The organism is Escherichia sp. E4385, from assembly GCF_963883145.1.
Lineage (GTDB): Bacteria > Pseudomonadota > Gammaproteobacteria > Enterobacterales > Enterobacteriaceae > Escherichia.
Genome location: NZ_CAWOOJ010000013.1, coordinates 230,685 through 346,027, shown reverse-complemented (window position 1 = coordinate 346,027; position 115,343 = coordinate 230,685). Strand labels below are relative to the sequence as shown.

Annotated in this window: 107 protein-coding genes, 1 riboswitch and 1 other annotated feature (2 of these 109 cut by a window edge); of the genes, 39 read left to right on the top strand and 68 right to left on the bottom strand. The window is 49.3% G+C overall.

Annotation, left to right across the window (positions count from 1 at the left end; translation table 11 throughout):
• The 9 genes in view from pduM to AACS80_RS13630 are tightly spaced (at most 11 nt apart) and all read left to right on the top strand, a layout consistent with a single transcriptional unit that may run on beyond the window.
• Positions 1-366, top strand: the 3' portion of a protein-coding gene (gene pduM / locus AACS80_RS13670) for a microcompartment protein PduM (RefSeq protein WP_135410121.1). It extends 126 nt beyond the left edge of the window; 366 of the gene's 492 nt are visible here — the last part of the coding sequence; its start codon lies off the left edge, out of view; the stop codon is at positions 364-366.
• Between the two features lie 3 nt (positions 367-369).
• Positions 370-645, top strand: a complete 276-nt coding sequence (locus AACS80_RS13665; protein WP_130208669.1) for a EutN/CcmL family microcompartment protein — start codon at positions 370-372, stop codon at positions 643-645.
• Positions 646-656: 11 nt separating this feature from the next.
• The gene (pduO, locus tag AACS80_RS13660; protein ID WP_135410122.1) at positions 657-1,664 is read left to right on the top strand and encodes a two-domain cob(I)yrinic acid a,c-diamide adenosyltransferase PduO; all 1,008 of its coding nucleotides are present in this window, start codon (positions 657-659) and stop codon (positions 1,662-1,664) included.
• Positions 1,661-3,046, top strand: coding sequence for a CoA-acylating propionaldehyde dehydrogenase PduP (gene pduP / locus AACS80_RS13655; RefSeq protein ID WP_135410123.1), 1,386 nt, complete (start codon positions 1,661-1,663; stop codon positions 3,044-3,046). Before pduO ends, pduP begins: the two co-directional genes overlap by 4 nt.
• A 10-nt stretch (positions 3,047-3,056) precedes the next feature.
• Entirely contained in the window at positions 3,057-4,169 is a 1,113-nt protein-coding gene (locus AACS80_RS13650) for a 1-propanol dehydrogenase PduQ (RefSeq protein WP_138183833.1), read from the top strand.
• Positions 4,166-5,509: a 4Fe-4S dicluster domain-containing protein gene (locus AACS80_RS13645; protein ID WP_138183832.1), complete on the top strand. Its 1,344-nt coding sequence runs from the start codon at positions 4,166-4,168 to the stop codon at positions 5,507-5,509. Before AACS80_RS13650 ends, AACS80_RS13645 begins: the two co-directional genes overlap by 4 nt.
• Before the next feature lie 2 nt (positions 5,510-5,511).
• Positions 5,512-6,066 (top strand): propanediol utilization microcompartment protein PduT, encoded by a 555-nt coding sequence (pduT, locus tag AACS80_RS13640; protein WP_135410124.1) that lies wholly within the window; start codon positions 5,512-5,514, stop codon positions 6,064-6,066.
• On the top strand, positions 6,066-6,416 hold the full coding sequence (gene pduU / locus AACS80_RS13635) for a propanediol utilization microcompartment protein PduU (protein WP_130259978.1): 351 nt from the start codon (positions 6,066-6,068) through the stop codon (positions 6,414-6,416). Before pduT ends, pduU begins: the two co-directional genes overlap by 1 nt.
• A gap of 4 nt (positions 6,417-6,420) precedes the next feature.
• Positions 6,421-6,864, top strand: a complete 444-nt coding sequence (locus tag AACS80_RS13630) for a EutP/PduV family microcompartment system protein (RefSeq protein WP_130259979.1) — start codon at positions 6,421-6,423, stop codon at positions 6,862-6,864.
• A 109-nt stretch (positions 6,865-6,973) separates the two neighbouring features.
• Here the strand turns inward: AACS80_RS13630 and AACS80_RS13625 are convergent, their stop codons facing one another.
• From AACS80_RS13625 to dacD, 4 genes are all read right to left on the bottom strand, one after another.
• Positions 6,974-7,303 carry a DUF496 family protein gene (locus tag AACS80_RS13625; protein WP_000450409.1) on the bottom strand — a complete coding sequence of 110 codons (330 nt, stop codon included), beginning with the start codon at positions 7,301-7,303 and terminating at the stop codon, positions 6,974-6,976.
• A gap of 171 nt (positions 7,304-7,474) precedes the next feature.
• Complete coding sequence (locus tag AACS80_RS13620) at positions 7,475-8,533, bottom strand: FUSC family protein (RefSeq protein WP_135410125.1); 1,059 nt, start codon at positions 8,531-8,533, stop codon at positions 7,475-7,477.
• Between the two features lie 181 nt (positions 8,534-8,714).
• Positions 8,715-9,188 (bottom strand): DNA gyrase inhibitor SbmC, encoded by a 474-nt coding sequence (sbmC, locus tag AACS80_RS13615; protein WP_130216383.1) that lies wholly within the window; start codon positions 9,186-9,188, stop codon positions 8,715-8,717.
• A gap of 118 nt (positions 9,189-9,306) precedes the next feature.
• A complete protein-coding gene (gene dacD, locus AACS80_RS13610; RefSeq protein ID WP_135410126.1) occupies positions 9,307-10,473 on the bottom strand; it encodes a serine-type D-Ala-D-Ala carboxypeptidase DacD in 1,167 nt (388 codons plus the stop codon).
• Positions 10,474-10,684: 211 nt separating this feature from the next.
• Here dacD and sbcB point away from each other — a divergent pair, with 211 nt between their 5' ends.
• Positions 10,685-12,109: an exodeoxyribonuclease I gene (gene sbcB, locus AACS80_RS13605; RefSeq protein WP_130208691.1), complete on the top strand. Its 1,425-nt coding sequence runs from the start codon at positions 10,685-10,687 to the stop codon at positions 12,107-12,109.
• A gap of 76 nt (positions 12,110-12,185) precedes the next feature.
• Here sbcB and plaP read toward each other — a convergent pair whose 3' ends face one another.
• From plaP to AACS80_RS13585, 4 genes are all read right to left on the bottom strand, one after another.
• Positions 12,186-13,544 (bottom strand): putrescine/proton symporter PlaP, encoded by a 1,359-nt coding sequence (gene plaP / locus AACS80_RS13600; RefSeq protein WP_000019197.1) that lies wholly within the window; start codon positions 13,542-13,544, stop codon positions 12,186-12,188.
• Positions 13,534-13,596 (bottom strand): membrane protein YoeI, encoded by a 63-nt coding sequence (yoeI, locus tag AACS80_RS13595; protein ID WP_010723108.1) that lies wholly within the window; start codon positions 13,594-13,596, stop codon positions 13,534-13,536. The genes plaP and yoeI overlap by 11 nt, the downstream gene beginning before the upstream one ends.
• A gap of 214 nt (positions 13,597-13,810) precedes the next feature.
• Positions 13,811-14,740 carry a LysR substrate-binding domain-containing protein gene (locus tag AACS80_RS13590; protein WP_130259983.1) on the bottom strand — a complete coding sequence of 310 codons (930 nt, stop codon included), beginning with the start codon at positions 14,738-14,740 and terminating at the stop codon, positions 13,811-13,813.
• A gap of 45 nt (positions 14,741-14,785) precedes the next feature.
• On the bottom strand, positions 14,786-15,610 hold the full coding sequence (locus AACS80_RS13585; protein ID WP_135410127.1) for an SDR family oxidoreductase: 825 nt from the start codon (positions 15,608-15,610) through the stop codon (positions 14,786-14,788).
• A gap of 426 nt (positions 15,611-16,036) precedes the next feature.
• On the opposite strand from AACS80_RS13585, the gene hisL reads away from it, so the two are divergent.
• From hisL to hisIE, 9 genes are all read left to right on the top strand, one after another.
• Positions 16,037-16,087 (top strand): his operon leader peptide, encoded by a 51-nt coding sequence (gene hisL, locus AACS80_RS13580; RefSeq protein ID WP_001364200.1) that lies wholly within the window; start codon positions 16,037-16,039, stop codon positions 16,085-16,087.
• Positions 16,063-16,186 (top strand) — a sequence feature (His leader region). It overlaps the preceding gene by 25 nt.
• Before the next feature lie 46 nt (positions 16,187-16,232).
• Entirely contained in the window at positions 16,233-17,132 is a 900-nt protein-coding gene (gene hisG / locus AACS80_RS13575) for an ATP phosphoribosyltransferase (protein ID WP_000131780.1), read from the top strand.
• Positions 17,133-17,137: 5 nt separating this feature from the next.
• Positions 17,138-18,442 carry a histidinol dehydrogenase gene (gene hisD, locus AACS80_RS13570; RefSeq protein ID WP_138183831.1) on the top strand — a complete coding sequence of 435 codons (1,305 nt, stop codon included), beginning with the start codon at positions 17,138-17,140 and terminating at the stop codon, positions 18,440-18,442.
• Positions 18,439-19,509: a histidinol-phosphate transaminase gene (hisC, locus tag AACS80_RS13565; protein WP_053292574.1), complete on the top strand. Its 1,071-nt coding sequence runs from the start codon at positions 18,439-18,441 to the stop codon at positions 19,507-19,509. The genes hisD and hisC overlap by 4 nt, the downstream gene beginning before the upstream one ends.
• Complete coding sequence (hisB, locus tag AACS80_RS13560) at positions 19,509-20,576, top strand: bifunctional histidinol-phosphatase/imidazoleglycerol-phosphate dehydratase HisB (RefSeq protein ID WP_001548749.1); 1,068 nt, start codon at positions 19,509-19,511, stop codon at positions 20,574-20,576. The genes hisC and hisB overlap by 1 nt, the downstream gene beginning before the upstream one ends.
• A complete protein-coding gene (gene hisH, locus AACS80_RS13555; protein WP_135410128.1) occupies positions 20,576-21,166 on the top strand; it encodes an imidazole glycerol phosphate synthase subunit HisH in 591 nt (196 codons plus the stop codon). The genes hisB and hisH overlap by 1 nt, the downstream gene beginning before the upstream one ends.
• On the top strand, positions 21,166-21,903 hold the full coding sequence (gene hisA, locus AACS80_RS13550; protein ID WP_135410129.1) for a 1-(5-phosphoribosyl)-5-[(5-phosphoribosylamino)methylideneamino]imidazole-4-carboxamide isomerase: 738 nt from the start codon (positions 21,166-21,168) through the stop codon (positions 21,901-21,903). Before hisH ends, hisA begins: the two co-directional genes overlap by 1 nt.
• On the top strand, positions 21,885-22,661 hold the full coding sequence (gene hisF / locus AACS80_RS13545; protein WP_000880156.1) for an imidazole glycerol phosphate synthase subunit HisF: 777 nt from the start codon (positions 21,885-21,887) through the stop codon (positions 22,659-22,661). Before hisA ends, hisF begins: the two co-directional genes overlap by 19 nt.
• Positions 22,655-23,266, top strand: a complete 612-nt coding sequence (hisIE, locus tag AACS80_RS13540; protein ID WP_135410130.1) for a bifunctional phosphoribosyl-AMP cyclohydrolase/phosphoribosyl-ATP diphosphatase HisIE — start codon at positions 22,655-22,657, stop codon at positions 23,264-23,266. Before hisF ends, hisIE begins: the two co-directional genes overlap by 7 nt.
• A gap of 181 nt (positions 23,267-23,447) precedes the next feature.
• Here hisIE and wzzB read toward each other — a convergent pair whose 3' ends face one another.
• The 39 genes from wzzB to wza all read right to left on the bottom strand — a co-directional run bounded on the left by wzzB (position 23,448) and on the right by wza (position 66,478).
• On the bottom strand, positions 23,448-24,428 hold the full coding sequence (gene wzzB, locus AACS80_RS13535) for an LPS O-antigen chain length determinant protein WzzB (protein WP_135410216.1): 981 nt from the start codon (positions 24,426-24,428) through the stop codon (positions 23,448-23,450).
• Between the two features lie 144 nt (positions 24,429-24,572).
• Positions 24,573-25,739 carry a UDP-glucose 6-dehydrogenase gene (gene ugd, locus AACS80_RS13530; protein WP_130208709.1) on the bottom strand — a complete coding sequence of 389 codons (1,167 nt, stop codon included), beginning with the start codon at positions 25,737-25,739 and terminating at the stop codon, positions 24,573-24,575.
• Between the two features lie 244 nt (positions 25,740-25,983).
• The gene (gene gndA / locus AACS80_RS13525) at positions 25,984-27,390 is read right to left on the bottom strand and encodes an NADP-dependent phosphogluconate dehydrogenase (RefSeq protein ID WP_135520476.1); all 1,407 of its coding nucleotides are present in this window, start codon (positions 27,388-27,390) and stop codon (positions 25,984-25,986) included.
• A gap of 193 nt (positions 27,391-27,583) precedes the next feature.
• On the bottom strand, positions 27,584-29,008 hold the full coding sequence (locus AACS80_RS13520; RefSeq protein WP_135410131.1) for a phosphomannomutase: 1,425 nt from the start codon (positions 29,006-29,008) through the stop codon (positions 27,584-27,586).
• 5 nt (positions 29,009-29,013) lie between these two features.
• Positions 29,014-29,760: a glycosyltransferase family 2 protein gene (locus AACS80_RS13515; protein ID WP_138183830.1), complete on the bottom strand. Its 747-nt coding sequence runs from the start codon at positions 29,758-29,760 to the stop codon at positions 29,014-29,016.
• Entirely contained in the window at positions 29,760-31,166 is a 1,407-nt protein-coding gene (locus AACS80_RS13510) for a mannose-1-phosphate guanylyltransferase/mannose-6-phosphate isomerase (protein WP_130257588.1), read from the bottom strand. Before AACS80_RS13510 ends, AACS80_RS13515 begins: the two co-directional genes overlap by 1 nt.
• A gap of 5 nt (positions 31,167-31,171) precedes the next feature.
• Positions 31,172-31,633: a GDP-mannose mannosyl hydrolase gene (locus AACS80_RS13505; protein WP_130257587.1), complete on the bottom strand. Its 462-nt coding sequence runs from the start codon at positions 31,631-31,633 to the stop codon at positions 31,172-31,174.
• A 2-nt stretch (positions 31,634-31,635) separates the two neighbouring features.
• Positions 31,636-32,601, bottom strand: coding sequence for a GDP-L-fucose synthase (fcl, locus tag AACS80_RS13500; RefSeq protein ID WP_138183829.1), 966 nt, complete (start codon positions 32,599-32,601; stop codon positions 31,636-31,638).
• Positions 32,602-32,604: 3 nt separating this feature from the next.
• On the bottom strand, positions 32,605-33,729 hold the full coding sequence (gene gmd, locus AACS80_RS13495; RefSeq protein ID WP_001610406.1) for a GDP-mannose 4,6-dehydratase: 1,125 nt from the start codon (positions 33,727-33,729) through the stop codon (positions 32,605-32,607).
• A gap of 18 nt (positions 33,730-33,747) precedes the next feature.
• On the bottom strand, positions 33,748-34,773 hold the full coding sequence (locus tag AACS80_RS13490) for a glycosyltransferase family 4 protein (RefSeq protein ID WP_138183828.1): 1,026 nt from the start codon (positions 34,771-34,773) through the stop codon (positions 33,748-33,750).
• A 2-nt stretch (positions 34,774-34,775) separates the two neighbouring features.
• Entirely contained in the window at positions 34,776-36,032 is a 1,257-nt protein-coding gene (locus AACS80_RS13485) for an O-antigen polymerase (RefSeq protein WP_171021444.1), read from the bottom strand.
• A 10-nt stretch (positions 36,033-36,042) separates the two neighbouring features.
• Positions 36,043-36,852 (bottom strand): glycosyltransferase family 2 protein, encoded by an 810-nt coding sequence (locus AACS80_RS13480; protein ID WP_130257584.1) that lies wholly within the window; start codon positions 36,850-36,852, stop codon positions 36,043-36,045.
• Positions 36,853-36,858: 6 nt separating this feature from the next.
• The gene (locus tag AACS80_RS13475; protein ID WP_138183827.1) at positions 36,859-37,569 is read right to left on the bottom strand and encodes a hypothetical protein; all 711 of its coding nucleotides are present in this window, start codon (positions 37,567-37,569) and stop codon (positions 36,859-36,861) included.
• Entirely contained in the window at positions 37,566-38,810 is a 1,245-nt protein-coding gene (locus tag AACS80_RS13470; protein WP_138183826.1) for a flippase, read from the bottom strand. Before AACS80_RS13470 ends, AACS80_RS13475 begins: the two co-directional genes overlap by 4 nt.
• 16 nt (positions 38,811-38,826) lie before the next feature.
• Positions 38,827-39,369, bottom strand: a complete 543-nt coding sequence (rfbC, locus tag AACS80_RS13465) for a dTDP-4-dehydrorhamnose 3,5-epimerase (RefSeq protein ID WP_138183825.1) — start codon at positions 39,367-39,369, stop codon at positions 38,827-38,829.
• A 4-nt stretch (positions 39,370-39,373) separates the two neighbouring features.
• Positions 39,374-40,252: a glucose-1-phosphate thymidylyltransferase RfbA gene (gene rfbA / locus AACS80_RS13460; RefSeq protein ID WP_135410133.1), complete on the bottom strand. Its 879-nt coding sequence runs from the start codon at positions 40,250-40,252 to the stop codon at positions 39,374-39,376.
• 58 nt (positions 40,253-40,310) lie between these two features.
• Positions 40,311-41,210: a dTDP-4-dehydrorhamnose reductase gene (gene rfbD / locus AACS80_RS13455; RefSeq protein ID WP_135410134.1), complete on the bottom strand. Its 900-nt coding sequence runs from the start codon at positions 41,208-41,210 to the stop codon at positions 40,311-40,313.
• Positions 41,210-42,295, bottom strand: coding sequence for a dTDP-glucose 4,6-dehydratase (rfbB, locus tag AACS80_RS13450; protein ID WP_138183824.1), 1,086 nt, complete (start codon positions 42,293-42,295; stop codon positions 41,210-41,212). The genes rfbD and rfbB overlap by 1 nt, the downstream gene beginning before the upstream one ends.
• 372 nt (positions 42,296-42,667) lie before the next feature.
• Positions 42,668-43,561, bottom strand: coding sequence for a UTP--glucose-1-phosphate uridylyltransferase GalF (gene galF, locus AACS80_RS13445; protein WP_000183029.1), 894 nt, complete (start codon positions 43,559-43,561; stop codon positions 42,668-42,670).
• A gap of 174 nt (positions 43,562-43,735) precedes the next feature.
• Positions 43,736-45,130 (bottom strand): colanic acid biosynthesis protein WcaM, encoded by a 1,395-nt coding sequence (gene wcaM, locus AACS80_RS13440; RefSeq protein WP_138183823.1) that lies wholly within the window; start codon positions 45,128-45,130, stop codon positions 43,736-43,738.
• A gap of 10 nt (positions 45,131-45,140) precedes the next feature.
• Entirely contained in the window at positions 45,141-46,361 is a 1,221-nt protein-coding gene (wcaL, locus tag AACS80_RS13435; protein ID WP_138183822.1) for a colanic acid biosynthesis glycosyltransferase WcaL, read from the bottom strand.
• The gene (gene wcaK / locus AACS80_RS13430; protein WP_138183821.1) at positions 46,358-47,638 is read right to left on the bottom strand and encodes a colanic acid biosynthesis pyruvyl transferase WcaK; all 1,281 of its coding nucleotides are present in this window, start codon (positions 47,636-47,638) and stop codon (positions 46,358-46,360) included. The genes wcaL and wcaK overlap by 4 nt, the downstream gene beginning before the upstream one ends.
• Before the next feature lie 160 nt (positions 47,639-47,798).
• A complete protein-coding gene (wzxC, locus tag AACS80_RS13425; RefSeq protein WP_135410137.1) occupies positions 47,799-49,277 on the bottom strand; it encodes a colanic acid undecaprenyl disphosphate flippase WzxC in 1,479 nt (492 codons plus the stop codon).
• Position 49,278: 1 nt separating this feature from the next.
• Positions 49,279-50,673 (bottom strand): undecaprenyl-phosphate glucose phosphotransferase, encoded by a 1,395-nt coding sequence (gene wcaJ / locus AACS80_RS13420; protein WP_000183120.1) that lies wholly within the window; start codon positions 50,671-50,673, stop codon positions 49,279-49,281.
• A gap of 54 nt (positions 50,674-50,727) precedes the next feature.
• Positions 50,728-52,098: a colanic acid biosynthesis phosphomannomutase CpsG gene (cpsG, locus tag AACS80_RS13415; protein WP_135410138.1), complete on the bottom strand. Its 1,371-nt coding sequence runs from the start codon at positions 52,096-52,098 to the stop codon at positions 50,728-50,730.
• A gap of 101 nt (positions 52,099-52,199) precedes the next feature.
• Positions 52,200-53,636 (bottom strand): mannose-1-phosphate guanyltransferase, encoded by a 1,437-nt coding sequence (cpsB, locus tag AACS80_RS13410; RefSeq protein WP_135410139.1) that lies wholly within the window; start codon positions 53,634-53,636, stop codon positions 52,200-52,202.
• 2 nt (positions 53,637-53,638) lie between these two features.
• Positions 53,639-54,862: a colanic acid biosynthesis fucosyltransferase WcaI gene (gene wcaI, locus AACS80_RS13405; protein WP_138183820.1), complete on the bottom strand. Its 1,224-nt coding sequence runs from the start codon at positions 54,860-54,862 to the stop codon at positions 53,639-53,641.
• Positions 54,859-55,338, bottom strand: coding sequence for a GDP-mannose mannosyl hydrolase (gmm, locus tag AACS80_RS13400; protein ID WP_000479838.1), 480 nt, complete (start codon positions 55,336-55,338; stop codon positions 54,859-54,861). The genes wcaI and gmm overlap by 4 nt, the downstream gene beginning before the upstream one ends.
• A 2-nt stretch (positions 55,339-55,340) precedes the next feature.
• Entirely contained in the window at positions 55,341-56,306 is a 966-nt protein-coding gene (gene fcl / locus AACS80_RS13395; protein WP_135410140.1) for a GDP-L-fucose synthase, read from the bottom strand.
• A gap of 2 nt (positions 56,307-56,308) precedes the next feature.
• The gene (gene gmd, locus AACS80_RS13390) at positions 56,309-57,430 is read right to left on the bottom strand and encodes a GDP-mannose 4,6-dehydratase (protein ID WP_000048190.1); all 1,122 of its coding nucleotides are present in this window, start codon (positions 57,428-57,430) and stop codon (positions 56,309-56,311) included.
• 26 nt (positions 57,431-57,456) lie between these two features.
• A complete protein-coding gene (gene wcaF / locus AACS80_RS13385) occupies positions 57,457-58,005 on the bottom strand; it encodes a colanic acid biosynthesis acetyltransferase WcaF (protein ID WP_130206930.1) in 549 nt (182 codons plus the stop codon).
• A 15-nt stretch (positions 58,006-58,020) separates the two neighbouring features.
• Positions 58,021-58,767, bottom strand: a complete 747-nt coding sequence (gene wcaE / locus AACS80_RS13380) for a colanic acid biosynthesis glycosyltransferase WcaE (RefSeq protein ID WP_135410141.1) — start codon at positions 58,765-58,767, stop codon at positions 58,021-58,023.
• Between the two features lie 125 nt (positions 58,768-58,892).
• The gene (gene wcaD, locus AACS80_RS13375; protein WP_000107815.1) at positions 58,893-60,113 is read right to left on the bottom strand and encodes a colanic acid polymerase WcaD; all 1,221 of its coding nucleotides are present in this window, start codon (positions 60,111-60,113) and stop codon (positions 58,893-58,895) included.
• The gene (gene wcaC / locus AACS80_RS13370) at positions 60,088-61,305 is read right to left on the bottom strand and encodes a colanic acid biosynthesis glycosyltransferase WcaC (RefSeq protein ID WP_135410142.1); all 1,218 of its coding nucleotides are present in this window, start codon (positions 61,303-61,305) and stop codon (positions 60,088-60,090) included. The genes wcaD and wcaC overlap by 26 nt, the downstream gene beginning before the upstream one ends.
• Entirely contained in the window at positions 61,302-61,790 is a 489-nt protein-coding gene (gene wcaB, locus AACS80_RS13365) for a colanic acid biosynthesis acetyltransferase WcaB (protein ID WP_000888745.1), read from the bottom strand. The genes wcaC and wcaB overlap by 4 nt, the downstream gene beginning before the upstream one ends.
• Positions 61,791-61,792: 2 nt before the next feature.
• The gene (wcaA, locus tag AACS80_RS13360) at positions 61,793-62,632 is read right to left on the bottom strand and encodes a colanic acid biosynthesis glycosyltransferase WcaA (RefSeq protein ID WP_000654487.1); all 840 of its coding nucleotides are present in this window, start codon (positions 62,630-62,632) and stop codon (positions 61,793-61,795) included.
• A gap of 92 nt (positions 62,633-62,724) precedes the next feature.
• Positions 62,725-64,887, bottom strand: a complete 2,163-nt coding sequence (gene wzc / locus AACS80_RS13355) for a tyrosine-protein kinase Wzc (RefSeq protein WP_135410143.1) — start codon at positions 64,885-64,887, stop codon at positions 62,725-62,727.
• Positions 64,888-64,889: 2 nt separating this feature from the next.
• The gene (wzb, locus tag AACS80_RS13350; protein WP_135410144.1) at positions 64,890-65,333 is read right to left on the bottom strand and encodes a low molecular weight protein-tyrosine-phosphatase Wzb; all 444 of its coding nucleotides are present in this window, start codon (positions 65,331-65,333) and stop codon (positions 64,890-64,892) included.
• 5 nt (positions 65,334-65,338) lie between these two features.
• On the bottom strand, positions 65,339-66,478 hold the full coding sequence (wza, locus tag AACS80_RS13345) for a polysaccharide export protein Wza (protein ID WP_000978094.1): 1,140 nt from the start codon (positions 66,476-66,478) through the stop codon (positions 65,339-65,341).
• Between the two features lie 658 nt (positions 66,479-67,136).
• Between wza and AACS80_RS13340 the strand changes: the two genes are divergently transcribed.
• From AACS80_RS13340 to AACS80_RS13330, 3 genes are all read left to right on the top strand, one after another.
• On the top strand, positions 67,137-68,720 hold the full coding sequence (locus tag AACS80_RS13340) for a TerC family protein (protein WP_130260014.1): 1,584 nt from the start codon (positions 67,137-67,139) through the stop codon (positions 68,718-68,720).
• A 74-nt stretch (positions 68,721-68,794) separates the two neighbouring features.
• Positions 68,795-69,133 carry a type II toxin-antitoxin system RelE/ParE family toxin gene (locus tag AACS80_RS13335; protein WP_135410145.1) on the top strand — a complete coding sequence of 113 codons (339 nt, stop codon included), beginning with the start codon at positions 68,795-68,797 and terminating at the stop codon, positions 69,131-69,133.
• Positions 69,123-69,413 carry a helix-turn-helix domain-containing protein gene (locus tag AACS80_RS13330; RefSeq protein ID WP_044805342.1) on the top strand — a complete coding sequence of 97 codons (291 nt, stop codon included), beginning with the start codon at positions 69,123-69,125 and terminating at the stop codon, positions 69,411-69,413. Before AACS80_RS13335 ends, AACS80_RS13330 begins: the two co-directional genes overlap by 11 nt.
• 52 nt (positions 69,414-69,465) lie before the next feature.
• Here AACS80_RS13330 and asmA read toward each other — a convergent pair whose 3' ends face one another.
• From asmA to udk, 3 genes are all read right to left on the bottom strand, one after another.
• Positions 69,466-71,319: an outer membrane assembly protein AsmA gene (gene asmA / locus AACS80_RS13325; protein WP_135410146.1), complete on the bottom strand. Its 1,854-nt coding sequence runs from the start codon at positions 71,317-71,319 to the stop codon at positions 69,466-69,468.
• Positions 71,320-71,340: 21 nt separating this feature from the next.
• On the bottom strand, positions 71,341-71,922 hold the full coding sequence (gene dcd / locus AACS80_RS13320) for a dCTP deaminase (protein WP_001234777.1): 582 nt from the start codon (positions 71,920-71,922) through the stop codon (positions 71,341-71,343).
• Positions 71,923-72,013: 91 nt separating this feature from the next.
• The gene (gene udk / locus AACS80_RS13315) at positions 72,014-72,655 is read right to left on the bottom strand and encodes a uridine kinase (RefSeq protein ID WP_064529458.1); all 642 of its coding nucleotides are present in this window, start codon (positions 72,653-72,655) and stop codon (positions 72,014-72,016) included.
• Positions 72,656-72,973: 318 nt separating this feature from the next.
• On the opposite strand from udk, the gene AACS80_RS13310 reads away from it, so the two are divergent.
• The gene (locus AACS80_RS13310) at positions 72,974-76,291 is read left to right on the top strand and encodes a diguanylate cyclase (protein WP_135410147.1); all 3,318 of its coding nucleotides are present in this window, start codon (positions 72,974-72,976) and stop codon (positions 76,289-76,291) included.
• Positions 76,292-76,387: 96 nt separating this feature from the next.
• On the opposite strand, the gene alkA is transcribed toward AACS80_RS13310, so the two are convergent.
• The gene (gene alkA / locus AACS80_RS13305) at positions 76,388-77,236 is read right to left on the bottom strand and encodes a DNA-3-methyladenine glycosylase 2 (RefSeq protein WP_135407207.1); all 849 of its coding nucleotides are present in this window, start codon (positions 77,234-77,236) and stop codon (positions 76,388-76,390) included.
• 133 nt (positions 77,237-77,369) lie between these two features.
• Here alkA and yegD point away from each other — a divergent pair, with 133 nt between their 5' ends.
• Positions 77,370-78,722, top strand: a complete 1,353-nt coding sequence (yegD, locus tag AACS80_RS13300; protein ID WP_130221833.1) for a molecular chaperone — start codon at positions 77,370-77,372, stop codon at positions 78,720-78,722.
• Between the two features lie 12 nt (positions 78,723-78,734).
• Here yegD and yegI read toward each other — a convergent pair whose 3' ends face one another.
• The 5 genes from yegI to AACS80_RS13275 all read right to left on the bottom strand — a co-directional run bounded on the left by yegI (position 78,735) and on the right by AACS80_RS13275 (position 82,689).
• The gene (yegI, locus tag AACS80_RS13295; protein WP_135410148.1) at positions 78,735-80,675 is read right to left on the bottom strand and encodes a protein kinase YegI; all 1,941 of its coding nucleotides are present in this window, start codon (positions 80,673-80,675) and stop codon (positions 78,735-78,737) included.
• Positions 80,672-81,433, bottom strand: coding sequence for a PP2C family serine/threonine-protein phosphatase (locus AACS80_RS13290; RefSeq protein ID WP_135410149.1), 762 nt, complete (start codon positions 81,431-81,433; stop codon positions 80,672-80,674). The genes yegI and AACS80_RS13290 overlap by 4 nt, the downstream gene beginning before the upstream one ends.
• A complete protein-coding gene (locus AACS80_RS13285; RefSeq protein ID WP_135410150.1) occupies positions 81,430-82,089 on the bottom strand; it encodes a vWA domain-containing protein in 660 nt (219 codons plus the stop codon). Before AACS80_RS13285 ends, AACS80_RS13290 begins: the two co-directional genes overlap by 4 nt.
• Before the next feature lie 215 nt (positions 82,090-82,304).
• Positions 82,305-82,361, bottom strand: coding sequence for a type I toxin-antitoxin system Ibs family toxin (locus tag AACS80_RS13280; protein ID WP_106907789.1), 57 nt, complete (start codon positions 82,359-82,361; stop codon positions 82,305-82,307).
• Between the two features lie 271 nt (positions 82,362-82,632).
• Positions 82,633-82,689, bottom strand: coding sequence for a type I toxin-antitoxin system Ibs family toxin (locus AACS80_RS13275; RefSeq protein ID WP_100249771.1), 57 nt, complete (start codon positions 82,687-82,689; stop codon positions 82,633-82,635).
• A gap of 279 nt (positions 82,690-82,968) precedes the next feature.
• On the opposite strand from AACS80_RS13275, the gene mdtA reads away from it, so the two are divergent.
• The 9 genes from mdtA to yegS all read left to right on the top strand — a co-directional run bounded on the left by mdtA (position 82,969) and on the right by yegS (position 97,389).
• The gene (gene mdtA / locus AACS80_RS13270) at positions 82,969-84,216 is read left to right on the top strand and encodes a multidrug efflux RND transporter subunit MdtA (protein ID WP_135410151.1); all 1,248 of its coding nucleotides are present in this window, start codon (positions 82,969-82,971) and stop codon (positions 84,214-84,216) included.
• Complete coding sequence (mdtB, locus tag AACS80_RS13265; protein WP_130260023.1) at positions 84,216-87,338, top strand: multidrug efflux RND transporter permease subunit MdtB; 3,123 nt, start codon at positions 84,216-84,218, stop codon at positions 87,336-87,338. Before mdtA ends, mdtB begins: the two co-directional genes overlap by 1 nt.
• Complete coding sequence (gene mdtC, locus AACS80_RS13260; protein WP_138183819.1) at positions 87,339-90,416, top strand: multidrug efflux RND transporter permease subunit MdtC; 3,078 nt, start codon at positions 87,339-87,341, stop codon at positions 90,414-90,416.
• Positions 90,417-91,832, top strand: a complete 1,416-nt coding sequence (locus AACS80_RS13255) for an MFS transporter (RefSeq protein ID WP_135407301.1) — start codon at positions 90,417-90,419, stop codon at positions 91,830-91,832.
• Entirely contained in the window at positions 91,829-93,232 is a 1,404-nt protein-coding gene (gene baeS / locus AACS80_RS13250; protein WP_135407303.1) for a two-component system sensor histidine kinase BaeS, read from the top strand. Before AACS80_RS13255 ends, baeS begins: the two co-directional genes overlap by 4 nt.
• Positions 93,229-93,951, top strand: a complete 723-nt coding sequence (gene baeR / locus AACS80_RS13245) for a two-component system response regulator BaeR (protein ID WP_130206968.1) — start codon at positions 93,229-93,231, stop codon at positions 93,949-93,951. Before baeS ends, baeR begins: the two co-directional genes overlap by 4 nt.
• 243 nt (positions 93,952-94,194) lie before the next feature.
• Entirely contained in the window at positions 94,195-94,527 is a 333-nt protein-coding gene (locus AACS80_RS13240) for a YegP family protein (protein WP_130206970.1), read from the top strand.
• A 343-nt stretch (positions 94,528-94,870) separates the two neighbouring features.
• Positions 94,871-96,232, top strand: coding sequence for a prephenate-dependent tRNA uridine(34) hydroxylase TrhP (trhP, locus tag AACS80_RS13235; RefSeq protein ID WP_000476028.1), 1,362 nt, complete (start codon positions 94,871-94,873; stop codon positions 96,230-96,232).
• Between the two features lie 257 nt (positions 96,233-96,489).
• Positions 96,490-97,389 (top strand): lipid kinase YegS, encoded by a 900-nt coding sequence (gene yegS / locus AACS80_RS13230; RefSeq protein ID WP_135410152.1) that lies wholly within the window; start codon positions 96,490-96,492, stop codon positions 97,387-97,389.
• Between the two features lie 191 nt (positions 97,390-97,580).
• On the opposite strand, the gene fbaB is transcribed toward yegS, so the two are convergent.
• A complete protein-coding gene (gene fbaB / locus AACS80_RS13225; protein WP_097489005.1) occupies positions 97,581-98,633 on the bottom strand; it encodes a class I fructose-bisphosphate aldolase in 1,053 nt (350 codons plus the stop codon).
• Positions 98,634-98,889: 256 nt separating this feature from the next.
• Between fbaB and AACS80_RS13220 the strand changes: the two genes are divergently transcribed.
• Genes AACS80_RS13220 through AACS80_RS13210 form a run of 3 tightly spaced genes read left to right on the top strand, consistent with a single transcriptional unit; the run spans position 98,890 to position 102,130 of the window.
• On the top strand, positions 98,890-100,167 hold the full coding sequence (locus AACS80_RS13220; RefSeq protein WP_130206976.1) for a nucleoside permease: 1,278 nt from the start codon (positions 98,890-98,892) through the stop codon (positions 100,165-100,167).
• Entirely contained in the window at positions 100,164-101,168 is a 1,005-nt protein-coding gene (locus tag AACS80_RS13215; RefSeq protein WP_131161427.1) for an ADP-ribosylglycohydrolase family protein, read from the top strand. The genes AACS80_RS13220 and AACS80_RS13215 overlap by 4 nt, the downstream gene beginning before the upstream one ends.
• Positions 101,165-102,130 (top strand): carbohydrate kinase family protein, encoded by a 966-nt coding sequence (locus AACS80_RS13210; RefSeq protein ID WP_135491616.1) that lies wholly within the window; start codon positions 101,165-101,167, stop codon positions 102,128-102,130. The genes AACS80_RS13215 and AACS80_RS13210 overlap by 4 nt, the downstream gene beginning before the upstream one ends.
• On the opposite strand, the gene AACS80_RS13205 is transcribed toward AACS80_RS13210, so the two are convergent.
• The 5 genes from AACS80_RS13205 to rcnR all read right to left on the bottom strand — a co-directional run bounded on the left by AACS80_RS13205 (position 102,104) and on the right by rcnR (position 105,866).
• Positions 102,104-102,850 carry a GntR family transcriptional regulator gene (locus AACS80_RS13205; protein WP_135410153.1) on the bottom strand — a complete coding sequence of 249 codons (747 nt, stop codon included), beginning with the start codon at positions 102,848-102,850 and terminating at the stop codon, positions 102,104-102,106. The two genes, AACS80_RS13210 and AACS80_RS13205, sit on opposite strands and share 27 nt — an antisense overlap.
• A 51-nt stretch (positions 102,851-102,901) precedes the next feature.
• The gene (locus tag AACS80_RS13200) at positions 102,902-103,720 is read right to left on the bottom strand and encodes a glycoside hydrolase family 25 protein (RefSeq protein WP_130206982.1); all 819 of its coding nucleotides are present in this window, start codon (positions 103,718-103,720) and stop codon (positions 102,902-102,904) included.
• Positions 103,721-103,785: 65 nt separating this feature from the next.
• Positions 103,786-104,586 carry a bifunctional hydroxymethylpyrimidine kinase/phosphomethylpyrimidine kinase gene (gene thiD / locus AACS80_RS13195; RefSeq protein ID WP_135410154.1) on the bottom strand — a complete coding sequence of 267 codons (801 nt, stop codon included), beginning with the start codon at positions 104,584-104,586 and terminating at the stop codon, positions 103,786-103,788.
• Entirely contained in the window at positions 104,583-105,371 is a 789-nt protein-coding gene (gene thiM, locus AACS80_RS13190) for a hydroxyethylthiazole kinase (RefSeq protein WP_135410155.1), read from the bottom strand. Before thiM ends, thiD begins: the two co-directional genes overlap by 4 nt.
• A gap of 34 nt (positions 105,372-105,405) precedes the next feature.
• Positions 105,406-105,502, bottom strand: a riboswitch (TPP riboswitch).
• Positions 105,503-105,593: 91 nt separating this feature from the next.
• Positions 105,594-105,866, bottom strand: a complete 273-nt coding sequence (gene rcnR, locus AACS80_RS13185) for a Ni(II)/Co(II)-binding transcriptional repressor RcnR (protein ID WP_000019944.1) — start codon at positions 105,864-105,866, stop codon at positions 105,594-105,596.
• A gap of 120 nt (positions 105,867-105,986) precedes the next feature.
• Between rcnR and rcnA the strand changes: the two genes are divergently transcribed.
• Together rcnA and rcnB are read left to right on the top strand one after the other, a co-directional pair.
• The gene (gene rcnA, locus AACS80_RS13180) at positions 105,987-106,808 is read left to right on the top strand and encodes a nickel/cobalt efflux protein RcnA (protein ID WP_135410156.1); all 822 of its coding nucleotides are present in this window, start codon (positions 105,987-105,989) and stop codon (positions 106,806-106,808) included.
• 217 nt (positions 106,809-107,025) lie between these two features.
• Positions 107,026-107,364: a Ni(II)/Co(II) efflux transporter accessory subunit RcnB gene (gene rcnB, locus AACS80_RS13175; protein ID WP_000153060.1), complete on the top strand. Its 339-nt coding sequence runs from the start codon at positions 107,026-107,028 to the stop codon at positions 107,362-107,364.
• Between the two features lie 81 nt (positions 107,365-107,445).
• On the opposite strand, the gene AACS80_RS13170 is transcribed toward rcnB, so the two are convergent.
• The 6 genes from AACS80_RS13170 to apbC form a co-directional block, all read right to left on the bottom strand.
• Positions 107,446-108,480, bottom strand: a complete 1,035-nt coding sequence (locus tag AACS80_RS13170) for a fimbrial protein (RefSeq protein ID WP_138183846.1) — start codon at positions 108,478-108,480, stop codon at positions 107,446-107,448.
• A 10-nt stretch (positions 108,481-108,490) separates the two neighbouring features.
• The gene (locus AACS80_RS13165) at positions 108,491-110,971 is read right to left on the bottom strand and encodes a fimbrial biogenesis outer membrane usher protein (RefSeq protein ID WP_138183818.1); all 2,481 of its coding nucleotides are present in this window, start codon (positions 110,969-110,971) and stop codon (positions 108,491-108,493) included.
• Between the two features lie 15 nt (positions 110,972-110,986).
• Positions 110,987-111,661, bottom strand: coding sequence for a fimbria/pilus periplasmic chaperone (locus AACS80_RS13160; RefSeq protein WP_138183817.1), 675 nt, complete (start codon positions 111,659-111,661; stop codon positions 110,987-110,989).
• An 87-nt stretch (positions 111,662-111,748) separates the two neighbouring features.
• The gene (locus tag AACS80_RS13155) at positions 111,749-112,291 is read right to left on the bottom strand and encodes a fimbrial protein (RefSeq protein WP_135410157.1); all 543 of its coding nucleotides are present in this window, start codon (positions 112,289-112,291) and stop codon (positions 111,749-111,751) included.
• Between the two features lie 281 nt (positions 112,292-112,572).
• Positions 112,573-112,854 carry a DUF2574 family protein gene (locus tag AACS80_RS13150; RefSeq protein WP_130207000.1) on the bottom strand — a complete coding sequence of 94 codons (282 nt, stop codon included), beginning with the start codon at positions 112,852-112,854 and terminating at the stop codon, positions 112,573-112,575.
• A 259-nt stretch (positions 112,855-113,113) separates the two neighbouring features.
• Positions 113,114-114,223 carry an iron-sulfur cluster carrier protein ApbC gene (apbC, locus tag AACS80_RS13145; RefSeq protein WP_130207002.1) on the bottom strand — a complete coding sequence of 370 codons (1,110 nt, stop codon included), beginning with the start codon at positions 114,221-114,223 and terminating at the stop codon, positions 113,114-113,116.
• Between the two features lie 167 nt (positions 114,224-114,390).
• Between apbC and metG the strand changes: the two genes are divergently transcribed.
• Positions 114,391-115,343 carry the 5' end (the start) of a methionine--tRNA ligase gene (gene metG, locus AACS80_RS13140; RefSeq protein WP_135410158.1) on the top strand. Its footprint extends 1,081 nt past the window's final position, so the window shows 953 of its 2,034 coding nt (coding positions 1-953); it begins with the start codon at positions 114,391-114,393; its stop codon lies beyond the right edge, outside the window.

The following is a 115,343-nucleotide window of genomic DNA, read 5'->3' as shown; positions in this document are numbered from 1 at the left end:
CAGTATGCTTCGTTACAAATTCGATTCGTCGATTTACCGTTGCTGCGACAACTTGCGGAGAACGAAACGTCAGATCGAGCGGTAATCCACATTCACGAGGCGTTAGCCTGGGGAATACACATTCAATTGTCGTTGCAGAGTCATTTCCTGAACGCCATCAAATTGAAGTCTCTCGCTCATCTACCGCTAACCTGGTGCGACGAACAAGGACAACCAATCTACCTTCATCGTGGTCAACTTTTAAGTTATGCCGACGTAGTGCAGTTATGCGCAGGGATAGTGGTGTTGCAACGGAAATGTTGTGTGACCGCACTTGCGCGTGAAGCGGCAATGACCCGAAACATTCAGTTAATCAGGCAGGAGTAACCCATGCATCTGGCTCGAGTCACAGGCGCGGTGGTATCCACGCAAAAATCACCATCCCTGGTCGGGAAAAAACTGCTGCTGGTTCGCCGGGTCAGTGCTGACGGCGAACTGCCTCTCACGCCATTAACCGGTGACGAAGTTGCCGTTGATTCAGTCGGTGCAGGCGTCGGTGAGTTGGTACTCCTCAGCAGCGGCTCCAGTGCCAGACATGTTTTTAGCGGCCCCAACGAAGCCATCGACCTGGCAGTGGTCGGCATTGTAGATACGATTTCTCGCTAAGGAGTTGAAAGATGGCGATTTATACCCGCACAGGTGATTCAGGAAGTACGTCTCTATTTACCGGACAACGCGTGAGTAAAACTCATCTACGCGTCGAAGCCTACGGCACACTGGATGAACTGAACGCGACACTCAGTCTGTGTTATTGCGCCACCGCCATCGAAAGCCATCGCATATTACTGGAAGCCATTCAGCAACAGATATTTTGGTTTAGCGCCGAACTCGCCAGTGAAAGCGAGCAGCCATCAGCGCAGCAGCGTTACATCAGTACGGAAGAAATTGCCGCACTTGAAAAAGCGATCGATAGCGCAATGAGCGCTGTTCCTCCAGTTCACTGTTTCATTCTGCCAGGACGTTGTGAAGCCGCGAGCCGCATGCATTTCGCCCGCACCGTGGCCCGGAGAGCTGAAAGGCGTCTGGTTGAACTGACAACGGAAGCCTCCGTCCGCCATGTTTTGCTGCACTATATTAACCGGCTTTCCGATTGCCTGTATGCCCTCGCCCGCGTGGAAGACAACGTTGCTCATCAGAACCTGATGATTCAGGAAATCACAAAACGTTATCACGCAGCCAACCACACTTCAGCATTGAAGGAACGCACGATGTCGCTCACTTTTCAGGATCTTCATCAGCTCATTCGTAGCGCGGCAATGCGCGCGGATGAACTGCATATTCCCGTTGTCATCAGCATTGTTGATGCCAACGGGACAGAAAGTGTTACCTGGCGGATGCCTGATGCACTTCTGGTCAGCAGTGAACTGGCACCGAAAAAAGCCTGGACCGCCGTGGCGATGAAAACGGCAACACACAAGCTTACGGATACCGTGCAACCGGGTGCGCCGCTTTACGGACTCGAAAGCCATATGCAAGGCAAAGTCGTCACTTTTGGTGGCGGCTTCCCCCTCTGGCGTGACGGAATATTGCTTGGAGGGCTTGGGATTAGTGGTGGTAGCGTTGAACAAGACATGGATATTGCCCAAAGCGCAATGACGGCAATTAACGTGGGAGAAAACCAATGAATAACTCTGAATTAGAAACACTGATCCGCAATATTCTGCGCGAGCAGCTAGCACCCACGACATCACAAACGCAAAGAAACGGTATTTTCCAGACTGTCGATGAAGCTATCAGCGCTGCACACCAGGCCTTTTTGCGTTTTCAACAGTGTCCGCTTAAAACCCGCAGCGCCATTATCAGCGCTATTCGCGAAGAATTAACGCCCCGTCTTACAGAACTGGCGGAAGAGAGCGCTAACGAAACGGGAATGGGAAATAAAGAAGATAAGTACTTAAAAAACAAAGCGGCACTCGATAACACACCTGGAATTGAAGATTTAACCACCACCGCACTGACCGGTGATGGTGGCATGGTTTTGTTTGAATACTCCCCGTTTGGAGTTATTGGCTCGGTCACGCCAAGTACCAATCCCACGGAAACCATCATTAACAACAGCATCAGCATGCTGGCAGCTGGTAATAGCGTCTACTTCAGTCCACACCCGGGAGCCCAAAACGTCTCGCTGAAATTGATCGCCATAATCGAAGACATCGCGTTTCGCTGTAGTGGCATTCATAACCTGATCGTTACTGTATCTGAACCGACCTTTGCCACAACCGAACAGATGATGGTGCACCCTAAAATCAGCGTTCTGGCGATTACCGGCGGTCCGGGCATCGTCGCTATGGGAATGAAAAGTGGCAAAAAAGTGATTGGTGCCGGTGCGGGTAATCCCCCCTGCATCGTCGATGAAACGGCAGATATTGTGAAAGCTGCCGAAGACATCATCAACGGAGCCTCGTTTGATTACAACCTGCCATGTATCGCTGAAAAAAGTCTGATTGTCGTGGCGTCAGTGGCTGATTATTTGATTCAACAGATGCAAAGTTTTGGCGCCCTTCTTCTTAGCCATGAACAAACTGAAAAATTGCGTGCTGTTTGCCTGCCAGACGGCGTCGCCAACAAAAAACTGGTCGGCAAAAGTTCATCAACCTTGCTGGAGGCCGCTGGCCTCCCTTTGCCAGTAAAAGCGCCGCGCTTACTGATTGCCGTTGTTGACGCCGATGATAGCTGGGTTACCAGCGAACAACTCATGCCAATGCTACCCATTGTGAAGGTCAACGATTTTGATAGCGCCCTCACACTGGCGCTGAATGTAGAAGACAGTTTGCATCACACCGCAATTATGCACTCGCAGAACATCTCACGGCTCAACCTTGCCGCGCGCGCTATGCAAACCTCTATCTTTGTCAAAAATGGCCCCTCCTGGGCTGGTATTGGCGTCGGTGGCGAAGGTTTTACGACCTTCACCATTGCTACACCGACCGGAGAAGGGACAACGTCAGCCCGGACTTTTGCCCGCTCACGACGCTGTGTGTTAACCAGCGGCTTTTCCATTCGCTAGAGAAACGGAAATGAATACTTTTTCACTACAAACGCGTTTATACAGCGGACCGGGGAGTCTCAAAGTGCTTAGCCGTTTCACGAATAAGCACATCTGGATTATTTGCGACGCCTTTCTGGCGCGATCGCCATTGATTGATACCTTGCGCCAGGCGCTGCCCGACAGCAATCGCCTCAGTATTTTTAGCGAAATAACGCCCGATCCATCTATCCAGACAGTGGTAAAAGGCATCTCTCAGATGCAAACTTTGCGCCCGGATGTGGTTATCGGTTTTGGTGGCGGCTCTGCACTGGACGCCGCAAAAGCAATTGTCTGGTTTAGTCGCCAGTGTGCTATCGAAATTGAAACCTGCGTAGCCATCCCCACCACCAGCGGCACTGGTTCAGAAGTGACCAGCGCCTGTGTCATCAGCGATCCTGAGAAAGGAATTAAATATCCCCTTTTCGATAACGCACTTTATCCGGATATCGCGATCCTTGATCCATCTCTGGTCGTGAGCGTGCCACCGGCGATAACAGCCAATACCGGAATGGATGTTTTAACCCATGCGCTTGAAGCCTATGTTTCTCCCCGCGCCAGCGACTTCACGGATGCACTGGTCGAAAAAACCGTGCAAATTGTTTTTCAATACCTGCCCACTGCAGTGAAGAAAGGCGATTGCCTTGCCACCCGCGGTAAAATGCATAATGCCTCGACGCTTGCAGGAATTGCCTTTAGTCAGGCGGGGCTTGGGTTAAATCATGCGATTGCCCATCAACTCGGTGGGCAGTTTCATTTGCCCCACGGTCTGGCGAATGCGCTCCTGCTGACGTCAGTTATTCGTTTTAATGCTGGCGATCCTCGCGCCGCCAAACGCTACGCCCGGCTGGCTAAAACGTGTCATTTATGCCCGGACAATGCCAATGACACCGCAAGCCTGAATGCACTCATTCAACATATTGAACAGCTCAAAAAAGCGTGTTCAATACCGACTCTCGCCAATGCGCTGAAAGAAAAAAAAGCAGAATGGTCATCACGTATTCCCGATATGGTTCAGGCGGCGCTGGCGGATGCTACATTGCGTACCAACCCACGTGTGGCTGATGCCAATGCTATTGCAGAATTGCTTGAGGAGTTGTTATGAACGTCGAGTTTACGTCCTGCGACGGTCAGACGATCCGCGAGCGAGTGCAAGCAGCAGGCGTCGTGGGTGCTGGTGGGGCTGGCTTTCCGACACATATCAAGCTACAAGCACGTGTTGATACGTTCCTGGTGAATGCGGCGGAATGCGAACCCATGTTGAAAGTGGACCAGCAGTTAATGGCACAGCAAGCCAGCCGCCTGCTTCGCGGTGTTCACTATGCAATGAAAGCCACCGGGGCCAGTAGCGGAATCATCGCGCTGAAAGAAAAGTATCAACTGGCAATAAACGCCCTCACACCATTACTACCGCCTGATATCCGCCTGCATATTTTGCCCGACGTTTACCCCGCAGGAGACGAAGTGCTGACCATCTGGATGGCAACAGGTCGCCGCGTTCCACCAGCCGCGTTGCCCGTTAGCGTCGGCGTAGTCGTCAATAACGTCCAGACTGTGCTGAATATTGCCAGAGCTGTTGAGCAGCAGTATCCGGTAACGCGCCGCACGCTAACCGTTAATGGTGCAGTTGCTAAACCCGTAACGGTGACAGTTCCCATCGGGATCTCTTTACGCGAGGTACTGGCGCTGGCGGGAGGCGCAACGGTAGATAATCCTGGTTTTATCAATGGCGGTCCGATGATGGGGAGTTTGATCACATCGCTCGATACGCCAGTCAGCAAAACCACTGGCGGCTTGCTGGTTTTACCCAACTCTCATTCACTGATCCAGCATCGAATGCAGGATGACCGCTGCGTACTTACCGTCGCAAAAACCGTTTGTGAGCAATGCCGCTTATGTACCGATCTCTGCCCACGCCATTTAATTGGTCACGAACTATCACCACATTTGTTAGTACGTGCAGTTAACTACCAACAGCTCGCTACGCCACAACTGTTACTGACAGCGCTCACCTGTTCGGAGTGCAACGTCTGCGCCAGCGTTGCCTGCCCGGTAGGTATTTCACCCATGCGCATAAACCGCCTGCTTAAGCAGGAATTACGCGCCAAAAATCTCCGCTACGAAGGTGCCTTAAATCCTGAGGATGCCATGGCAAATTATCGGCTGATTCCAGTAAAACGGCTGGTGGCAAGATTGGGATTAGCCACGTGGTATCAGGACGCGCCATTGTCTGAACACGTACCACAACCCGAAAAAGTGACGCTATTGTTACGCCAGCACATCGGTGCCAGCGCAATTCCGTGTGTACAAAACGGCGATCGCGTCGTTCGTGGGCAGTACGTAGGTCAAATTCCACACGGCACATTAGGCGCCCCTGTTCATGCCAGTATTGATGGCATGGTCAGTGATGTGACAGAAAACGCGATTACGATAGTGAGAGGTTAACCATGTCGAAAGCGGTAGGTATTTTAGAACTTAGTAGTATCGCGAAAGGGATGGAAACCGGCGATGCCATGCTGAAAAGCGCCAGCGTTGAATTACTGGTCAGCAAAACGCTTTGCCCCGGTAAATTTCTGCTGATGCTCGGAGGCGATGTCGGTGCAGTACAGCAGGCCATCAGCAGCGGCGCTTCCCTTGCAGGTGAAATGCTGGTCGACAGTCTGGTCCTTCCTAATATTCATCCCACTATCCTGCCCGCAATCAGCGGTCTGAACCATGTTAACCAGCGACGGGCTGTCGGTGTAGTCGAAACCTGGAGTGTAGCGGCCTGCATTGACGCTGCCGATTGTGCAGTGAAAGCGGCAAACGTCACGCTCGTACGGGTACATATGGCCTTTGGTATTGGCGGTAAATGCTACATGGTAGTGGCAGGCGATATTTCTGATGTTAATAACGCGGTATCTGTCGCCAGCGAGCGAGCGGGGGAAAAAGGTTTGTTGGTCTATCGCTCGGTAATTGCCCGTCCGCATGAAGCCATGTGGCGTCAGATGGTGGAGGGATAATGTCAACTCAGCACACGACTGAACGAATGATTCAGGAATATGTCCCCGGTAAACAGGTCACGTTGGCACATGTTATTGCCAATCCTGGAAAGGATCTGTTTAAAAAATTAGGCTTACCGGACACCGTTTCCGCTATTGGCATTCTGACGATTACCCCCAGCGAAGCATCTATCATCGCATGTGATATCGCTACAAAATCAGGCGCTGTAGAGATTGGTTTTCTTGATCGTTTTACCGGTGCCGTAGTGCTGACTGGCGATGTTTCTGCTATCGAATATGCACTTAGCCAGGTTACCCGCACACTGGGCGAAATGATGCACTTTACCGCCTGCCCCATTACGCGGACCTGACACTATGCGACGCATGATGCTCATTGGCCCCAGCCAGTGCGGAAAAACATCACTCACACAGTGTCTGCGCGGAGAGAATATTCAGTATCAGAAAACGCAGGCCATCGTCTGGTCCCCGGCAACTATTGACACGCCCGGAGAATACCTCGAAAACCGTAACCTTTACAGCGCACTGCTGGTCAGTGCCTGCGAAGCGGACATTATCGCGCTGGTGCTTAATGCAGACGCGCCGTGGTCCCCTTTTTCGCCAGGCTTTACCACGTCAATGAATCGCCCGGTCATTGGGGTAGTCACCAAAGTGGATTTAGCCAGTGAGGAACAGATATCTTTGGTGAAATGCTGGCTACGGGAAGCTGGAGCACGAAAGGTGTTAGTGACCAGTGCGGTAAATAACATCGGGATTGCAGAACTTCTTGCCTTATTGCATACAGAAGAAGGCTGTCGTTAAGCCAGAAATTTCAATATGTTATGAGATGGGTATGATGACTTACAACAGTGAGAAAAGAATCAATGAACAATGAGGATTGCCCGGCAATCCTCATTGAATAAAGCAGAAATTACTTCGCTTCGCCGTTTTTCATTTCGCCCATAGCTTTCAGCTTTTTGGAGATATCGCGGCGTTCTTTGGAGAGCTCAGCATTTTTGATGATGTAATCATCAACACGATCTTCATAGTCGCCTTTCATGCTGGCGATGATGCCCTGAATTGCTTCAACGCTCATACCAGGTTTGATGTAGTCGCTCAGGTTGTCGAGCAGCAGGACACGTTTCTGGTTGTCACGGATCTTTTTCTCAACGTCCTGGATTTCACGTTGCAGTTTGTTCTTACGACGGAACAGGCGAACAAATTCCAGTACGTCCTGGAATGAAGGCTTGGTAGTTTCCATTTTTATACCCCTGATAATGTGAGAGTCGGATTCGTTTAAGCAACCGCTATTCGTTAGGGCCAACATTACTCATAGCTGCCGCAGATGACAATGCTTTTATCCCTATTCACTATCATACCCTTTATCCTTGCTGAATCGAAGCAGCAGCAATTTGATTCTGAAGGTCGGAATTTATTTGCGCAAAGCCCGACAAATCAGATTTGACAGCAACTCCAGTTGATGCGCCGTTTCCATGTTTAGCCATACATAGCCATAAATCGGCGTCTCAACGACTTTCAGATCATGATGATTAGCGAGCAACTGGCGCAACTCTTCCACAGCATCGTTCAGTTTTTCTGTATTAGCAAAAACCGGCTGTGGATTACCTTCGTACAGGGCATGAACAAGAGTCAGCACTATTTGCTGCATCATTTGCTGTGTGTCGCGCAGTTTTTGCGCATTCAGTAGCACAAAATGACTGGGCCTCGTGGCCCAGTAAGCATTGATTTGCAGCTCCAGCATACAAACCAGATTACGGTTAATCGTCTGGATACCTTCATATATCGATTTTGGAATACGGGTTTCTTTGCTGGCGGGTGCAATCAGCCCACGCATTTTCACGGCATCGGTCAGGAGTTTTTGCAGATGGCTTTCCAGACGTGGGCGTTCGAGTAAGTTTGGTGAGAATGCTGATTGATAGACCCGATTATATTCGGTCAGACTTTTCGCCAGTTGAATGCGCCAGTGGATGAACGCCCGTTGTGGCCAGATACCGGTAAACAACATTGCCAGTAAAGAGCCGAGGATCACATCGCCGCTTCGCCATAATGCCGTATCAATTTCACCTGTCGGGGAACCAACAACAATCGCCAGCGTCACACCAATCAATAAGCCTTGATAAGGTTTCTTGCCCAGCGCCAACCAGCCGCAAAGGAACATGGCTGCTGCACACCAGATTAACATCAACGGTAAAGAGATTAACTCCAGTTGCAGAGCGATAAGACCTAAAATCGCCCCCAACACCGTACCGCCAATACGTTCAAAGGCGCGAGGGACGACGTTACCCCAAAACGAGATAGGCCCCATGATCACCACCATGGTGACCAGCGGCCAGGTGCTTTCCGGGATGGTAAACAGGCGAATGATGAGAAAAGTCAGCAGGAATGCCAGCGCGACGCGAGTACCATGCACGATTCGGTAATGACGGTACACACGAATTTCAAACGGACTAAGGCACTTATCAGCTCGCACGCTGCAACTCCGTAAAATAAGGATAAACGGCCAGACACTAAACCAGCTGTCCAGCCGACTTTCAACCAGTAATCAGGAACATTCCCGAAGGGATTATCAGAAGTCTGAAGGTCAATTTTACCCTTTTACATGACGAAAAACAGCGAAGCAATCAGGTTAACACCCTGTTGTTGCACCAGCATTAACCCATTTTCGGCTGCACTGCGACATACATTTCAATATCCCAATAGCCGTCTTCCGCTCCGTTATTAAGATAAACTTCGAAACAGGGCTTAGGTGACATCTGATAAGCACTGTCTTGCAAGAGAGTATTAAAAAACTGATACCATGGCGTAGAAAAATCATCGCCTTCTACGCGGGCAACGGCAACCGCATATTGCCCACCGGAGATTTCCGTCAGGATCACGCCTTCACTGTTTTCCGGTAGAGTGAAATTGTTCTCCAGGGAAACCACCGTGTCACAACGTAACTTTTCGGCAGGTGTTTCATCTGGGTTATCGTAATAGACGGCGATCCATTCCTTAGGCACAACTTTTTTGTTGTCTACCCACATCATCAACTGCTCAAAACCTTTCTTCACCGTTTGTTCCCACGGACCAACGAGATGGAAACCTGCAACGGTACGTTTATCTTCCTGCTTAATCTCGTAGTTCATGACGCCTCCACATGCACTGTTTTTTTGTACAGTGTATTTTGCAATGTAAATACCACAAGGAATGAGTGTTGATTATGCGAGCAGACTCGCACTCCTGCCAGTCGGCGCTAAATAAAGGTCAGAATTTATGGTGGAAATAATCGCTCAACCTGGAAAACATACCGCCTTCACCGACAGATTCCAGGGTAACCAATGGCCAGTGCGCAACCAATTTATCGCGGTCGTACAGCTCAATTTCCCCTACCCGCTTGTGAGCAGCAATTGGCGCAGTTAGTTCTTTACCATCAAGGGTATATTTTGCTTTGATATTAGGGATCTCCGCTTTCGGAAGCACCATCCAGAATTCTTGTTCCGTTCCCAGTGCGATGTTTTCTTTATCACCATACCAGATGCGTTCCGTACCGACCTTTTCCCCACGGTGCAAAATTTGCACCGTAGTAAAGTTTTGCTGCCCCCAACGCAGTAATTTTCTAGCCTCTTCTTCGCGAGCTTTTGCGCTGTCGGCCCCCATTACCACTGCAATGAGACGGCGTTGCCCATCCACCGCCGAAGCAATGAGATTAAACCCGGCCCCGGATGTATGCCCGGTTTTCAGGCCGTCAACGTTCATGGTTTTATCCCACAATAGCCCGTTTCGGTTTTGCTGGGTGATGCCGTTCCAGGTAAGGCTTTTTTCGCTGTACATATGGTAAAACTCAGGTTCGCCGTGGATGATGGCGCGCGAAAGCACGGCTAAATCATAGGCTGAGCTATGCTGGCCCGGCGCATCCAGACCGTGAACCGTTTCAAAATGGGTATCCTGTAAATGCAATTTTTCAGCGTAATTGTTCATCATTGTGACGAACTGCCGTTGCCCCCCGGCAATATAATCCGCAAGCGCCACACAGGCGTCATTGCCGGAATCCACAATTAATCCACGGCTTAAATCACGTACCGATACGCGATCGCCCTCTTTCAAAAACATCAGTGAAGAGCCGACAAAAACAGGATTATCTTTCGCCCACGCATCGCGTCCCACAGTGACAATATCGTCTGGTGTTATGCGATGGCTATCGATAGCGCGATCGACGACATAGCCCGTCATTAGCTTAGTCAGGCTGGCAGGGTTACGTTGTTGGTGCTCATTACCCGCCGTGAGGATCTGTCCGGTTGTGTAATCCATCAAAACCCATGATCCCGCATGAATCTCCGGAGGTTGGGGTGAAAAGGGAATATTTTCCGCCGCAAAACCAGACGATAAATTAAAAACGAACAAAGAAGCAGCAATAATAAGACGGCGTTTCAACAGCAAATCCTCCGGTGTTTCCAATAGCAGTTCTTTTTACGGAAATCCTGATGAACTGGCTGGAATAAAGTGCAAGAAAATGTGACATTTATCTCATTTTAATCTGACATTATCTGTTTTCACACGCAGCCAAAATATCGCTCTAAAGCTGATTAGCACGGTGATATTTGATACTCTGGCATACAACAGAAATAACGGATTTAACCTAACGATGAATGACGGTAAGCAACAATCTACCTTTTTGTTTCATGATTACGAAACCTTTGGCACGCACCCCGCGTTAGATCGCCCTGCGCAGTTTGCCGCCATTCGCACTGATAGCGAATTCAATATTATCGGCGAACCTGAAGTCTTTTACTGTAAGCCTGCGGACGATTATTTACCCCAGCCAGGGGCGGTGTTAATTACCGGTATCACTCCACAGGAAGCGCGTGCAAAAGGGGAAAACGAAGCTGCCTTTGCCGCCCGTATTCACTCGCTTTTTACCGTACCGAAGACCTGTATTCTTGGTTACAACAATGTGCGTTTTGACGACGAAGTGACGCGCAATATCTTTTATCGTAATTTTTACGATCCCTATGCCTGGAGTTGGCAGCATGATAACTCTCGCTGGGATCTGCTTGACGTGATGCGTGCCTGTTATGCCCTGCGCCCGGAGGGGATTAACTGGCCTGAAAATGAAGATGGTTTACCGAGCTTTCGACTTGAACATTTAACCAAAGCTAATGGTATTGAACATAGCAACGCCCACGATGCGATGGCCGATGTGTACGCCACTATTGCGATGGCGAAGTTGGTGAAAACACGTCAACCACGCCTGTTTGATTATCTCTTTACCCATCGTAATAAGCACAAACTGACGGCGTTGATTGATGTGCCGCAGATGAAACCGCTGGTACATGTTTCCGGTATGTTTGGCGCATGGCGCGGCAATACCAGCTGGGTGGCGCCACTGGCGTGGCATCCGGAAAATCGCAATGCCGTGATTATGGTGGATTTGGCGGGAGATATCTCGCCACTCCTGGAGCTGGACAGCGACACGCTGCGCGAGCGTCTGTACACAGCAAAGGCCGATCTGGGCGATAACGCCGCAGTCCCGGTTAAGCTGGTGCATATCAATAAATGCCCGGTGCTGGCGCAGGCGAATACGCTGCGCCCGGAAGATGCCGACAGGTTGGGAATTAATCGTCAGCATTGTCTCGATAACCTGAAAATTCTGCGTGAACACCCGCAAGTGCGTGAAAAAGTGGTTGCGATATTTGCTGAAGCCGAACCATTTACACCTTCAGATAACGTCGATGCACAGCTCTATAATGGCTTTTTCAGTGACGCCGATCGCGCCGCAATGAAAATTGTCCTGGAAACCGAGCCGCGTAATTTACCGGCACTGGATATCACCTTTGTCGATAAACGTATTGAGAAACTGTTGTTCAATTATCGGGCGCGTAACTTCCCGGGGACGCTGGATTACGCCGAGCAGCAACGCTGGCTGGAGCACCGCCGTCAGGTCTTCACAGCAGAATTTTTGCAAGGTTATGCTGATGAATTGCAGATGCTGGCACAACAATATGCCGATGACAAAGAGAAAGTAGCGCTGTTAAAAGCGCTTTGGCAGTACGCGGAAGAGATCGTCTGAAACAAAAAAGCCGGAGCGATATAAACTCCGGCTTTTTTTAGATTTACCGGATGATTATGTCATCCGGATTTAAAGATTATGCAACGTCTTCGTACTGCGGAACCGGGTTGCGGAAGCTCTTAGTCACGCAAGCCAGGTAAATCAGACCGATAGCCGCCCAGATCAGCCCCAGAACCATTGAGCTTTCTTCCAGGTTAACCCACAGCGCACCTACAGTCAGCGCACCACACATCGGCAGGAACAGATACTGGAAGTGATCTTTCAGCGTCTTGTTACGCTTCTCACGGATCCAGAACTGCGAGATAACCGACAGGTTAACGAAGGTGAACGCAACCAGCGCACCAAAGTTAATCAGCGCCGTTGCCATTACCAGGTCAAAGTTGATTGCCAGCAGAGCAATCGCGCCAACCAGGATGATGTTCATCGCCGGAGTACGCCATTTCGGGTGTACATAACCGAAGAAGCTTTTCGGGAACACGCCGTCACGACCCATTACGTACATCAGACGCGCTACGCCTGCGTGCGCCGCCATACCGGACGCCAGTACGGTAATGGTGGAGAAGATCAGCGCGCCAACCTGGAACGCTTTGCCCGCAACGTACAGCATGATTTCAGGCTGTGACGCATCCGGATCTTTAAAGCGAGAGATATCCGGGAAGTACAGTTGCAGGAAGTAAGTTGCAAAGATGAAGATCATGCCGCCGATAAGCGCGGTCAGGAAAATCGCACGCGGGATCACGCGCTCTGCATCTTTGGTTTCTTCCGACAAGTTGCTGATGCCGTCAAAGCCGGTAAAGGAGAAACACAGAATCGTCGCACCGGTAATCATCGGGATGACATGTGCATCACCGGACCAGAACGGACGCGTGCTCGCCAGCGTACCAGCGCCTTCACCTTCAAATACGCCATACACAACCATGCCCAGAATCACCGCGATCAGCACTACCTGCAACACCACGATTACAGTGTTGAAGTTCGCTACGGATTTCAGACTACGCAGGTTAAAGGCGGTCATAAAGGCCACCAGCGCCACCACAAACATCCACGATGGGATGGAAGGCACCAGAGCTTCAAAATAGATTTTCGCCAGCAGAATGTTGATCATCGGCGCGAACAGGTAGTCGAGCAGAGAAGACCAACCCACCATAAAGCCAACCGTTGGGCTAATGGATTTCTGGGCGTAAGTGTATGCAGAGCCAGCAGAAGGATAGCGGCGAACCAGCTTCCCATAGCTCAGAGCCGTAAACAGGATCGCAATCAATGCGAACGCATAGGCTGTCGGCACATGACCATCCGTGAGGCCTGAAACGATACCAAAAGTATCAAACAGCGTCATCGGCTGCATATAGGCAAGACCCATCATTACAACCGGAACTAACGTAAGCGTTTTACGCAATTCCACGCGAGAGGTGTTTGGAGTAACGTTATGCGACATGGTCATTCTCCTTTACGGTGATAACCGTCGCGTAAGCAAAAAATTGCCCCATTTTTTTGGATTCCTCAGCGACAACAACTGTCGATTTTTAGTAAATATCTATCCGGTACGAAGCCCGGCCTCTTGGTATGAATGATTGGTTTGAAGCAAAAAATAACCGACGCGGATGAAACGTCGGTTTTTAGTCATTTTTTGACAGCGGCGCATTGTGCCTAAATGGGGGGTAAATGACAAGAGAATGAGAGGCTTGTCATATAATTTTTTATTTAAATGGCTGATTTTCCGTCATCATATTTTGCATAAACACCAGCAATAGCACTATTTGCTAAAATCTCATCACGCCACCACGCACTGGCAAGCCCTGCGGTTTGTTCATTCCAGCCAATCCATACAGGTTCAAAGAGGGATTGCGCAACCACTTTCTTCTCAATTAACGCGCCACTATCGAGAAAGCGTTGCGCCAGATAGCGCGGTAAATAACCGCAACCAAGACCGCTGATTTGTAATTCCAGTTTGGTTTTAAAATCAAATACGGTAATGGCCTCTTGTTCGTCGAGAAGTTGTGATGCCGTAGATGCGCCAGCCTGCGCGGTATCACCCACGATAATCGCCCGATAGCGTTTAATGATACGGCGATTTAACGGTTCCTCTTCCAGAGCTAACGGATGATGAGGAGCAATCGCGAAAACTTGTTCCAGACAGCCCAACCGAGAGAAACCATATTCGCTGGAAGATGGCGGTTCATGCATCGCGCCAACAATAATATCTGCTCGCCCCTGAGTCAGGGCATCCCAGGAACCGCCCAGAACGCCATTGATAAACTTCAGACGCGTGACGTTGTGATGTTGATAAAAGGCTTCAATGAGTGGCGCAAGCAGTGAAAAGGGAAAGGTATCATCAACCCCGATTACCAGCTCGTTTTCCCAACCTTCATGGAGTTTGATCGCCTGCTTTTCCAGTTCATGCACAGCATGGAGAATTTCCCGCCCCTTCTCCAGCAACATTTTTCCGGTGCGGGTAAACTTAGCGCGGTGACCACTACGATCAAGCAATTGAATATTAAGGTCGCTTTCCAGCTTGTGAACAGTGTAACTGAGGGCAGATGGCGTCTTATACAGTTTGGCTGACGCCGCCGCAAAACTACCCTCTTTTTCTAAGGCATCAAGGATCATCAACACGTCCAGCAGTGGTTTCATACACGCCCCCTTGCGGTGTATGCGGCATTCTGCTGGCGTGATGCTTTACTCCAGCGGCATTACCAGTGGATCGGGATACTGGTATTCAAATCCCAATTCATTACAGATCCGGCTGCCATCAATAATTTTACCTTTGCCGCTGTCCAGGCTATTCCTGAACTGCGGAGGTTCCAGTCCCAGTAAACGGGCCATCTGTGGATAGAAAACATTACGCGCAGGGTGAGCTGGCGCACATATATTATAGATGTGCCCGCCTTTAGGTGCCTGTAACAACAGAGTGATAGCGCCAATAACATCTTCCAGGTGGACTAAATTGACGCCGTGTTCTCCATCCGGCGCAGTTTTTCCGGCAAAGAAACGGCCGGGATGACGCCCAGGCCCGACCAGACCAGCAAGACGCAAAATATCAACCGAAGTACCGGGTAAATTGTGCAGCCAGTCTTCCAGCTCTTTTAACACTCGTCCACTATGGGTCAGCGGATTACGCGGAGTGTTTTCTTTCACTGTGCCTTGCGCATCACCGTAAACAGATGTTGAGCTGGTAAAAATAATGCGGGGAATGTGATAAGCCAGCGCGCTATCCACCAGCTCCTGTACCGCTTGTAAATAGAACTCATCTCCGGGGCCGCTACGACGTACCGGAAGCGTAATGACCAGCGCGTCAGCATCCATCAGGGCATCCAGATCGTCAGAGTCGCAAACTAAATCGGGCTCCATGCGAAGCAGATAGCTATCAATGCCACTCATTTGGGCCGCTTCTACGCCATCTTGTGTAGTTTTACTCCCGGTGACTTGCCAGCCTCGTGCTGAAAGTGACATCGCCAGCGGCATGCCTAACCACCCTAACCCGACAATTGCGACCTTTTTCATCCGTTTTCTCCTGATACACCTTAGATCTATAAGGCTACGCCAGCGTATCAAAGCTGACAATTCATTCTATGAATGAAATCGAAACTGTTAGCAAATATACAATTGCCTGATGCGCTCCGCTTATCAGTCCTACAAAAACATCAATATATTGAATTTAGGCAACATTTGTAGACCTGATAAGGCATTCACGCCGCATCCGGCAGGAACAAAGCCCACTTTAGTTACAGAACACAATGTTCTTGAGGGTTTTAAAGACATATTTTCACGATTACTTTTCTAACGTAGTCACTCCTGGTCCCCTCCTTTCCCCGCGCATTCATTAAACAAATCCATCGCCACAAAATATATAAAAAAGCCCTTGCTTTCTAACGTGAAAGTGGTTTAGGTTAAAAGACATCAGTTGAATAAACATTCACAGAGACTTTTATGACACGCGTTCAATTTAAACACCACCATCATCACCATCATCCTGACTAGTCTTTCAGGCGATGTGTGCTGGAAGACATTCAGATCTTCCAGTGGTGCATGAACGCATGAGAAAGCCCCCGGAAGATCACCTTCCGGGGGCTTTTTTATTGCGCGGTTGATAACGGTTCAGACAGGTATAAAGAGGAAAAAGAAAATGACAGACAACACTCGTTTACGCATAGCTATGCAGAAATCAGGACGTTTAAGTGATGACTCACGCGAATTGCTGGCGCGCTGTGGCATTAAAATCAATCTTCACACCCAGCGCCTGATCGCAATGGCTGAAAACATGCCGATTGATATTCTGCGCGTGCGTGACGACGACATTCCCGGTCTGGTAATGGACGGCGTGGTAGACCTTGGGATTATCGGCGAAAACGTGCTGGAAGAAGAACTGCTTAACCGCCGCGCCCAGGGTGAAGATCCGCGTTATTTTACCCTGCGTCGTCTGGATTTCGGCGGCTGCCGCCTTTCGCTGGCAACGCCGGTTGATGAAGCCTGGGACGGCCCGCTCTCCTTAAACGGTAAACGTATCGCCACCTCTTATCCTCACCTGCTCAAGCGTTATCTCGACCAGAAAGGCATCTCTTTTAAATCCTGCTTACTGAACGGTTCTGTCGAAGTCGCCCCGCGCGCCGGCCTGGCGGATGCGATTTGCGATCTGGTTTCCACCGGTGCCACGCTGGAAGCCAACGGCCTGCGCGAAGTCGAAGTTATCTACCGCTCGAAAGCCTGCCTGATCCAGCGCGATGGCGAAATGGAAGAATCCAAACAGCAACTGATCGACAAACTGCTGACCCGTATTCAGGGTGTGATCCAGGCGCGCGAATCAAAATACATCATGATGCACGCACCGACCGAGCGTCTGGATGACGTCATCGCCCTGCTGCCAGGTGCCGAACGCCCAACTATTCTGCCGCTGGCGGGTGATCAACAGCGCGTCGCCATGCACATGGTCAGCAGCGAAACCCTGTTCTGGGAAACCATGGAAAAACTGAAAGCGCTGGGTGCCAGTTCGATTCTGGTCCTGCCCATTGAGAAGATGATGGAGTGATCGCCATGAGCTTTAACACAATCATTGACTGGAATAGCTGTACTGCGGAACAACAACGCCAGTTGTTAATGCGCCCGGCGATCACCGCTTCTGAAAGCATTACCCGCACTGTTAACGATATTCTCGATAACGTGAAAGCACGCGGCGATGACGCCCTTCGTGAATACAGCGCGAAGTTTGATAAAACCACGGTTACCGCGCTGAAGGTGTCTGCTGAGGAAATTACCGCCGCCAGCGAACGCCTGAGCGATGAGCTAAAACAGGCAATGGCGGTGGCAGTAAAGAATATTGAAACCTTCCACACTGCGCAAAAACTGCCGCCGGTAGATGTCGAAACTCAGCCAGGCGTACGTTGCCAGCAAGTCACGCGCCCGGTAGCTTCGGTTGGTTTATATATTCCTGGCGGTTCCGCCCCGCTCTTCTCAACGGTATTAATGCTGGCGACTCCGGCGCGTATTGCAGGCTGTAAAAAAGTGGTGCTGTGCTCACCGCCGCCGATTGCCGATGAGATCCTTTACGCGGCGCAGCTGTGCGGCGTGCAGGATGTGTTTAACGTCGGTGGCGCACAGGCCATTGCCGCACTGGCGTTTGGTACGGAATCTGTGCCAAAAGTGGACAAAATCTTCGGGCCAGGCAACGCCTTTGTCACCGAGGCAAAACGCCAGGTAAGCCAGCGTCTGGACGGTGCGGCGATCGATATGCCCGCAGGCCCGTCGGAAGTGCTGGTGATTGCCGACAGCGGTGCTACGCCGGATTTCGTGGCTTCTGATTTGCTTTCTCAGGCTGAACACGGCCCGGACTCACAGGTGATTTTACTGACGCCCGACGCCGATATGGCGCGTCGCGTTGCCGAGGCCGTCGAACGCCAGCTGGCGGAACTGCCGAGAGCTGAAACCGCCCGTCAAGCACTGAGCGCCAGCCGCCTGATTGTGACCAACGATTTAGCGCAGTGCGTAGAGATCTCCAACCTCTACGGCCCGGAGCACCTGATCATTCAGACCCGCAACGCCCGCGAACTGGTCGATGGCATCACCAGCGCCGGTTCGGTATTTCTTGGTGACTGGTCACCGGAATCGGCAGGTGATTACGCCTCCGGCACCAACCACGTTCTGCCGACTTACGGTTACACCGCCACCTGTTCCAGCCTCGGGCTGGCAGATTTCCAGAAGCGTATGACCGTGCAGGAACTGTCGAAAGAAGGTTTCTCCGCGCTGGCTTCGACCATTGAAACATTGGCCGCCGCCGAGCGCCTGACCGCCCATAAAAATGCCGTTACTTTGCGTGTTAACGCCCTTAAGGAGCAAGCATGAGCACCGTGACTATTACCGATTTAGCGCGTGAAAACGTCCGCAACCTGACGCCGTATCAGTCGGCGCGTCGTCTGGGCGGTAATGGCGACGTCTGGCTGAACGCCAACGAATACCCCACTGCCGTGGAGTTTCAGCTTACTCAGCAAACGCTCAACCGCTACCCGGAATGCCAGCCGAAAGCGGTGATTGAAAATTACGCGCAATATGCAGGCGTAAAACCGGAACAGGTGCTGGTCAGCCGTGGCGCGGACGAAGGCATTGAACTGCTGATTCGCGCTTTTTGCGAACCGGGTAAAGACGCCATCCTCTACTGCCCGCCAACGTACGGCATGTACAGCGTCAGCGCCGAAACCATTGGCGTCGAGTGCCGCACAGTGCCGACGCTGGACAACTGGCAACTGGACTTACAGGGCATTTCCGACAAGCTGGACGACGTAAAAGTGGTCTATGTTTGCAGCCCCAACAACCCCACCGGGCAACTGATCAATCCACAGGATTTTCGCACTCTGCTGGAGTTAACCCGCGGTAAAGCGATTGTGGTTGCCGATGAAGCCTATATCGAGTTTTGCCCGCAGGCATCGCTGGCTGGCTGGCTGGCGGAATATCCGCACCTGGCTATTTTGCGCACACTGTCGAAAGCTTTTGCTCTGGCGGGCCTTCGTTGCGGGTTTACGCTGGCAAACGAAGAAGTCATCAACCTGCTGATGAAAGTGATTGCCCCCTACCCGCTCTCGACGCCGGTTGCCGACATTGCGGCCCAGGCGTTAAGCCCGCAGGGAATCGTCGCCATGCGCGAACGAGTGGCGCAAATTATTGCTGAACGTGAATACCTGATTGCCGCACTGAAAGAGATCCCCTGCGTGGAGCAGGTTTTCGACTCTGAAACCAACTACATTCTGGCGCGCTTTAAAGCCTCCAGCGCAGTGTTTAAATCTTTGTGGGATCAGGGCATTATCTTACGTGATCAGAATAAACAACCCTCTTTAAGCGGCTGCCTGCGAATTACCGTCGGAACCCGTGAAGAAAGCCAGCGCGTCATTGACGCCTTACGTGCGGAGCAAGTTTGATGAGTCAGAAGTATCTTTTTATCGATCGCGATGGAACCCTGATTAGCGAACCGCCAAGTGATTTTCAGGTGGACCGTTTTGACAAACTCGCCTTTGAACCTGGCGTGATTCCGCAGCTGCTGAAGTTGCAAAAAGCGGGCTATAAGCTGGTGATGATCACCAATCAGGATGGTCTGGGAACACAAAGTTTCCCGCAGGCGGATTTCGATGGCCCGCACAACCTGATGATGCAGATCTTCACCTCGCAAGGCGTGCAGTTTGATGAAGTGCTGATTTGTCCGCACCTGCCCGCAGATGAGTGCGACTGCCGTAAACCGAAAGTAAAACTGGTGGAGCGTTATCTGGCTGAGCAAGCGATGGATCGTGCCAACAGTTATGTGATTGGCGATCGCGCGACCGATATTCAACTCGCGGAAAACATGGGAATTAATGGTTTACGCTACGACCGCGAAACCCTGAACTGGCCGATGATTGGCGAGCAACTCACTAAACGAGACCGTTACGCCCATGTAGTGCGCAACACCAAAGAGACGCAAATTGACGTCCAAGTGTGGCTGGATCGCGAAGGTGGCAGCAAGATTAACACCGGGGTTGGCTTCTTTGATCATATGCTGGATCAGATCGCCACCCACGGCGGTTTCCGGATGGAAATCAACGTCAAAGGCGATCTCTATATCGACGATCACCACACCGTCGAAGATACCGGCCTGGCGCTGGGGGAAGCGTTAAAAATAGCCCTCGGCGACAAACGCGGTATTTGCCGCTTTGGTTTTGTGCTGCCGATGGATGAATGCCTTGCCCGCTGCGCGCTGGATATCTCTGGTCGCCCGCACCTGGAATATAAAGCTGAATTTACCTACCAGCGCGTAGGCGATCTCAGCACCGAAATGATCGAGCACTTTTTCCGTTCGCTCTCTTACACCATGGGCGTGACCCTGCACCTGAAAACCAAAGGTAAAAACGATCACCACCGTGTAGAGAGCCTGTTCAAAGCCTTTGGTCGCACCCTGCGCCAGGCCATCCGCGTGGAAGGCGACACCCTGCCCTCGTCGAAAGGAGTGCTGTAATGAACGTGGTGATCCTTGATACCGGCTGCGCCAACCTGAACTCGGTGAAATCAGCCATTGCGCGCCACGGTTATGAGCCCAAAGTCAGCCGTGACCCGGACGTAGTGTTGCTGGCCGATAAACTGTTTTTACCCGGCGTTGGCACTGCGCAAGCGGCGATGGATCAGGTACGTGAGCGTGAACTGTTTGATCTCATCAAAGCCTGTACCCAACCGGTGCTGGGCATCTGCTTAGGGATGCAACTGCTGGGGCGGCGCAGCGAAGAGAGCAACGGCGTCGATTTGCTGGGCATCATCGACGAAGACGTGCCGAAAATGACCGACTTTGGTCTGCCACTGCCGCATATGGGCTGGAACCGCGTTTACCCGCGGGCAGGCAACCGCCTGTTTCAGGGGATTGAAGACGGAGCGTACTTTTACTTTGTTCACAGCTACGCAATGCCGATCAATCCGTGGACCATCGCGCAGTGTACTTATGGCGAACCGTTCACCGCGGCGGTACAAAAAGATAACTTCTACGGCGTTCAGTTCCACCCGGAGCGTTCTGGTGCCGCTGGCGCTAAGTTGCTGAAAAACTTCCTGGAGATGTGATGATTATTCCGGCATTAGATTTAATCGACGGCACCGTGGTGCGTCTCCATCAGGGCGATTACGGCAAACAGCGCGATTACGGTAACGACCCGCTGCCGCGTTTACAGGATTACGCCGCACAAGGTGCCGAAGTGTTGCACCTGGTGGATCTGACCGGGGCAAAAGATCCGGCTAAACGTCAAATCCCACTGATTAAAACCCTGGTCGCTGGCGTTAACGTTCCGGTGCAGGTTGGCGGCGGCGTGCGTAGCGAAGAGGATGTGGCGGCGTTACTGGAAGCTGGGGTTGCGCGCGTGGTGATTGGCTCCACTGCGGTGAAATCACCAGAAATGGTGAAAGGCTGGTTTGAACGTTTCGGTGCCGATGCCTTAGTGCTGGCGCTGGATGTCCGTATTGACGAGCAAGGCAACAAGCAGGTGGCGGTCAGCGGCTGGCAAGAGAACTCGGGCGTTTCACTGGAACAATTGGTGGAAACCTATCTGCCCGTCGGCCTGAAACATGTGCTGTGTACCGATATCTCGCGCGACGGCACGCTGGCTGGTTCTAACGTCTCTTTATATGAAGAAGTGTGCGCCAGATACCCGCAGGTGGCATTTCAGTCATCCGGCGGCATTGGCGACATTAACGATGTTGCTGCCCTGCGTGGCACTGGCGTGCGCGGCGTAATAGTTGGTCGGGCATTACTGGAAGGTAAATTCACCGTGAAGGAGGCCATCGCATGCTGGCAAAACGCATAATCCCATGTCTCGACGTTCGTGATGGTCAGGTGGTGAAAGGCGTACAGTTTCGTAACCATGAAATCATTGGCGATATCGTGCCGCTGGCAAAACGCTACGCCGAAGAAGGTGCGGACGAGCTAGTGTTCTACGATATCACCGCCTCCAGCGATGGACGTGTGGTAGATAAAAGCTGGGTATCTCGCGTGGCGGAAGTGATCGATATTCCGTTCTGCGTGGCGGGAGGAATTAAATCGCTGGATGACGCCGCGAAAATTCTTTCCTTTGGCGCGGATAAAATCTCTATCAACTCCCCTGCGCTGGCGGACCCGACGTTAATTACTCGCCTGGCTGATCGCTTTGGCGTGCAGTGTATTGTGGTCGGTATTGATACCTGGTACGACGCCGAAACCGGTAAATATCATGTGAATCAATATACCGGCGATGAAAGCCGCACCCGCGTCACTCAGTGGGAAACGCTCGATTGGGTACAGGAAGTGCAAAAACGCGGTGCCGGAGAAATCGTCCTCAACATGATGAATCAGGACGGCGTGCGTAACGGTTACGACCTCGAGCAACTGAAAAAAGTGCGTGAAGTGTGCCACGTCCCGCTGATTGCCTCCGGTGGCGCAGGCACCATGGAACACTTCCTCGAAGCCTTCCGCGATGCCGACGTTGACGGCGCGCTGGCGGCTTCCGTATTCCACAAACAAATAATCAATATTGGTGAATTAAAAGCGTACCTGGCAACACAGGGCGTGGAGATCAGGATATGTTAACAGAACAACAACGTCGCGAACTGGACTGGGAAAAAACCGACGGGCTGATGCCGGTGATTGTGCAACACGCGGTATCCGGCGAAGTGTTAATGCTGGGCTACATGAATCCGCAAGCGCTGGACAAAACCATCGAAAGCGGCAAAGTCACCTTCTTCTCGCGCACTAAACTGCGACTGTGGACCAAAGGCGAAACATCGGGCAATTTCCTCAACGTAGTGAGTATTGCGCCGGACTGCGACAACGACACATTGCTGGTGCTGGCGAATCCCATCGGCCCGACCTGCCACAAAGGCACAAGCAGCTGCTTCGGCGACACCGCTCACCAGTGGCTGTTCCTTTATCAGCTGGAACAACTGCTCGCCGAACGCAAATCTGCCGACCCGGAAACCTCTTACACTGCCAAACTATATGCCAGCGGCACCAAGCGCATTGCGCAGAAAGTGGGCGAAGAAGGCGTGGAAACCGCACTGGCAGCGACGGTACATGACCGCTTTGAACTGACCAACGAGGCATCGGACTTGATGTATCACCTGCTGGTGCTGCTGCAGGATCAGGATCTGGACTTAACGACGGTGATTGAGAACCTGCGTAAACGGCATCAGTGAGTTGCAGGCTGACCGGATGTGATGTAACTGTCGCATCCTGAGCCATTGCCCGATGCGCAAGCTTATCAGGCCTACTATTCGCTCTGCACACGTAGGCTGGATAAGATGCGCCAGCATCGCATCCGGCAACAAAAAAGGCAAGGTGTCACCACCCTGCCCTTTTTATTTAAAACTGAAAAGACTATTTCGCGTTGTAATTACGCAGCGCATTACGTCCCAGCACAATTCCCGCGCCAACCATGCCGCCCAGCAGTACTGCCAGAATCAAGGTAATTGCTTTCTTCGGGCTATCGCGACGAATTGGCAGTGTGGGTTTCATAACGTAACGGTAGGCATGAATATCAAGATCATCAACCTTCAGACTTTCGATATCCAGCAGGTTTTGACGAGTCTGATAGTAGTTTGGAGAGAACACAAGCGGACGAGTCGCTTCGTGCTTAATCATCGACTCCAGTGCTTCGCTACCTAACAAAAGCAACGTGTCCTGAGTAATATTTTCACCAGTCTGCTGAATCTGCGGCTTTATTACCTGCGCCTGATTCGCATACTGCAACGCTTCCTGAATCTGGCGGATACGCAGCGTTTTTTGCTCCTGAGCCACAACTTCCTGAGTTTTCAGGGAGTCCTGCAAGGTTTTCATACCCAACGCAATATTATCCTTCAGGTCCTTTTCCAGCTCTTCATTCACTCGGTCATCAACCTGTTGAATGTATTCAGCCAGCTTTTTCTGTGCATCCGCAGCAGTGTGCCCGACATAAGAAACAGCTAACGGTAACGGCTGGTTTTTAACAGCGGGCTCGATAGTCAGTTTTTCGCGTTCTTCCTGATTATCCAGCGTTTCAGCTAATGCAGAGAAGGCAGAACTGAAGCGCCCAATCAGCGCTTCCTGTAGATCAGCTACTTTTGGCGCAGCCTGACCATAAATTACATTCATGGCGTTGTTATAGCCGGCAATTTGCCCTACATCGGGTTGAGTAATAATGGCTGTTGACGTCCATTGTTCTTTCGCTACCGCCAGGTATCCAATAGCCAACACGATAGCCACAACGATTGTGGCGATAATGGTCATCTTCCCACGCCACAGTTGCATCAGTAAATCAATTAAATCAATCTGTTCCGGGTCATTGTTGTGCCCAGAAATATTATTATTTTCAACTTTCATCATTACCCTAACAGACGGAAAATTTCAGGTCGCCATAGTTTAGCGATAATCTGTATGAATGCCATAGGATAAACAATAAATATAATGAATTATTACATGAACATCGATACCAACTACCGCCAAAAATCATCTGATTACAGATAGTTAGTCGCTACCGAAAAGATCGCGGGTGTAGACCTTGTCTGCTGCATCTTTAAGCTCTTCTGACATTCGATTAGAGATGATGACATCAGCCTGTTGCTTAAACGTCGCGAGATCACGTTCCAGTCGTGAATTGAAAAACATTTCTTCCTTCATAACCGGTTCATAGATAATCACTTCTACCCCCTTAGCTTTGATACGCTTCATGATCCCCTGAATGGAAGACGCACGGAAGTTATCTGAACCGCTCTTCATAATTAGGCGATATATCCCTACGACTTTGGGTTTACGTGACAAGATAGCATCGGCAATAAAGTCTTTGCGGGTGCGATTAGCTTCAACGATGGCAGAAATGATGTTGTTTGGCACAGACTGGTAATTTGCCAGAAGCTGCTTGGTATCTTTCGGCAAACAGTAACCACCGTAACCAAATGATGGATTGTTGTAATGATTGCCGATACGCGGATCAAGACAAACACCTTCAATGATTTGACGGGTGTTCAATCCCAGGCTTTCTGCATAACTGTCCAACTCGTTAAAGTACGCCACGCGCATGGCGAGGTAAGTATTGGCAAAAAGTTTAATGGCCTCTGCTTCTGTTGAATCAGTAAACAGAGTCGGGATATTTTGCTTAACCGCCCCTTCCTGTAATAACGCGGCAAACCGCTGTGCACGTTCAGAACGTTCGCCTATCACAATACGGGAAGGATGAAGGTTATCGTAAAGGGCTTTGCCTTCTCGGAGGAATTCAGGGGAGAAGATAATGTTCTCAGTCTTGAATTTTTTTTGCATCGCGGCCGTAAAACCTACAGGAACCGTAGACTTAATAATCATTACTGCATGAGGGTTTATTTCCGTAACATCTTTAATTACTGATTCTACGCTAGATGTATTGAAATAATTGGTTTTAGGATCATAGTCGGTCGGGGTTGCGATGATTACATAATCAGCATTCCGGTAGGCTTCTTTTTTATCTAACGTGGCATTAAAACGTATTTTGTCTGATTGCAAAAACTGCTCAATTTCTTTATCAACAATAGGAGATATCCGATCATTCAGCATTGCAACGCGAGTTGGTAAAATATCTAATGCTACAACGTTATGATTTTGTGCGATTAATAGCCCATTAGACAGGCCAACATAACCGGTTCCGGAAATGGTGATTTTCATTTCATGCTCTCAAAATTAACTTAACTATGAATCATGATGTTTTAGCACCCTGATAAGAGTTAAAAGTTTTAACGCCACGATGATGTCTGGTCAACGAAACGAAAAACATTTCAGATTTTCTTTATAAGAATAGCTGCTATTTATTAAGTTAGTATTAAGCAATGAAATTAAATCAATAAGATTGATAGTAAAAAAAAGCCCGGCGATAAATGCCGGGCCTTAGTTTAATACTGATTAAATCAGATTAATCCAGCCATTCGGTGTGGAATACACCTTCTTTATCAATGCGCTTATAGGTATGCGCACCGAAATAGTCACGCTGTGCCTGGATCAAGTTTGCAGGCAGTACTGCGGCACGATAGCTGTCATAATAAGCAACCGCTGCAGAGAAGGTAGGTACTGGAATGCCGTTCTGCACCGCATAAGCAACAACATCACGCAGAGCTTGCTGGTAATCGTCGGCAATTTTCTTAAAGTACGGGGCTAACAGCAGGTTAGCAATCTTCGGATTTTCGGCGTAAGCATCCGTGATTTTCTGCAGGAACTGAGCACGAATGATACAACCGGCACGGAAGATCTTCGCGATTTCCCCATAATTCAGATCCCAGTTGTACTCTTCAGACGCCGCACGTAACTGCGAGAAGCCCTGCGCGTAAGAAACAATCTTACCCAGATAAAGCGCACGGCGAACTTTTTCGATGAACTCTGCTTTGTCGCCCGCTGGCTGTGCTTGCGGACCCGACAGTACTTTAGACGCAGCTACGCGCTGATCTTTCAGGGAAGAGATATAACGAGCAAACACAGACTCAGTAATCAGCGACAGCGGTTCGCCGAGATCCAGCGCGCTCTGACTGGTCCATTTACCCGTACCTTTGTTCGCTGCTTCATCCAGGATCACATCAACCAGGTATTTACCGTCTTCATCTTTTTTGGTGAAGATGTCTTTAGTGATGTCGATCAGGTAGCTGCTCAGTTCACCGTTATTCCACTCGGTAAAGGTTTGTGCCAGTTCTTCGTTAGATAGATTCAGACCACCTTTCAGCAGAGAATAGGCTTCAGCAATCAGTTGCATATCACCGTATTCAATACCGTTGTGAACCATCTTCACATAGTGACCTGCGCCATCAGCACCAATATAGGTAACGCACGGTTCGCCATCTTCAGCAACGGCGGCGATTTTGGTCAGGATAGGTGCAACCAGTTCATAGGCTTCTTTCTGCCCACCAGGCATGATAGAAGGTCCTTTCAGCGCGCCCTCTTCACCACCGGAAACCCCCGTACCGATGAAGTTAAAGCCTTCTGCAGAAAGCTCGCGGTTACGACGAATGGTATCCTGGAAGAAGGTATTACCACCATCAATGATGATATCGCCTTTATCAAGATATGGTTTCAGGGAATCAATGGCAGCATCCGTGCCTGCACCTGCCTTCACCATTAACAGGATGCGACGAGGCGTTTCAAGAGATTCAACGAACTCTTTCACCGTATAGTAAGGAACCAGTTTCTTGCCTGGATTTTCGGCAATCACTTCTTCCGTCTTTTCACGAGAACGGTTGAAAATAGAGACGGTATAACCACGGCTTTCGATGTTGAGCGCAAGGTTGCGTCCCATCACTGCCATACCGACGACGCCGATCTGTTGCTTTGACATTGTTTACTCCTGTCAGGGGTGGTCACCGCGGGGTTGCGCGGCTTGAATATGAAACAGATGTTAACTCAAGTTACATGAATGTGTGTAGTGCTGAATTTCATTAATGCAACGAATACAGTTCATCTTCCTTTATACAGACATCCACTTGTAACCAAACCTACACGCATATATAAGCGAAGATAAATCTATAACATCAAGAAATTAAAGATATAATATTCCCAAGCACATTCGTAACATATTGCTTAGCCTGATTTTCATCACTGCCTTCAGCATAACAACGGAGTTCAGGAGCATTTCCGGAAGGACGGAGATGTATAATATCACCATTAGTTAAAATAAATCTTGCACCATCCGTTTCATCAATAGTGGAACAGGATAATGATTCATACCCTAATTTATTAAAGAAATTATTGGGTGATGAAATAGCATTTTTTATAATTTGCTGACTTGACTCTGAAGGAAAGTTTTTCACTCTATCTGACCAAGTGAATCGCTGTGGAAGATTATTAACCAGTTGAGAGATAGTACTATTACGAGAAGCTATTAAGAGCATTAACGCTGGTAATACGGCATCTCGAGTAGGTAACGCATTTAATTCTTTGCCATTAATTTGTAGATCGGAGGCAAGCAGAAAACCGCCATTAGCTTCAAAACCAGCGACTGAATCAAATTGTTTAGCAAGGTCTGAAAACGCTGCAATCACATAAGGAGAGCCAATTTTAGTCCGTTGTATATTTGCAAATTTATTAGATTGTTCAATTGCTGTATTACAACTCACTGGAATAGCCAACGCCTTGATATTAAGTTCAATAGCCGTAAGTAATCCCAGAATATCGCCTCTTAGCCATTCACCATTTTCATCGGCAACTAAAGGACGATCACCATCACCATCTGTTGAGAAAATTGCATCGAGATTGTATTTTTTAGACCACTCTCTTGCAAGTAGACGATCTTCTTCGCTAACTGCTTCCGTATCAATAGGAACGAACTCATCACTTCTACCGAGGGAGATGACCTCAGCACCCAATTGATTAAAAAGTGGAGCATATAAATCTCGTCCTGCACTAGAATGTTCATAGATCCCAATTCTCTTCCCCTTTAAAATATCGGAATTAAAAAGAGAAACATAACGTTCCAGGTATGAATCCGCACCTTGAGTACTAGTTTCAAGATGAGGTAATACATCTACAGGAGAAAAAGCATATTCACTATTTACTATTGCTAACTCATCCTCTTTTGTGATTTCACCATCTGGACGGTAAAATTTCAAACCATTACGGTCAAAAGGTATGTGACTACCAGTAACCATTATGCAGGGGATATTTTTCTGCATGGAATAATGAGCTAATGCAGGGGTCGGAATTACACCATGATATTCAATGGCAAACCCATGTTGTTTGATAGCGAACGCGCATGCCTGAGCAATTTCATAACTACTCGGGCGGTTGTCAATGGCTAAAGCAACTTTATTAAAATTGTATTTGTCATCAATAACAGAAAGAAACGCATGACTGAAGGCTGCACAAACATCATGGGTAAAATCGATGACTAAACCACGAGCACCACTAGTGCCGAAAGCAATATTGCTATCGGTAATGATTTTGTTAGCATTTAACATGATAATTACTTCTTAATAAATTGAGGAAGTTTGGATAAATTTTTATACGCTAAAGCTATTGGCCAGATAATACCATTCTGTTTCATAGCGCGAATATCTTCCATTGATTTATTGATCATGGAAGATACTGAGCGATTGCTAATTCCACCAACACGCATTTTCACTAATACTTTTGGTAAGTACGCTATTGAAATACGCTGTTTTAAAATATAACGTAATAATGAGTCATAATCAGCAGATATACGGTAATCTAATGAAAAACAACCAAACTGACTATAACAATCGCGTTTCATATAAAATGATGGGTGTGGCGGCATCCAACCTAGTTTCATCTTCAAACGGCTAAATGAGCCACTCTTCCATAATCTAATACGTTTAGTCGTATCATTTTTGGCAACATACTCCAAATCACCATAAACAGCATCACACCCTGAACTTTCAAATGTTTTTACTATATCTGCAATGGCTCCATCATAAGCAAGTAAGTCATCAGAGTGCAAAAATCCAATTATATCACCAGAAGCTGCTTGAATACCTTTATTCAGTGCATCATAAATACCATTGTCGGGTTCGCAAATGATTCTTGAAACTCTTGTACATTTACTCTTGATTAGCTCTATCGTATTATCTTTTGATGCTCCATCTACAACTATATATTCAATATCTGAATGCGTTTGTTTTTCCAGAGAGAGTAATGTATCAAGAAGCGTTTTTTCACTATTATAAGTTGCTGTGATAATTGAAATCCGCATTAGTATCCGACTCCAGAAGAAGAAACTCTTATAACATCATCCTCTTCCAGGTAGACTCCTGATCTAACCTCAATTATTTCAAGCGGGATCTTGCCGGGATTTTCAATGGCATGTGGTACACCAACAGGTATATATGTTGACTCATTTTCTGAAACAAGATAAGTTTTCTCCTCAAGATGAACTTTAGCTGTCCCCGAGACAACAATCCAATGCTCAGTACGATGGTAATGGATCTGCTTAGCGGTAATGTGACCCGGTAATACAATCACATGTTTAACCTGAAAGCGTTGCCCTTCAGCTATAGTGTCATGACTGCCCCAAGGACGAAAAATTTCCCGATGTTGTAAATATTCTGTTCGATTATTCTTTTTAAGTTGAGCTACGATGTTTTTAACTTGCTGAACTTTATCTTTATGAGCAACTAATACTGCATCTTTCGTTTCAACGACAACCAAATCCTTTACGCCCACGGCACCAATAAGTCTATGCTGCGAATAAAGATAACTATCTGTAGCATCTTCAACCAAAACATCACCACGAATGGCATTGCCGCTTTGGTCTTTTGAACTTATTTCCCACAGCGCAGACCATGACCCAACATCACTCCATTGCGCATCCAATGGTACGACCACAGCTTCAGCTGTTTTTTCCATAACGGCATAGTCGATTGACTCTTCAGGGCAGCAAGAAAAAGAAGAGTTATCCAAGCGGATAAAATCTAAATCTTGAGTCGAGGAAGCTAAGGATTGCTGACAACTCTCTAGAATATCTGGACGGAATTTTTTTAGTTCATCAATGAATACAGATGCTCTGAACATAAACATTCCACTATTCCAAAGATAACCGCCATCTGACAAATACCGCTGAGCTAATTCTAGCTCTGGCTTTTCAACAAAAGCTGCAACTTTATAACCTTGCCCACCAAGTGGCTCACCTGACTTAATATAACCATACCCTGTCTCTGGAGCTGTTGGAACGATGCCAAATGTGACCAACTTACCTTGCTGAGCAAAGTCCTTCGCGGCCAAAACTGCTGTAATGAAACTGTCCTCATCCTGAATTTCATGGTCAGCCGCAAGAACCAAAAGTATAGGATCCTCTCCACTTGCCGTTGCCTGAAGCGCTGCAAGGGCTACAGCAGGTGCCGTATTGCGCCCTACAGGCTCAAGCAAAATCCCACTATGCCTTAAACCAACTTTACGCAATTGTTCAGCAACGATGAAACGATGTGATTCATTACAAATGATCAAAGCAGGATTGTGTTCAACCTTTTCTAGCCGTCGCAAAGTCTCTTGCAACATAGTTAAGCGGCTATTTAAAGACAGAAATTGTTTCGGATAAAGTGTACGTGAAAGAGGCCATAATCTGGTACCAGAACCACCGGCCATGACAACGGGAAGTAGCATATCTATTACCTTGATATAAAATAATTTTTGGTATATTGATGAACTGCAGTGCTATTAAGCAACGTTACTACATCAAACCACTTGTAGGAATTATGCTGAATCGTTGGTAGGTGAAGTTGCTGCGGATTAATTTGAATTTCATATCCATGCACTACGTAGTGTGTAGAAAATTCTACTTCAGAAAAATTGTCATTGTAAAAGTGTTCATACACACCAAGAAATATGGCCTCACCAAGACTAGTTTGAACGCCTATCTCTTCAAATGTAATCCTTTTAAAAGCATCCTCGAATGACTCATCCTTAAAAATTCGCCCTCCTGGCACAAACCAATAATTTTTTGCGGGGCGATTCAGGCGCTGCCCAAGCAGCGCCTCTCCTTTATCGTTTCTAATTATGAGGTCAATCGAGATTAGAGGAGTATGCTTGACTATTGTTTTAAATAACTCATATTCTAATCTCTTTTTCATAACTATCCCCGAAAAGAATCAATATTATCAAGAAACCATTTATATGTTAATGATAGACCTTCATGTAAATTATAGCGATATTGCCAGCCCAAGTTTTTGAGTCGGGTAACGTCCATAAGCTTTCGCGGGGTGCCATCTGGTTTGGTCGCGTCAAAAACAATTTTTCCTTGATAACCCACTACAGAAGCCATTGTTTCAGCCATTTCACGTATAGAACAATCCACCCCGGTACCAACATTAATATGAGATAACATTGGTTGTGTGTTTTGTTGATAAATTGTGTCCTCTAGCTCCATCACATGAACCGAGGCAGCAGCCATATCATCAACATATAAAAACTCACGCATCGGCGTTCCCGTGCCCCAGACAATAACTTCTTGTGCACCACTTTCTTTTGCCTCATGGAATCTACGCATGAGTGCCGGAATAACATGGGAGTTTTCAGGATGGAAGTTATCATTCGATCCATAAAGATTAGTAGGCATTACACTTCGATAATCGCGACCATATTGACGATTATAAGACTCACATAATTTTATGCCCGCAATTTTAGCAATTGCGTATGGCTCATTAGTTGGCTCAAGTATGCCCGTCAAAAGTGCAGACTCTTTCATCGGCTGCCCTGCAAATTTTGGATAAATACAGCTAGAGCCTAAAAAAAGTAATTTTTGAATTCCAACCTTGTGAGCTGAATGTATAATATTACTCTCAATCATGAGATTCTGATAGATGAATTCTGCTGGAAATGTATTATTGGCATAAATACCACCTACTTTTGCCGCAGCAAGATAAACCTGATCAATCCTCTCTCTCTCAAAAAATGCCTCAACATCCTTCTGCACGGTCAGATCGAGTTCTTTGTGTGTTTTAACCACTAACTCGATATCATCACGCAGCGATAATTGTCGGCAAATAGCAGAGCCAACCATGCCCTGGTGCCCAGCGACATATACTCTTTTCTGTATCATGTATTAACGCTCCAGAGAAACCGAAACATCATAACCATGGCTTTTAAGAAGTGCATGTTGTTTCGCTTTTAACAAATCGCTAGCAACCATTTCCGCACACATCTCTTCAACTGTAATCTCTGGTTCCCAGCCTAATAGATTTTTTGCTTTTGCAGGGTCACCTAAGAGTGTTTCAACTTCAGCAGGACGGAAATAACGAGGATCAACCCGAACTATAACGTCCCCAACATTTACACCAATAGCACAATCGGAAATTTTATTAACTACTGTGGCTATCTCATCTACACCCTCACCAGAGAATTCAAGTTCAAGTCCGACTTCTTTAGCAGCCATACGGACAAATTCACGCACAGATATCTGTTTACCTGTGGCAATGACAAAATCCTCTGGATGATCTTGCTGAAGCATCATCCATTGCATGCGAACATAATCTTTAGCGTGTCCCCAGTCACGCAACGAATCCAGATTACCCAAATATAAGCATTGTTCGATCCCCTGAGAAATATTAGCTATTGCACGAGTAATTTTACGGGTAACAAACGTTTCTCCACGGCGTGGCGATTCATGGTTAAAAAGAATACCATTACAAGCATATATACCATAAGATTCACGGTAGTTAACTGTTATCCAGTAAGCATACATCTTAGCTACAGCATAAGGCGAACGCGGGTAGAATGGAGTAGTTTCACGCTGAGGAATCTCTTGCACTAAACCAAAAAGTTCTGAAGTAGATGCTTGATAGAAGCGTGTTTTTTTCTCCAGCCCACAGATTCGTATTGCTTCTAATAAACGTAATGTCCCTATTGCATCTACATCTGCTGTATATTCTGGTGACTCGAATGACACTGCGACATGGGATTGTGCACCAAGGTTATAAATTTCATCCGGTTGAATTTCTTGGATTAAACGGATCAGATTCGATGTATCTGTTAAATCCCCATAGTGTAAAATAAAATTAGGCTCATCAACGAATCGTGATTGATAAATATGATCAATTCTATCGGTGTTAAATGACGATGCTCGGCGTTTTATACCATGTACTTCATAACCTTTTTCAATGAGAAATTCTGCAAGATATGAACCATCTTGTCCAGTTACGCCTGTGATAAATGCAACTTTTTTATTCATTTTAATCATATTATGTTCCTAAATATTCAACTCATTATAAACTTTAATCGTTTCATTAACACATTTTGACCATGAAAATTTTTGCGCCTGCAGTAAACCTCTTTCGATCATAACATTTCTTTTTAAATTAACTAATTCTAAAGCTTCTTTTAACGTAAACTCATTAATATCATCAATATAAATAGGCGCATTCCCCCCTACTTCTGGCAACGAGGATGTGTTTGCACAAATAACTGGACATCCGGCCTGCATAGCTTCTAGAACAGGTATTCCAAACCCCTCATAACTGGAAGGGTAAACAAGTGCATATGCAGTATTATACTGTATATTTAAATCTTCATTACTCAAAAATGTAAAATGTTCATATCTATTTTTTAAATGTTTCTCAAGGAGTTCTATTTCATATTTTTTAAGCACTCCTCCGCCTACAATTGTAAGCTTTAAGCCATGTAATTCCCCTACAGCTTTGACTGCAAGAACGAAATTTTTATAACCTTCTCTGGCACCGACAAATAAAACTGAATCATTTACTCTCATATCAGACATGCTAGAAATATGTTTATATGATGGGGATACACCATTATAAATCACTCTAATTTTATCTTCGCTAATTGGACAGTACTTAAGTAAATCTCTAGCAGTGTTGTTTGAAATACAAATCACAATATCACTATTCTTGATAGCATGATATTTTTGAAGGGAATGAATAAATTTTGACACTCCTCCCCTGTATTTTTCATAGGTGAAATCATGAACAGTTGTAACATTTTTCACATTCAAATTAGGATTTTTATGAACTCGATAATAACTTGAGTGCAAAACGCCACTTTTAACATCAGTTACATTTCTATATCTTTCTAAAATTCTTGGTTTACGATATTGCAACTTTAAGTCATTTGTATCAAACTCAAATTCTTTATTTTTATACAACAGAATTTCAGCTTGGTAATTTGATTTCACCATTCCCTGGATCAACTCATTAAAGTATACACTTATTCCACCAAATGATTGAAGATTATAAATAATCCCATCGATAGTCACCATTATCATCGCCCTCGCAAGGTAATACGTTCGATTAGAACGAACAATATCAAAAAGAAGATCAGTAACAATACATATGCAGGCCCAGCAAAATAAGTTCCAAATGAAGGTGAAATGAGAATTATAGAAAGCACAAAATAGGATGCAGAGTTCGTAATTACTTTTGCATTAAACATTTTAAGCTTAGCAAAAATATAGCCATAAAATATATTCATGGGTGAAAGAAAAGTTAAAATGACCAGTCCAACATATCCATAATCAACAAAATTATCCATCCCTTTTGAAAAAGCAGGTGTATGCCCCGACTCCGCAGCTCCTGGATAATAGATTTCATTTACATGCAAGAATCCATATACAAAAGGTTTATCAGGAAACAAACCTCTCGGTATATAAGACCAAAATTGGCTGAAATAAACTGTGCCATTGAAAAATTTAACCACACCTTTATCAAGGTCTTGTAGCAAATAAATACTATTTCGATACTGGTCAAAATAAGACAATACTACATCGACATTCATATTTCCAATAGCTAAAAATAAATTATAGAGAATGGCACACGCTGCCAGGGGTGTAACTAAAATCAGTCCAAATTTTAAAAATCTAGATTTATTAAGACTTAACACTGCAAGATAAAAAATCGCGAATGAAAGAATAAAAGTTTTCGACCCAAGAAAAAAAACCAAGGTACAATATAATATCGCGCATAAAAATAACTTTATTTCCGAGCGCAAAGCTAACGCTCTAGAGAAATAAGATACTGAAAGCATACTTAAAGAAAAAGCATATAAAAAACCATTACCTTCTCGATAGTTTTGATAACCATCCCTGGGATTCATTAACCATCCAGAAATACCTATTTCCGACTTTGAAGAAAGAAGAACAAATAATGCAACAAACAGAACCAATGTAATATTTGATATTCTTTTTAGTTTAGCATTAGAAATCGAACAAGTTAAATAGATTTCTCTATTTTTAAATACTATATTAAAAACCAAATAAAAGAAAATTATAGATAAAACACCTGCAAAAGAGTAGATGTTATATATAAACAAAGCCTCATTATAATATTGATTTAATGCAAAGTCTGAACCATAGAAAAGAGGAGCCAAAATATTTTCCAATAGAAAAACCGGAAATAAAATAATGGCGCAAATTGTAAAGGGATTGACAATTGTAAGCCTTAGTGTTTTCGTCGCTAATAAAGAAAAAGAAAAATATAGTACTATAGCCAGTATAACATTTAAACAGTATATTATTACCACATCCCCTCCCCTACCTTAAGCCGAATAATTTTCGCTTGATTGATTTTGTTTTTTGATATAATGCTTGAGGGACAATCATTTTAAATAAAACTTGCAATGAATTATAGACAGCAAATTTTATTTTGTATGATAAGGGCATAAGAATATTATTCTTAGCAAGAATGTAAGCAATTTCTTTCTTGACTAATTTTTTATTAGATTCATTTGAACTAACACCCGAAGCATCCATTATGGATACAGGGAAATTCACATAATGCATTGTAGCTGGATCTATTGTTCTTATCATAAAATCACTATCAGCAGCAATTTTTAGTGTTGTATCAAAGCAATTAGCATTATCTTTAAAAAAGACAGAATTCTGGAAAGTACCCTGATGCGGAGGAAGTGAAGGCCGACCACACTCCCACTTTTTCTTTATTTTTCCGTAAACTCCAACTATATTACCTTTATCACTAAAATATACATCACCATATATAGTTGTTGCACTCATATTTTCGTGAATAGCATTTACTATTTTTGAAAGAGTATTATTTTCATAGAATGTATCGCCGGCTCCCATAAAAATAACCCAATCGCCATTTATGTGAGGAAGCGCTTTATTCCAGGCGTCGTATATTCCTTGATCAGGCTCACATAAAAAATAATCTATAATATCAATATATTTATAAATATACTCTAGTGTTGATTTGTTAGAGTTGCCGTCTATAACAATCCATTGAATGTTACAATAAGTCTGATTTTTAATAGATTCCGCTGTTTTGCAGAAATCTCCCTCACAATTATACGTCGATGTTATTATAGTAATCTGTAAGCCACTCATCTTAACTCACTTATTTTTCATGGCAATATAGTTTAATCTTAATTCTTTAATTAAGGTCTTTATTTTACTATCAGTGGAATACTCAATATTAAACGTGCCGGAGACTCCTTTTATTTTTGGAATGGTTGTTCCAATAACTCCTTTTAATTTGTTTTTTTTAATTTGCTCAAAAAAAACGTGTTCTAAATAAACGCCGTCAAGGTCACGCACATCTTTATAAGAATTAGCAAAAAAGTCCAAATATATTTTTTTATTTACAACATAAAATCTTGTATCAATCATATTTTCATTAAGAAAAGGAACTGGTATAAAAAAAGCTTTACCATTGAATGCTTTTATACATTGCTTATAATTATCGACATATAGTTTTGAGGTTATTTTTGCGAAACTTTCAGCATTAGACAAGTAGCGACTATTCATCAATGCATACTCAATTATTTCACCCTCTCCATAACCTTTTCCATAAGATTTAACACTTTCTGTATCGTTTTTGAAATGTAATATCTCGATTAAATCTTTGTTGATTATTTGTTTATCGTTATAGATATCTTTAGTCAAATCATAATCACTACCATCACATATTACTAGATAATCAGCACTCTTTGACAATTCTCTTATCGCTTTCAATGTAAGTGATAATCTTGAATTTTCATCAGAAAGATTTGTAAGAGGAGCATTAGGTGAGATACAAGAAGTCACTAATACTGGGATTTTCATTTTATCTTTTCCAGCCTCAACGAAATTAACATTAGTATAAAATAATCGAAGGTGACTCTTGCGCTCCAGGCATAAGCAACACCAGCGACAGAAAAATACATAATTGAAAAATATAAAACTAGCAGATATGGAATACATTCAATAAGATGAATGAGCCCCGTAATTTTTGCATAACCTTTCGATTGGATTTGGGCAAATGGAACTTGAGCAAGAGAATTGAATACAAAACCTATTAATAGTATTTGAAATATATAAGGACTCTCAGTGCTATATTGTTTCCCAAGCCATAAAGTTATAATATCACCAGCCTTCAAAGAAAATACAATAGCTATAACTATACTAGTTACACTTATTAATAGCGTAGCCTCTTTTATTATTTTTTTTCGCTCATCTTTTGTATTATTCTTACATAGCGCAGGAAAAATTGTCCTTGCTATAGTTGTCGGTAATATAAGTAACTTTGAAATTGCATCTGCAGGAGCAATATATAACGAAGCTTTAGCAGGGCCAACTGCATGTGACAAGATAAATCGGTCAATATTTGTAAGCAATGGATTAATTATGCTACTAATACTCGCCCATCCTCCAAAACTTAAAAGTGCTTTTGTTTTACTTAGACTAAAATCCATTGTAAGCCTATTATTTCTAAAAACAAAGTATACACTTAAAAGAGCACCACTTATTCTCGCAATCACTAACCCAAAAGTAGCATTAAGCAAGCCAACATTTCCATGAATAAAAATAACTGGTAGTAGCGCAGTTAAAACACCTGTGATTGTTTTTTGTATATTTAATAATTTGAATTTTTCATATCCTTCTAATATCCCCCAACAAACCATGTTAAGGAGGTAAAATGGCAGACAGTAAGATAAAAGACTTATAGCATATGCAACACTTTCAGTTTGTTCCGGACCACTGATTAAGGATGCAATCTTATGGTCGCTGTAATAAAAAATTACAGATACAACAACACCAATACATATTGTTAAAAAAATTGTTGTTGTAATTATTTGATTTGTAGCCTTTTTGTCGTTTTTATTTAATGATATTTCACGCACAACGGCTCGCGAAAGTCCGAGATCAAATATACTTGCGTATCCGACTATTGTAAAAAACATTAAAAAAAAGCCAAAGTTAGTTATTCCTAGCTCCCTCGCCAAATACCCCATCGCAGGTATTGACAATAAAGTTGGGATTGCATACCCAGCTAAATTTATCAAACTATTTACTTTTATACTCATTTTTAACTATCTTTTGTCAATAATCATGTTGTATAAATGGAGTACCCAAACAATCTTTTTGTGATAAAAGAGGTTTTTTGTATAATTGCCAATCTATATTCAACACAGCATCATTCCAAATAATACATCTCTCATGTTTTTTTGAGTAAAAATTATTAGTTTTATACAATATTTCTGAACCCTCTTCTTTTGCATAAAAACCATGCGCAAACCCCTCAGGGATCCACAACTGACGCTTATTCTCTGCAGACAAATTCACCCCAACCCATTTCCCAAATGTAGGCGACGATTTACGAATATCAACCGCAACATCAAAAACTTCACCGACAACACAGCGTACCAGTTTTCCTTGAGCATAAGGTTCTAACTGGTAATGAAGTCCGCGTAATACGCCTTTGCTGGATTTAGAATGATTATCCTGAACAAATTCAACCTTACGCCCTACAGCCTCTTCGAAAACTTTCTGATTAAAGCTTTCCATAAAGAAACCACGCTCATCACCAAAAACTTTTGGTTCAAAAATCAGCACATCAGGAATTTCAGTTTTAATTACGTTCATTTTATTAATAACCTTTAATCATTTTCAGCAGATACTGACCATAAGCATTTTTCTTCAGCGGTTCGGCTAATACTTTCACCTGCCCAGCATCAATAAACCCTTTACGATAAGCAATCTCTTCCGGGCAGGAAACTTTCAACCCCTGACGCTCTTCAATGGTGGCAATAAAGTTACTTGCTTCAATAAGGCTTTGATGCGTCCCCGTATCCAGCCACGCATAGCCACGCCCCATCATAGCGACAGACAAACGTCCTTGTTCCATATAAATACGGTTAATATCGGTAATTTCCAGTTCGCCACGGGCAGAAGGCTTAAGGTTTTTCGCCATTTCCACAACGTCATTGTCATAGAAATAAAGCCCAGTAACCGCATAGTTACTTTTTGGTTCCAGCGGTTTTTCTTCCAGGCTAATTGCCGTGCCGTTATTATCAAACTCCACCACACCATAACGTTCAGGATCATTAACGTGATAAGCAAATACCGTTGCACCGCTTTCTTTGTTAACAGCAGCTTCCATTAATTTCGGCAAGTCGTGTCCATAGAAGATATTATCGCCAAGCACGAGTGCACAATCATCGCCACCAATAAAGTCTTCACCAATGATAAACGCTTGCGCCAGGCCATCCGGACTCGGTTGTACTTTATACTGTAGATTAAGCCCCCACTGGCTACCGTCGCCAAGTAATTGCTCAAAACGTGGTGTGTCTTGTGGCGTACTAATAATCAAAATATCGCGAATACCCGCTAACATAAGCGTTGAAAGCGGATAATAAATCATAGGCTTATCATAAATCGGTAACAGCTGTTTACTGACAGCCATAGTCACAGGATAAAGACGAGTGCCGGAACCACCAGCCAGAATAATACCTTTACGCGTTTTCATTTCACCATTCCTTTTAATTCATCCCGCTCAGGCATCATAAGCGAGATGCAAAAATTTGTTAAATTGCCGTAGTCGTAAATAATTCGTTGAGCATACGTTTCACGCCCACCTGCCAGTCAGGCAAGACAAGCGCAAAGTTCTGCTGAAACTTTTCTGTATTGAGGCGAGAGTTATGGGGTCGACGGGCTGGTGTGGGATAGGCCGTTGTTGGCACGGCGTTAAGTTTGTTAAGAGCAAGGTTGATCCCTGCTTTGCGCGCTTCTTCAAATACCAGAGCGGCATAATCATGCCAGGTTGTTGTACCACCAGCAACCAGATGGTACAAACCAGCAACTTCTGGTTTGTCTACTGCTACGCGAATGGCATGAGCAGTGCAATCAGCCAGCAATTCGGCACCTGTTGGTGCGCCAAACTGATCGTTTATCACAGCCAGTTCTTCGCGCTCTTTTGCCAGACGCAACATTGTTTTGGCGAAGTTATTTCCTTTACCTGCATATACCCAGCTGGTACGGAAAATAATATGCTTCGCGCAATGTTCTTGTAACGCTTTTTCTCCGGCTAGTTTAGTTTCACCATAAACATTCAAAGGTGCTGTTGCATCCGTCTCCTGCCACGGTATTTCACCGGTCCCCGGAAATACGTAGTCAGTAGAGTAATGAATAACCCAGGCGCCGACTTCATTAGCTGCTTTTGCAATCGCTTCGACACTTGTCGCGTTAAGTAATTGTGCAAATTCCGGTTCTGATTCAGCTTTGTCTACTGCGGTGTGAGCGGCTGCGTTGACTATAACATCAGGCCGAATGCTTCTTACGGTTTCAGCTACACCTTCGGGATCACTAAAATCACCACAATAATCAGTGGAGTGAACATCAAGAGCAATCAGATTACCCAGCGGTGCCAGAGCACGCTGCAATTCCCAACCAACCTGCCCTGTTTTGCCGAATAGGAGGATATTCATTACTGGCGACCCTCATAGTTCTGTTCAATCCACGATTGATAGGCGCCACTTTTCACATTCTCAACCCATTTTGTATTGGACAGGTACCATTCCACTGTCTTTCGAATCCCGCTCTCAAACGTTTCTTGCGGTTTCCAGCCCAATTCACGGCTAATTTTATCGGCATCGATTGCATAACGGCGATCATGCCCAGGGCGATCAGCAACATAAGTAATTTGCTCACGATAAGATTTCTCTTTCGGGACTATCTCATCCAACAAATCACAAATAGTCAGCACAACATCGATGTTTTTCTTTTCGTTGTGCCCGCCAATGTTATAGGTTTCACCCGCTTTACCTTCAGTAACTACGGTATATAACGCACGAGCATGATCCTCTACATACAACCAGTCGCGGATCTGATCTCCTTTGCCATAAATAGGTAATGCCTTACCTTCCAGTGCATTAAGAATAACCAGTGGAATAAGCTTTTCCGGGAAATGATAAGGGCCATAGTTGTTCGAGCAATTAGTCACAATTGTCGGTAAACCATAAGTACGTTTCCATGCGCGAACCAAATGATCGCTTGACGCTTTAGAAGCAGAATACGGACTACTTGGCGCGTATGCTGTTGTTTCCGTAAATAACGGTAACGTTTCATTGCTATTTACTTCATCTGGATGAGGCAAATCGCCATACACTTCATCAGTAGAAATATGATGAAAGCGGAAGTTTTTTTTCTTTTCATCATCCAGACCAGACCAATAATTGCGCGCTGCTTCTAAAAGTACGTAAGTTCCTACAATATTAGTTTCAATGAATGCCGCCGGGCCGGTTATTGAGCGGTCAACGTGGCTCTCAGCCGCCAGGTGCATCACCGCATCTGGCTGGTGTTGTGAAAAAATACGAGCCATCGCTGCGGCATCGCAGATATCTGCATGCTCAAATGAATAACGTTCAGAATCAGAAATTTCAGCGAGCGATTCCAGGTTTCCGGCGTATGTTAATTTATCGACATTAACAACACTATCTTGCGTATTATTTATTATGTGACGAACAACAGCAGAACCAATAAATCCTGCGCCACCAGTAACAAGTATCTTCACTTTTTTATTCCATATAGCCAGAGAGCATGCTGTGAAATAGACTGCTCCAGATTTGATTAATAGATGCATTAATGCACGCTACCGCCCCTGGCTTAACAGCTACCAGAGCACTGCGTACATTTCCACGATGTGACGAGCGTAACCCACTCGTGCCAAATCCGAAAAATTCAAACGCTAATTGTCTTACCAAACAGCTGTAGAAACAAGGAAAATCCTGGAAAAATTTGAACTATGATTGCAAGCTAACATACTGTTTTTATTATATTTATAAAAACAACAACGGCAGTGAGATTCAATGAGCAAAACTTATGCTACGAATCTTCACTGCCGTTTTTAATTACTTACTGACCGACACTTCCAGTCAGGAATTTGTTACTCGCTTAACAACTTCTCAATGCCTTTGCGGAACTTAGCGCCTTCCTTCAGGTTACGCAGCCCATACTTCACAAACGCTTGCATATAACCCATTTTCTTACCACAGTCGTAACTGTCCCCAGTCATCAGCATTGCGTCAACTGCTTGTTTTTTTGCCAACTCAGCAATGGCATCAGTCAACTGAATACGTCCCCATGCTCCAGGTTGAGTACGCTCCAGTTCAGGCCAAATATCGGCAGAAAGCACATAACGCCCTACAGCCATGATGTCTGAGTCCAGGGTCTGCGGCTGATCCGGTTTTTCGATAAATTCAACAATGCGGCTGACTTTGCCTTCGCGATCAAGCGGATCTTTGGTCTGGATGACGGAGTATTCAGAGAGATCGCCCGGCATGCGTTTTGCCAGAACCTGGCTGCGGCCAGTTTCGTTAAAGCGCGCAATCATTGCTGCCAGGTTGTAACGCAGCGGATCGGCACTGGCGTCGTCGATAACAACATCCGGCAGCACCACGACAAACGGGTTATCGCCAATGGCTGGTCTGGCACACAAAATCGAGTGGCCCAGACCTAAAGGTTCCCCCTGACGCACGTTCATAATGGTCACACCTGGCGGGCAGATAGATTGTACTTCCGCCAGCAGCTGGCGCTTCACGCGCAGTTCAAGGAGAGATTCTAATTCATAAGAGGTATCGAAGTGATTTTCGACTGCGTTCTTGGACGCATGAGTTACCAGGAGGATTTCTTTGATCCCTGCAGCCACAATCTCGTCAACAATGTACTGAATCATTGGCTTGTCGACGATCGGTAGCATCTCTTTAGGAATCGCCTTAGTTGCAGGCAACATATGCATCCCAAGACCCGCTACAGGAATAACTGCTTTTAAATTCGTCATTATTTCATCCACCTGTAAAATGGTTGCTGAATTATAGCTTGTTCGATTTTTTTCGCCAGCATCAATTCCCCTGAATTGATTACTGATTTACTTCCGATGTTACGCCGCTTCGCTCAAGATTGCAGTAGCGTTATTCCTAAGTATGGCTCTATTTTTCCAGGAATGGTCGCAAATCTACCTGCCCCGTTCCGGCAGCTTAAAGTTAATATTTTCCACATTAACGACATGGTGATTAATCCTGTCGATATCGACTGAACTTTGTCCTTTTTCATTCACCGCATGAACATTTACCAGCGACAGTAACGTCTCGTTCTTTGCCATAAAGACACCACGAACGTCCTTTCGCAGGTCGAAATTCATGGTCAATGCCGGCCCCGCAGTGGATTCTTGCATTACGTTGATATTACGCATAAAAATGTGTTGCGGCTTGTTGTGAAGCTCCAGCGAAGAACGCTTTATTTCAATGTTGGTCAACGCCACGAATGAGACGGCATTCCCTGCGGAAATTTGGATTCCGCGCAATTTCCAGGCAATGTTAGTGTTATCAAGATGAATATTATTCAATCTGAAGTTTTGTGGTATTGAGAGATACTTACCTTTAATGACTCCGTAACCGATTAACATTCCGGCACTATTGGTCATTTCTATATTGTCAATAACAAAGTTATCACATCCATATATCGCTACCGTGGCGTTATCAATACCCGCTTTCTTGCTGAAAGCTGGCGTAATATTATGAGCCTTGATATTACGAATGATGAAGTGTTTGCCGTTCTCAACATGAATCAGTTGCCGACAATCCGCTCCCGTGATATTCGCCACCACAAAGTTTTTAACCGACTGGTCTTCCGGGTAGTTATTATTGTAAGTACTTCCTGCCAGTCCTATGCCAATACCCCAGTTGATTTTGCCGTTAGTACAGTTGATGCGCTCGATGACATGGTCAGATATCAAAATGTCGCGATCATTGATTGCTACATTCCATTCAATAGCGTCGCCCTGTAAATCGCTGAACTTACAATTGGTGATGTTGGCACCGATAATCTGGTTATGAAATCCCTGGCGTAAAATGGCGTAATTAGCGTGGCTAACAGTCAGGTTATCGATAGTCAGGTTGCGCATGACACGTTTATTTTTGCCGCCGATATAAATCTGCGTTACCGGGCCAAAGCCGCTCAACGCCAACCCTTTAATGGTGCAGTCAGAACCGCGCACATCAAGGGTGATGTTATGCATACTGCCTCCCTCCCCCCCTGTCACCTGACTGCCGTCCTGTAAGACAAGTCGCCCTCTGCCGTTGCCGCGCAGGCTTCCAAGGATGTGTAACGTTTTGCCACGAGGAATGAAGATGCCGGTGTTGATATTGTCACAAACCAATCCGGCAGGCACGACGACCGTTTGCCCTTCGCTGAAAGCCTGTTTAAATGAGGCGATCCAGTCGTGTGGATTGTAGTCGTTGATATTAACGCTTTGTCGGGCAGGAAGTGCACGGGCGAAAGGGGTATGAAGGAAGGCAAGCGCCGAGCTTGCCGTCAGGAAGGTGCGTCGGGAGAGTTTTTTAAATGGCATGCGTTCTCCTCTATAAAGCTCGCAACAAGCTGGCGAGTTCTCGGTTAATCACCTGCTGGTTAAAATCGTGTTCGACTTTTTCGCGAGCACGTTTGACGACCGGAGCCAGTTCGTCGGTGTCCAGTTGACTAAACGCCGCCAGTCGTTGCGCCAGTGCGCGTGCATCGTTCTCAGGCACCAGCCAGCCGGATTTATCGGCCTCCACCAGTTCCGGTATTCCGCTATGCAGAGTGGAAACTACTGGAATACCGACCGCCATCGCTTCCATTAGCGCCACCGGAATACCTTCCATATCGCCATCCGCACCCGTTACCGATGGCAACAAGAAAACATCCGCGTTGTCGAGCATCGCTTTCACTTCATGGCTCGGTTTAAAGCCCGGCATCTCCACCACATCTTCCAGTTGATATTGTTCGATGAGGGTGCGCAGGCGTCGTTCCCACGGGCCAATGCCGAGAATGCGATAGCGAAATGCCACGCCCTGCTCTTTCAACTGACGGCAGGCTTCAATCGCCACGTGCAGGCCTTTTTTCTCGGTTAAGCGTGCGACGGAAATGATTTCCAGCGGTGTTGCGGGGGCTTTTACCGGACGCGGGCTAAAGCGCGTCATATCCACGCCCATGCGCGATACGGCGATTTTTTCCCTCGGGCAACCCATTTTTTGCAGCCTTCCGGCCCACAGATCGCTGATCGGTAGCATCAGGTCGCCACGGCGGAACAATTGTTGATATTCGGGAGTGTAGTGGTTGAGCACTTCCCGACTGGAGATATCAATGCCATGGAAGATAGTCGCAATTTTGCCGCGAATGACACCCAGTTCGCGTAGTTTTGCTGCAGTTACCCCCGCCGGGCCAAAATGAGCGATAAAGACATCGGCATGAAACGGTGTTGAGACCTGGCCGCAAATAGCAGACAAAATCAGGTTCCGCGACTCGGCGCCATAGCGTTTGAGGTTGAGCGCCTGCCAGGTATTTTTACGATGAATGCCGCGTAAGGTCTGGCTGGCGCGATGACGCAGCTTCGCCACTTTGCCCGTAGGTTCGTCCTGTAACCAGCGGGTTCTGGCGGCAAGGTTATATTTCGTCCATGCCGAGTGGGTGTTCTGGGTGTCGCCTTTTTGCAGCGCGACAATCTCCACCTCAAATCCTATATCAATAAACGCGGTAATTTGGTTGAGGACGAAGGTTTCCGACGACAGCGGAAATTTCAGTAAAAAGAAGCCGACCTTCATTTCGCCTCCCCGATGCGCTCAAGCACAGATTGCACCATCTGCATTCCTGTCTGACGTTCGCGACTGACGGCTTCGTTAAGTCGCGCGTTCAGCGCCGGAAGCTGGCCTAAGGTATCCGCAACCATCGCTTGCAGGCTGCCGTCCAGTAAATGACGGATATCAATTGCCATCTCTGGCAGTCCCAGCTGCTGCATAATCCCGGCGGATTTATGTTCGTAGTTGATGGCAATCGCCGGAGTGGAGAAATTCATCGAGATAATGGCAGAGTGCAGGCGCGTACCGACGGTGAGTTCACAGGCCTCCAGAATTTTGCCCATTTCCAGATCGTTGAGTTCATCCATCACTACGTGGTAACGGGCAGGATCGCTGATGTGCTGGCGCAGATTAAGCGCCACCATGCGGTCGTCTTTGTTATAGCTGTCGATGCCCGTACAGGTGGAGAGCGCAATGACCTGATAGCCTTCGTCGAGAATGCGATTGACCACCCCGGCAAAGGCTTTTTCATACGCTTGCTGAGTGGTGCCGAGACGTTTGTCGAACGGTGCCAGTTCGCGCAGGGTAATTGCCACCGTTTTCTGTTGTGCGGCAACGTCCAGCCAGTGTTGAACAGCATAGCTGGCGGTGAAATCTTCTGTGTGGTGATCGACCAGCCACGCGGTATCGACGCCATGTTCAACTTTTGCGGTAGTGATATTGCTGCGTTTCATCAGTTCAAGACTGACCGATTCGCGCAGGATCAGCGCGTCGCAGTGACCAAAGACGTAGTTCGCCAGTTGGTTAAATTGCTCATCCTGGAATGGACCGACGCTATGACCAATCATAAACAGCGGCTTTTTTGCCATAAACGTGCAAAGTGCGTGTTCAAACTGCGGCACGCCGTAGAGATCGACAAAAAACGATCCGCCGACCTGGATAATGGCGTCGTAACCTGACAGCAGGCGCACGAAGTCGGTGAATCCCTGGGCGATAGCGATATTACGCAGCTTGCCAGTGTCGGTCACACGGGAAAGCAATACCTGATGCTGGTAGCGGCGACGGAGGACTTTTTTAACGCGCCCGACAACGCCCGCCGCGCTGTTGTGTTGTTTCATTTGCAGGAACAGCGGATCGCCCATTACCGGGCGATTGAGCAGCCAGGAAGAACTGACCGGATAGCGGCTCATCACGTCCACTTCGGCGTGTGGATTGAGGATGTTGATGGCATCAAGTAGGCCGCGCAAGATGGCGCTGTCGCCACGATTGCCGCAAGTGTGGTTGCCCAGAATAAGTAATTTCATTATGACCTCAAAAGGAGTTCTAAATTGCTTCGGTGCTATGGTTGATGATTAAGAGTTAAACCGGTGACATATTCAAAGCTGTGCTCGATCAGTCCCCTCGCCCCCTGGGGAGAGGGTTAGGGTGAGGGGGAAAATGCGCACGACCTTACGGGATAACCATTCACCCCGCCCGTAAAAGCATTTTCATTTTTTCGCTGCGACAAAACTGACGCTTCACTTCCACCACCAGCGGATGGCGCGATAGCACAATCATCACCACAAACGCCAGCACGCCCGTGGCTATTTGCACCGCCAGCAGCATCCCCAGCGCCAGTTGCCCTTTCAGCACAATGCCCAGCACATAACTGACCACCAGCGTCGGCAGCGAGAGATAAAACGGCAGCCACAAACTCAGAATGTACTGGCGATAACTGGAACCAAGAACCGGTTTAATCATCACGAAGTAACTCAGAATGGTGTTGATAATCTGCACCAGCAGGAAACCGAGCGTGACGCCGATCGCGCCCGCCATCTGCCCACCGATAACAATCGACGGAATAAACAGAAAGGTTTTGAATACGTTGAATTTAAAGCTGATATCGACCCGCGCTTTCGCCATCAGCAGCGAACCAATCGGGTTACCCACTGAACGCAGAAGCCCCACCACACACAGCAATTGCAGCACCGGAATAATGCTGTTCCACTTCTCACCAAAGACCAGCGGTACAAAGTTATTCGACACCACCATCAGCCCCAGCAGCGCCGGAAAGTTGATAATCCCCACCACCGACAGCAACTTGTAGAAGTTCACGCGCAGCTTTTCGGTGTCGTCCTGAATTTTGGCAAACGCCGGAAACAACACGCGGGTGATGATGGGGTTCAGCTTCATCGGCGGCACAACGGCCACGTTGTACGCAAGGTTGTATCCCCCTGCCACGCCCGCGCCGAGAATACGCGCCAGCACCAGCGTTGAAAGGTTGGTATTGAGATAGTTGATGATGCTGTCCGCCGTCAGCCAGGCACCAAAGCGTAAGTTCGGTGCCACCGACGCCAGCGAGAAATGCAGACCGGGGCGATAAATTTTGCGGCCAAAGTAGCCAAACAGCAGCGTTCTCACCGCACTATTGACCAGATAACCGAGGATCGCGGTCATCGCCAGCGGCCAGAAATGGGCGCTAACCACCGTAAAAGTGAAACCCGCCAGCACCGCGCTGGTTTCGATCATGCCGATTTTGTTGAACTCCAGCTCTTTTTGCATCAACGCGCGGAACTGCTGCCCGTGGGGGATCACCACAAACGCCAGCGACAATGTTTTAATCAACGGTGCCAGGTCCGGGTTATTCAGCACGTCGCCGATGACATCACTCAACAAAAACACCGCCACGCACACCACGATCCCCAGCCCGACGTTCAGCCAGTACAGCGTGGTGAGTTCAAGGTGACTGATTTCTTTTCGCTGAATAATGGAGTTAGCGATACCGAAGTCAGAAAGCGTATCTGCCAGCGCGATGATCACCAGCGACACAGTCAGCAGGCCGAACTGGTGGTTATCGATAATCCGCGCCAGTACGGTCATCTGCACTAGCCCGAGGCCAATGATGATCACCGTGGCAATCGCCGACCACTTCGCGCCGCTGATGGTTTTTTCACGTAAGCTCATATCAATATGCCGCTTTGTTAACGAAGCCTTTGAATACCGTCAGGAAAACGATTTTGATATCGAACCAGACGCTCCATTCGCGGATGTACTCAAGGTCGAACTCGACGCGTTTTTCCATTTTCTCCAGCGTGTCGGTTTCGCCGCGCCAGCCATTAATCTGCGCCCAGCCAGTAATGCCCGGTTTCACCTTATGCCGCAGCATGTAGCCTTCAATGAGCTGGCGATATTGTTCGTTATGCGCCACCGCGTGCGGACGTGGACCGACAATCGACATCCCCCCGGTCAGCACATTGATAAACTGCGGCAGTTCGTCCAGCGAGGTGCGACGCAGAAAGTTCCCCACTTTGGTGACGCGCGGATCGTTCTGCGTCGCCTGGGTCACCACTTTGTCGTTCTCCATCACTTTCATGGAACGGAACTTCCACACTTTGATCGGCTTGCCATCCATGCCGTAGCGAGTCTGGCGGAAAATAACCGGCCCAGGTGAACTGAGTTTCACCGCCAGCGCAATGCAGCACAGCACCGGGGAGATCAGCAGCAGGATCAGCGTTGCCAGCACAATATCTTCCGCACGTTTGAGCAGGCGGTTAACCCCGGAAAGCGGCGTGTCGTAAAGCGGCACCACCGGTACGCCGTTCATCTCTTCGATACGGGAATGGAGAATGTTGAAGGTAAAGACATCGGGGATCAGCAGCACCGAACAGGTGGTGTCCGCCAGTTGATGGACCAGTTTTTTCACGCGCGCGCCGTCGCACATCTGCATCGCGATATAGACGTTATGAATCTTGCCCGCTTTTGCATCCTCTACCAGCTGTTGCAGATTGCCCGCCCAGTCGTTAGAAACGCCGCCCGGTTTTGGGTCGTGGTATACGCCCACCACTTCAAACCCTAACCACGGCTGATTACGGAAGCTCTCCATCAGCATTTGTCCGGCGGCTAAATCCCCCGCTACGGCGACCATACGCTTGTTATAGCCATGATTACGCAGCCAGCCCGCCCCAATGCGAATACATGAACGGCAAACCACCAGTCCGATGCTGGTCAGCCCATACCACGCCAGCCAGATTTTCAGTTGCGTGTCGAAATCATTGTTGAACGCCACCAGTCCGGCGCTGAAAATCACGCTTAAGGTCCAGTTTTGTAACAACAGAGCAAATTCTGTCGCTGCCCGAACACCGCGCCATGAGCGATAAAAATCGGTGATGCCGCCCAGCATCTGGAACACCACCAGCGTAATCAGCGCCACCAACAGGTGCATGTAGAGGAATGACAGTCCGCTGACTTCGCAAACCAGCCATAGTCCGGCAAACATGATGGTGATATCTGAAAAGCGTTGCACCATAGAGATTAACGATGCATTGGTTTTCGCTCGCTCGCGCTTTTTTAGATTTGTCATCGTTGTTCCTGTTATTAGCCCCTTACCCGCAGTGGGGTAAGGGAAGATCCGACATTACTCGTTCAGCAACGTCAGCAGAGTTCGCGTTCGCGCTTCCATCAGCGGTACATCGCCGCGCGATTCCACATTCAACCGCACCACCGGTTCGGTGTTGGAGGAGCGCAGGTTAAAGCGCCAGTCGGCAAAGGTCATGCTGATGCCATCGGTGCGATCCACCGCCAGCGCCTCACGGCTAAAATGCTGTTCGACGCGGTTAATCGCCTCAACGGGGTGCGCCAGTTTGCTGTTGATCTCACCGCTTGCCGGAAACGCTGCCATCCGGTCGCGCACCAGTTCGCCCAGCGTTTTCCCTTTCAGGCACACCAGTTCGGCGACCAGCAGCCACGGGATCATGCCGCTGTCGCAGTAAGCGAAATCACGGAAGTAATGGTGGGCGCTCATTTCGCCACCGTAGATGGCGTCTTCCTTGCGCATACGTTCTTTAATAAAGGCGTGTCCGGTTTTCGACATCACCGGCGTGCCACCTGCGGCAGTCACCACATCAACGGTGTTCCAGGAAAGACGTGGATCGTGGATGATCTTCGCGCCGGGATTTTTTTCGAGGAATGCTTCTGCCAGTAGACCGACAATGTAGTAGCCCTCGATAAACTGCCCTTTTTCGTCAAACAGGAAGCAGCGGTCAAAATCGCCATCAAAGGCAATGCCCATATCCGCGCCGTGTTTGATGACCGCATTGCGGGTGTCGTCGCGGCATTCCGGCAGCAGCGGGTTAGGAATACCGTTGGGGAAATTGCCATCCGGCGTGTTGTGTACTTTGATTAATTCCACCGGTGCGCCGAGGGCTTTAAAGCGGGCTTCGATAGCGTCCACCACCGGACCCGCCGCGCCGTTCCCGGAGTTAATCACCAGCTTGAGCGGCGTGAGGTTTTTGACGTTGATATAACCGAACAGGTGCTCAACGTAAGCGTCACGCAGATTGATTTGCTGATAGCGACCGCGTTTGGTTTCATCAACGGGAGGGAAGTCGTTGGCTTCTGCCAGGCGCTGGACGTCGCGCAGTCCGGTATCACCGCTGATCGGGCGAGCCCCTTCGCGCACCAGCTTCATGCCGTTGTAATCCATCGGATTATGGCTGGCAGTAACTTCAATGCCGCCATCCACGCCGAGATGGAACGTGGCGAAATAGATCTCTTCGGTGCCGGACATACCGATATCCAGCACATCGACGCCCGCATCCTGTAAACCTTTCGCCAGCGCCAGTTTTAAGGTTTCGCTGGTGAGGCGGACATCACCGCCTAACACAATGGTTTTCGGTTTGAGAAATTCGCCATAGGCACGCCCAATACGCCAGGCGATATCTTCATTCAGTTCTTCGCCTAGTTTTCCGCGAATATCATAGGCTTTAAAGCAGGTTAATTTTTTCATATCGTTACCCTTTTTCAGGCAATAGTTGGCCCTGACCGAAGCGGCCAATTTTGTTTTTGTCGTTATTTGCCGGAGATTTATTCCGGTTGATTATTCAACTGCTACACCCGTCCGTAGCGATCCGCGAAACGCACCACATCATCCTCTTCGAGATAAGAGCCGGAGCGCACTTCAATTAAATCGAGCGGAATTTTCCCCGGGTTTTCCAGGCAATGCGTCGCCCCCAGCGGAATATAAATGGACTCGTTTTCACCGAGCAGTTTGATATCACCGTCAATGGTGACTTTTGCCGTTCCCGCTACCACCACCCAGTGTTCCGCGCGGTGATGGTGCATCTGTACCGACAAGCCCTCACCCGGTTTCACAGTTATGCGTTTTACCTGGTAGCGGTCGCCTGCGTCGATAGAGTCATATTTGCCCCACGGGCGATACACTTCGCGATGCACCCGATGCTCATGGCGACCATCGGCTTTGATCTGCTCGACCACTTTTTTCACATCCTGCACTGCATTGCGATCGGCAATCAGCACCGCGTCTTTGGTCTGCACCACCACCAGATCTTTCACCCCGACGGTGGTGACCAGGCCTGATTCGGCATACACATAGCTGTTTTCGGTTTTGTGATTAATCACGTCACCGTGGCAAACGTTGCCCTCGGCGGTGTGGGCGCTGATCTCCCATAAAGAGGACCAGGAACCGACATCGCTCCAGCCCGCATCCATCGGCACCACAACGGCATCAGCTGTACGTTCCATGACCGCGTAGTCCACCGACTCTTCCGGGCAGGCGAGAAACGCTTCTTCATCCACGCGAATAAAATCAAGATCCGGATCGACGGCGCTCATCGCTTTTTCACAGGCATTGAGAATATCCGGGCGATATTTTTTCAGTTCTTCGAGATAGCGTCCGGCGCGGAACAGGAACATGCCGCTGTTCCAGTAATATTCGCCGCTTGCCACATAGGCCTGGGCTGTTTCCAGATTCGGTTTTTCGACAAACTGCGCCACTTCAAAGGCCACCGTATCCTGCTTACCAGCAGACACTTCACCGCGACGAATATAGCCATAACCGGTTTCGGGTAGATCCGGCACAATGCCGAAGGTTACCAGCTTGCCTGTTTCAGCATACGGCATGGCGTTACTCACGGCGGTGCGGAACGCGTCTTCATCTGCAATCACATGATCAGCCGCCAGCACCAGCATTAACGGGTCACTCTCCGGGCTGTGACGTGTTGCCGCCAGCGCCGCCAGCGCAATGGCTGGTGCAGTGTTGCGCCCTGCCGGTTCGAGAATAATGTTCTCGGTGAGTTTGTTCAGTTGACGCAGCTGTTCCGCGACAATAAAGCGGTGCTGCTCATTGCAAATCACCACCGGGCTTTCGCACTCCACGCCGTTCAGGCGACAGATGGTGGTTTGCAGCATGGTGAGATCGCCTTTCAGGCATAAAAACTGCTTGGGATAAAGTACGCGGGAAAGCGGCCATAAGCGGCTACCGGAGCCACCTGCCATCACGACTGGATAGAGTTTCGACTGCGCCATAATTATCCCCGAATATCATTAATAAATTGACGTAACACGTTCTCTTTATCGAGCGTGCGTTCGGCATATTCACGTGCCACCGTGTTGTGTTTGGGCAGCTGAAGCGCCTGACGAATCCCCGCTACCAGCGCCTCGACCGATTCCGGTTCTACGCAAACCGCAATCCCCGGAAAGGTTTCGCAAAGCTGCCCAAGTTCTGTGTGGGCTTCTGCGGTAATCACCGCGTTACCGCCTACCGCCAGAATATTGGTCAACTTCGACGGCAATACGGCATCTGCCGCACCGCGTTTTTGCACCACCAGATGGCAATCGCCCATCTTCAGCAGTGCAGGCAGGGCTTCATAAGATTGCAGCGGGAAAAATTGCATGTTGCGCAGCCCACGCTGTTGCGCCATTTTTTCCAGCCGCGCTTTACCGCCGCCCTGCCCGACAATGGCAAAAATCAGCGGTTCATCACGCAGGCGATCGGCAGCTTCAATAACGTTTTCCAGCCCCTGCTTTTCACCAATATTGCCGGAGTAAAGAATGATTTTTTTGTTATCCGGCAGGCCAAGTTGGTTACGAAGGGCATCAACATCGGCCTCTGCGACATGTTGAAAACGGGCAATTTCTGACCAGTTGGGGAAGAAGATGACGTTTTCCGCCGCCACACCTTTTTCGATGGCTTTATTCATCATCGAGCGCGAAATCGTCGAGACGTTGTCGACGTTATGCAATCCGCTACGCTCGAACGCCGTTGCCAGTTGTGCCACTTTGCCGCCTTTGCCTTTTCCGGCAAGGCCTAGCCCCAGCATGGCATCCACTTCGTAATCCTGAATATGCAGCACGGTACGTGCGCCAGAGAGTTTCGCCAGCAGGCGCATTCCCGGCGTACAAAACAGCGTTGGCACCACGCCAATAATGCGATCTGGTTTCCAGCGACGTTGCGCCATCAGCGGAAAGAAACTGCTGGCGGCAAAACTACCGAGATGCAACAGTCGCTTCAGAGTACTGGGCTGTTTTGGCACATACAGCGGGCAGCGCCACACCGTGGCGGCCCCCTCTTCCCGTTTGTAACGCCAGGAGGAATAGTTCTCGCCCACCTGCCATTGCGGGTAGTAAGGCGGTGCGGTAATGACCCGCACCTCATGACCTTGTGCCGCCAGCCATTCCACCATCTCGCCGGTGTATTTGCCGATGCCGGTTAACTCCGGCGAGTAGTTAATGCCGTAGACCAGTATTTTCATAATCCGGGTACTCCGGCACGCTTCTCAGCGAGAAAATAGGCGCGGCTGTTAGCGTGAACATCGTTACTGGCGAGCAGCGCGTCCGGCGTCAGCCAGCGGTAATCGTCATGCTGTTCATCCGGCAGTAACAGCTCTTCTTCAGCGACTCTGAAGCGAAAACCGAGCACCACATAGTGAGTGGTGAAATCCGTGCCGGAGAAATTATCGTCATAAAAGTGCTGCCAGACACCGTAAAACTGGCCTGCTGTTATCGGCAGACGCAGCCCCAGTTCCGCCATCGTCAGCCGCTCAAATGCGGCTTCCAGCGTTTCGTCTTTCTGCACGCGCCCTCCCGGCACAAACCAGTAACCCTGCGCCGGGCGGTTGGTTCTTTTGCCAAGCAGAAACTCGCCGCGACTGTTCTCGACAATAAAGTCGAGAGAGACAAGCGGGGTGGAGCGCACTACCGTGGCAAAGTCTTCCTGACGTAAAAACATCATTACCCCCGAAAGCGGTCTTGATTCTCAAGGAACCACTGGTAAGTGCTGGCAAGCCCCGCTTCCAGTGAGATTTCGTGATACCAGCCAAGCTGATGCAGGCGCGTCACATCCAGCAGTTTGCGCGGCGTGCCATCCGGTTTACTGGCATCAAAAACCACCCGACCTTTGTAACCCACCACTTTGGCGATGGTTTGCGCCAGCTCACGGATAGTGCAGTCAACGCCCGTGCCGACGTTAATGTGCGACAGCATCGGCTGGGTGTTTTCCAGCCAGACTTCGTGCGCCAGCTCCATCACATGAATGCTCGCCGCTGCCATATCATCGACGTGCAGAAATTCGCGCATCGGTGTACCGCTGCCCCACACCACCACGTCCGGCGCATTCTGTGCCGTCGCCTCGTGGAAGCGACGCAGCAATGCTGGGATCACATGCGAATTACTTAGATGGAAGTTGTCGTGTGGCCCGTACAGGTTGGTCGGCATGACTGAGCGGTAATCGCGTCCATACTGGCGGTTGTAAGATTCGCACAGTTTGATCCCAGCGATTTTGGCAATGGCATAAGGCTCGTTGGTCGGCTCCAGCGTGCCCTGTAACAGCTCGCTTTCTGCCATCGGCTGTTTTGCCAGTTTCGGGTAGATACAGGACGATCCGAGAAACAGCAGTTTGTTCACGTCGTTCTGATGCGCGGCGTGAATGATGTTGCTCTCAATCATCATGTTCTGGTAGATGAAATCCGCCGGATACGTGTTATTGGCAACAATACCGCCCACTTTCGCCGCTGCCAGATAAACCTGGTCAATGCGCTCGCTGGCAAAGAAATCATGCACCGTGCGGCTGTCCAGCAGGTTCAGCTCGTCGCGGGTGCGTAATACCAGCTCCACATCACCGCGCTGTTCGAGCTGACGCCTGATGGCGGAACCGACCATCCCGCGATGGCCAGCAATAAAAATGCGTTGTTTACTCATGCTTATGACTCCAGCGCGATCGCCACGTCGTAGCCGTGAGATTTCAGCAGAGAGTGTTTTTTCGCCGCTTCGAGGTCATTAGCCACCATTTCAGACACCATCTCTCTGAGGGTGATTTCAGGTTTCCAGCCCAGTTTTTCGTGCGCTTTGGTCGGGTCGCCGAGCAGCGTTTCAACTTCAGCCGGACGGAAGTAGCGCGGGTCAACGGCGATAATTACATCACCTGGTTTAACGCCCGGCGCGTCATGCCCGGTGACGGAAACCACAATGCCCTTTTCTTCAACGCCCGTGCCTTCAAAGCGCAGTTTGATGCCCAGCTGTGCTGCCGCCATTTCCACGAACTGACGCACGGAGTACTGAACGCCGGTAGCAATAACGAAATCTTCCGGTTGTTCCTGTTGCAGCATCATCCACTGCATTTTTACGTAGTCTTTAGCATGGCCCCAGTCACGCAGGGAATCCATATTGCCGAGGTACAGGCACGACTCCAGCCCCTGGGCGATGTTGGCGATTGCGCGGGTGATTTTGCGGGTAACGAAGGTTTCGCCGCGGCGCGGGGATTCATGGTTGAAGAGAATACCGTTGCAGGCGTACATGCCGTAGGATTCGCGGTAGTTAACGGTGATCCAGTAGGCATACAGTTTGGCGACCGCATACGGAGATCGCGGGTAGAACGGCGTGGTTTCTTTCTGCGGAATTTCCTGCACCAGACCGTACAGTTCAGAGGTGGAAGCCTGATAGAAACGGGTTTTCTTTTCCAGACCGAGGAAGCGGATCGCCTCCAGCAGGCGCAGCGTACCCATCGCATCAACGTCTGCGGTATATTCTGGTGACTCAAAAGAGACCGCAACGTGGCTCATTGCGCCCAGGTTGTACACTTCATCCGGCTGCACTTCACGCAAAATGCGCGTCAGGTTGGAGGTATCACTCAGGTCGCCATAATGCAGATGGAATTTCGGGTTGCAGGTGTGCGGATCCTGATAAATGTGATCCACGCGCTCGGTGTTGAATGACGATGCACGACGCTTAATACCATGCACCTCGTAACCTTTTTCCAGCAGAAACTCTGCCAGGTAAGAACCGTCTTGTCCGGTTACACCGGTGATGAGAGCGACTTTTGACATGTCTTATTCCTCTGTATTTTTTGAATTTATTCAGTTTCAACGCGTTCGCGTATCACCAATGCGGGATTCCCCCGGCAAACCACATTTGCCGGAAGCGATTTAAAAACACTGCTTCGCGCACCCACGACGGTGCCGTCGCCGATCGTGACGCCAGGCGCGACAAAGACATCTGTCGCCAGCCAGCATTTCTCGCCAATCACAATAGGCGTGGCGTTAATGGTGAAATGTCGACTTGCGTGGTCATGGCTACCGGTGCACAAATAACTTTTTTGTGAAATCACTGAATGTGCACCAATGGTTATTTCGCCGAGGGTATATAAATTGACGTCATCGCCGACCCACGCGTAATCACCTAAGGTTAATTTCCACGGATAGGTAATTTTTACTGACGGACGAATAACTACGTTTTTTCCTATTTTTGCGCCGAATAAACGTAATAAAAATGCCCGCCAGCGATACAATACTTGTGGCGACCAGGCAAATATTGTTGCCTGTACTGCCCACCACAATTGCACTTTAATAGCGTTGCCGCCCCGGAACCCTTTCGGCACCGAGAAACCGCTTAAATCTTGCATTGTTTTCCCTTATATTCAGCTTTTGTTATATAAGGCTTTCGTCTTTGAGGTAGTACGTTGGCGTAAATGCCAGGATAATTCTGCCCAGAAGCCAGGCACATGTAATATTTGTCGTTGGACTTTTTTCGCATCGGCACACAATTCCATATTATTGGTGGTAGATACCCCACCCATGGAAAATTCAGACACCAGGCCATTGAGTTTTTTAAATGCATAACCAGCTTTATACATTTTGGCCGCCAGCGCGTAATCGGAAGAAACTTTATATTCCAGGTCATAACGCCATTTTTTCAAGCCTGATACCGGGAAAAATATCGCCTGATGACTGGCGGGCAAGCTGTGATAAATATACCAACCCGGTTTGGCGCTACGTTTAATTTTATGTCCGTCGCCAAAATCCAGCAGCGCATCGCCGGTGATCATCACGTTATCTTTTTGCATTTTTAACTTACGGACAAAATGTGCGGCATCCTGATGGAAAATATCGCCCGAGTTGAGAAACAACGCGAACTTGCCTTGCGCCATTTCTATGCCTTTGTTCATGGCGTCATAGATACCGTTATCTGGCTCGCTGACAAAGCGTAGGTTATAGATACCATTGAGATTTTGCAGATACTCACGGGTGCCGTCATTGGAACCGCCATCGACAACAATCCATTCGAAGCTGATATCGTCCGCCTGCGCCAGATGCGCCAGCGAGGCATGTGTTTTGACTATCCCTTCGAGGTTACGAAACGCGACAGTGATTATGCTAAGCAACATGTTTTACCTCGTTATCCCCGTCATACTTCAAGCTGCATGTGCGTTGGTTTTCCTCGCTCACCCCAGTCACGTACTCGTGTACGCTCCTGGGGATTCGCTGCGTCACCAACTTCCTGCAACTCGAATTATTTAGGGTGTATATTTAACGCTTTTCGCAAAATAAACGGACAGACGATTAAAAATGCATATTCCGGGCTAAATATCGAACCGGTAAAAAACAGCGACACCGGAGTAAAAAGATATAATTGCACGCGAAAATTGCGGTTATCACCAAAAGCGTTGATCATCATTTTTATCACTTTCCCCATGTACCACAGCGATAAAAACACTGCGAACCAGGAAAAATAAATAATCAGCAGATACAAACCATTGTCTATGGTTTTTCCAACATCCGCACCGTTAAATATTCCGAATGATGCGACATATTCATAAAGTGAGCCAAATCTGACTACACCGTCAATATGGGTCAAAGAATAACCGACCATCACCAGCGGACCGACAATACGATAATATGATGACGATCCTTCTGTGCCCAAATCTCCCAGACGGGTGGAAATATAAGGAAACGCGATTACCACACCAACCAGGAATACAGCCAGAGAAATCAATGCTAACGGTAACTTTTTCTTAATCGCCTCTTTATTCAGATATTGGAACGCCCACTCCAGCAAATAAAACAGGATAAAGGTCATAACCCCTGAAAACGATCCAGATAATATTATTCCTGCGAGAATCATAGCATCTGTTTTAGGCGTTTTGATACCAAACTGTTTGATACTGAGCCAAATTGAGATTAATGCCAGAGCGAAAAATGCCGGTTCGAAATAAAGTGCTGTCGTGCGCTTGCCGCCGAATTTAATGAAATTCAGTACATAGCTGTTGCTGTAAATCAGATATTTCGAAATCGACTCCATAATACTGCTGCCGCCGGTGAGGATAATTTGCGCCATCTCCACCGCCGCCAGCGCCACCACCAGCCCGACCACCAGATAAAAGAAACGTAATATCTTGCGATGGTTGTGTGGCGAAATTGTTTTAAAACGAATACTCCACACCATGCCAATAATGATCACAATATAGACAAACAGCATGGTTGAAGTGACATATTTACTGGCATCCAACGACTGACCAAACAGGTAGTTAAACGCCGTGAGTCCCGCACCAATCCCCAGGGCAATCATCAATTTTTTAACGCTGATGCGCTCTAAAAACAGCAGTAATAAGACAGGTAAAAAAGTGACGATGGTGATGGGGAAACTTTCGCCAAGCTGGGCAATTTTGACGTTAACCAGCAGGTAAATCAGCGGCAGCAGCAGGTAGCTACAGATTCTGATAGACGTTGACATACTCCTCCAGCATCTGTTGTCCACTGTAGGCGGCGCGGCTGCGTTGGCTGAACTCAGCCAGCGTGGTACCAAATATCGCCTGCGCGATTTCCGGTTTGCTTAACTGCACCAGTTGCAGCACGTCTTCTTCGCTGACGGTTTTACCGCCGGATTTTTGCAGCACTTCCCGCGCCGCGTCGCTATGGGTAGCGATTACAGGTACACCAATCGATAGCGCCTCACACAAAATCAGCGGGTAGTTATCGACGCGAGAACTGAACACCAGCGCATCCATCTGATTGAGCGCGCTCATTAACTTGCGCTTGTCAGTTTCAAAGCCGTGATTAACCACATTACCAGCGGTGAACGGCGAGAACTTACCGAAGGTATGCAGTTCGATTTTGTTGCCCAGCGCCATCATCTCGCGCACCAGTCGCTGGTTAGTTTTGCCGTCGTAACGCAGGTCATGCGCCACCACCGCGATTTTCGGCTTACCCTGAGTTTCGCGCACCGGAGGCAAGTCCGCCAGAATCGCCTCGGTTGCCATATCAATGCCATTATTGATAATCCGGCAACGCCCTGGACCGTACAGGCTATTGAAAGCATCAGCCACATGCTGGCTGGGGGAAATAAACTGACAGCCCAGTGCCAGCATCTCACGGAATAACTGGCGTTTGCCCGCCACCAGCTGGTGCGCACGATCAATCTTCACCGGCGGATAATTATTTAAGGTCGGGCATTTCTGGCAGCCCGTTTTCCAGCCTTCGCAACCGTCGGTAAAGGCGCAGCGTCCGGTAACGCTCCAGTGATCGTGCAGCGTCCAGACCAGAGTGACATCCGGTTTGTGGTTTTTCACCTTTTCGCAAAAGCGCACCACGCTGTTAAGATTCAACCAGTAGCTATGCAGCACATGGAAATGCAGGACCACCGGTCCCGGGGTGCGAGTAATGGTGCGATATAACTCATTGAAATTGCCAAACAGATCGCGATTAAACAGACGAAACAGGGCAATGTTCGCCATCGCGGTCATCCGCGGCGTATGTTTGATGACCTGCGGATAGTTTTGATGACTGACGCTCTCTTTGCCGCCTTTGCCGTAGCCGTAGACAAAATGTGATGCCAGCCCCTGTTGCAGCGCACGCTGGTGGAGATCTAACGCCACACCTGCCGCCCCGCCTTCCGCCAGTCGCACATTAAATTGCAGAATATTCATTTAATTACCTTCACTCGCGCTTTTTCTCCCACCACCAGCGCGTTGTCCGGGACAGAGTCGAGCACCACGCTGCCCGCACCCACGGTGACGTTGTTACCAAGCGTGATATCACCAAGAATAATGACGTTGGCACCGAGCTCGACGCCGTTGCCAATGTGTGGACATGCCATGTTATTGGCACCCCGATTGCCGATAGTGACACCGTGGCGAATGGTAAAATCATCCCCCGCTACCACGTTTTTATTGATCACTACGGCGTAACCGTGATGGATAGTAAAGCGGCGGCCAATGGTCGCGGCGGCCTGGATTTCATAACCGAAAAAGCATTCGGTGATAATGCGATACAGCACCAGCAGCGGGGCCGCCCACAGATTGTTGAGGACGTTCTTTTTGCGCCACACCGAACAAAAATGAGCGACGCGATAGGCAAGAACCATGCAGCACGGGCGTAAACTCCAGCTGTTGGCGCGCAGATCTTCCAGCATCTTTAGCGCCCCCGAATACCATCAGCCAGACGTTTGCCGTTACGCACCGACAGCAGCGTCAGCAAAGTGCGCCAGGTCATACGTTTATTGCGGATCTGGTAGAGGGTAAACAGCTGATATTTTTTGCTGGCGCGGTCGAATTTGTCTTTGTGCTTGCGGTAAAAGTGGAAGTATCCGGAGAATTTTTTCGGTGACGAGGTGATCTGCATTTCACCGTGATTGATATGCAGGATCTGCGTCGCCTCTTCCACTTTCCACGGTTCGCCATACTCCACCACCATCCGCAGGAAGATGTCGTAATCCTGTGCCGCTTTCAGTTCGGTATCGAACAAACACTCTTTGAAACGCCACGCCCAGGTAAAGACCTGATTGCCAATGATATTGCGTTTATAGAACAGGCGGCGTGAATACGGCGATTTGGGATACAGCGGCAAACTTGCCGGTTGGGAATAGACTTCACCCTGGCAAACGTAATCGTTAGCGTACAAAAAGGCGTGAGTGACCAGTTGCTGTTTATGGGCGAGGAAGACGCTCAGACGGTTGGGTGTCCATTCATCATCATCATCGATCCCGGTGATGTATTCCCCTTGCGCCAGCATAATCGCCTGGTTACGTACCGCGCACGCCCCGCTGTTAATATCGTTGTGGATGTAAGTGATACGCGGATCGTTGAGGGCGGTGACGTACTGTTGCAGCTGTTCCCAGGAGGTGGAGCAATCATCCACGATGATCATCTCCCAGTTGTTGTAGTCCTGGCGCAGGACCGATTTTATCGCCCGAATCGCCAGTTGTTGGCGGTTCCAGGTCGGCATATAGATTGAGATCAGCGGATTGTCTTTCATAGTTTGTTCTCCCGGCTTATGAGCTGGTTTGCTTGCCGGATGCGGCGTGAACGCCTTATCCGGCCTACGGGGCGGTGCGAATGCAGGTGTCGTTATTTCGCGTCCGACTTATATTCGTATTCGTAATAGCCATAATCCTGATACGCGCTGGCGCGGCGGAAGATGGAGTTCAGAATCACCCCTTTCACCGGAATACCGTTTTGCTCAAAGCGGCTCAGACTGGTTTCCACTTCTTTCAAGGTGTTGACCGCATAACGCGCCACCATCAACGTGGTTCCGACATGACGCCCGACAATTGCCGCATCGGTCACTGCCAGAATCGGCGGTGTATCAATCAACACCAGGTCGTAGTTTTTACTCGCCCAGTTCACCAGTTCGGCAAAGCGTTCGCTCATCAACAGTTCAGAAGGATTTGGCGGCACCTGACCGCGCGGGATCAGGTCAAATTTGGCAATAGAGGTCGGTTTTGCAGTGGTAGTAATATCGCCCTGACCAATCAGAATTTCCGACAGGCCATTAACGTTATTGGTGCCCAACAGCTCGTGGGTGTAGCCTTTGCGCATATCGCAGTCGATCAACAACACCCGTTTATTGGTCTGGCTGATCACCGCCGCCAGGTTGGCGCAGACAAAGGTTTTACCGATTGACGGGCTAACCCCGGTCATCATCAACACATTGTTCTGCGCCTGCATCATCGCGAAGTGCAGACTGGTACGCAGACTGCGGATGGCTTCAATCGCCAGATCGGTTGGATTCCCCACCGCCAGTAGCTGGCTCTGTTTATAGCGTTTAATCCCTTTGATGGTTTTGACGCTATCGCGCGCTTTCTGCCATTCCGACAACGGGATGCTGGCATAGACGCTGATACCGTGTTCTTCCAGCACCTGCGGGCTTTCGATGCCGCGATTAAACAACGAGCGCAGCAGCACACCCACGATAGAGAGCATCAGGCCAAGGATAATCGCGCCGAGGATAATCAGCCCTTTCTTCGGTTTTAGCACGCCAGGCTGGGTGATTGCCGGGTCAACAATGCGCACATCGCCGACGGTGCTGGCTTCGGTAATTTTCAGCTCCTGCTCTTTATTCAGCAGTTGCATATAGACCTGCTGACCAGACTCGACATCGCGGGTCAGACGGACAATTTCCTGCTGGGTTTTCGGCATCGCCGTTACGCGACCGTTAAGTTTGGCTTTTTCGTCTTCCAGCGCCTGACGTTTCTCCAGTAGCGTGCGATACGCCGGGTGAACTTTGGTGTACAGCTTGGAGATTTCCGCCTCTTTAAAGGTCAGTTCGTTCAGCTGCGCATCGATGTTCACCATCGAATCGAGCACCGCTTTTGCTTCCAGCGGCAGATCAACAGAGTCTTTATCCTGACGAAAGGCATTCAGTTTGTTTTCGGCAACATCGAGACGGCTACGTACTTCCGGCAATTGTTGCGCGAGGAAGGCGAGGCTTTTCGACGCTTCCGCCGATTTGCGCTCAATATTTTGTTCCTGATAGTTACGGGCGATGCTGTTAAGAATGTCGCGGATCTGTTCGCGATCTTCACCGGTATAAGTCAGGCTCAAAACGCCTGCGTCTTTGCCGTTCTCCGTTACCGTCAGGCTGTTTTGCAGTTGGTTGATCATCCCCAGCGTGGAGTATTTGGTGACGGTAAACTCACTGCCCGGGCTGGCGTGAATAGCTTCAACCATCAGCGTGACGCCTTCTTTTTTCAGCATCTGGCCCGCTTGCCCACGGGCGCTAAAGCCGCCGTCGCTGCTCAAGGTGTAGTTTTTGTTGTCCTGCACATTAAGCGAAAACACCTGATCCGCCATCTCTTTCGGGCGGTTAAAGGTGGTGACTTTCACCGTCTCGTTCTGACGACCCATCAGGCGATCCCAGCCCGCACCGAAAATCGGGAACGTGTTTTTGCTCACCGCAATATCGAGGTCGAGATCGTCCACCGTTTTACCAAGCACCAGACGCGAACGAATCAACTGGATCTCGGCATCCGATGCTGGCGGTTTGTTAGCTAATGCCGAGCCGATATCCTGCACCAGCGAATTGCCGCTGCTTTGCTCGATTTGTACCAGTGCGTCGGCACTATAAATCGGCGTAGCGAAGAAGGTGTAAACCACGGCACAGAGGGCGAATACGGCGGTGATGCCAATCACCCACCAGCGCGCTTCAATGACGGTGCCGACCAGGCGACCGATATCGATTTCATCACTGCCCGTTACCGGAGCGGCATGTTGTTTTACTTTTTCTGTCATTCTTATACCTGCTCTGCGTTCAATGCCTGCGCCCACTGGCGGGCAGACCGTTCAAGTAATGTGTACACCGCTGCAAACGTTTCCCGACTTTTGCGATACGGATCGGGGATTTCACATTCGTTATCCCAGTGACCAAACAGCATCACTTTGCCGCGCATCTCCGGTGCCATCTCGCATAAGCGTTCGATATGGCGCTTTTCCATGGTCAAAACCAGGTCATAGTTGCGACACAGGCGGCGGCTGATTTGTCGTGCACAGTGGCCTTCCAGAGACAGTTGATGTTCTGCGGCGACGCTGATAGCGGTAGGATCAGCGCCCTTACCGACCAGCGCGCCGAGTCCAGCGGACTCCACTTTCAGCTCCGGGTGATAACGTTGCAGTAAGCGTTCCGCCGTCGGGGAACGGCAAATATTGCCGACACAGACAACTAAGATGTTGTTAAACATGACGATTACCAGTTATGAATGTCGCTGGCTGTATCCGTCATGTAACGGACACCGCTAATAGTTGGCAGCAACTGATTGATCAGACGGTTCCAGCGGGAAACCGGAGCAGTGGTGACATACACCACGTCATAAGGTTGCAGGCGGAATTCTGTCGCCATCACCAGCGACGTGGCATCGGACATATCCAGCTGGTAGATATTGGCAATCTTGCCGTTACGCCCCCCCTCGCCTTTCAGCGGACGAATGACAAAGATGCCGCTGGCGTTGGAGGTGGTCATGTCGATGCCTTCAGCATTGCCCAGGGCTTCAGTCAGGGTCATGCCGCTAAAGTCCATTTTCAGGGTGCTCTGTTTCTTCACTTCACCCATCACAAATACTTTCAGATCATCATTACGCGGCACGTAGAGAATATCGCCGGGGTAAAGCAATCGGTTCTGATTGAGGTCGCCGTTTTGCATCAGCGCCTGCAAAGAAATGCGTTCTTCACGACCATTGTGTGTTAGCACCACGTTGCGCCAGTCAGCGGTGTCGGTCAGGCCACCTGCGGCGTTGATGGCATCGAGAATGGTCAGTGGTACGTTGGTGATCGCCTGTTGACCGGACTTATTCACCTGACCGGAGATATACGCTTTTTGCGAGCGGAAGGCGGCGATATTAACGTCCACCTGCGGGTCAGCGATGTACGTCGCTAAGCGCCCGGTAATATCACTGCGGATTTCAGCGAGCGTTTTCCCCACTACGTGAACCTTGCCGATATACGGGTAGAACATGGTTCCGTCAGGCTGTACCCAGTTGCCGGTGTCGCTGGAGCTGCGGTACTGACCGGCTGGCGTGGTGAGTTCCGGGTGATCCCAGACGGTGACATTAAGAACATCGCCCGGCCCGACGCGATACTGGTAATTCGCGATCTCACTTTCCAGCGTCATATTGGGGCGCGCTACATTCGGGCGTGGGCGTAATTGATCAATCAGGCGCGGGGTCAACGGATAAACATTCACCATTTTGTCGAGATCAAAATCAGCGTCCTGCTGTTTGATGACGTCTTTCCCCATCGTCGACATATTGCTGCCCGGAAGTACTGTGCAACCGCTTATCAAGGTTACTGACACCAATAATGGCATCAATTTCATTTTGGATTTCATCATTGTTTATTTATCACTTTGGCAGAGTAATTATCCTGTGCACTATTAATAGCAATGTCGCATGCACATTTACCTTGCAGTTAATTGAATAAGAATTTAACTGGCATCAGTCCTAAAAAAATTGATTTCATCCGCTGGCTATTGACAGAATAATTCAGACTGGTCTTTCAGGCATCCAGACACGCTACCGCCCCTGGCTTTTTAGCTACCAATACACTGATTTAGTTTATATTTTTCAACTCTTTCATCATGCAGTCGTTTATGAAAAAGCGTTATTGCGTGAATTAATTTTCCAGATATAAGGTGGCATTATGATATTTGAATATTGGCGCTCCAATAATGCAGGAGGAAGTGTTACAGCTAACGGAATAGCAGGCAAGGTAACAATTCGGCAATTGGCTATTTTTAAGAATTATATTAAGTGTCATTCGTGGTATTTTTTAGGAGTTTCTTTAGGTTGACAATATTTAATATAGCGTCTCTATATGCGATATTTCTTAAATAACATTTAATCATTCCCGCTTTTAATTCAGGGATAATGCGATGTTATAGCCCTCAAATAAAGTCAGATAAATAGTGCTGTGACATTGCATTTTTGCCCTGATTTATCCATGATCGAATTGTGACATTTGTCATACAACGAATAGGTTTTGTACTTACTATGGAATGGATTGCCGATCCGTCTATCTGGGCCGGGTTAATCACGCTGATTGTGATCGAACTGGTCCTCGGCATTGATAACCTGGTCTTTATTGCCATCCTCGCCGAAAAACTACCGCCGAAGCAGCGCGACCGCGCACGGGTGACCGGGCTGCTGCTGGCGATGTTAATGCGCCTGTTACTGCTGGCGTCAATCTCCTGGCTGGTCACCCTGACCCAACCACTGTTCAGCTTCCGCTCGTTTACCTTTAGCGCCCGCGACTTAATCATGCTGTTTGGTGGTTTCTTCCTGTTGTTCAAAGCCACGATGGAGCTAAACGAACGGCTGGAAGGGAAAGACAGCAATAACCCCACACAACGCAAAGGCGCGAAGTTCTGGGGCGTGGTGACGCAAATTGTGGTGCTGGACGCTATCTTCTCACTCGACTCGGTGATTACCGCCGTCGGGATGGTTGATCATTTACTGGTCATGATGGCCGCCGTCGTTATCGCTATCAGCCTGATGTTGATGGCCAGCAAACCGTTAACCCAGTTCGTTAATAGCCATCCGACCATCGTCATACTCTGTTTAAGTTTCCTGTTGATGATTGGCTTTAGCCTGGTGGCGGAAGGTTTCGGATTCGCCATTCCGAAGGGCTATCTGTACGCTGCCATTGGTTTCTCGGTGATGATCGAGGCACTCAATCAGTTGGCTATCTTTAACCGGCGACGTTTTCTCTCCGCTAACCAGACGCTGCGCCAGCGGACTACCGAAGCGGTAATGCGTCTGCTTAGCGGGCAAAAAGAAGATGCGGAACTGGATGCCGAAACTGCATCAATGCTGGTGGATCATGGCGACCAGCAAATCTTTAATCCGCAGGAACGGCGGATGATTGAGCGGGTACTTAATCTTAACCAGCGTACTGTCAGCAGTATTATGACGTCACGCCACGACATTGAGCATATCGATCTCAACGCACCAGAGGAGGAAATCCGCCAGTTGCTGGAGCGAAATCAGCACACGCGACTGGTGGTTACTGACGGCGATGACGCGGAAGATTTGCTCGGTGTCGTTCACGTTATCGACCTGCTACAACAGTCACTGCGCGGCGAACCGCTCAACCTGCGGGTACTGGTTCGCCAGCCGCTGGTGTTCCCGGAAACCTTACCGTTGTTACCGGCTCTGGAGCAGTTCCGTAATGCCCGCACGCACTTTGCTTTTGTGGTGGATGAGTTTGGTTCAGTGGAAGGGATTGTGACATTAAGTGACGTCACTGAAACCATTGCCGGTAACTTACCGAACGAAGTGGAAGAGATTGACGCCCGCCATGATATTCAGAAAAACGCCGACGGTTCTTGGACGGCGAATGGTCATATGCCGCTGGAAGATCTGGTGCAATATGTGCCGCTGCCGCTGGATGAAAAACGTGAATATCACACTATCGCCGGGCTGCTGATGGAATATTTACAGCGCATTCCAAAACCAGGTGAAGAAGTTCAGGTAGGGGATTATTTGCTTAAAACGTTGCAGGTGGAAAGCCATCGCGTGCAGAAGGTGCAGATTATTCCGCTGCATAAGGATGGCGAGATGGAGTATGAGGTGTGATAAAACATCAAATGCGCAGGTACAAAATGCGCATTTGATTTATACATAATTTAGTATAATCTAAGGATGGAGCGATGAGAAAAAAGCTGGCTTTTATTGATTCCAGTCTTGACGATTTACGCGCATTTCCAGAATCGTCTCGACAAGAAATTGGCTATCAACTCGACAGGATCCAACAAGGATTAACCCCATACGACTGGAAACCTTTTTCAACTATCGGCCCTGGTGTGCGAGAGATTCGTACTCGCGATGTTAATGGGATCTATCGCGTCATGTATGTCGCAAAATTTGAAGAAGCGGTTTACGTATTACATTGTTTTCAAAAGAAAACACAGACTACCAGTCAATCGGATATTGATTTAGCCAAACGACGCTATAAAGAACTTGTTCAGGAGCGCAAAAATGAAAATTGAAACCTTTGATAGTGTGTGGGATGCGGTGAGTGACACCCCTGAACAAGCGGAAAATATGCGGATCCGTGCCGAGCTTGTAACAATCATTAATACCTGGATTGAACAACAAGGGTTTAGCCAGGCTCAGGCAGCTTCTGCTTTAGGCGTCACTCAACCTCGCATATCTGAACTTGCCAGAGGTAAAATCCAGATCTTTAGTATCGATAAATTGATCACCATGATGGCTCATGCAGGATTGCATATTCAACGTATTGAAGTTCAATATCCACATGCTGCTTAGTGCTATAAATACAGATGGCGACAACTTAACGCCGCCATCTGCATAACTTGTCTTACATCTTCTCCAGCAACTTCTTCACATCTTTGCCATTGCGGGAATCTTTATTGCGCTCGGCCCAGTCGTTAAGACGGCGTTTGGCTTCGTCCTGTAAGTGTTTACGCAGTAACTGATCCACTTGCAGGCTGTAATTGAGTTGCTGCCAGTTGCCATAAACCCGCAGAGGAACCGGCGTTTCTTTGAGGAAATCAATCAGTTTGCTTTCCCCGTTCCAACCGCCTATCACACGAATGTCAAACTGGGTGTCGCAGGTTTGCTCCGCCAAATTCAACGTACCGGCGCCGGAAAGCGCCAGCACTGGCGATTGACCTTGCATGTCGTTTAACGTCACGACACCATCCTTCAACGTCAGATCGGTGGTAAAGCTATCAAGCCGCGTCACGTTATCGAAGTTTTCAGCGGCCTTCACATCACCGCCATTACGTTCTACCGCTTGTTGGATCATCTGCTGGAAGTTCATGCCTTCCATGCGCGTATCGGCCATTTCGACATGCGCCGTCCCCTGCCAGGTGTGGCGGAATGCGTTGGCATCAATGTCAGCACCAGAGAAATCCCCCGCCAGCGACATTTTTCCCGTGAGTGATATGGGGTAGTTGAAGGCATTCAGGATGGTGCCAATCTCGACATTTTCCAGCCGGGGATGGAAAACTATACGCGGATGTGAGGCTGTTGCATCCAGCGTACCCGGTAACGACACGACACCGTCGTTAAGTTTGCCCTGCAACTGGATAATCTCCAGCAGCCCCGCCTTGTTAGTCATTTGCGCAGTGACATCGGCAAAATCCATTCCACGCCAGCGCACGTTATTGGCCTGCAACAAAATATCTGCCGCAAAGCCCTTCAGCCCCTGATACGCAGGTTCATCAATGCGTGAGCAAATGACCGGACGTGGCAGCGTCGGTTGGCTTTGCCCCTGTTGAGCAATACCATTTTGCTTAGTCATCACCTCATTCATCGGCAGCAAATTATCCAAATTTAACTGGGCAAATTGCAGTCTGAGCAGCCATTCTGGCTTCTCAAGCAACGCTACCTGCGCCTGACCGGTCAGATTACTGTCGTTAGCGGTTAAATTGATTTGTTCAAAGGAGAGACGTTTTTGCGCTTCCTGCCACTGAGTCCTGAACTGACCATGGCCCTGAATCCCCTGCTTCGGGAGATCAGCGCCCTGCAGTTGCCAGTCAATCTGTTGAATATCTGCCGTTAAATCATGCGGGTAATCAGAAGCATCAACAGTCCCCTTGAGCGCTAACGTGAGATCGCGTTGGTCGCGATTTACCCGACCAGAGAATTCAAACGAACCGCGATGTTGTGGGTCCTGCTCCATTTGCAGGCGGATATCACGTACCGTAACCTGTTCGTCATTTTCATGCTGGAACACCAGCACGCTGTCACTGACTCGCAGACTGGCGATATCGAACGACCAGCCACGATCTTCCGCATCATCAGGTAATGTATTGTCTTTCGGGGCTATTGGGGCGTCTTCACTGCGCACTGCTTCTGTTTCCGGCGTCAGTTGAATGACTGCCCCTTTGAGCATGACTTGCTTAACGCTGAGTTGATGACTCAATAAAGGCCACAAGGCCACATCAAGGCGCATATTATCGGCACGTACCAGCGGTTGGCTGGCCCCGTTGGCCGTTAATATCATGCGACCAGAGAGGATACTAAGCTGCGGCCAGACGTGCCAACGCAGTGGCCCGTCAAGCTGCAATTGATAACCGCTACGTGCAGCAACCTGCTTGACCATATAGTCACGGAAATCATTCGGATTCACCAGCAACACTAACGCAGATAACCCAGCCACCAGCACGACCAGGAGTATCATCAGCGTCGTCAGAAATCGTCTCATGGTATCCTCAATGGGCCTGAATTAGTCTTTATCGATACGGCTAGCGACTGCGCCCTGCTGGTTGCGATATTTCGCATCTTCACGGCGGTTATACGGACGCGCTGCCGGACCTGAAAGCGGCTCAAAGCTCAGCGCACCAATCAGCATACCCGGACGCAGGGCCAGCGGCAGCTTACCGGAATTGTAGAACTCCAGCACAATACAGCCAGACCAGCCCGGATCGATACGATGTGCAGTGACATGCACCATAAGTCCCAGACGCGCCAGTGAGGAACGGCCATCCAGCCAGCCCACCAGATCGGCAGGCAGCGTCACTGACTCCAGCGTTACCGCCAGTGCCAACTCCCCCGGATGAAGATAGAAAGCTTCGCTTTCATCAAGCACAATTTCATCGCTCATCACACGGTCAAGCGCGGCACTCACTTCGTCTTTGGGACCGCTCAAGTCGATAAACGCTGCCGTGTGGCCACGGAAGGTACGAAATTTATTGCCCAAGCGTACATCCACCGTCGCGCCATTAATACGCTCCACGGGTGGACGTGGGTTGATCGACAAACGGCCTTCATCAAGCCAGGCTTCAATATCTCGGTCACACAGACGCATGGCATTTTCTCCTTTCGCGCATCACTCCCTTAACGCCAGTTACGTCAAGGGCATACCAGGTTATCACTGAACGGTACACAATTTACCAAGCTTATTCAAAGAACTGACTTATTTTCGCTTTCAATATATCGATCGCGATGCGGTTTTTACCGCCGCGCGGCACAATGATATCTGCATACTGTTTAGACGGTTCAATGAATTGCAGGAACATCGGGCGCACGGTTTTTTGATATTGCGCCATTACAGAATCCATCGAACGACCACGCTCATTAACATCGCGCTTAATGCGACGCATCAGGCAGATATCCAGTGGGGTATCCACAAAAATCGAGAAGTTCAGCTCGTCGCGCAGACGCGCATCCGTCAGCAGCAAAATGCCTTCGAGAATAATGACTTTCTTCGGTTCAACCTTCACCGTTTCTTTCATACGCGTATGTTCAACGTAGCTGTAAACCGGCAGGTCGATAGCCGAGCCACGTTTCAGCGCCTGCAAATGTTGCAGCAGCAGGCTGTGATCCATCGCGCTGGGATGGTCATAATTAGTTTTAACCCGTTCTTCCATCGACAGATGGCTTTGATCTTTGTAGTAACAGTCTTCCGGAATAACGCCGATGTGTTCATCACCGACTTGTTCACGTAATTCACGATAAAGGGTACTGGCAATGAGACTCTTGCCGGAAGCCGATGCGCCTGCAATACCGATAATGACGCACTGATGAGACTGATCAGTCATAAATTTAGCGACCTGAATAACCTGGATGTTAGGAAGGGGGCGCCGAAGCGCCAAACGCGGCAATTATAGGGATTTCATCCGCGTGATACCAGTCGAATAGCGTTGCCTTGCTCTCAGAGTTAATTGTTGACGATCAATTCCCTGATGCAAATTTAATTGCTCAGTTATGACGCAAGGTGAAAAATGTTATGCATAGTTGCGCAAATCATCCGCCATTACGTCACTTTATGAGCAATTTGCATATAAAATGTAAAACTTTTGTACTAGCATAAACACAGATACTAATACTGACGGCCTGGCCATGCGGAAAGAGCGGTAATGAGTAAACCATCACAGCGTGTTTTAATTACCTTGCCTCATCCTCTGCTTCACCTCGTCAGTTTAGGTTTAGTCTCGTTTATCTTTACCCTTTTCTCGCTTGAGCTTTCGCAATTTGGCACTCAGCTTGCGCCGCTATGGTTCCCTACTTCCATTATGATGGTGGCGTTTTACCGCCATGCCGGACGCATGTGGCCTGGTATCGCGTTAGCCTGCTCACTGGGCAACATAGCCGCATCCGTGCTGCTCTTTTCCACCAGTTCGCTCAATATGACCTGGACGGCTATCAACATTATTGAAGCCGTCGTGGGCGCAATGCTGCTGCGAAAATTATTACCGTGGTATAACCCGCTACAAAATCTGGCTGACTGGCTTCGTCTTGCATTTGGCAGCGCCATCGTTCCACCTCTGTTGGGGGGCGTTCTGGTTGTCCTGCTGACACCCGGAGACGATCCTCTCAGGGCATTTTTGATATGGGTACTTTCAGAATCCATCGGCGCCCTGGCGCTGGTACCGCTGGGCCTGTTGTTTAAACCGCATTATCTATTACGCCATCGTAACCCACGACTGTTGTTTGAAACGCTGCTGACGTTAGCGATCACATTGACGTTAAGCTGGCTTTCGATGCTGTACCTGCCGTGGCCTTTTACTTTCATTATTGTGCTGCTGATGTGGAGCGCCGTGCGCCTGCCACGAATGGAAGCCTTTTTAATCTTCCTCACGACAGTGATGATGGTGTCGTTAATGATGGCTGCCGACCCCACTCTGCTTGCCACGCCGCGAGCGTACCTGATGAGCCATATGCCGTGGCTGCCATTTTTGCTGATTCTGCTTCCCGCCAACATCATGACCATGGTGATGTACGCCTTCCGCGCGGAACGTAAGCATATTTCCGAAAGCGAAACACGCTTTCGGAACGCCATGGAATATTCTGCTATCGGCATGGCGTTAGTGGGTACTGAGGGACAATGGCTGCAAAGCAACAAAGCCCTGTGCCAGTTTCTCGGCTACAGCCAGGAAGAACTGCGTGCTCTCAGCTTTCAGCAGCTGACCTGGCCGGAAGACCTCAATAAAGATCTGCAACACGTTGAGAAGTTGATTAGCGGTGAAATCAATACCTACTCAATGGAGAAACGCTACTACAACCGCCACGGCGACGTAGTTTGGGCGCTGCTTGCCGTCTCACTGGTGCGCCACACCGATGGCACGCCACTCTACTTCATTGCGCAGATAGAAGACATTAACGAGCTAAAACGCACCGAGCAGGTGAATAAGCAACTGATGGAACGCATCACGCTGGCTAACGAAGCGGGCGGGATTGGTATCTGGGAATGGGAGTTGAAGCCGGATATTTTCAGTTGGGATAAGCGGATGTTTGAACTTTACGAAATTTCCCCGCATATCAAACCAAACTGGCAGGTTTGGTATGACTGCGTGCTGCCGGAAGATCGAGAACACACCGAGAAAGTCATCCGCGATTCGCTGCAGGCTCGTTTGCCTTTTAAACTGGAATTTCGCATTACGGTAAAAGACGGTATTCGTCATATCCGCGCACTCGCCAATCGGGTTCTGAATAAGGAAGGTGAAGTCGAACGCCTGCTTGGCATCAATATGGATATGACAGAAGTAAAACAGCTCAACGAGGCGTTGTTCCAGGAAAAAGAACGTCTGCATATCACCCTGGACTCTATCGGTGAAGCTGTGGTCTGTATTGATATGGCGATGAAAATCACCTTTATGAATCCAGTCGCGGAGAAAATGAGCGGCTGGAAGCAAGAAGAGGCGTTGGGCGTTCCGCTGCTGACGGTATTGCATCTTACAACTGGTGACACCGGGCCGTTAATTGAGAACATTTACAGTGCCGACACCTCACGTTCTGCTATTGAACAGGACGTGGTTCTCCACTGCCGTAGCGGTGGCAGCTATGACGTTCATTACAGTATTACGCCGTTAAGCACCCTGGATGGTAGTAGCATTGGTTCGGTGCTGGTGATTCAGGACGTCACCGAAGCACGCAAAATGCTACGTCAGCTTAGCTATAGCGCCTCTCACGATGCCCTGACGCATCTGGCGAACCGTGCAAGTTTTGAGAAACAACTGCGAATACTGCTGCAAACCGTTCACAGTACGCATCAGCAACATGCACTGGTATTTATCGATCTTGATCGCTTTAAAGCAGTAAATGACAGCGCCGGGCATGCGGCCGGCGATGCTTTGCTGCGCGAACTGTCTTCGTTGATGCTGAGTATGCTGCGCTCCAGCGATCTACTGGCACGACTTGGTGGTGATGAATTTGGTCTGTTACTGCCAGACTGTAATGTCGAAAGTGCCCGTTTTATCGCGACGCGCATTATCAATGCGATTAATGATTATCACTTTATGTGGGAAGGTCGGTTACATCGGGTAGGAGCAAGCGCCGGGATGACGTTAATAAACGACAGTAATCACCAGGCAGCAGAAGTTATGTCCCAGGCCGATATCGCCTGTTATGCTTCGAAAAATGGTGGTCGTGGTCAGGTCACAGTTTATGAACCACAGCAGGCAACTGCACATAATGAACAGACAGTGATGTCGCTCGATGAACAGTGGCGGATGACTAAAGAGAATCCGCTTATGATGATTGCCCACGGCATCGCTTCGCCACGAATCACGGAAACGCGGAATTTGTGGTTGATTTCGCTTAAGCTCTGGAGCAGCAAAGGCGAGTTGATTGATGAACAGGCATTCCGCCGTAGCTTCAGCGATCCGGCACTCAGCCACGCGCTTGACCGCCGGGTATTACGTGAATTTTTCCAACAAACAGCAAAAGCGGTTGCCAATAAAGGTTTAAGCATCGCCCTCCCCCTTTCCGTTGCGGGGCTAGGCAGCGTCACTCTGGTAGACGAATTGCTTGAGCAACTGGAACAAAGTTCATTACCACCACGGTTGTTCCATTTGGTCATTCCGGCAGAAGCGATTTTCGACCACGGGCTGGCTGTGCAAAAACTGCGACTGGCCGGCTGCCGGATCGTACTCAGCCAGGTAGGGCGCGACCTACAAATATTCAATATGCTCAAAGCAAATATGACGGATTATCTACTGCTTGACGCCGAGTTATGCGCCAGCGTACAGGGCAATTTAATGGATGAGATGCTGATTTCGATTATTCAGGGGCATGCCCAGCGGTTGGGTGTGAAAACCATCGCTGGGCCAGTAGCGTTGCCATTGGTATTGGATACGCTTTCTGACATTGGTGTTGATCTGATTTATGGCGATGTCATTGCCGAGAGCCAGCCTCTGGATTTGCTGGTTAATAGCAGTTATTTCGCGATTAATTGAGGGAGCGTTTCCCCATCGCCTGATGCAACGCTAACGCGTTTTATCAGGCCTACAATTCGTCCGTTCCGTAGGCCGCGCCGCATCCGGCGACCAGCGTCATACTTCTTCTGGTTGCCAGCCTTCCGTATACCAGATATGCAACAGCGCATAAGAACGCCAGGGCTTCCAGCGTTCGGCATAACGGCGGATTTGTGCCGGTGTCATTCCTGGAAATCGCTGTTTAATCAAATAATCATCCGGCAGAAAAACATCTTTCGCTTGCCAGCCACGCAATGCGAAATAATTCGCCGTCCATCGCCCAACGCCAGGATATGTTTGCAGCGTTTTCATCGCTTGTTCTACGTCGTCCGGAATTGTCATCGGTAAGGTGCCATCCAGTGCTGCATTGGCTAAATGAATCAGTGCCTCTGCCCGTTTCAACGGCATACCCAACGCTTTTAATGCCTGCGGGTCGGCGGCTGCCAGCCGCTGAGGCGTGGGGAAGCAGACATAATCCGGAAAATCATCCAGCCGTTCGCCATAAAGCTGTGCCACTTTGGCGGTCAATTTTGCCGCCATCGCCACGCTCACCAGTTGGCCTAATATAGCGCGCACGCCCTGCTCAAAAGCATCAACACAGCCGGGTAAACGCAATCCGGGCCGGGCCGCGCCTAACTCGCCCAACGCCTCGTTCACAATCTGCGGGTTACATTGCAGATCAAACAGGCGGCTCATTTTCGCCAGGCACTCAGCGGCAACGGGTTCTAAACCTGCACTTAAATTTATGTGCAGAGTATGGCGGGCTATATCCGGAATAGCAGTCACCACGCCGCGATATTCGCCCACCGCCAGGCTGCGGGCATAATAATCGTCAGCGATCGTTTCCACACCGCTCACCGCACGGGCGGCGAGAAATCCCAACATCCACGACCAGTCATACGGCGGCTGCCAGTTCAGGGTATACATCGCATCTCCTTATTCATCCGCTTTCAGCATAAACGTTATTCAGACGCTGCGCTTTGCTTTCATATTCCGGTTGTCGCGACGGCAACATTTCGCTAAAGTCACGCCCCTTCTTCACCGGCATGGGGATTATTTCGTGTTTATTGGTTTTGATTACGGTACAGCAAACTGTTCAGTGGCGGTCATGCGCGACGGTAAACCGCAATTACTGAAAATGGAAAACGACAGCACGTTGCTGCCTTCAATGCTTTGCGCGCCAACGCGTGAAGCGGTAAGCGAATGGCTGTACCGCCATCATGATGTTCCGGCAGACGACGATGAAACGCAGGCGCTGTTACGTCGGGCGATTCGTTATAACCGCGAAGAAGATATCGATGTTACGGCGAAAAGCGTGCAGTTCGGTCTTTCCTCTCTGGCACAGTACATTGATGATCCGGAAGAAGTGTGGTTTGTAAAATCACCAAAATCGTTCCTCGGTGCCAGCGGCTTAAAACCGCAGCAGGTAGCGCTGTTTGAGGATCTGGTCTGCGCAATGATGTTGCACATTCGCCAGCAGGCGCAGGCGCAGCTGCCAGAAGCGATTACTCAGGCGGTGATTGGTCGCCCGATCAACTTCCAGGGTCTGGGCGGCGATGAAGCAAACACCCAGGCGCAAGGGATTCTGGAACGCGCAGCGAAGCGTGCCGGGTTTAAGGATGTGGTATTCCAGTACGAGCCGGTCGCGGCTGGGCTGGATTACGAAGCCACCTTACAGGAAGAAAAACGGGTGCTGGTGGTGGATATCGGCGGTGGTACGACTGACTGTTCATTGCTGCTGATGGGGCCGCAGTGGCGTTCACGTCTCGATCGTGAAGCCAGCCTGCTGGGTCACAGTGGTTGTCGTATTGGCGGTAACGATCTGGATATCGCACTGGCGTTTAAAAACCTGATGCCGTTACTGGGCATGGGTGGCGAAACCGAAAAAGGCATCGCCCTGCCGATTCTGCCGTGGTGGAATGCGGTTGCCATCAACGACGTACCTGCGCAAAGTGATTTCTACAGTAGTGCCAACGGTCGCCTGCTTAACGATCTGGTACGCGATGCCCGCGAACCGGAAAAAGTGGCCCTGTTACAGAAAGTCTGGCGTCAGCGTTTAAGCTATCGCCTGGTGCGCAGCGCGGAAGAGAGCAAAATTGCGCTTTCCAGCGCAGCGGAAACCCTCGCATCGCTGCCGTTTATCAGCGACGAACTGGCTACGCTGATTAGCCAGCAGGGTCTGGAAAGCGCCCTCAGCCAACCACTGGCGCGGATTCTGGAACAGGTGCAACTGGCGCTGGATAACGCCCAGGAAAAACCGGATGTCATCTATCTGACCGGCGGTAGCGCCCGTTCCCCGCTGATTAAAAAAGCGCTGGCAGAACAGTTGCCGGGCATTCCGATTGCCGGCGGCGATGACTTTGGCTCCGTCACCGCCGGGCTGGCACGCTGGGCGGAAGTGGTGTTTCGTTAATTGAAAAATGGCTCAGCAACGGCTTAAATCAGCCTGCGCCTGAGCCAGTTTTTCTGCCGCCTGACGTAACGGTTCCATCAACGGCATGGTCCGTGCAGAGGCATGGAGATGGAATCGCTGCAACTCTGTCGCGCCCTCTGTCAATGCGGCTTCCAGCCGATGTCGTTTGGCGGCCATTTTTGCCATTACCGCTTGTCTGTCTGCTGGCATTACCGCTTCATTCGGCCTGAACACAAAACGGCGTTCGCAACTCGCTTTCCAGTCGATAACCGCCTGGGTCAGATGATCACCAAACCCTTTCACTTGCTTAACGCCACGACGGGTAACATCTGCCGCCGTTTCAATACCAAAGGACCGTAACGCCGCTTTACGCGCAGGGCCAACGCCGGGAATAGAGGCAACATCAATAAAAAATCCCTCCAGAAACTTCTGCTTCTGCCGTTCCCTTGCGGTGTCCTGAAGTGCTGCCAGATCGCGCTTTTCTTCTTCCGGTAACCCCAGAATTTCGTCCTTCATTTTTTCGAGCATCGTCCGTTTGGCGATAAAACCTTCCAGTCCGCCCAACTGTTGGATCTGGCTGACTAAATGGTCATAATCCATTTTCGCACGATTAAAAGCCTCACGGCGTTGCTGGATTTCTGCTTTGTACGCTTTGCTTGTCAGACTGCCAATAATCCAGATAGCCGCCAGCACCGGAACCAAAATAATATAACGCGGTTCTGCCTGAAGGCCGCAAAGCAGTAGAGATAACGCTGACAGTGCGATCTCAATCAGAATGATGTATTCGCGCCGTAACAGGCCTAAAGGAAGCGGCCTGCCCGCAGGTTGGAAATGAGCGGGTAATGGTAACTTTAGCGGTGGCGGTGCTACTGACGACGTTACCATCGCCCAGACTTTCGCCAGCACAAAATCACCGCCGGTGGTAATGACCTCTTCGCCGAGATCAATAAAATAGATAACGCCTTGATTATCCAGCGTACACCACGGGCAGTCGGTCAAATGAGCGGGGTAAACATGCATTGCCGAAACGGGACATTTCTTTAACTGTTGGCGTAGGGAATCAAGTGCCGCTACCCACGCTTTAGCCGTCGGACGCCCGGTTGCTACGCCACTATCCGTGAATGCCTGCTGAAACATGGCTTCAACATCACCCGGTAACATCGATAGCGGAATAGATCGTGGCGGCGGTTTTAAACCACGTCGCTGATTATCTGACGCGTAGGCATAACGGAAATGGGCAATATCCGTCTCCAGCACATTACCCGCTTCAGAGATAAGCGGTACACCAGAATAAGGATGCCGACCACCAAACAAGACGTGAAAAATCAGCAAGGCAAGGCCAAAATTATCGTGATTCGCGGTGCGTTCAAAGCCGACAAATGATGGCAAGGTTTGTAGCTCTGGCGGCGTAAAATGCGACACGCCGACTTCGCATAAATGCAGTGTGCCATTGGCGTTAATCTGAAAGGAGTCGCTATCGATCAACACCACTTTGCTGTCACGGCCTACCATAAAGCTGTTCTGGTTTACGTCACCCACGACGTGCCCGTGCTCGTGAACCGTAGCAAAAGATGAAGCAATATTGCGGGCAACATAGAGTAGAAAATCCCACGCACAATGAGGGTAACTCTGGCGACGATGTGCCGGGCTATAGATCATATGAATCGGTTCTTTACCAGAAACCTTCGGCATCATAAAACCGATAACCTTCCCGCCTCGTCCACCATGAAGCGTTGCCTGCGGCCAGGCGACATAATTCAGCAACTGCGCGTCAGCTGTCGCAGCCATAAAGGCAAGTTTGTCCTGTTTTAAGCCGGGTGGCGGTGTGTGATAAATCTTGGCGACGCTATCGACAAACTCCTCGATATCATAAACCGCGCCTTCACCACCTTTGCCCAGTTCACGGCCTGGCGTAACGCACTCACCAGTAGCAGTATATAAAGGGGGTTTCATGGTAACCACAGCGCCAGTGCCAACGTTTTATCATCATCGGTACGCTCGTTTACCGCTGGGCTGGACAAAAACTGCTTTAACAATTCAGGTAATAAATCGAGTTGTTCCCGCGTTGCTGACGCCAGTCCATTGAAAAACGGGGTAAAGAAAGGCACATGGGGAGAATTATCCAGCATATTTAACGCCAGTCGCTGGATACCATCCGTAAATGCTGCAACTTTGTGCGCACGCTCAGTGCTGGTGAAAGTTTCCAGTCTGGAAACGGCATCTTCATCGGTAATGAAGTGCGTCATATTGGCATATTCACCTACCATCGGCGTGAGAGGCAGTTGCAGACCATGCCCAAAATCCGCCACCACACCGCCATCGCCAATCTGCATAATCAAGGTGCCATTAGCCGATGAAATCAATCCCAAAAACGTGCAGGCAAAATCGCGAACCGCTAATTCTTTGGCTTCCGCCTCGGCAAAAAGTCGCTGACGAACGGCCAGCACAATATCCGTAGCGAGGACATCATTGAGCCCCAATTCCCCGCCTTGCACTTTTTGCGACATATAAGCCATCGCTTCATTGACGGCGAGCATCGCGCCTTCGCCCCCCTGCGAGACGCTGCCTGCACCATCAGCAAGAAACATCACCAGTAATGGTTGCTGGTCGTTTAACCAGGCAGCCTGCATCTGGCAGGCATCCTGACAAGGCAAATCAGCGCTGATGTGCGACGTTCCGACGGCTGATGCATAGACCAGACGCCAGGTCACACTGACGTCCAGCCTTTTGGCGCGTCCAGTACAACTTCCGTTCCCGGCGTGGAGCGGGAAACCGAACGTAACGAACTGGATAACCAGCTAAACAGTTCACGGAATTGTAATCCCTGCAATGGCAAAGGCTGACGGACGCTGATTTGTGCCAGGGTCTTCATATCCGCCCCCTGAACACCGATGGTAAAGAAGGCAAACTTTTTATCTTCTTCCCCCTGAAACACTTTGTTGGCGGCAGCCTGCCACTCATCGGTTGGTGCGCCATCGGTGATCAGGAAAATCCACGGACGATAATACGAAATGCCATTGGCGCGGTACTCACGTTTCCGCTCTTCAACCATATCCAGGGCTTTGGTAATGGCGGCGCCCATTGGCGTATCGCCCTGAGCAAACAGGATAGGTGGGAAAAAATTAGCGGCGCTGGTAAAGGGTTGTTCCACCTGCACCGGGCCGAACGTCACAATGCCGAGTTCCACTCTTTTTAAGGCCAGCGAATCGGCAAGCAGCTCATCGCGAAAGGTAACCAATCCGGCGTTAAGTTCATTAATGGGTCTGCCGCTCATCGAGCCAGAAACATCCAGCAGCAAAATGCAGGGGCAACGTGGTTCCGGGTTACTGGCAAAATCGCTGGTAGCAAACGTGATTTGTTCGCTCATAAGAGGTCCTTTCTTAGAGAGTTATTGAGGTCCGGTATCATACCGACTGCAATAATGAAATAAGAGCAAACGAAGACATTTTCAGAATTAGGCCCGGTGGCGCAGATAATTTTGCTATTCGCCTCGCAAGAACGGAGAGCCGTCGATTGACACTAAGGGCGGAGTGACATATTTTCAGGAGTGAGGGTAAGCGGGGTTTCCCCCGCTTTGATGACTTAGTAAGCCGGTAAGCTAATCACTAAGAGCACCACGATGATGATCCACTTCATCATGACCCTTTCCTTATTTAGGGCCCCTTCCTCGGGAGGGGCTTTCCCGTTTCAGCGTCCCGCTGAAATCGTCGGCTTACCTCCTTTCGCCCTGTACCCAGTCTATCGATGACTTACGGATAAAATAGTTTCCCATGTGATTATTGCGTAACGTCTCGCAAAGAATATTTGCAGGCAGGATCGCAGACTGCAAAGTCTGTGGATTGACAATCTGACCGTGAGGGCATACTTTCAGGAGTGAGGGTAGAGCGGGGTTTCCCCCGCCCTGGTAGTCTTAGTAAGCTGGGTAGCTAACGACTAAGAGCACCACGATGATGAGTATCTTCATCATGACCCTTTCCTTATTTAAGGCCCCTTCCTCGGGAGGGGCTTTCCCGTTTCAGCATCCCGCTGAAATCTTCGGGTTACCTCCTTATTGCCATGTACGCAGTCTATCGCTAACCTGCGTATAAAATAGTTTCCTGTGTCATTACTGGATGCATGCTCGCAAAGCGCACCGTCATTCAGACGATTCCCGAAACTGTTTCATAATTCCTCCATTTTTCTCCCTTATTGGCTGGCTACACTAGTATCATTCCGCGAAACGTTTCAGGAAGAGAAACTCTTAACGATGAAAGGCAGTTATAAATCCCGTTGGGTAATCGTAATCGTGGTGGTTATCGCCGCCATCGCCGCATTCTGGTTCTGGCAAGGCCGCAATGAATCCCAGAGCGCAGCACCAGGTGCGACGAAACAAGCGCAACATCCACCTGCGAGTGGTCGCCGTGGTATGCGTTCCGGCCCATTAGCCCCGGTTCAGGCGGCGACCGCCGTAGAACAGGCAGTTCCGCGTTACCTTACCGGGCTTGGCACTATTACCGCTGCTAACACCGTTACGGTGCGCAGTCGCGTAGATGGTCAACTGATGGCGTTACATTTCCAGGAAGGCCAGCAGGTCAAAGCAGGCGATTTGCTGGCAGAAATTGACCCCAGCCAGTTCAAAGTTGCATTAGCACAAGCCCAGGGCCAACTGGCAAAAGATAAAGCCACGCTTGCCAACGCCCGCCGTGACCTGGCGCGTTATCAACAACTGGCAAAAACTAATCTCGTCTCCCGCCAGGAGCTGGATGCTCAACAGGCGCTGGTCAGTGAAACCGAAGGCACCATTAAGGCTGATGAAGCGAGCGTCGCCAGCGCACAACTACAACTCGACTGGAGCCGGATTACTGCGCCAGTCGATGGTCGCGTTGGCCTGAAGCAGGTTGATGTTGGTAACCAAATCTCCAGTGGCGACACCACCGGGATTGTGGTGATCACCCAGACGCATCCTATCGATTTAGTCTTTACCCTGCCGGAAAGCGATATCGCTACCGTTGTGCAGGCACAAAAAGCCGGAAAACCACTGGTGGTTGAAGCCTGGGATCGCACTAACTCGAAGAAATTAAGTGAAGGCACGCTGTTAAGTCTCGATAACCAAATCGATGCCACTACCGGTACGATTAAAGTGAAAGCACGCTTTAATAATCAGGATGATGCGCTGTTTCCCAATCAGTTTGTTAACGCGCGCATGTTAGTCGACACCGAACAAAACGCCGTGGTGATCCCCACCGCCGCCCTTCAAATGGGCAACGAAGGCCATTTTGTCTGGGTACTGAATAGCGAAAATAAAGTCAGCAAACATCTGGTGACACCGGGCATTCAGGACAGTCAGAAAGTGGTGATCCGCGCAGGTATTTCTGCAGGCGATCGCGTAGTGACGGACGGCATTGATCGCCTGACCGAAGGAGCGAAAGTGGAAGTGGTGGAAGCCCAGAGCGCCACCGCACCGGAAGAGAAAGCCACCAGCCGCGAATACGCGAAAAAAGGAGCGAGCTCCTGATGCAGGTGTTACCCCCGAGCAGCACAGGCGGCCCGTCGCGCCTGTTTATTATGCGTCCTGTCGCCACCACGCTGCTGATGGTGGCGATCTTACTCGCCGGGATTATCGGTTATCGCGCCCTGCCCGTTTCGGCGCTGCCGGAAGTGGATTATCCGACTATTCAGGTGGTTACACTCTACCCTGGCGCCAGCCCGGATGTGATGACCTCTGCCGTTACCGCGCCGCTCGAACGCCAGTTTGGGCAGATGTCCGGCCTGAAACAGATGTCGTCGCAAAGTTCCGGCGGTGCGTCGGTTATCACTTTGCAGTTCCAGCTAACATTACCGCTGGATGTCGCCGAGCAGGAAGTACAGGCCGCGATTAACGCCGCTACTAACCTGTTGCCGAGCGATCTGCCTAACCCGCCGGTTTACAGCAAAGTGAATCCGGCAGATCCGCCGATCATGACGCTTGCCGTCACCTCAACCGCCATGCCGATGACGCAAGTGGAAGATATGGTGGAAACCCGCGTCGCGCAGAAAATCTCACAGATTTCCGGCGTCGGACTGGTGACGCTTTCCGGCGGTCAGCGTCCGGCCGTTCGCGTCAAACTTAACGCCCAGGCGATTGCCGCCCTCGGTCTGACCAGCGAAACCGTGCGCACCGCCATTACCGGCGCTAACGTCAACTCGGCTAAAGGCAGCCTCGACGGCCCTTCCCGCGCGGTCACGCTTTCCGCGAACGACCAGATGCAATCCGCCGAAGAGTATCGCCAGCTAATCATCGCCTACCAGAACGGCGCGCCGATTCGTCTGGGCGATGTCGCAACTGTAGAGCAAGGTGCAGAAAACAGCTGGCTCGGCGCGTGGGCGAACAAAGAACAGGCCATCGTGATGAATGTTCAGCGCCAGCCCGGTGCTAACATTATCTCCACCGCCGACAGCATCCGGCAGATGCTGCCACAGCTCACCGAGAGTTTGCCGAAATCGGTGAAGGTGACGGTACTTTCTGACCGTACTACCAATATCCGCGCATCGGTCGACGATACCCAGTTTGAGCTGATGATGGCTATCGCGCTGGTAGTAATGATTATCTACCTGTTTTTGCGCAATATTCCGGCGACCATCATTCCCGGCGTCGCAGTGCCGCTGTCGTTAATCGGCACCTTCGCGGTCATGGTGTTTCTCGATTTTTCAATCAATAACCTGACGTTGATGGCGTTAACTATCGCCACCGGATTCGTGGTCGATGACGCCATCGTGGTGATCGAAAACATTTCCCGCTATATCGAAAAAGGTGAAAAACCGTTGGCGGCGGCGCTCAAGGGCGCGGGTGAAATCGGCTTTACCATTATCTCGCTGACCTTCTCACTGATTGCGGTGTTGATCCCACTGCTGTTTATGGGCGATATCGTCGGGCGACTGTTCCGCGAATTTGCCATTACTCTGGCAGTCGCGATTTTGATCTCAGCCGTGGTGTCGCTGACCCTGACACCGATGATGTGCGCGCGGATGCTCAGCCAGGAGTCGCTGCGTAAACAGAACCGCTTCTCCCGTGCCTCGGAAAAAATGTTCGACAGGATAATCGCCGCCTATGGACGTGGACTGGCGAAAGTGCTGAATCATCCGTGGCTGACCTTAAGCGTGGCGCTCAGCACGCTGCTGCTTAGCGTTCTATTGTGGGTGTTCATTCCGAAAGGCTTCTTCCCGGTACAGGACAACGGCATTATTCAGGGCACTTTGCAGGCGCCACAATCCAGCTCCTTTGCCAATATGGCCCAGCGGCAACGCCAGGTCGCGGACGTGATTTTGCAGGACCCGGCAGTGCAAAGCCTGACCTCATTTGTTGGTGTTGATGGCACTAACCCGTCGCTGAACAGTGCGCGTTTACAGATCAACCTCAAACCGTTGGATGAACGTGATGATCGGGTGCAAAAAGTCATCGCCCGTCTGCAAACGGCGGTAGATAAAGTGCCGGGCGTCGATCTCTTCCTGCAACCAACGCAGGACCTGACCATCGATACTCAGGTCAGCCGCACCCAGTACCAGTTTACCTTGCAGGCCACGTCACTGGATGCGCTCAGTACCTGGGTGCCGCAGCTCATGGAAAAACTCCAGCAGCTGCCACAGCTTTCTGATGTCTCCAGCGACTGGCAGGACAAAGGGCTGGTGGCGTATGTCAATGTTGATCGCGACAGCGCCAGCCGTCTGGGGATCAGCATGGCGGACGTCGATAACGCCTTGTACAACGCGTTTGGTCAGCGACTGATTTCCACTATTTATACTCAGGCTAACCAGTATCGCGTGGTGCTGGAGCACAACACCGAAAATACTCCTGGGATTGCGGCGCTGGATACCATTCGCCTGACCAGCAGCGACGGTGGCGTGGTGCCGCTAAGCTCAATTGCCAAAATTGAGCAGCGTTTTGCCCCGCTCTCCATCAACCATCTGGATCAGTTCCCGGTAACGACCATCTCCTTTAACGTGCCGGATAACTATTCGTTGGGCGATGCGGTGCAGGCGATTATGGACACCGAAAAGACGCTGAATCTGCCAGTGGATATCACCACGCAGTTCCAGGGCAGCACCCTCGCCTTCCAGTCGGCGCTGGGCAGCACTGTCTGGCTGATTGTCGCAGCGGTGGTGGCGATGTATATCGTGCTCGGCATTCTGTACGAGAGCTTTATTCACCCCATCACTATTCTCTCGACGCTACCCACCGCAGGGGTCGGCGCACTGCTGGCGTTAATGATTGCCGGTAGCGAACTGGATGTGATTGCGATTATCGGCATTATTTTGCTGATCGGTATCGTGAAGAAGAACGCCATCATGATGATCGACTTCGCGCTGGCTGCCGAGCGCGAGCAAGGCATGTCGCCGCGCGATGCTATTTACCAGGCTTGTCTGTTGCGTTTTCGTCCGATCCTGATGACCACCCTGGCGGCTCTGCTTGGCGCGCTACCGCTGATGTTGAGTACCGGGGTCGGCGCGGAACTGCGTCGTCCATTAGGCATTGGTATGGTTGGTGGTCTGGTTGTCAGCCAGGTGCTGACGCTGTTTACCACGCCGGTGATTTATCTGCTGTTCGACCGCCTGGCATTGTGGACAAAAAGCCGCTTTGCCCGTCATGAAGAGGAGGCGTAAGTGAAGTTTTTTGCCCTCTTCATTTACCGCCCGGTGGCGACGATTTTACTGTCGGTTGCCATTACCCTGTGCGGCATTCTGGGCTTCCGTATGCTGCCGGTCGCCCCGCTGCCGCAGGTTGATTTTCCGGTGATTATGGTCAGCGCCTCGCTGCCCGGTGCATCGCCAGAGACAATGGCGTCTTCCGTTGCCACGCCGCTGGAACGTTCGCTTGGGCGCATTGCCGGAGTCAGTGAAATGACCTCCAGCAGTTCGCTCGGCAGCACACGCATTATTTTGCAGTTTGATTTTGACCGAGATATCAACGGCGCGGCGCGTGATGTGCAGGCGGCGATCAACGCCGCGCAAAGTTTGCTGCCCAGCGGGATGCCAAGCCGTCCGACCTATCGCAAAGCGAACCCGTCGGATGCGCCAATTATGATCCTGACGCTAACCTCCGATACTTATTCGCAAGGTGAACTGTACGATTTCGCCTCAACACAGCTTGCCCCGACGATTGCGCAAATCGACGGTGTCGGTGATGTCGATGTCGGTGGCAGCTCGCTGCCCGCCGTGCGCGTCGGGCTGAATCCGCAGGCGCTGTTTAATCAGGGCGTCTCGCTGGACGATGTACGCTCCGCCATCAGCAATGCCAACGTGCGTAAACCGCAGGGGGCGCTGGAAGATGATACCCATCGCTGGCAGATCCAGACTAACGATGAACTGAAAACCGCCGCTGAATATCAGCCGCTGATTATTCATTACAACAACGGCGGCGCGGTTCGTCTGGGCGATGTGGCGACGGTGACGGATTCAGTGCAGGATGTGCGCAACGCCGGGATGACCAACGCCAAACCGGCTATTTTGCTGATGATCCGCAAACTGCCAGAAGCCAATATTATCCAGACGGTAGACAGCATCCGGGCGAAATTACCGGAGTTGCAGGAAACCATTCCGGCGGCAATTGATCTGCAAATTGCCCAGGATCGCTCGCCCACCATTCGCGCCTCGCTGGAAGAAGTCGAGCAAACGCTAATTATCTCGGTGGCGCTGGTGATTCTGGTGGTGTTTTTATTCCTGCGCTCGGGTCGCGCCACTATTATTCCCGCCGTTGCGGTGCCGGTTTCGCTGATTGGTACGTTTGCGGCGATGTACCTGTGCGGATTCAGTCTCAATAACCTTTCGTTAATGGCGCTCACCATTGCTACTGGTTTCGTGGTGGATGACGCCATCGTGGTGCTGGAAAACATTGCCCGTCATCTGGAAGCGGGGATGAAACCACTACAGGCCGCGCTACAAGGTACTCGCGAAGTCGGTTTTACGGTGCTGTCGATGAGTCTGTCACTGGTGGCGGTGTTCCTGCCGCTGCTGTTGATGGGCGGATTGCCGGGCCGCCTGTTACGCGAGTTTGCCGTGACGCTTTCTGTCGCCATTGGTATTTCGTTGCTGGTTTCCCTGACGCTAACGCCGATGATGTGCGGCTGGATGCTAAAAGCCAGCAAGCCGCGTGAGCAAAAGCGACTGCGTGGTTTTGGTCGCATGTTGGTAGCCCTGCAACAAGGCTACGGCAAGTCGCTGAAATGGGTGCTCAATCATACCCGTCTGGTGGGCGTGGTGCTGCTTGGCACCATCGCGCTGAATATCTGGCTGTATATCTCGATCCCGAAAACCTTCTTCCCTGAGCAGGACACCGGTGTGTTGATGGGCGGGATTCAGGCGGATCAGAGTATTTCGTTTCAGGCGATGCGCGGCAAATTGCAGGACTTCATGAAAATTATTCGTGACGATCCGGCAGTGGATAATGTCACTGGCTTTACCGGCGGTTCGCGAGTGAACAGCGGGATGATGTTTATCACTCTCAAGCCACGCAACGAACGCAGCGAAACGGCGCAGCAAATTATCGACCGTCTGCGCGTGAAGCTGGCAAAAGAGCCAGGAGCGAATCTGTTCCTGATGGCGGTACAGGATATTCGCGTTGGCGGACGTCAGTCGAACGCCAGTTACCAGTACACGTTGCTGTCCGACGACCTGGCGGCACTGCGCGAATGGGAGCCGAAAATCCGCAAAAAACTGGCAACGTTGCCGGAACTGGCGGACGTGAACTCCGACCAGCAGGACAACGGCGCGGAGATGAATCTGGTTTACGATCGCGACACCATGGCGCGGCTGGGAATCGACGTGCAGGCTGCCAACAGCCTGCTGAATAACGCCTTCGGTCAGCGACAAATCTCGACCATTTACCAGCCGATGAACCAGTATAAAGTAGTGATGGAGGTGGATCCGCGCTATACCCAGGACATCAGTGCGCTGGAAAAAATGTTCGTTATCAATAACGAAGGCAAAGCGATCCCGCTGTCGTATTTCGCCAAATGGCAGCCCGCGAACGCGCCATTGTCGGTGAATCATCAGGGATTATCGGCAGCCTCGACCATCTCATTCAACCTGCCGACCGGGAAATCGCTCTCGGACGCCAGTGCGGCAATCGACCGCGCAATGACCCAGCTTGGTGTGCCTTCGACGGTGCGCGGCAGTTTTGCCGGAACAGCGCAGGTGTTCCAGGAGACGATGAACTCGCAAGTGATCCTGATTATCGCAGCGATCGCCACGGTGTATATCGTACTGGGGATGCTGTATGAGAGTTACGTACATCCGCTGACGATTCTCTCCACATTGCCTTCGGCGGGCGTCGGGGCGCTGCTGGCGCTGGAGCTGTTCAATGCCCCGTTCAGCCTAATCGCCCTGATAGGGATCATGCTATTAATCGGCATCGTGAAGAAAAACGCCATTATGATGGTCGATTTTGCGCTTGAAGCCCAACGCCACGGTAACCTGACGCCGCAGGAAGCTATTTTCCAGGCCTGTCTGCTGCGTTTTCGCCCGATTATGATGACCACCCTGGCAGCACTGTTTGGCGCGCTGCCGCTGGTATTGTCGGGCGGTGACGGCTCGGAGCTACGGCAACCCCTGGGGATCACCATTGTCGGCGGTCTGGTAATGAGTCAGCTCCTGACGCTGTATACCACGCCGGTGGTATATCTCTTTTTCGACCGTCTGCGGCTGCGTTTTTCGCGTAAACCTAAACAAACGGTAACCGAGTAAATGACAGATCTTCCCGACAGCACCCGCTGGCAATTGTGGATTGTGGCTTTCGGCTTCTTTATGCAGTCGCTGGACACCACCATCGTTAACACCGCCCTTCCCTCAATGGCGCAAAGCCTCGGGGAAAGCCCGCTGCATATGCACATGGTCATTGTCTCTTATGTGCTGACCGTGGCGGTGATGCTACCCGCCAGCGGCTGGCTGGCGGATAAAATCGGCGTGCGCAATATTTTCTTTACCGCCATCGTGTTGTTTACCCTCGGTTCACTGTTTTGCGCGCTTTCCGGCACGCTGAACGAACTGTTGCTGGCACGCGCGTTACAGGGCGTTGGCGGTGCGATGATGGTGCCGGTCGGCAGGTTGACGGTGATGAAAATCGTACCGCGCGAGCAATATATGGCGGCGATGACCTTTGTCACGCTGCCCGGTCAGGTCGGCCCGCTGCTTGGCCCGGCGCTCGGCGGTTTGCTGGTGGAGTACGCCTCCTGGCATTGGATCTTTTTGATCAACATTCCGGTGGGAATTATTGGTGCGATCGCCACGCTGATGTTAATGCCGAACTACACCATGCAGACGCGGCGCTTCGATCTCTCCGGCTTTTTATTGCTGGCGGTTGGCATGGCGGTATTAACGCTGGCGCTGGACGGCAGTAAAGGTACAGGACTGTCGCCGCTAACCATCGCCGGACTGGTGGCGGTTGGCGTGGTGGCACTGGTGCTTTATCTGCTACACGCCAGAAATAACCACCGCGCTCTTTTCAGTCTGAAACTGTTCCGCACTCGTACCTTTTCGCTGGGCCTGGCGGGGAGCTTTGCCGGACGTATCGGTAGCGGCATGTTGCCCTTTATGACGCCGGTTTTCCTGCAAATTGGCCTTGGTTTCTCACCGTTTCATGCCGGATTGATGATGATCCCGATGGTGCTTGGCAGCATGGGGATGAAGCGAATTGTGGTGCAGGTGGTGAATCGCTTTGGTTATCGTCGGGTACTGGTGGCGACCACGCTGGGTCTGTCGCTGGTCACCCTGTTGTTTATGACCACCGCGCTGCTGGGCTGGTACTACGTTTTGCCGTTCGTCCTGTTTTTACAAGGAATGGTCAACTCGACGCGTTTCTCCTCCATGAACACCCTGACGCTGAAAGATCTGCCAGACAATCTGGCGAGCAGCGGCAACAGTCTGCTGTCGATGATTATGCAATTGTCGATGAGTATCGGCGTCACCATCGCAGGGCTGTTGCTGGGACTTTTTGGTTCGCAGCATGTCAGCGTCGACAGCGGCACCACACAAACTGTCTTTATGTACACCTGGCTTAGTATGGCGTTTCTTATCGCCCTTCCGGCGTTCATCTTTGCCAGAGTGCCGAACGATACGCATCAAAATGTAGCTATTTCGCGGCGCAAAAGGAGCACTGAATGAAGTTCTGGCGGCCCGGCATTACCGGCAAACTGTTTCTGGCGATCTTCGCCACCTGCATCGTCTTGCTGATCACGATGCACTGGGCGGTACGTATTAGTTTTGAGCGTGGTTTTATTGATTACATCAAGCATGGCAATGAGCAACGGCTGCAAATGCTTGGCGACGCGCTTGGCGAGCAATACGCCCAGCACGGTAACTGGCGTTTTCTGCGTAATAACGATCGCTTCGTATTTCAGATCCTGCGTTCGCTTGAACACGATAGCAACGACGATAAGCCCGGCCCCGGTATGCCACCACACGGCTGGCGTACCCAGTTCTGGGTGGTCGATCAAAATAACAAAGTGCTGGTTGGCCCACGCGCACCCATTCCACCGGACGGTACACGGCGGCCCATTCTGGTCAATGGTGTGGAAGTCGGCGCGGTGATCGCTTCCCCCGTTGAACGCCTGACGCGCAATACCGATATCAATTTTGATAAGCAACAGCGGCAAACCAGCTGGCTGATTGTGGCTTTATCTACTTTATTGGCGGCGCTGGCGACATTTCCACTGGCACGCGGTTTGCTGGCACCGGTAAAACGGTTAGTTGACGGCACGCACAAACTGGCGGCGGGCGATTTCACCACTCGCGTGACGCCCACCAGCGAAGATGAACTGGGGAAACTGGCACAAGACTTCAACCAGCTTGCCAGCACGCTGGAGAAAAACCAGCAAATGCGCCGCGATTTTATGGCCGATATTTCTCACGAACTGCGTACGCCATTAGCGGTGCTGCGCGGTGAACTGGAAGCCATTCAGGATGGCGTGCGTAAATTCACGCCGGAGACGGTGGCGTCTTTACAGGCGGAGGTCGGCACACTGACCAAACTGGTTGACGATCTCCATCAGTTGTCGATGTCTGATGAGGGCGCTCTCGCCTACCAAAAAGCACCGGTAGATTTGATCCCACTGCTGGAAGTGGCGGGCGGCGCATTTCGCGAACGATTCGCCAGCCGTGGCCTGAAACTGCAATTTTCCCTGCCAGACAGCATTACCGTATTTGGCGATCGCGACCGTTTAATGCAGTTGTTCAATAATTTACTGGAAAACAGCCTGCGCTACACCGACAGCGGCGGCAGCCTGCAAATCTCCGCAGAACAGCACGATAAAACGGTGCGCCTGACCTTTGCCGACAGCGCGCCGGGCGTCAGTGATGATCAGCTGCAAAAACTGTTTGAGCGTTTTTATCGCACCGAAGGTTCCCGCAACCGTGCCAGCGGCGGTTCCGGGCTGGGGCTGGCGATTTGCCTGAACATTGTTGAAGCGCATAATGGTCGCATTGTTGCCGCCCATTCGCCTTTTGGCGGGGTAAGCATTACAGTAGAGTTACCGCTGGAACGGGATTTACAGAGAGAAGTATGACCGAGTTACCTATCGACGAAAACACGCCGCGTATTTTGATCGTGGAAGATGAACCCAAGCTGGGGCAGTTGCTCATTGATTATCTGCGTGCCGCGAGCTACGCGCCAATACTTATCAGCCACGGCGATCAGGTACTACCGTACGTGCGCCAGACGCCGCCGGATCTGATCCTGTTGGATCTGATGCTCCCAGGCACCGATGGTCTGACGCTGTGCCGGGAAATTCGTCGTTTTTCCGATGTCCCAATTGTGATGGTGACGGCGAAAATCGAAGAGATCGATCGCCTGCTGGGGCTGGAAATTGGTGCTGATGACTATATCTGCAAGCCGTACAGCCCGCGTGAAGTAGTGGCGCGCGTCAAAACCATTTTGCGCCGCTGCAAACCGCAGCGCGAGTTGCAGCAACAGGATGCCGAAAATCCGTTGATTATCGACGAAGGTCGTTTTCAGGCTTCATGGCGTGGCAAAATGCTTGACCTGACGCCTGCGGAATTTCGTCTGCTGAAAACGCTCTCCCATGAACCGGGTAAAGTATTCTCCCGCGAGCAATTGCTCAATCATCTTTACGACGACTACCGCGTGGTAACCGACCGAACTATCGACAGCCACATTAAAAACCTGCGCCGCAAACTGGAATCTCTCGACGCCGAACAGTCATTTATCCGCGCCGTTTACGGCGTCGGTTACCGTTGGGAAGCTGACGCCTGCCGTATTGTTTAGCCTGTTCCTTTTAATGGCAGTCTCAAACTACAACGCGTACCGTTCCGTCGCCCACTGAGTATTATTACCCTCTCTGAAAAAGAGAGGGATAAAGCCGTGCTCGTATTCAGATTTCAGCATATTTATCAGTAATCTCCCCCATGCATTAGAGGGTATTCCCCTGATTGGCAACCACCTGAATATCACCCATACTTAAATGGTTACATACTGTTTTCGATACGCAATTTCAAGCAAGGAGTCAATATGGCTGGTTGGTTTGAACTTAATAAGAGCAGTGATAATCAGTTCCGTTTTGTGTTAAAAGCGGGAAACGGAGAAATCATTCTCACAAGCGAATTGTATGCCTCAAAAGCCTCTGCGGAAAAGGGCATCGCCTCGGTACAAAGCAACAGTCCGCAGGATGAACGCTATGAGAAAAAGACGGCGAGCAACGGCAAGTTTTATTTCAATCTGAAAGCGGCAAATCATCAGATAATTGGCTCCAGCCAGATGTATGCTACCGCTCAATCACGCGAAGTCGGAATTGCCTCTGTAAAAACCAATGGCGTAAGCCAGACGGTGAAAGATAAGACTTAATCATTGTGCCGGGCGCGGATAACGCGCCCGGCTTTATTTCTAATAAACACTGGCTTATTGATACTAAGGATCAATCCTCGCCATTAAAATAATGGGAGGATAAGTTTCATATTAGGTGAAAGAATTTTTGTTCTTCTTTTTGAACGCCACGTTATTTATTTCCTGCAAGTGCCGAAGAAATTATCATTATTCGCATCCTTACCAAAACCAGGAGACGACCAGACATTTACACTGGAGCCAACCCCACCGATTGCGCTACAATGCCCGCCCTTAAAGTGGGGACACTCCCCTAACCGCTTCATCAGGTGAAGCGGATCTGACCTGTCATCAGAACGAGAGAATTATGTTTAAACCGGAACTCCTTTCCCCGGCGGGAACGCTGAAAAATATGCGTTACGCTTTCGCTTATGGCGCAGATGCTGTTTATGCGGGCCAGCCGCGTTACTCCCTGCGTGTGCGCAACAACGAATTCAACCACGAAAATCTTCAGCTCGGCATCAATGAAGCCCATGCGCTGGGGAAAAAGTTTTATGTCGTGGTCAACATTGCGCCGCACAACGCTAAGCTGAAAACCTTTATCCGTGACCTGAAACCGGTAGTGGAAATGGGGCCGGATGCGCTGATTATGTCTGATCCTGGGCTGATTATGCTGGTGCGTGAGCACTTCCCTGAAATGCCAATCCACCTTTCCGTGCAGGCTAACGCCGTAAACTGGGCGACGGTAAAATTCTGGCAGCAAATGGGCCTGACCCGCGTGATCCTCTCCCGTGAACTATCACTGGAAGAGATTGAAGAGATCCGCAATCAGGTGCCGGATATGGAGCTCGAAATCTTCGTTCACGGCGCACTGTGCATGGCCTACTCCGGTCGCTGCCTGCTCTCTGGCTATATCAACAAACGCGACCCGAACCAGGGCACCTGCACCAACGCCTGCCGCTGGGAGTACAACGTCCAGGAAGGTAAAGAAGATGACGTCGGCAACATCGTACACAAATACGAGCCGATTCCGGTGCAAAACGTTGAACCGACGCTGGGTATCGGCGCGCCAACCGACAAAGTGTTTATGATCGAAGAGGCCCAGCGTCCGGGCGAGTATATGACCGCGTTTGAAGACGAACACGGCACTTACATCATGAACTCGAAAGATCTGCGCGCTATCGCACACGTTGAACGCCTGACCAAAATGGGCGTGCATTCGCTGAAAATCGAAGGCCGCACCAAATCTTTCTACTATTGTGCACGCACCGCGCAGGTTTATCGTAAAGCTATCGATGATGCCGCTGCGGGCAAACCGTTCGACACCAGCCTGCTGGAGACGCTGGAAGGTCTGGCGCATCGCGGCTATACCGAAGGTTTCCTGCGTCGCCATACGCATGATGATTATCAGAACTACGAATACGGTTATTCCGTTTCTGACCGCCAGCAGTTTGTTGGTGAGTTTACCGGTGAGCGTAAAGGCGACCTCGCGGCGGTAGCGGTTAAAAACAAATTCTCCGTTGGCGACAGCCTTGAGCTGATGACTCCACAGGGCAATATCAACTTTACCCTTGAGCATATGGAAAACGCCAAAGGCGAAGCGATGCCGGTTGCGCCGGGCGATGGTTATACTGTGTGGATCCCAGTCCCGCAGGATCTCGAACTGAACTACGCGCTGCTGATGCGTAATTTCTCTGGGGAAACCACGCGTAACCCGCACGGCAAGTGATTAATTTCAAGTATTTTTCCCAGATAGAAAATTCTTAGAAACCGATCACATACAGCTGCATTTATTAAGGTTATCATCCGTTTCGCTGAAAAACATAACCCATAAAATGCTAGCTGTACCAGGAACCACCTCCTTAGCCTGTGTAATCTCCCTTACGCAGGCTTATTTTTTTGCACCACGACTTTCATCCTGTTCTGACTCCACCTTCTCTTTTCTGCTCTACACTTTCTAAAGATCAATAATAAAGGCATACGACGATGGCCGATTTTCCCGCCAGTTTGCTGATTCTTAACGGCAAAAGTGCTGACAATGAAACATTGCGCGAGGCGATTATGCTGTTGCGTGAGGAGGGAATAACGATCTATGTACGGGTCACCTGGGAGAAAGGTGATGCCGCGCGTTTTGTGACTGAAGCGCGCCAACTCGGCGTCGCGACAGTGATAGCAGGCGGTGGTGATGGCACAATTAATGAAGTCTCCACGGCGTTGATTCAGTGTGAAGGCGATGACATTCCTGCTTTGGGGATTTTGCCGCTAGGTACAGCGAATGATTTCGCCACCAGCGTGGGGATCCCTGAGACACTGGATAAGGCGTTGAAACTGGCGATTGCCGGTAACGCTATTGCAATTGATATGGCGCAGGTTAACAGGCACACCTGTTTTATCAATATGGCAACGGGCGGGTTTGGTACGCGTATCACCACCGAAACACCGGAAAAATTAAAAGCCGCGCTGGGGGGAGTCTCTTACATCATTCATGGCTTAATGCGCATGGATACATTGCAACCGGACCGTTGTGAAATCCGCGGTGAAAACTTTCACTGGCAAGGTGACGCCCTGGTCATTGGTATTGGTAACGGGCGTCAGGCCGGTGGCGGTCAGCAATTGTGTCCGAACGCGTTAATTAACGATGGCTTGCTGCAACTGCGCATTTTTACCGGAGATGAAATTCTTCCGGCCCTCGTATCAACATTAAAATCTGACGAAGATAACCCGAATATTATCGAAGCCGCTTCGGCGTGGTTCGATATAAAAGCACCACACGAAATTACGTTTAATCTTGATGGCGAACCGTTGAGTGGACAAAACTTTCATATTGAAATACTTCCGGCGGCGCTGCGTTGTCGATTACCACCGGATTGTCCGTTATTGCGTTAATCAAATTATTCTCTCTTGAATTAGGGAGAGTTAGTTATGCCGGATGCGGTGTGAGCGCCTTATCCGGCCTACGGGGCTGTGCTGTGTGTAGGCATGATAAGACGCTTCAGCGTCGCATCAGGCGTAGGCTATCGGATGCGGCGAGAACGCCTTATCCGTCATACGTGGCAGTGCTGGTCGTACAAAGCACATCAGGCGATAGTAATTTTGCTATCGAGATAAACGTCCTGCACGGCGTTAATCAGTTTCACGCCGTCAGCCATCGATTTCTTGAACGCCTTACGTCCAAGAATCAGCCCCATTCCACCAGCGCGTTTGTTGATGACCGCAGTACGCACCGCATCACTAAGGTCGGTTTCACCGCCTGCAGCACCGCCGGAGTTAATCAGCCCTGCACGCCCCATATAGCAGTTAGCTAACTGATAACGCACCAGATCAATCGGGTTTTCACTGGTCAGCTTGCTGTACACGCGATCGTCGGTATAACCGTAATTAATCGCTTTATAGCCGCCGTTATTTTCCGCCATTTTTTGTTTGACGATATCTGCACCGATGGTCGCCGCCAGATGGTTCGCCTGACCAGTCAGGTCGGCGGAAACATGGTAATCAACGCCATCTTTCTTAAAGGCGGAGTTACGCAAATAGGCCCACAGCACTGTCACCATGCCCAGCTCGTGCGCACGTTCAAAGGCCGCAGAAATTTCTTCAATCTGGCGACGTGACTCTTCCGAGCCAAAATAGATAGTCGCACCAACCGCCACCGCGCCCATGTTGAACGCCTGCTCCACGCTGGCATACAGCGTTTGATCGTAGGTGTTCGGGTAACTTAGCGTCTCGTTGTGATTAAGTTTGACGAGGAATGGAATGCGATGCGCATAACGCCGCGATACCGACGCCAGCACGCCGTAAGTTGACGCCACACAGTTACAGCCCGCTTCGATCGCCAACTCCACAATGTTCTTCGGGTCAAAGTAGAGCGGGTTAGCGGCAAATGAAGCTCCGGCAGAGTGCTCGATGCCCTGGTCAACAGGCAGAATAGAAAGGTATCCTGTGCCGGCCAGACGCCCGGTGTTGTAGAGCGTCTGCATATTACGTAACACCGCTGGCGGACGATTATTGTCAATCATCACGCGGTCTACGTAATCATGTCCGGGGAGATAAAGCTGGTCAGAAGGAATAGTCATACAACGGTGCTGTAAAAGGTTGTCGGCGTCTTTGCCAAGCAACTGCGCAATATCTGTCATTACTATGCTCCCGTAAATTCCGATTGGATATCGGCTATGGATTGTCCTGGCCCACCTTTTGCGGGCAATCATAATCCTGGTCGTTACGGGCTGGTTTTGCCATCTTTTGGATGTTTTTTCAGCGTTTTCTGTTGGCACGATTCATCAGAAAAAGTGTTACAGCGGTCAAGTTTTCACCGCAAAGGTATTTAAAAGGTATTGTTAAGTGGTATTGTCAGCGCGTACCTTACATTACCTGTCATGAAGGAATTAAAAGATGAAAACAACAGCAAAGCTGTCGTTCATGATGTTTGTTGAATGGTTTATCTGGGGCGCGTGGTTTGTGCCATTGTGGCTGTGGCTAAGTAAAAGCGGTTTCAGTGCCGGAGAAATTGGCTGGTCCTATGCATGTACCGCCATTGCGGCGATCCTGTCGCCTATTCTGGTTGGCTCCATCACTGACCGCTTTTTCTCGGCGCAGAAAGTGCTGGCGGTATTGATGTTCGCCGGTGCGGTGCTGATGTATTTCGCCGCGCAACAGACCACCTTTGCCGGGTTCTTCCCGTTACTGCTGGCCTACTCGCTAACTTATATGCCGACCATTGCGCTGACTAACAGCATCGCGTTTGCTAACGTGCCGGATGTGGAGCGTGATTTTCCGCGCATTCGCGTACTGGGGACTATCGGCTGGATTGCCTCTGGCCTGGTCTGCGGATTCCTGCCTCAGATGCTGGGATATGACGATATCTCACCGACCAATATTCCGCTGTTAATTACCGCAGGAAGCTCCGCATTGCTCGGTGCGTTTGCCTTATTCCTGCCAGACACGCCGCCAAAAAGCACCGGCAAAATGGACATTAAAGTCATGCTCGGCCTGGATGCGCTTATCCTGCTGCGCGATAAAAATTTCCTCGTCTTTTTCTTCTGTTCATTCCTGTTTGCGATGCCACTGGCGTTCTATTACATCTTTGCCAACGGTTATCTGACTGAAGTCGGCATGAAAAACGCCACCGGCTGGATGACGCTCGGCCAGTTCTCTGAAATCTTCTTTATGCTGGCATTGCCGTTTTTCACCAAACGCTTTGGTATCAAAAAGGTATTATTGCTTGGTCTGGTCACCGCCGCGATCCGCTATGGCTTCTTTATTTATGGCAGCGCGGATGAATATTTTACCTACGCGTTACTGTTCCTCGGCATTTTGCTGCACGGCGTAAGCTACGATTTTTACTACGTTACCGCCTACATCTATGTCGATAAAAAAGCGCCCGTGCATATGCGTACCGCCGCGCAGGGGCTGATTACGCTCTGCTGCCAGGGCTTCGGCAGTTTGCTCGGTTATCGTCTTGGCGGCGTGATGATGGAGAAGATGTTTGCTTATCAGGAACCGGTAAACGGGCTGACCTTCAACTGGGCCGGGATGTGGACTTTTGGCGCGGTGATGATTGCCATTATCGCCGTGCTGTTCATGATTTTTTTCCGCGAATCCGACAGCGAAATTACGGCTATCAAGGTCGATGATCGCGATATTGCGTTGACACAAGGGGAAGTTAAATGAAAACAGAACGTATTCTCGGTGCTCTTTACGGGCAGGCGTTAGGGGATGCGATGGGGATGCCCTCCGAGCTTTGGCCACGCAGCCGCGTTAAAGCACACTTTGGCTGGATTGACCGTTTTCTGCCTGGACCAAAGGAGAATAACGCGGCCTGTTATTTTAACCGCGCCGAATTCACCGACGATACCTCGATGGCGCTGTGTCTGGCGGATGCGCTGTTGGAACGTGAAGGCGAGATCGACCCGGATCTGATTGGGCGTAATATTCTCAACTGGGCGCTGCGTTTCGACGCCTTTAACAAAAACGTGCTTGGCCCAACCTCGAAGATTGCGCTTAACGCCATTCGCGACGGTAAACCCGTTGCTGAACTGGAAAACAACGGCGTGACTAACGGTGCGGCGATGCGCGTCTCACCATTGGGGTGTTTACTTCCGGCGCGTGATGTTGATTCCTTTATTGATGATGTGGCGCTGGCGTCCAGCCCGACTCATAAATCCGATCTGGCGATTGCGGGGGCGGTGGTTATTGCATGGGCGATTTCTCGTGCCATTGACGGCGAAAGCTGGTCAGCGATTGTTGATTCTCTACCCTCGATTGCGCGACATGCTCAACAAAAACGCATCACCACATTCAGCGCCTCACTGGCGGCACGTCTGGAGATTGCGCTGAAAATTGTGCGCAATGCCGATGGCACCGAATCCGCCAGCGAACAGCTTTACCAGGTCGTTGGCGCAGGCACCAGCACCATTGAGTCCGTGCCATGCGCCATTGCGCTGGTTGAACTGGCACAAACCGACCCGAACCGTTGCGCCGTCCTGTGCGCTAACCTTGGCGGCGACACAGACACCATCGGTGCTATGGCGACGGCAATTTGCGGCGCGTTGCATGGCGTTAACGCTATCGATCCTGCGTTAAAGGCGGAACTGGATGCGGTAAATCAGCTTGATTTCAACCGCTATGCCACAGCGCTGGCGAAGTATCGCCAACAACGGGAGGCGGTATGAGCGGCGCTCGATTACACACGCTGCTGCCTGAATTAACCACGCGTCGGCCAGTTATGGTGATTGGCGCGGCGGTCATTGATGTGATCGCCGACGCTTACGCCCTGCCCTGGCGCGGGTGCGATATCGAGCTGAAACAGCAGAGCGTTAACGTTGGCGGCTGCGCACTGAATATTGCCGTGGCGTTAAAGCGCCTCGGCATCGAAGCGGGTAATGCCCTGCCGCTCGGTCAGGGGGTGTGGGCGGAGATTATTCGCAACCGGATGGCGAAAGAGGGGTTAATCAGCCTGATCGATAACGCCGAAGGCGATAACGGATGGTGTCTGGCGCTGGTTGAGCCGGATGGTGAACGCACGTTTATGTCGTTCAGTGGTGTGGAAAATCAGTGGAATCGCCAATGGCTGGCGCGATTAACCGTTGCGCCTGGCAGCCTGCTCTATTTTTCCGGTTATCAACTGGCCTCGCCCTGCGGCGAATTGTTAGTGGAATGGCTGGAAGGGCTGAAAAACGTGACGCCGTTTATCGATTTTGGCCCACGTATTGGCGATATCCCGGATGCATTACTTGCGCGGATCATGGCCTGTCGACCTTTAGTGTCACTCAATCGTCAAGAGGCTGAGATTGCCGCCGAACGTTTTGCTTTATCCGCAGAGATAACAACGCTTGGCAAGCAATGGCAGGAGAAATTTGTCGCGCCGTTGATCGTCCGTCTCGATAAAGAAGGTGCCTGGTATTTCAGCAACAACGCTTCTGGCTGCGTTCCGGCATATCCAACGCAAGTTGTAGACACCATTGGCGCAGGTGATAGCCATGCAGGTGGCGTACTTGCCGGGCTGGCCTCTGGTCTGCCACTGGCGGATGCCGTATTACTGGGCAATGCAGTGGCGTCGTGGGTTGTCGGGCATCGGGGCGGTGATTGCGCGCCGACGCGCGAGGAACTACTCCTCGCACACAAAAACGTATAGATCGCTGCGACAGTGGCTGATGCTGTACTCAATAGGCCGTTGCTGTTGGTCAAGTGCCACTTGCTTGATCACCAGCACCGGTATTTTGCTATCTAACTGAATATGTGACTGAAACTCAGCATCCGGCATTCGGGCGCTAACGCGGGAACGGGTACGTTGTGGAAAAATATGCTGACTGCGGAAGTAGTCATAAAGAGAAATCCCGATGGCATCAACATCATGAATTAAATGCGCCGGAACCCACGATTCCTCAATGGATACCGCGTCTTCATCGACATAGCGAATACGCTTAAGCAAAAAGACATCAATTCCCGCTTCGACCGCCAGCTGCTGTGCGACTTCTTCAGGACATTTCACGACACGCTTGTTAACCCATAGCGTATCGGGCTTTTTCCCGCGCAACACCACCTGTTGAGAAAATCCTCGCGCTTCTTTCAACGAGTATTCAAAGATGTTGTTGATCTGCGTGCCGTAGCCACGCGAACGCGTCACCACGCCCTCTTCTTCCAGCGCCTGCATCGCCTTGCGCACCGTAATACGCGAAACGCCGGTTAACTGACTTAAATCACGCTCGCCGGGTAAAATATTGCCATGTTCCAGCACCCCGCTGCGCACGGCATTTTTTACCGTTTCGGCAAACTTAATATAAAGCGGCGTGTTGTCCGCCGCTAAAATACGCTCATTCAGTTGAGCGATAAGCTGGGTATGCGCTTGTTCCATTTGTCTTTTTCCTGCCGGGGAGTCTGTCAGGAGTATATCACTGCTGGTTATTTAAGGCGTTTCTTTAATGCCATCAACGAAAGCCTGCAACTCCTCCGCCTTGCCATTAAACACATTAAAATCCACCGGACCATTAATGCCATCTACCTGTCCACGGTCGGAATGCTGCCAGAAGCGCCAGGCCATGCCGTCATTGTCCGGGCGACGTTGGTAGTAGTGCGCTACCCACCACGGATACTCATTGAAATACCCCGCCAGGTTCGTGTGATAAAACACGGCTCCGGAGTAAATAATCGGCTTTTTTCCCGTACTTTTTTCGACCATTTTTAGCCACTGACTTACCCGCTTGCGCAATTCTTTTGCCGATAATTTTCCTCGCTCTTCTACGTCCAGCACGGCAGGGAAATCGCCGTGGGCAAAATCCACCGTTTGCAGAAATAATCTGGCCTGAACTGAAGCGGATACCGACGGAGAAAAATAGTGATACGCCCCACGCAGCAGGCCATTTTCACGGCTTCTTTGCCAGTTGCGCGAAAAATACGGGTCAACCAGCTTTTCACCTTCCGTAGCCTTAATAAAAGCAAACTGTAAGCGGATACCGTTGTCGCGCATTTTTGCGACACGCTGCCAGTCGATCCGCTCCTGCCAGCGTGAAACATCAATACCATGAATGGTGTAATTGGCAGGAATGCGAATAGCAAAAGATTTGACCGGGCGATAACCATAAAAGTGGATGTAGTCTTTAATCTGAATTGCTGTCGAATAGAAAAAATTCACCGTCTGACGGGGATGAATCGCAACGATGGAAATTAGCCCCAGAGCGCATATCAAAGCGGTGAATTTTTTTCGACTGGCGATTCTTAGCTGCATTGGTTTCATCCCTGAATTTCAGCGCGAAAAAGCTGAAAAATGCCAAAGCAGCTATACTACGGTGCTCACCACCAGGCGTGAAAGTGGTGAACCGGACCAATCCCGTGGCCAACTTCCAGCGTGTCTGCCTGCGCTAACGCCGCAGAAAGCCAGCTTTTTGCCTCCAGTACGGTGTCAGCCCAGTTTGTATGGCGCGGGCTTAGTGCAGCCAGCGCCGCAGAGAGCGTACAACCGGTGCCGTGGGTGTTTTTGGTCATAATGCGCGGTGCGGTAAATCGTTGTTCTCCCTCACGAGTAAACAGCCAGTCCGGGCTTTGCTCGTCATCCAGATGACCGCCTTTCATCAGCACTGCACCGCAGCCCATCGCCAATAATTCACGTCCCTGTTCCAGCATTTCCTGTTCGTTACGCGCGTGTGGCGCATCGAGCAAGGCGGCAGCTTCGGGCAAGTTTGGCGTTATTAATGAAACCTGTGGCAATAATCGACCGCGCAGCGTGGCAACCGCCGAAGGTGAAAGCAGCGGATCGCCACTTTTTGCCAGCATAACGGTGTCGAGTACCACGTTTTGGATCTGATAACGTTGCAGCCGTTCTGCCACCGCTTCAACAATATCGGTTTCCGCCAACATACCGATTTTAGTGGTGTCTATTCGCACATCGCTGAACACCGAATCAAGCTGGGCGGCAACAAAATCAGGCTCAATGCGATACACCGACTGTACGCCACGGGTATTTTGCGCCACCAGTGCAGTAATAACTGAGCAACCATAAGCGCCAAGTGCCGAGAAGGTTTTAAGATCGGCCTGAATCCCCGCACCACCACTCGGATCAGTACCGGCAATCGTCAGAGCGTTAATCCGTTTCATGCCTGCACCTCCTGCGTCAGCTGCCAGAGCGCGTCAAGGAAATGTGGAACAAAACTACCCGGCCCCTCGCTTCTGGCGACTGCGCGTTCTCCGGCTTGTTTCATCCAGTGACAGGCAGATGCGATATTTTCCAGCGTATCACCCGGTAATGCACAACTGGCGGCGACGACTGCCGATAATGCACAGCCAGTTCCTACCACTTTGGTCATTAACGGATCGCCGCCGTGAATGCCAACGGTGCGACGACCATCGGTAACATAATCTACCTCGCCAGTGACCACGACGACTGCGCCAGTTTCCCGTGCCAGAGTTTGTGCGGCGGGCAACGCGTTAGCTACGTCGTCAGTGGTATCCACACCACGTCCACCATTAGCAACGCCAGCTAATGCCATGATTTCCGAAGCATTACCGCGTATCGCTGCCGGTTTAAAAGATAAAAGTTCATGACAAAAACAGCGGCGATAATCGAGCGCACCAACCGCAACCGGATCAAGCGTCCAGGGCGTTTGTGATCGTGTTGCCTGCCCAACGGCGGCACGCATCGCCTGCGCACGTGGCTGCGTCAGTGTGCCAACGTTAATCAACAAGGCACTGGCGATGGCCGCAAACTGACTGGCCTCTTCGGCTTCAATAACCATCGCTGGCGATGCACCGAGCGCCAGTAAGGTATTAGCAGTAAAGGTTTGCACCACATCATTGGTCATGCAGTGCACAAGGGGAGAGTGTTGGTGAAAGAGGTGTAACGCGTGCGCAGATTGCGCGGAACTCAGCAGGTCGACTTGCATAGTTTGCTCCTGCCATAACGTGAAGAAGCAATGACCTGATGGTCTGTGACTTCCCTACGCTGGCATTATCCAGATCAGGTGATACGGGTATTTCTCAGCCTTCACAAGGAAGGGCACCCCGAGTCGTTTGGTTGCGATGATAAATCGCAGAGGAGGATGGTAATGTCCAGCGCACGTGTTGTAAACGAGGAAAAACCGCAGTTTTACAATCGCGTTAATAAATTATTTGATATAAGAATCTAGCACCTTCAGAACGACATCCAGATCTTCTTCACGTTTTAGCTCATCCCCCTGGTGAACGATGTGTTCCGTCAGATGACCTTTAATCACTTCCCGCATCAGACCGTTTACCGCGCCACGGATAGCAGCAATCTGTTGTAAAACTGCAGCGCATTCATGCGGTTCGTCGAGCATTTTCTTGAGCGCCACGACCTGGCCCTGAATCTTACTGGCACGCGCTTTCAGTTTCTGTTTATCACGGATTGTATGAGACATGGCAACACCTGGTTAACAAGAACATGAAAAATCATAGCACTATTAATCTACTGGGGGGTAGTATCAGGTACTGGGGGGGAGTAGAATCAGATTGCCGAATTAATACTAAGAATTATTATCATGACCGAATTTACCACTCTTCTTCAGCAAGGTAACGCCTGGTTCTTCATCCCTAGCGCCATCTTACTTGGTGCGCTTCATGGCCTGGAACCAGGGCACTCAAAAACGATGATGGCGGCGTTTATCATCGCCATTAAAGGCACCATTAAACAGGCGGTGATGCTTGGACTGGCGGCAACCATTTCGCATACGGCAGTAGTCTGGTTGATTGCTTTTGGTGGGATGGTGATCAGCAAACGCTTTACTGCTCAGTCAGCGGAGCCGTGGCTTCAGTTGATTTCCGCGGTGATCATTATTGGCACCGCTTTCTGGATGTTCTGGCGTACCTGGCGCGGCGAACGCTACTGGCTTGAGGATATGCACGGGCATGATCATGAGCATCATCACGACCACGAACATCACCACGACCATCATCATCACGAACATGGTCAGAGTGACGAGTATCAGGATGCTCATGCGCTGGCCCATGCCAGTGACATTAAACGACGCTTTGATGGTAGAGAGGTCACCAACTGGCAAATTTTGCTGTTTGGCTTAACCGGCGGGCTTATCCCCTGCCCTGCGGCAATAACAGTGTTGTTGATTTGTATTCAGTTGAAAGCCCTCACATTGGGTGCAACGCTGGTCGTCAGTTTCAGCATCGGCCTGGCATTAACGCTGGTCACCGTAGGCGTTGGGGCGGCAATCAGTGTTCAACAAGTTGCAAAACGCTGGAGCGGATTTAACACTCTCGCTAAACGCGCCCCCTATTTTTCCAGTCTGTTAATTGGTTTAGTCGGGTTGTATATGGGAGTGCATGGCTTTATGGGTATTATGAGATAAAACAAACACCTGGGCTTCGTTATCCCTTTAGCCCAGGATGATTCTTAAATCAGCTTATTCCGCTCACTTCTCGCTCAATGAGGATGCTTTTGCTGCATCCTTTCATTTACACTTTTTACGAAATCATGGGATCACTAACAAAATATCTCTTGTCGGTTATATTGTATGGCGGGAAAGATATGCGACTGATTTTACTGATCCCCAAAGTGGAGAGTATATGACCATAAAAAATAAGATGTTGCTGGGTGCGCTTTTGCTGGTAACCAGCGCAGCATGGGCCGCACCAGCCACCGCGGGTTCGACCAATGCCTCGGGAATTTCGAAGTATGAGTTAAGCAGTTTCATTGCTGACTTCAAGCATTTCAAACCAGGTGACACCGTACCAGAAATGTACCGTACCGATGAGTACAACATTAAGCAGTGGCAGTTGCGTAACCTGCCCGCACCTGACGCCGGAACCCACTGGACCTATATGGGCGGTGCATATGTGCTGATCAATGATACCGACGGAAAAATCATTAAAGCCTACGACGGTGAGATTTTTTATCATCGCTAAAAAAAGCCCCCTCGGAGAGAGGGGGAAATGCAGACACCTTATTATTTTTTATTATTAGCCACTTGCTCGTCTTACTTGTTATTAGTCGTATTTCACGTTGATTAATGCGGTTGCCTGCAGTGCGCCAGATTTAACTCTATTTTCATCATATACATAGTAACTGGCCAGGACAGGTATATTAATAATATTACTATTTAAAGAAGCCCCGGGTTTATCTGTTTTCCATAATGATGTCGCCGCGCCCTGATCGCCGCTAGCAGAAATTTTGATGGCTGCTTCAGTCCCTTTTGGTGGTTCTTTTAGATCCAACACAAATCCTACACCATTATCTATGTTGCCACGCAAAATTGTATTACTTCCTGTAACCAAATCACTGCTAGAAAGATATACGACCATATTCCGCGATGCTTGTTTTGTGTCGCCGAAAAGATTATCACATTTCAACGTAATTATTCCTTCCTTACTGTTCGCCGTAATCTTTCTCTGACTTCTGAGCTGGGACAAGGCAATATCATCTACTTTTATTATTGTGTTTTCAGGCTTACAGGTCGTATTTTTAGGATAATAGGAAATACTTAACCCAAGCGTAAATGTATCCCCCGCCAGTTTACTGGTGAGATAACTTACACACCAGTTAATCTTCAATGTCTTACAAATTCCCAACCAAAAGTCGATGGATGTAGATGACTCACCGCCAATATTTGCAATCACAGTATCTGAAAGAAACCAAGTAGGTTTTCTTTCTCCAGTAAAATCAGGCGTACCTTTGGATATTTTAACCACATAGGGTAATACTGCCTGCGCATTGCTGGATTTCCCAATCGTGTCACTGGGTTTACCTAAAGACTCTATTTTAACCTTTAACTTTTCGCCATTACCAAAAGGCCCAACTTCAACCCAATCACTTTGGATATTTTTATAGACTATTTTATCCGTGCTCGTATCACAAGATATCCCAGTAAACACAACACTTTTACTAAAAGAAACCTCATTCGCTAAAATCTCCCCCACATTAATACTATCAGTAATATTTAATGATGCAGTAGTACGACATCCAGCCCAGGTAAAATTAGCCCATAAAATAAAAATTAGTAACATTCCATTTCTGAAAATCATATTCCACCTCTCACCGACAGATATAATTTTTACTTTCATCAATCTCTTTACCGAAGGTGATTGTGCATGAAAGCCCTTGTTGCTTATCAATTGCCACATTAACCGATGGCGGTACGTCATTAGTGCGAATAAATATCTGACTTCCCTGGCCGACAACACCAATATTGTGACCGTGGATATCATTGACTTCATAACCAAACGTTAATGGTTGCCCATCCGCTCTTGACGCTTTTATAAACCAGGGCTTGCGCTGATCGGTATCAAAATTAACCAATACAACCGCGCCGCGATAAGGTGCGGCAATTTTCCGGTTACCGCGCAATTCTGCTTCGCTATCGCTTTGCGACACATCCAGCATCAGGTGATTTTCCCGATAAGGTGTCATTCCGTCGTATACCACCACTCCACTACGGTTTGTTGTGCGATATTTTTGCCCATTGACATAAGCATCTTTAATTCCTGGCGCCTTCATCACAGCAAACGTTTCGGAAAGACGGTTCGCCAGATTAACGCCACCCGACCAGGCGACAATGCCCCCTGAAACACTGGCTCCAGCCTGTCGATAAGTACTCGACTGACTATAGCTGCCATTCACTGTTGCCACCGGCGCGTTCCAGGTTAAATTCGCTCCAGCTGTCGTTTCATTTCCCTGGTGTTGATGGCTCAAGTTGATCCCATAGTTAAACTGATCGCGATTACCAACGGTTCCCGATAATCCGGTATTATTTGAGGAAAAACCCTGATCATCAAAGGTCGTTGAGTTAGACATATATATTTGCCGCCGCGACGTCGTAACGTCATCACCCCAGTCAAAGGGAATCGATATAAAAATATTAAAACGTTTCTCTTCGGCGTGGTTCTCGTCATACGCCTGACTTGCCGCGAGGGTATAGCTTATCCGCCGCCAGTTATTGGAATAACTCAGTTGATAATCTTTACTACTGCCACTGCGCCCCCAGTAATCACGCCATAAAGTACTTAATGACACAGATCCCCAGCCTTCTGGCAATGACTGACTCATATTGGCGGAAAAACTATTTTTGCGACCAAAATCATTCTGGTAATAATCGGCAATGTCATAGACATCGTTTTTATCACGACGATAATTATCTTTATTATTTGCCCACACATAATCGTTAAACGTGCGGTAATCACGCGACGAATAACGCCAGGCCGCCAGACCAAAACGCGTCGACGTTTGGCTCACAAATTTGTTGTAGGCAATTTGATAACTTTGCCCGTCAAACACATCACCATTGTCTTGTTTACTGTGCGATTTAGTTGCATCGACTGAAATTGCGCCAATGCGCGTGTTCCAACCTGTTCCGAGGGTAAACGCATAGTAATTATTAGCAACCATCGTGCCGCCATACAGCGTCAATAAATTATTAAAACCATACTGATAACCTGCCTGGACAAAATCACTTTGCTTGCTCGCACCTTCAATATGACTACGGCCCGCCGCAAAATCATATTTTGATACGCCAGGTTGCAGCATATTAGGTACTGCCGCATAAGGCACCAGATACGTAGTCACAGAACCATCGGCTTCCTTAACACTCACATCAAGATCCGCACCTCCGCCCGCTAACTGCAAATCACTAATCGAAAACGGGCCAGGTGGAACCTCTTTCTGATAAACGACAAAACCGTTCTGTTCAATAGTTACCAACGCGTTACTCTGGGCAATCCCCTGTACCCGAGGGGTAAAATTTTGCCTCGAGTTTGGCAACATCTGCATATCACGAAATAACCGAACCCCGCTGAAGCGAACGGAATCAAATATATCGGCTGACGTGTACATATCACCAATACGCAGCGTACCGAGAATTTGAGAAAATCCACGTTCCAGATACAGTGTGTTGCTCTTCCACTCCCCTGGATTATTATCCGTTTTGCTAAAACTGGCATCAGAATGCAACTGCCATCCCAGCAAATTTAGCCCACTGTTAAAACGCACATAGGTACTCTTACTATTACCCGAGGCTTTATAGTCACTGTAATACTGACTTACGTAATAAGACGTATAAAACGCATTAATTCCCCGTTCCCAGTTTTCTGGTGGAACGTAACCATTTTCCAGTTCTTCGACCCAGGCTTGCGGGACAGCAAGATCCAAACGAAAAATTCCAATATCCCAGGCGTAGCTTCCACCCTGTACAAGTTGCTCAAATGTTAAACATTGTTTGTCGCGTGCGAAATTATCGCTATTTATACCTAACCGCTTTACAATTTCACGCGTCAGGCAAGTTTCATCTGGATTATCTTTTACGATAATCTCATATTTTCCACGCCATTGCTTATTGACATAAATATCAATGTCATACTGGCCGGGTAAAGGCTGATTATCATCAAGACGCAAATTTGTTACTTGCTCACCTTTCATTCCTCCCATCATAAAATGGGTGTCAAAGGTTTCTTCTGTTGCATGTGCTTCAATGCCGAGCAATAACGCGACTATTGCTGATGCAAGCGGGGTCATTCTCAACATAGGAAGCTCCTGCAATTAAATTTTGTCACTAATATAGTTGCCGTGATCATCGATAATGGTCAGTTGCCAACTATCCGTATTATTATTTTTTACACTGACATTCTGACTTTCTAGTGGTGCAATCATGATAGTTTCATAATTCACTTTGACGTTATTAGCCTTAACGTCAGAAATCGTTACCCAATTTGGCGAGTCATTTTTTATGACTACGTTATTACCGCTACGACTCACTCGCAGTTTTTTAAAAGTTGTTTTATTTACTGGAGCTACACCTGCAGGCCGGTAAAACAACTTGATTCTATTTTGCATGGCAAATTTTAACGCATTCTTTCCTTCATCTTCTGGGCTATTCGGTGGAATATCCAGAACGTTTAGATAGAAAATACTCTCCTTATTAACAGGTAATTTATTAGGCATGATTTTAATTTTTATTTGTTGCCCGGAATTGGCCGCTACTTTCACTACTGGTGGCGTTAACATGAAAGGAACCTGAATCTTTTCTGGCGGCAGAGACGTGTCACCATCATCAATCCACGTCTGCACCAGCGAAGAGCGGTTTCCCTGATTCATCAGTTGTACCATGACTTCTTTCTGCTCTGCCGGGTAAATGATACGTGTCCCGAAAATAACCATTCCGGCATGCGCAGGAAATATTATAGAAGAGATGAGTAAAGATAATAATCCTTTCATCTTAATGCCTCTTATATTTATGCTGACCGCCATGAACATGGCGGCCATTTTAATTTGCTGAAAAAATAAGATGATTATTTTAAATGTTTAATCCTGGGCAACACGCATAACCAATGAAGAGTTAACAGTACCAGATGCAACACTACTGTCAGTCAACTTCAGATATTTTGCCTTAAACGGTATGGCATATTGTCCATCAGCAGTTTTATAACTTTCAATATTAAATGGTGCGGAAATATCCAGTACTTCACTGCTATCACCCAAATAGAGATAGTATCCAACGGTGTCATTACTACTGGATATCGCCTTATCATTACCAAGAATTTTCTCGTTGGTGATCAATGAAAGTTTTACGCCATCAATAGTCTTCGGACAAGAAATTTTCAGCATACTGCTGGTTACACCAACCGCGTTATCATAAGTTGAATATTTCGCTTTACCATCAAATACAGTGGTTGGTACAGTCGGCATATTAATACTGACTGAATCACCACCAGCGACAAATGTACATGGGGATTCAGCAATATTACCTTTAATGGTTAAAGTTCCGGTATCTACTTCAGCAGCGAAAATACCAGCACTCATAAATACAGAGGATAAGACAGCGGCAGCAATAATTGAATTTTTCATGATGCATTCCTTAATAAGTTTATTTTGTTTTGTTAAGAGTCTGTATCTCTTGGAAACAAATTTCTCACACCCAAAAGGTTGCCGCAATGTAAACATATTGTTTTGTTGATTTAAAACAAATTAACCAATGCAATATAATTACAACAAATAATTCGCTATAATAAACATTTTTGAAACTGATTAATTACCGCAAATAACATTTATTAAATAAATAAAAAAGCCAAAATCATTCACGGAAATGATTTTGGCTTTCTAAATATGCTTAACGCGGTGTTGCCAAATTAATCGTAACGATTTAACACGATTTTGCGTTTGTCATTATTACCCACTGCAACCACTTCTGTCGTAACGCCTTTTGCAGTAGAAGATGCACGATAGTTGGCTTCAACTCGTTGTAACAACCGCCCACAACGTTGCTGAAGATGATTATTAACAACATCCATACTGCATGTAGGGGAACTAATCCTGCCATTGATGGTTAATGTTGCAGTATCAGAAGAGAACGCGGGTGATGCTAGTCCATAAGCAAGAAAAAAAACTCCTGACAACCAATACTTATTCATTGAACGTTATCCCTGTAGTAAAGGTTATGCCGGGTAGATTGAGTGCATAACAAACTATAGCTGTACATCCGCTACACAGCCACGAGGGATGATAAAGAGACAGTGCTTGCACAATCAATCGCCTTTGTACAGTTTCGGACTAAGATCCGCTGAATATTCGCAGCATTAAAAAAGTGGTTATTAAGGCTGCAAAAAAATTCACCGCATCAATTTAACATTGATGCGGTGAATGAAGAATAACCAGAAAGGTTAATACGCGTTATACGGCGCGAAAGGCAATCTCGCCAGGGATGACTTCGCCCTGCCAGTAAAGCTGGGCTGCAACACGGTCTGCCAGCTGGCGGTAGATAGCGGTAAATTCGCTCTCCGGACGGCTGATAACCGTTGGCGTGCCTTTATCGAGATCTTCACGTAAGGAGATGTGTAACGGCATCTGCCCCAGCAGTTGCGTGTGGTATTTCTCTGCCAGTTTCTCTGCGCCGCCAGTGCCGAAAATCGGCTCGTGGTGACCACAGTTACTGCAAATATGCACACTCATGTTCTCGACAATACCGAGCACAGGAACTTCGACCTTTTCAAACATCACGATGCCTTTTTTGGCATCAATCAGCGCGATATCCTGCGGGGTGGTGACCACGACAGCACCGGTTACCGGAATGTTCTGCGCCAGCGTCAGCTGAATGTCACCAGTTCCTGGCGGCATGTCGAGCACCAGATAGTCGAGGTCTGGCCATAAGGTTTCTTGCAACATCTGCATTAGCGCCTTGCTGGCCATTGGACCACGCCATACCATCGCGTTATCGTCAGTGACCAGATAACCAATTGAATTGGTTGCCAGGCCATGAGACATAATCGGTGCCATGTGAGTACCATCCGGCGAGGTTGGACGCTGATTTTCCGCCCCCAGCATGGTTGGGATTGATGGGCCGTAGATATCGGCATCCAGAATACCAACTTTCGCCCCTTCTGCCGCCAGTGCCAGCGCCAGGTTTACCGCCGTGGAGGATTTACCCACGCCGCCCTTACCGGAACTGACTGCAATAATGTTCTTCACGCCATTAATACCCGGCTGATTCTTCACGCGTTTCAGAGTGGCGATGTTATGCGATAATTTCCAGTCGATAGCTTTCGCCCCAGTGATACGCAGCAATTCGGCGCTACATTGCTCTTTTAACTCTTCAAACGCACTATGCCAGACAAACGGCATAACCAGTTCCACATGCAACGTGTCGTCCATCCAGGCAACATGGTGCAACGCTTTTAGCGTAGTGAGGTTATGCTTGAGGGTTGGGTGCTGAAAATTGGCCAGTGTCCCGGCGACCATTGCGCGCAGGGCTTCTGGTGATTTGGCCTGGGATTGTTCGTTCATCCCGACTCCTTATTTATAAAGATAACTTATCGCTATTAGTTTACCTGAAGTTAACAGCTAAGTACTTACCTAATAATGCATCATAAGATGCTTGCACAGGACTTACGTAACCATGCCCCATTTGGTACTATCTAAGCCCTTTTCACTACAAAGAAGTAATGCCTACTATGACTCAAGTCGCGAAGAAAATTCTGGTAACGTGCGCACTGCCGTACGCCAACGGCTCAATCCACCTCGGCCATATGCTGGAGCACATCCAGGCTGATGTCTGGGTCCGTTACCAGCGAATGCGCGGCCACGAGGTCAACTTCATCTGCGCCGACGATGCCCACGGTACGCCAATCATGCTGAAAGCCCAGCAACTTGGTATCACACCGGAGCAGATGATTGGCGAAATGAGTCAGGAGCATCAGACTGATTTCGCAGGCTTTAACATCAGCTACGACAATTACCACTCTACGCACAGCGAAGAGAACCGTCAGCTGTCGGAGCTTATATACAGCCGCCTGAAAGAGAACGGTTTTATTAAAAACCGCACCATCTCTCAACTGTACGATCCGGAAAAAGGCATGTTCCTGCCGGACCGTTTTGTAAAAGGCACCTGCCCGAAATGTAAAGCACCGGATCAATACGGCGATAACTGTGAAGTCTGCGGCGCGACTTACAGCCCGACTGAACTGATCGAGCCGAAATCGGTGGTTTCTGGCGCTACGCCGGTAATGCGTGATTCCGAACACTTCTTCTTTGATCTGCCCTCTTTCAGCGAAATGTTGCAGGCGTGGACTCGCAGCGGCGCGTTGCAGGAGCAGGTGGCAAACAAAATGCAGGAATGGTTTGAATCCGGCCTGCAACAATGGGATATCTCCCGCGATGCGCCTTACTTCGGTTTTGAAATTCCGAACGCACCGGGCAAATACTTCTACGTCTGGCTGGACGCGCCGATTGGCTACATGGGTTCCTTCAAGAATCTGTGCGACAAGCGCGGCGACAGCGTAAGCTTCGATGAATACTGGAAGAAAGATTCCACTGCCGAGCTGTACCACTTCATCGGTAAAGATATTGTTTACTTCCACAGCCTGTTCTGGCCTGCCATGCTGGAAGGTAGCAACTTCCGCAAGCC

What these genes read in the sequence shown, in the direction of transcription:
- AACS80_RS13665 (WP_130208669.1), top strand. Translation starts at nt 370, where the DNA reads ATGCATCTGGCTCGAGTCACAGGCGCGGTGGTATCCACGCAAAAATCA.
- pduO (WP_135410122.1), top strand. Translation starts at nt 657, where the DNA reads ATGGCGATTTATACCCGCACAGGTGATTCAGGAAGTACGTCTCTATTT.
- pduP (WP_135410123.1), top strand. Translation starts at nt 1,661, where the DNA reads ATGAATAACTCTGAATTAGAAACACTGATCCGCAATATTCTGCGCGAG.
- AACS80_RS13650 (WP_138183833.1), top strand. Translation starts at nt 3,057, where the DNA reads ATGAATACTTTTTCACTACAAACGCGTTTATACAGCGGACCGGGGAGT.
- AACS80_RS13645 (WP_138183832.1), top strand. Translation starts at nt 4,166, where the DNA reads ATGAACGTCGAGTTTACGTCCTGCGACGGTCAGACGATCCGCGAGCGA.
- pduT (WP_135410124.1), top strand. Translation starts at nt 5,512, where the DNA reads ATGTCGAAAGCGGTAGGTATTTTAGAACTTAGTAGTATCGCGAAAGGG.
- pduU (WP_130259978.1), top strand. Translation starts at nt 6,066, where the DNA reads ATGTCAACTCAGCACACGACTGAACGAATGATTCAGGAATATGTCCCC.
- AACS80_RS13630 (WP_130259979.1), top strand. Translation starts at nt 6,421, where the DNA reads ATGCGACGCATGATGCTCATTGGCCCCAGCCAGTGCGGAAAAACATCA.
- AACS80_RS13625 (WP_000450409.1), bottom strand. Translation starts at nt 7,303, where the DNA reads ATGGAAACTACCAAGCCTTCATTCCAGGACGTACTGGAATTTGTTCGC.
- sbmC (WP_130216383.1), bottom strand. Translation starts at nt 9,188, where the DNA reads ATGAACTACGAGATTAAGCAGGAAGATAAACGTACCGTTGCAGGTTTC.
- sbcB (WP_130208691.1), top strand. Translation starts at nt 10,685, where the DNA reads ATGAATGACGGTAAGCAACAATCTACCTTTTTGTTTCATGATTACGAA.
- plaP (WP_000019197.1), bottom strand. Translation starts at nt 13,544, where the DNA reads ATGTCGCATAACGTTACTCCAAACACCTCTCGCGTGGAATTGCGTAAA.
- AACS80_RS13590 (WP_130259983.1), bottom strand. Translation starts at nt 14,740, where the DNA reads ATGAAACCACTGCTGGACGTGTTGATGATCCTTGATGCCTTAGAAAAA.
- AACS80_RS13585 (WP_135410127.1), bottom strand. Translation starts at nt 15,610, where the DNA reads ATGAAAAAGGTCGCAATTGTCGGGTTAGGGTGGTTAGGCATGCCGCTG.
- hisG (WP_000131780.1), top strand. Translation starts at nt 16,233, where the DNA reads ATGACAGACAACACTCGTTTACGCATAGCTATGCAGAAATCAGGACGT.
- hisD (WP_138183831.1), top strand. Translation starts at nt 17,138, where the DNA reads ATGAGCTTTAACACAATCATTGACTGGAATAGCTGTACTGCGGAACAA.
- hisC (WP_053292574.1), top strand. Translation starts at nt 18,439, where the DNA reads ATGAGCACCGTGACTATTACCGATTTAGCGCGTGAAAACGTCCGCAAC.
- hisB (WP_001548749.1), top strand. Translation starts at nt 19,509, where the DNA reads ATGAGTCAGAAGTATCTTTTTATCGATCGCGATGGAACCCTGATTAGC.
- hisH (WP_135410128.1), top strand. Translation starts at nt 20,576, where the DNA reads ATGAACGTGGTGATCCTTGATACCGGCTGCGCCAACCTGAACTCGGTG.
- hisA (WP_135410129.1), top strand. Translation starts at nt 21,166, where the DNA reads ATGATTATTCCGGCATTAGATTTAATCGACGGCACCGTGGTGCGTCTC.
- hisF (WP_000880156.1), top strand. Translation starts at nt 21,885, where the DNA reads ATGCTGGCAAAACGCATAATCCCATGTCTCGACGTTCGTGATGGTCAG.
- hisIE (WP_135410130.1), top strand. Translation starts at nt 22,655, where the DNA reads ATGTTAACAGAACAACAACGTCGCGAACTGGACTGGGAAAAAACCGAC.
- wzzB (WP_135410216.1), bottom strand. Translation starts at nt 24,428, where the DNA reads ATGAAAGTTGAAAATAATAATATTTCTGGGCACAACAATGACCCGGAA.
- ugd (WP_130208709.1), bottom strand. Translation starts at nt 25,739, where the DNA reads ATGAAAATCACCATTTCCGGAACCGGTTATGTTGGCCTGTCTAATGGG.
- gndA (WP_135520476.1), bottom strand. Translation starts at nt 27,390, where the DNA reads ATGTCAAAGCAACAGATCGGCGTCGTCGGTATGGCAGTGATGGGACGC.
- AACS80_RS13520 (WP_135410131.1), bottom strand. Translation starts at nt 29,008, where the DNA reads ATGTTAAATGCTAACAAAATCATTACCGATAGCAATATTGCTTTCGGC.
- AACS80_RS13515 (WP_138183830.1), bottom strand. Translation starts at nt 29,760, where the DNA reads ATGCGGATTTCAATTATCACAGCAACTTATAATAGTGAAAAAACGCTT.
- AACS80_RS13510 (WP_130257588.1), bottom strand. Translation starts at nt 31,166, where the DNA reads ATGCTACTTCCCGTTGTCATGGCCGGTGGTTCTGGTACCAGATTATGG.
- AACS80_RS13505 (WP_130257587.1), bottom strand. Translation starts at nt 31,633, where the DNA reads ATGAAAAAGAGATTAGAATATGAGTTATTTAAAACAATAGTCAAGCAT.
- fcl (WP_138183829.1), bottom strand. Translation starts at nt 32,601, where the DNA reads ATGATACAGAAAAGAGTATATGTCGCTGGGCACCAGGGCATGGTTGGC.
- gmd (WP_001610406.1), bottom strand. Translation starts at nt 33,729, where the DNA reads ATGAATAAAAAAGTTGCATTTATCACAGGCGTAACTGGACAAGATGGT.
- AACS80_RS13490 (WP_138183828.1), bottom strand. Translation starts at nt 34,773, where the DNA reads ATGGTGACTATCGATGGGATTATTTATAATCTTCAATCATTTGGTGGA.
- AACS80_RS13480 (WP_130257584.1), bottom strand. Translation starts at nt 36,852, where the DNA reads ATGAGTGGCTTACAGATTACTATAATAACATCGACGTATAATTGTGAG.
- AACS80_RS13475 (WP_138183827.1), bottom strand. Translation starts at nt 37,569, where the DNA reads ATGAAAATCCCAGTATTAGTGACTTCTTGTATCTCACCTAATGCTCCT.
- AACS80_RS13470 (WP_138183826.1), bottom strand. Translation starts at nt 38,810, where the DNA reads ATGAGTATAAAAGTAAATAGTTTGATAAATTTAGCTGGGTATGCAATC.
- rfbC (WP_138183825.1), bottom strand. Translation starts at nt 39,369, where the DNA reads ATGAACGTAATTAAAACTGAAATTCCTGATGTGCTGATTTTTGAACCA.
- rfbA (WP_135410133.1), bottom strand. Translation starts at nt 40,252, where the DNA reads ATGAAAACGCGTAAAGGTATTATTCTGGCTGGTGGTTCCGGCACTCGT.
- rfbD (WP_135410134.1), bottom strand. Translation starts at nt 41,210, where the DNA reads ATGAATATCCTCCTATTCGGCAAAACAGGGCAGGTTGGTTGGGAATTG.
- galF (WP_000183029.1), bottom strand. Translation starts at nt 43,561, where the DNA reads ATGACGAATTTAAAAGCAGTTATTCCTGTAGCGGGTCTTGGGATGCAT.
- wcaM (WP_138183823.1), bottom strand. Translation starts at nt 45,130, where the DNA reads ATGCCATTTAAAAAACTCTCCCGACGCACCTTCCTGACGGCAAGCTCG.
- wcaL (WP_138183822.1), bottom strand. Translation starts at nt 46,361, where the DNA reads ATGAAGGTCGGCTTCTTTTTACTGAAATTTCCGCTGTCGTCGGAAACC.
- wcaK (WP_138183821.1), bottom strand. Translation starts at nt 47,638, where the DNA reads ATGAAATTACTTATTCTGGGCAACCACACTTGCGGCAATCGTGGCGAC.
- wzxC (WP_135410137.1), bottom strand. Translation starts at nt 49,277, where the DNA reads ATGAGCTTACGTGAAAAAACCATCAGCGGCGCGAAGTGGTCGGCGATT.
- wcaJ (WP_000183120.1), bottom strand. Translation starts at nt 50,673, where the DNA reads ATGACAAATCTAAAAAAGCGCGAGCGAGCGAAAACCAATGCATCGTTA.
- cpsG (WP_135410138.1), bottom strand. Translation starts at nt 52,098, where the DNA reads ATGAAAAAATTAACCTGCTTTAAAGCCTATGATATTCGCGGAAAACTA.
- cpsB (WP_135410139.1), bottom strand. Translation starts at nt 53,636, where the DNA reads ATGGCGCAGTCGAAACTCTATCCAGTCGTGATGGCAGGTGGCTCCGGT.
- wcaI (WP_138183820.1), bottom strand. Translation starts at nt 54,862, where the DNA reads ATGAAAATACTGGTCTACGGCATTAACTACTCGCCGGAGTTAACCGGC.
- gmm (WP_000479838.1), bottom strand. Translation starts at nt 55,338, where the DNA reads ATGTTTTTACGTCAGGAAGACTTTGCCACGGTAGTGCGCTCCACCCCG.
- fcl (WP_135410140.1), bottom strand. Translation starts at nt 56,306, where the DNA reads ATGAGTAAACAACGCATTTTTATTGCTGGCCATCGCGGGATGGTCGGT.
- gmd (WP_000048190.1), bottom strand. Translation starts at nt 57,430, where the DNA reads ATGTCAAAAGTCGCTCTCATCACCGGTGTAACCGGACAAGACGGTTCT.
- wcaF (WP_130206930.1), bottom strand. Translation starts at nt 58,005, where the DNA reads ATGCAAGATTTAAGCGGTTTCTCGGTGCCGAAAGGGTTCCGGGGCGGC.
- wcaE (WP_135410141.1), bottom strand. Translation starts at nt 58,767, where the DNA reads ATGTTGCTTAGCATAATCACTGTCGCGTTTCGTAACCTCGAAGGGATA.
- wcaD (WP_000107815.1), bottom strand. Translation starts at nt 60,113, where the DNA reads ATGTCAACGTCTATCAGAATCTGTAGCTACCTGCTGCTGCCGCTGATT.
- wcaC (WP_135410142.1), bottom strand. Translation starts at nt 61,305, where the DNA reads ATGAATATTCTGCAATTTAATGTGCGACTGGCGGAAGGCGGGGCGGCA.
- wcaB (WP_000888745.1), bottom strand. Translation starts at nt 61,790, where the DNA reads ATGCTGGAAGATCTGCGCGCCAACAGCTGGAGTTTACGCCCGTGCTGC.
- wcaA (WP_000654487.1), bottom strand. Translation starts at nt 62,632, where the DNA reads ATGAAAGACAATCCGCTGATCTCAATCTATATGCCGACCTGGAACCGC.
- wzc (WP_135410143.1), bottom strand. Translation starts at nt 64,887, where the DNA reads ATGACAGAAAAAGTAAAACAACATGCCGCTCCGGTAACGGGCAGTGAT.
- wzb (WP_135410144.1), bottom strand. Translation starts at nt 65,333, where the DNA reads ATGTTTAACAACATCTTAGTTGTCTGTGTCGGCAATATTTGCCGTTCC.
- wza (WP_000978094.1), bottom strand. Translation starts at nt 66,478, where the DNA reads ATGATGAAATCCAAAATGAAATTGATGCCATTATTGGTGTCAGTAACC.
- AACS80_RS13340 (WP_130260014.1), top strand. Translation starts at nt 67,137, where the DNA reads ATGGAATGGATTGCCGATCCGTCTATCTGGGCCGGGTTAATCACGCTG.
- AACS80_RS13335 (WP_135410145.1), top strand. Translation starts at nt 68,795, where the DNA reads ATGAGAAAAAAGCTGGCTTTTATTGATTCCAGTCTTGACGATTTACGC.
- AACS80_RS13330 (WP_044805342.1), top strand. Translation starts at nt 69,123, where the DNA reads ATGAAAATTGAAACCTTTGATAGTGTGTGGGATGCGGTGAGTGACACC.
- asmA (WP_135410146.1), bottom strand. Translation starts at nt 71,319, where the DNA reads ATGAGACGATTTCTGACGACGCTGATGATACTCCTGGTCGTGCTGGTG.
- dcd (WP_001234777.1), bottom strand. Translation starts at nt 71,922, where the DNA reads ATGCGTCTGTGTGACCGAGATATTGAAGCCTGGCTTGATGAAGGCCGT.
- udk (WP_064529458.1), bottom strand. Translation starts at nt 72,655, where the DNA reads ATGACTGATCAGTCTCATCAGTGCGTCATTATCGGTATTGCAGGCGCA.
- AACS80_RS13310 (WP_135410147.1), top strand. Translation starts at nt 72,974, where the DNA reads ATGAGTAAACCATCACAGCGTGTTTTAATTACCTTGCCTCATCCTCTG.
- alkA (WP_135407207.1), bottom strand. Translation starts at nt 77,236, where the DNA reads ATGTATACCCTGAACTGGCAGCCGCCGTATGACTGGTCGTGGATGTTG.
- yegI (WP_135410148.1), bottom strand. Translation starts at nt 80,675, where the DNA reads ATGAAACCCCCTTTATATACTGCTACTGGTGAGTGCGTTACGCCAGGC.
- AACS80_RS13285 (WP_135410150.1), bottom strand. Translation starts at nt 82,089, where the DNA reads ATGAGCGAACAAATCACGTTTGCTACCAGCGATTTTGCCAGTAACCCG.
- mdtA (WP_135410151.1), top strand. Translation starts at nt 82,969, where the DNA reads ATGAAAGGCAGTTATAAATCCCGTTGGGTAATCGTAATCGTGGTGGTT.
- mdtB (WP_130260023.1), top strand. Translation starts at nt 84,216, where the DNA reads ATGCAGGTGTTACCCCCGAGCAGCACAGGCGGCCCGTCGCGCCTGTTT.
- AACS80_RS13255 (WP_135407301.1), top strand. Translation starts at nt 90,417, where the DNA reads ATGACAGATCTTCCCGACAGCACCCGCTGGCAATTGTGGATTGTGGCT.
- baeS (WP_135407303.1), top strand. Translation starts at nt 91,829, where the DNA reads ATGAAGTTCTGGCGGCCCGGCATTACCGGCAAACTGTTTCTGGCGATC.
- baeR (WP_130206968.1), top strand. Translation starts at nt 93,229, where the DNA reads ATGACCGAGTTACCTATCGACGAAAACACGCCGCGTATTTTGATCGTG.
- AACS80_RS13240 (WP_130206970.1), top strand. Translation starts at nt 94,195, where the DNA reads ATGGCTGGTTGGTTTGAACTTAATAAGAGCAGTGATAATCAGTTCCGT.
- trhP (WP_000476028.1), top strand. Translation starts at nt 94,871, where the DNA reads ATGTTTAAACCGGAACTCCTTTCCCCGGCGGGAACGCTGAAAAATATG.
- yegS (WP_135410152.1), top strand. Translation starts at nt 96,490, where the DNA reads ATGGCCGATTTTCCCGCCAGTTTGCTGATTCTTAACGGCAAAAGTGCT.
- fbaB (WP_097489005.1), bottom strand. Translation starts at nt 98,633, where the DNA reads ATGACAGATATTGCGCAGTTGCTTGGCAAAGACGCCGACAACCTTTTA.
- AACS80_RS13220 (WP_130206976.1), top strand. Translation starts at nt 98,890, where the DNA reads ATGAAAACAACAGCAAAGCTGTCGTTCATGATGTTTGTTGAATGGTTT.
- AACS80_RS13215 (WP_131161427.1), top strand. Translation starts at nt 100,164, where the DNA reads ATGAAAACAGAACGTATTCTCGGTGCTCTTTACGGGCAGGCGTTAGGG.
- AACS80_RS13210 (WP_135491616.1), top strand. Translation starts at nt 101,165, where the DNA reads ATGAGCGGCGCTCGATTACACACGCTGCTGCCTGAATTAACCACGCGT.
- AACS80_RS13205 (WP_135410153.1), bottom strand. Translation starts at nt 102,850, where the DNA reads ATGGAACAAGCGCATACCCAGCTTATCGCTCAACTGAATGAGCGTATT.
- AACS80_RS13200 (WP_130206982.1), bottom strand. Translation starts at nt 103,720, where the DNA reads ATGCAGCTAAGAATCGCCAGTCGAAAAAAATTCACCGCTTTGATATGC.
- thiD (WP_135410154.1), bottom strand. Translation starts at nt 104,586, where the DNA reads ATGAAACGGATTAACGCTCTGACGATTGCCGGTACTGATCCGAGTGGT.
- thiM (WP_135410155.1), bottom strand. Translation starts at nt 105,371, where the DNA reads ATGCAAGTCGACCTGCTGAGTTCCGCGCAATCTGCGCACGCGTTACAC.
- rcnR (WP_000019944.1), bottom strand. Translation starts at nt 105,866, where the DNA reads ATGTCTCATACAATCCGTGATAAACAGAAACTGAAAGCGCGTGCCAGT.
- rcnA (WP_135410156.1), top strand. Translation starts at nt 105,987, where the DNA reads ATGACCGAATTTACCACTCTTCTTCAGCAAGGTAACGCCTGGTTCTTC.
- rcnB (WP_000153060.1), top strand. Translation starts at nt 107,026, where the DNA reads ATGACCATAAAAAATAAGATGTTGCTGGGTGCGCTTTTGCTGGTAACC.
- AACS80_RS13170 (WP_138183846.1), bottom strand. Translation starts at nt 108,480, where the DNA reads ATGATTTTCAGAAATGGAATGTTACTAATTTTTATTTTATGGGCTAAT.
- AACS80_RS13165 (WP_138183818.1), bottom strand. Translation starts at nt 110,971, where the DNA reads ATGTTGAGAATGACCCCGCTTGCATCAGCAATAGTCGCGTTATTGCTC.
- AACS80_RS13160 (WP_138183817.1), bottom strand. Translation starts at nt 111,661, where the DNA reads ATGAAAGGATTATTATCTTTACTCATCTCTTCTATAATATTTCCTGCG.
- AACS80_RS13155 (WP_135410157.1), bottom strand. Translation starts at nt 112,291, where the DNA reads ATGAAAAATTCAATTATTGCTGCCGCTGTCTTATCCTCTGTATTTATG.
- AACS80_RS13150 (WP_130207000.1), bottom strand. Translation starts at nt 112,854, where the DNA reads ATGAATAAGTATTGGTTGTCAGGAGTTTTTTTTCTTGCTTATGGACTA.
- apbC (WP_130207002.1), bottom strand. Translation starts at nt 114,223, where the DNA reads ATGAACGAACAATCCCAGGCCAAATCACCAGAAGCCCTGCGCGCAATG.